102 protein-coding genes and 1 pseudogene are annotated in these 115343 nt (G+C 66.4%); 42 read left to right on the top strand and 61 right to left on the bottom strand.

Annotated elements, in window-relative coordinates:
• Nucleotides 1–364: 364 nt before the first annotated feature.
• The 4 genes from MHN80_RS11155 (at nucleotide 365) to MHN80_RS11140 (ending at nucleotide 5428) form a co-directional block, all read left to right on the top strand.
• The gene (locus MHN80_RS11155; RefSeq protein ID WP_239401614.1) at nucleotides 365–2329 is read left to right on the top strand and encodes a hypothetical protein; all 1965 of its coding nucleotides are present in this window, start codon (nucleotides 365–367) and stop codon (nucleotides 2327–2329) included.
• A gap of 93 nt (nucleotides 2330–2422) precedes the next feature.
• Nucleotides 2423–2977: a DUF6328 family protein gene (locus MHN80_RS11150; RefSeq protein ID WP_239401612.1), complete on the top strand. Its 555-nt coding sequence runs from the start codon at nucleotides 2423–2425 to the stop codon at nucleotides 2975–2977.
• Between the two features lie 32 nt (nucleotides 2978–3009).
• Nucleotides 3010–3906 carry an MBL fold metallo-hydrolase gene (locus tag MHN80_RS11145; RefSeq protein WP_239401610.1) on the top strand — a complete coding sequence of 299 codons (897 nt, stop codon included), beginning with the start codon at nucleotides 3010–3012 and terminating at the stop codon, nucleotides 3904–3906.
• A gap of 85 nt (nucleotides 3907–3991) precedes the next feature.
• The gene (locus MHN80_RS11140) at nucleotides 3992–5428 is read left to right on the top strand and encodes a CHAD domain-containing protein (RefSeq protein ID WP_239401608.1); all 1437 of its coding nucleotides are present in this window, start codon (nucleotides 3992–3994) and stop codon (nucleotides 5426–5428) included.
• An 18-nt stretch (nucleotides 5429–5446) separates the two neighbouring features.
• On the opposite strand, the gene MHN80_RS11135 is transcribed toward MHN80_RS11140, so the two are convergent.
• Nucleotides 5447–6931 (bottom strand): Mur ligase family protein, encoded by a 1485-nt coding sequence (locus MHN80_RS11135; RefSeq protein WP_239401606.1) that lies wholly within the window; start codon nucleotides 6929–6931, stop codon nucleotides 5447–5449.
• A gap of 305 nt (nucleotides 6932–7236) precedes the next feature.
• Here MHN80_RS11135 and MHN80_RS11130 point away from each other — a divergent pair, with 305 nt between their 5' ends.
• From MHN80_RS11130 to katG, 3 genes are all read left to right on the top strand, one after another.
• Nucleotides 7237–8253, top strand: coding sequence for a ferritin-like domain-containing protein (locus MHN80_RS11130; RefSeq protein WP_239401604.1), 1017 nt, complete (start codon nucleotides 7237–7239; stop codon nucleotides 8251–8253).
• Nucleotides 8254–8383: 130 nt separating this feature from the next.
• On the top strand, nucleotides 8384–8815 hold the full coding sequence (locus MHN80_RS11125; protein WP_174316841.1) for a Fur family transcriptional regulator: 432 nt from the start codon (nucleotides 8384–8386) through the stop codon (nucleotides 8813–8815).
• Between the two features lie 53 nt (nucleotides 8816–8868).
• On the top strand, nucleotides 8869–11094 hold the full coding sequence (gene katG / locus MHN80_RS11120; protein ID WP_239401602.1) for a catalase/peroxidase HPI: 2226 nt from the start codon (nucleotides 8869–8871) through the stop codon (nucleotides 11092–11094).
• 153 nt (nucleotides 11095–11247) lie between these two features.
• On the opposite strand, the gene MHN80_RS11115 is transcribed toward katG, so the two are convergent.
• Complete coding sequence (locus MHN80_RS11115) at nucleotides 11248–15531, bottom strand: AMP-binding protein (protein ID WP_239401600.1); 4284 nt, start codon at nucleotides 15529–15531, stop codon at nucleotides 11248–11250.
• A gap of 144 nt (nucleotides 15532–15675) precedes the next feature.
• Nucleotides 15676–16767 carry an alpha/beta hydrolase family protein gene (locus MHN80_RS11110; RefSeq protein ID WP_239401598.1) on the bottom strand — a complete coding sequence of 364 codons (1092 nt, stop codon included), beginning with the start codon at nucleotides 16765–16767 and terminating at the stop codon, nucleotides 15676–15678.
• 161 nt (nucleotides 16768–16928) lie between these two features.
• Here MHN80_RS11110 and MHN80_RS11105 point away from each other — a divergent pair, with 161 nt between their 5' ends.
• Nucleotides 16929–17411 carry a cupin domain-containing protein gene (locus tag MHN80_RS11105; RefSeq protein WP_004019151.1) on the top strand — a complete coding sequence of 161 codons (483 nt, stop codon included), beginning with the start codon at nucleotides 16929–16931 and terminating at the stop codon, nucleotides 17409–17411.
• Between the two features lie 77 nt (nucleotides 17412–17488).
• Here the strand turns inward: MHN80_RS11105 and MHN80_RS11100 are convergent, their stop codons facing one another.
• The 3 genes from MHN80_RS11100 to MHN80_RS11090 form a co-directional block, all read right to left on the bottom strand.
• A complete protein-coding gene (locus MHN80_RS11100; protein WP_239401596.1) occupies nucleotides 17489–18790 on the bottom strand; it encodes an amidohydrolase family protein in 1302 nt (433 codons plus the stop codon).
• Nucleotides 18787–19752, bottom strand: a complete 966-nt coding sequence (locus tag MHN80_RS11095) for a PDR/VanB family oxidoreductase (protein ID WP_239401594.1) — start codon at nucleotides 19750–19752, stop codon at nucleotides 18787–18789. The genes MHN80_RS11100 and MHN80_RS11095 overlap by 4 nt, the downstream gene beginning before the upstream one ends.
• A 70-nt stretch (nucleotides 19753–19822) precedes the next feature.
• Nucleotides 19823–20428: a helix-turn-helix domain-containing protein gene (locus tag MHN80_RS11090; protein ID WP_004019154.1), complete on the bottom strand. Its 606-nt coding sequence runs from the start codon at nucleotides 20426–20428 to the stop codon at nucleotides 19823–19825.
• Between the two features lie 222 nt (nucleotides 20429–20650).
• Between MHN80_RS11090 and MHN80_RS11085 the strand changes: the two genes are divergently transcribed.
• The 8 genes from MHN80_RS11085 to MHN80_RS11050 all read left to right on the top strand — a co-directional run bounded on the left by MHN80_RS11085 (nucleotide 20651) and on the right by MHN80_RS11050 (nucleotide 29368).
• Nucleotides 20651–21985, top strand: a complete 1335-nt coding sequence (locus tag MHN80_RS11085; protein ID WP_239401592.1) for an amidohydrolase family protein — start codon at nucleotides 20651–20653, stop codon at nucleotides 21983–21985.
• Nucleotides 21985–22755, top strand: coding sequence for an ABC transporter ATP-binding protein (locus tag MHN80_RS11080; RefSeq protein WP_004019156.1), 771 nt, complete (start codon nucleotides 21985–21987; stop codon nucleotides 22753–22755). The genes MHN80_RS11085 and MHN80_RS11080 overlap by 1 nt, the downstream gene beginning before the upstream one ends.
• The gene (locus tag MHN80_RS11075) at nucleotides 22752–23657 is read left to right on the top strand and encodes an ABC transporter permease (protein ID WP_004019157.1); all 906 of its coding nucleotides are present in this window, start codon (nucleotides 22752–22754) and stop codon (nucleotides 23655–23657) included. Before MHN80_RS11080 ends, MHN80_RS11075 begins: the two co-directional genes overlap by 4 nt.
• A 387-nt stretch (nucleotides 23658–24044) precedes the next feature.
• Complete coding sequence (locus tag MHN80_RS11070) at nucleotides 24045–25223, top strand: ABC transporter substrate-binding protein (protein ID WP_239401591.1); 1179 nt, start codon at nucleotides 24045–24047, stop codon at nucleotides 25221–25223.
• Complete coding sequence (locus MHN80_RS11065) at nucleotides 25220–26551, top strand: FAD-binding oxidoreductase (RefSeq protein WP_239401589.1); 1332 nt, start codon at nucleotides 25220–25222, stop codon at nucleotides 26549–26551. Before MHN80_RS11070 ends, MHN80_RS11065 begins: the two co-directional genes overlap by 4 nt.
• The gene (locus MHN80_RS11060) at nucleotides 26548–27348 is read left to right on the top strand and encodes a creatininase family protein (protein ID WP_354561163.1); all 801 of its coding nucleotides are present in this window, start codon (nucleotides 26548–26550) and stop codon (nucleotides 27346–27348) included. The genes MHN80_RS11065 and MHN80_RS11060 overlap by 4 nt, the downstream gene beginning before the upstream one ends.
• A complete protein-coding gene (locus MHN80_RS11055) occupies nucleotides 27345–27956 on the top strand; it encodes a pyridoxal 5'-phosphate synthase (RefSeq protein WP_064569999.1) in 612 nt (203 codons plus the stop codon). Before MHN80_RS11060 ends, MHN80_RS11055 begins: the two co-directional genes overlap by 4 nt.
• Nucleotides 27953–29368, top strand: coding sequence for an amidohydrolase family protein (locus MHN80_RS11050; protein WP_239401585.1), 1416 nt, complete (start codon nucleotides 27953–27955; stop codon nucleotides 29366–29368). Before MHN80_RS11055 ends, MHN80_RS11050 begins: the two co-directional genes overlap by 4 nt.
• On the opposite strand, the gene MHN80_RS11045 is transcribed toward MHN80_RS11050, so the two are convergent.
• From MHN80_RS11045 to MHN80_RS11030, 4 genes are all read right to left on the bottom strand, one after another.
• The gene (locus tag MHN80_RS11045; protein WP_239401583.1) at nucleotides 29302–29814 is read right to left on the bottom strand and encodes an NADPH-dependent FMN reductase; all 513 of its coding nucleotides are present in this window, start codon (nucleotides 29812–29814) and stop codon (nucleotides 29302–29304) included. The two genes, MHN80_RS11050 and MHN80_RS11045, sit on opposite strands and share 67 nt — an antisense overlap.
• 28 nt (nucleotides 29815–29842) lie before the next feature.
• The gene (locus tag MHN80_RS11040; RefSeq protein ID WP_239401581.1) at nucleotides 29843–30625 is read right to left on the bottom strand and encodes an MFS transporter; all 783 of its coding nucleotides are present in this window, start codon (nucleotides 30623–30625) and stop codon (nucleotides 29843–29845) included.
• A gap of 124 nt (nucleotides 30626–30749) precedes the next feature.
• A complete protein-coding gene (locus MHN80_RS11035; protein WP_239401579.1) occupies nucleotides 30750–32051 on the bottom strand; it encodes an MFS transporter in 1302 nt (433 codons plus the stop codon).
• Nucleotides 32052–32193: 142 nt separating this feature from the next.
• A complete protein-coding gene (locus MHN80_RS11030) occupies nucleotides 32194–33309 on the bottom strand; it encodes an ADP-ribosylglycohydrolase family protein (protein WP_239401577.1) in 1116 nt (371 codons plus the stop codon).
• 130 nt (nucleotides 33310–33439) lie between these two features.
• Between MHN80_RS11030 and MHN80_RS11025 the strand changes: the two are divergent.
• Both MHN80_RS11025 and MHN80_RS11020 read left to right on the top strand, forming a co-directional pair.
• Nucleotides 33440–34063 (top strand): annotated as a pseudogene (locus tag MHN80_RS11025) (DUF389 domain-containing protein); the annotation flags it as partial.
• Between the two features lie 38 nt (nucleotides 34064–34101).
• The gene (locus tag MHN80_RS11020) at nucleotides 34102–34419 is read left to right on the top strand and encodes a hypothetical protein (protein ID WP_239401575.1); all 318 of its coding nucleotides are present in this window, start codon (nucleotides 34102–34104) and stop codon (nucleotides 34417–34419) included.
• A gap of 77 nt (nucleotides 34420–34496) precedes the next feature.
• On the opposite strand, the gene MHN80_RS11015 is transcribed toward MHN80_RS11020, so the two are convergent.
• Nucleotides 34497–36650, bottom strand: a complete 2154-nt coding sequence (locus MHN80_RS11015; RefSeq protein WP_239401573.1) for an acyl-CoA dehydrogenase — start codon at nucleotides 36648–36650, stop codon at nucleotides 34497–34499.
• Between the two features lie 115 nt (nucleotides 36651–36765).
• A complete protein-coding gene (locus tag MHN80_RS11010; protein WP_239401571.1) occupies nucleotides 36766–37608 on the bottom strand; it encodes a sulfurtransferase in 843 nt (280 codons plus the stop codon).
• A 107-nt stretch (nucleotides 37609–37715) separates the two neighbouring features.
• On the opposite strand from MHN80_RS11010, the gene MHN80_RS11005 reads away from it, so the two are divergent.
• Nucleotides 37716–38885, top strand: coding sequence for a metallophosphoesterase (locus MHN80_RS11005; RefSeq protein ID WP_239401569.1), 1170 nt, complete (start codon nucleotides 37716–37718; stop codon nucleotides 38883–38885).
• 174 nt (nucleotides 38886–39059) lie between these two features.
• Here the strand turns inward: MHN80_RS11005 and catC are convergent, their stop codons facing one another.
• The 13 genes from catC to MHN80_RS10940 all read right to left on the bottom strand — a co-directional run bounded on the left by catC (nucleotide 39060) and on the right by MHN80_RS10940 (nucleotide 53506).
• Nucleotides 39060–39353, bottom strand: a complete 294-nt coding sequence (gene catC, locus MHN80_RS11000; RefSeq protein ID WP_086534071.1) for a muconolactone Delta-isomerase — start codon at nucleotides 39351–39353, stop codon at nucleotides 39060–39062.
• Nucleotides 39353–40219, bottom strand: a complete 867-nt coding sequence (catA, locus tag MHN80_RS10995; protein WP_239401567.1) for a catechol 1,2-dioxygenase — start codon at nucleotides 40217–40219, stop codon at nucleotides 39353–39355. The genes catC and catA overlap by 1 nt, the downstream gene beginning before the upstream one ends.
• A gap of 63 nt (nucleotides 40220–40282) precedes the next feature.
• Nucleotides 40283–41386: a mandelate racemase/muconate lactonizing enzyme family protein gene (locus MHN80_RS10990; RefSeq protein ID WP_239401565.1), complete on the bottom strand. Its 1104-nt coding sequence runs from the start codon at nucleotides 41384–41386 to the stop codon at nucleotides 40283–40285.
• A complete protein-coding gene (locus tag MHN80_RS10985) occupies nucleotides 41383–42366 on the bottom strand; it encodes a LysR family transcriptional regulator (RefSeq protein WP_239401563.1) in 984 nt (327 codons plus the stop codon). The genes MHN80_RS10990 and MHN80_RS10985 overlap by 4 nt, the downstream gene beginning before the upstream one ends.
• A 535-nt stretch (nucleotides 42367–42901) precedes the next feature.
• Nucleotides 42902–43735 (bottom strand): SDR family NAD(P)-dependent oxidoreductase, encoded by an 834-nt coding sequence (locus MHN80_RS10980; RefSeq protein ID WP_239401561.1) that lies wholly within the window; start codon nucleotides 43733–43735, stop codon nucleotides 42902–42904.
• Between the two features lie 636 nt (nucleotides 43736–44371).
• Complete coding sequence (locus tag MHN80_RS10975) at nucleotides 44372–44782, bottom strand: ester cyclase (protein ID WP_239401559.1); 411 nt, start codon at nucleotides 44780–44782, stop codon at nucleotides 44372–44374.
• 138 nt (nucleotides 44783–44920) lie between these two features.
• Entirely contained in the window at nucleotides 44921–45949 is a 1029-nt protein-coding gene (locus MHN80_RS10970; RefSeq protein ID WP_239401557.1) for an ABC transporter substrate-binding protein, read from the bottom strand.
• 95 nt (nucleotides 45950–46044) lie between these two features.
• Complete coding sequence (locus tag MHN80_RS10965) at nucleotides 46045–46785, bottom strand: ABC transporter permease (protein WP_239401555.1); 741 nt, start codon at nucleotides 46783–46785, stop codon at nucleotides 46045–46047.
• A gap of 80 nt (nucleotides 46786–46865) precedes the next feature.
• Entirely contained in the window at nucleotides 46866–47771 is a 906-nt protein-coding gene (locus tag MHN80_RS10960; protein ID WP_239401553.1) for an ABC transporter ATP-binding protein, read from the bottom strand.
• 591 nt (nucleotides 47772–48362) lie between these two features.
• Nucleotides 48363–49214, bottom strand: coding sequence for a mycofactocin-coupled SDR family oxidoreductase (locus MHN80_RS10955; protein WP_239401551.1), 852 nt, complete (start codon nucleotides 49212–49214; stop codon nucleotides 48363–48365).
• An 81-nt stretch (nucleotides 49215–49295) separates the two neighbouring features.
• Nucleotides 49296–50957, bottom strand: a complete 1662-nt coding sequence (locus MHN80_RS10950; RefSeq protein ID WP_239401549.1) for an AMP-binding protein — start codon at nucleotides 50955–50957, stop codon at nucleotides 49296–49298.
• A gap of 156 nt (nucleotides 50958–51113) precedes the next feature.
• A complete protein-coding gene (locus MHN80_RS10945) occupies nucleotides 51114–51530 on the bottom strand; it encodes a nuclear transport factor 2 family protein (RefSeq protein WP_239401547.1) in 417 nt (138 codons plus the stop codon).
• A gap of 128 nt (nucleotides 51531–51658) precedes the next feature.
• Nucleotides 51659–53506: a long-chain fatty acid--CoA ligase gene (locus tag MHN80_RS10940; RefSeq protein WP_239401544.1), complete on the bottom strand. Its 1848-nt coding sequence runs from the start codon at nucleotides 53504–53506 to the stop codon at nucleotides 51659–51661.
• A gap of 348 nt (nucleotides 53507–53854) precedes the next feature.
• Between MHN80_RS10940 and MHN80_RS10935 the strand changes: the two genes are divergently transcribed.
• Together MHN80_RS10935 and MHN80_RS10930 are read left to right on the top strand one after the other, a co-directional pair.
• Complete coding sequence (locus MHN80_RS10935; protein ID WP_308219773.1) at nucleotides 53855–55963, top strand: hydantoinase/oxoprolinase family protein; 2109 nt, start codon at nucleotides 53855–53857, stop codon at nucleotides 55961–55963.
• The gene (locus MHN80_RS10930; RefSeq protein ID WP_239401540.1) at nucleotides 55960–58227 is read left to right on the top strand and encodes a hydantoinase B/oxoprolinase family protein; all 2268 of its coding nucleotides are present in this window, start codon (nucleotides 55960–55962) and stop codon (nucleotides 58225–58227) included. Before MHN80_RS10935 ends, MHN80_RS10930 begins: the two co-directional genes overlap by 4 nt.
• A 581-nt stretch (nucleotides 58228–58808) precedes the next feature.
• Here MHN80_RS10930 and MHN80_RS10925 read toward each other — a convergent pair.
• The 7 genes from MHN80_RS10925 to MHN80_RS10895 form a co-directional block, all read right to left on the bottom strand.
• Nucleotides 58809–59957 carry a CaiB/BaiF CoA-transferase family protein gene (locus MHN80_RS10925; RefSeq protein ID WP_239401538.1) on the bottom strand — a complete coding sequence of 383 codons (1149 nt, stop codon included), beginning with the start codon at nucleotides 59955–59957 and terminating at the stop codon, nucleotides 58809–58811.
• The gene (locus MHN80_RS10920; RefSeq protein ID WP_374206341.1) at nucleotides 59957–60901 is read right to left on the bottom strand and encodes an enoyl-CoA hydratase; all 945 of its coding nucleotides are present in this window, start codon (nucleotides 60899–60901) and stop codon (nucleotides 59957–59959) included. The genes MHN80_RS10925 and MHN80_RS10920 overlap by 1 nt, the downstream gene beginning before the upstream one ends.
• Before the next feature lie 21 nt (nucleotides 60902–60922).
• A complete protein-coding gene (locus MHN80_RS10915; RefSeq protein ID WP_275447635.1) occupies nucleotides 60923–61660 on the bottom strand; it encodes an alpha/beta fold hydrolase in 738 nt (245 codons plus the stop codon).
• 53 nt (nucleotides 61661–61713) lie between these two features.
• Nucleotides 61714–62721 (bottom strand): acyl-CoA dehydrogenase family protein, encoded by a 1008-nt coding sequence (locus tag MHN80_RS10910; RefSeq protein ID WP_239401532.1) that lies wholly within the window; start codon nucleotides 62719–62721, stop codon nucleotides 61714–61716.
• A 26-nt stretch (nucleotides 62722–62747) separates the two neighbouring features.
• On the bottom strand, nucleotides 62748–63872 hold the full coding sequence (locus tag MHN80_RS10905; protein ID WP_239401530.1) for an acyl-CoA dehydrogenase family protein: 1125 nt from the start codon (nucleotides 63870–63872) through the stop codon (nucleotides 62748–62750).
• 75 nt (nucleotides 63873–63947) lie between these two features.
• Nucleotides 63948–65093, bottom strand: a complete 1146-nt coding sequence (locus MHN80_RS10900; RefSeq protein WP_239401528.1) for an acyl-CoA dehydrogenase family protein — start codon at nucleotides 65091–65093, stop codon at nucleotides 63948–63950.
• A 1-nt stretch (nucleotide 65094) separates the two neighbouring features.
• Entirely contained in the window at nucleotides 65095–66006 is a 912-nt protein-coding gene (locus MHN80_RS10895; protein WP_239401526.1) for an enoyl-CoA hydratase/isomerase family protein, read from the bottom strand.
• A 104-nt stretch (nucleotides 66007–66110) separates the two neighbouring features.
• Here MHN80_RS10895 and MHN80_RS10890 point away from each other — a divergent pair, with 104 nt between their 5' ends.
• Complete coding sequence (locus tag MHN80_RS10890; protein ID WP_239401524.1) at nucleotides 66111–66764, top strand: TetR/AcrR family transcriptional regulator; 654 nt, start codon at nucleotides 66111–66113, stop codon at nucleotides 66762–66764.
• A gap of 74 nt (nucleotides 66765–66838) precedes the next feature.
• Here the strand turns inward: MHN80_RS10890 and MHN80_RS10885 are convergent, their stop codons facing one another.
• The gene (locus MHN80_RS10885; RefSeq protein WP_239401522.1) at nucleotides 66839–67201 is read right to left on the bottom strand and encodes a nuclear transport factor 2 family protein; all 363 of its coding nucleotides are present in this window, start codon (nucleotides 67199–67201) and stop codon (nucleotides 66839–66841) included.
• Between the two features lie 166 nt (nucleotides 67202–67367).
• On the opposite strand from MHN80_RS10885, the gene MHN80_RS10880 reads away from it, so the two are divergent.
• Nucleotides 67368–68531: a thiolase family protein gene (locus MHN80_RS10880; RefSeq protein WP_239401520.1), complete on the top strand. Its 1164-nt coding sequence runs from the start codon at nucleotides 67368–67370 to the stop codon at nucleotides 68529–68531.
• A 41-nt stretch (nucleotides 68532–68572) separates the two neighbouring features.
• Here the strand turns inward: MHN80_RS10880 and MHN80_RS10875 are convergent, their stop codons facing one another.
• Nucleotides 68573–69145, bottom strand: coding sequence for a TetR/AcrR family transcriptional regulator (locus MHN80_RS10875; RefSeq protein ID WP_239401518.1), 573 nt, complete (start codon nucleotides 69143–69145; stop codon nucleotides 68573–68575).
• A gap of 310 nt (nucleotides 69146–69455) precedes the next feature.
• On the opposite strand from MHN80_RS10875, the gene MHN80_RS10870 reads away from it, so the two are divergent.
• A complete protein-coding gene (locus MHN80_RS10870) occupies nucleotides 69456–71375 on the top strand; it encodes an NAD(P)/FAD-dependent oxidoreductase (RefSeq protein ID WP_239401516.1) in 1920 nt (639 codons plus the stop codon).
• A 326-nt stretch (nucleotides 71376–71701) separates the two neighbouring features.
• Here MHN80_RS10870 and MHN80_RS10865 read toward each other — a convergent pair whose 3' ends face one another.
• The 3 genes from MHN80_RS10865 to MHN80_RS10855 form a co-directional block, all read right to left on the bottom strand.
• Nucleotides 71702–72160: a PaaI family thioesterase gene (locus tag MHN80_RS10865; protein ID WP_239401514.1), complete on the bottom strand. Its 459-nt coding sequence runs from the start codon at nucleotides 72158–72160 to the stop codon at nucleotides 71702–71704.
• 115 nt (nucleotides 72161–72275) lie between these two features.
• Nucleotides 72276–73058 carry an enoyl-CoA hydratase/isomerase family protein gene (locus MHN80_RS10860; protein ID WP_239401512.1) on the bottom strand — a complete coding sequence of 261 codons (783 nt, stop codon included), beginning with the start codon at nucleotides 73056–73058 and terminating at the stop codon, nucleotides 72276–72278.
• 180 nt (nucleotides 73059–73238) lie between these two features.
• Complete coding sequence (locus MHN80_RS10855) at nucleotides 73239–74681, bottom strand: carotenoid oxygenase family protein (protein ID WP_239401510.1); 1443 nt, start codon at nucleotides 74679–74681, stop codon at nucleotides 73239–73241.
• 693 nt (nucleotides 74682–75374) lie between these two features.
• Between MHN80_RS10855 and MHN80_RS10850 the strand changes: the two genes are divergently transcribed.
• The 3 genes from MHN80_RS10850 to MHN80_RS10840 all read left to right on the top strand — a co-directional run bounded on the left by MHN80_RS10850 (nucleotide 75375) and on the right by MHN80_RS10840 (nucleotide 78658).
• On the top strand, nucleotides 75375–76523 hold the full coding sequence (locus tag MHN80_RS10850; protein WP_239401508.1) for a CaiB/BaiF CoA-transferase family protein: 1149 nt from the start codon (nucleotides 75375–75377) through the stop codon (nucleotides 76521–76523).
• A 284-nt stretch (nucleotides 76524–76807) separates the two neighbouring features.
• Complete coding sequence (locus MHN80_RS10845) at nucleotides 76808–77635, top strand: mycofactocin-coupled SDR family oxidoreductase (protein WP_239401507.1); 828 nt, start codon at nucleotides 76808–76810, stop codon at nucleotides 77633–77635.
• A 117-nt stretch (nucleotides 77636–77752) separates the two neighbouring features.
• Complete coding sequence (locus tag MHN80_RS10840) at nucleotides 77753–78658, top strand: TIGR03619 family F420-dependent LLM class oxidoreductase (RefSeq protein ID WP_239401505.1); 906 nt, start codon at nucleotides 77753–77755, stop codon at nucleotides 78656–78658.
• Nucleotides 78659–78912: 254 nt separating this feature from the next.
• On the opposite strand, the gene MHN80_RS10835 is transcribed toward MHN80_RS10840, so the two are convergent.
• The 8 genes from MHN80_RS10835 to MHN80_RS10810 all read right to left on the bottom strand — a co-directional run bounded on the left by MHN80_RS10835 (nucleotide 78913) and on the right by MHN80_RS10810 (nucleotide 84769).
• Nucleotides 78913–79053, bottom strand: coding sequence for a hypothetical protein (locus MHN80_RS10835; protein WP_239401503.1), 141 nt, complete (start codon nucleotides 79051–79053; stop codon nucleotides 78913–78915).
• Between the two features lie 41 nt (nucleotides 79054–79094).
• Nucleotides 79095–79238 carry an EthD domain-containing protein gene (locus tag MHN80_RS25905; RefSeq protein WP_374206336.1) on the bottom strand — a complete coding sequence of 48 codons (144 nt, stop codon included), beginning with the start codon at nucleotides 79236–79238 and terminating at the stop codon, nucleotides 79095–79097.
• A 395-nt stretch (nucleotides 79239–79633) separates the two neighbouring features.
• On the bottom strand, nucleotides 79634–79822 hold the full coding sequence (locus MHN80_RS25900; protein WP_374206340.1) for an NmrA family NAD(P)-binding protein: 189 nt from the start codon (nucleotides 79820–79822) through the stop codon (nucleotides 79634–79636).
• 150 nt (nucleotides 79823–79972) lie between these two features.
• On the bottom strand, nucleotides 79973–80458 hold the full coding sequence (locus tag MHN80_RS10830; RefSeq protein WP_239401501.1) for a nuclear transport factor 2 family protein: 486 nt from the start codon (nucleotides 80456–80458) through the stop codon (nucleotides 79973–79975).
• An 808-nt stretch (nucleotides 80459–81266) separates the two neighbouring features.
• Entirely contained in the window at nucleotides 81267–81926 is a 660-nt protein-coding gene (locus MHN80_RS10825) for a 3-oxoacid CoA-transferase subunit B (protein WP_239401499.1), read from the bottom strand.
• A gap of 10 nt (nucleotides 81927–81936) precedes the next feature.
• Nucleotides 81937–82770, bottom strand: coding sequence for a CoA transferase subunit A (locus tag MHN80_RS10820; protein WP_239401497.1), 834 nt, complete (start codon nucleotides 82768–82770; stop codon nucleotides 81937–81939).
• Nucleotides 82767–83534 carry a 3-oxoadipate enol-lactonase gene (gene pcaD / locus MHN80_RS10815; protein ID WP_239401495.1) on the bottom strand — a complete coding sequence of 256 codons (768 nt, stop codon included), beginning with the start codon at nucleotides 83532–83534 and terminating at the stop codon, nucleotides 82767–82769. The genes MHN80_RS10820 and pcaD overlap by 4 nt, the downstream gene beginning before the upstream one ends.
• Entirely contained in the window at nucleotides 83531–84769 is a 1239-nt protein-coding gene (locus MHN80_RS10810; protein WP_239401493.1) for an acetyl-CoA C-acetyltransferase, read from the bottom strand. The genes pcaD and MHN80_RS10810 overlap by 4 nt, the downstream gene beginning before the upstream one ends.
• A gap of 91 nt (nucleotides 84770–84860) precedes the next feature.
• Between MHN80_RS10810 and MHN80_RS10805 the strand changes: the two genes are divergently transcribed.
• Nucleotides 84861–85766: a LysR substrate-binding domain-containing protein gene (locus MHN80_RS10805; RefSeq protein WP_239401491.1), complete on the top strand. Its 906-nt coding sequence runs from the start codon at nucleotides 84861–84863 to the stop codon at nucleotides 85764–85766.
• On the opposite strand, the gene MHN80_RS10800 is transcribed toward MHN80_RS10805, so the two are convergent.
• Together MHN80_RS10800 and MHN80_RS10795 are read right to left on the bottom strand one after the other, a co-directional pair.
• Nucleotides 85753–86529, bottom strand: coding sequence for an enoyl-CoA hydratase (locus tag MHN80_RS10800; protein WP_058249749.1), 777 nt, complete (start codon nucleotides 86527–86529; stop codon nucleotides 85753–85755). The genes MHN80_RS10805 and MHN80_RS10800 overlap by 14 nt on opposite strands.
• A gap of 136 nt (nucleotides 86530–86665) precedes the next feature.
• On the bottom strand, nucleotides 86666–87727 hold the full coding sequence (locus tag MHN80_RS10795) for an enoyl-CoA hydratase/isomerase family protein (RefSeq protein ID WP_239401489.1): 1062 nt from the start codon (nucleotides 87725–87727) through the stop codon (nucleotides 86666–86668).
• 103 nt (nucleotides 87728–87830) lie between these two features.
• On the opposite strand from MHN80_RS10795, the gene MHN80_RS10790 reads away from it, so the two are divergent.
• Nucleotides 87831–88703 carry a siderophore-interacting protein gene (locus MHN80_RS10790; protein WP_239401487.1) on the top strand — a complete coding sequence of 291 codons (873 nt, stop codon included), beginning with the start codon at nucleotides 87831–87833 and terminating at the stop codon, nucleotides 88701–88703.
• Nucleotides 88704–88716: 13 nt separating this feature from the next.
• Here MHN80_RS10790 and MHN80_RS10785 read toward each other — a convergent pair whose 3' ends face one another.
• Nucleotides 88717–89586 (bottom strand): SDR family oxidoreductase, encoded by an 870-nt coding sequence (locus tag MHN80_RS10785; protein ID WP_239401485.1) that lies wholly within the window; start codon nucleotides 89584–89586, stop codon nucleotides 88717–88719.
• Nucleotides 89583–90074 carry a MarR family winged helix-turn-helix transcriptional regulator gene (locus MHN80_RS10780; RefSeq protein ID WP_064571402.1) on the bottom strand — a complete coding sequence of 164 codons (492 nt, stop codon included), beginning with the start codon at nucleotides 90072–90074 and terminating at the stop codon, nucleotides 89583–89585. Before MHN80_RS10780 ends, MHN80_RS10785 begins: the two co-directional genes overlap by 4 nt.
• Nucleotides 90075–90167: 93 nt before the next feature.
• Here MHN80_RS10780 and MHN80_RS10775 point away from each other — a divergent pair, with 93 nt between their 5' ends.
• On the top strand, nucleotides 90168–91649 hold the full coding sequence (locus MHN80_RS10775; protein WP_239401483.1) for an MFS transporter: 1482 nt from the start codon (nucleotides 90168–90170) through the stop codon (nucleotides 91647–91649).
• 218 nt (nucleotides 91650–91867) lie between these two features.
• Here MHN80_RS10775 and MHN80_RS10770 read toward each other — a convergent pair whose 3' ends face one another.
• A complete protein-coding gene (locus MHN80_RS10770; protein ID WP_239401481.1) occupies nucleotides 91868–92623 on the bottom strand; it encodes a GntR family transcriptional regulator in 756 nt (251 codons plus the stop codon).
• Nucleotides 92624–92659: 36 nt separating this feature from the next.
• Nucleotides 92660–93811, bottom strand: a complete 1152-nt coding sequence (locus MHN80_RS10765) for an acyl-CoA dehydrogenase family protein (RefSeq protein ID WP_239401479.1) — start codon at nucleotides 93809–93811, stop codon at nucleotides 92660–92662.
• Nucleotides 93812–93964: 153 nt separating this feature from the next.
• Here MHN80_RS10765 and MHN80_RS10760 point away from each other — a divergent pair, with 153 nt between their 5' ends.
• From MHN80_RS10760 to MHN80_RS10750, 3 genes are read left to right on the top strand one after another with little or no spacing between them, the layout of a single operon-like run.
• Complete coding sequence (locus tag MHN80_RS10760) at nucleotides 93965–94798, top strand: CoA ester lyase (RefSeq protein ID WP_239401477.1); 834 nt, start codon at nucleotides 93965–93967, stop codon at nucleotides 94796–94798.
• Nucleotides 94795–95820 (top strand): MaoC family dehydratase, encoded by a 1026-nt coding sequence (locus MHN80_RS10755; RefSeq protein WP_239401475.1) that lies wholly within the window; start codon nucleotides 94795–94797, stop codon nucleotides 95818–95820. The genes MHN80_RS10760 and MHN80_RS10755 overlap by 4 nt, the downstream gene beginning before the upstream one ends.
• Before the next feature lie 43 nt (nucleotides 95821–95863).
• Nucleotides 95864–97003 carry a CoA transferase gene (locus tag MHN80_RS10750; protein ID WP_239401473.1) on the top strand — a complete coding sequence of 380 codons (1140 nt, stop codon included), beginning with the start codon at nucleotides 95864–95866 and terminating at the stop codon, nucleotides 97001–97003.
• A 269-nt stretch (nucleotides 97004–97272) separates the two neighbouring features.
• Here MHN80_RS10750 and MHN80_RS10745 read toward each other — a convergent pair whose 3' ends face one another.
• The 6 genes from MHN80_RS10745 to MHN80_RS10720 all read right to left on the bottom strand — a co-directional run bounded on the left by MHN80_RS10745 (nucleotide 97273) and on the right by MHN80_RS10720 (nucleotide 103260).
• On the bottom strand, nucleotides 97273–98202 hold the full coding sequence (locus tag MHN80_RS10745) for a phytanoyl-CoA dioxygenase family protein (protein ID WP_275447629.1): 930 nt from the start codon (nucleotides 98200–98202) through the stop codon (nucleotides 97273–97275).
• A 252-nt stretch (nucleotides 98203–98454) separates the two neighbouring features.
• The gene (locus tag MHN80_RS10740; protein WP_101819622.1) at nucleotides 98455–99243 is read right to left on the bottom strand and encodes a PaaI family thioesterase; all 789 of its coding nucleotides are present in this window, start codon (nucleotides 99241–99243) and stop codon (nucleotides 98455–98457) included.
• Nucleotides 99240–100610: an FAD-dependent oxidoreductase gene (locus MHN80_RS10735; protein WP_239401469.1), complete on the bottom strand. Its 1371-nt coding sequence runs from the start codon at nucleotides 100608–100610 to the stop codon at nucleotides 99240–99242. The genes MHN80_RS10740 and MHN80_RS10735 overlap by 4 nt, the downstream gene beginning before the upstream one ends.
• A 77-nt stretch (nucleotides 100611–100687) precedes the next feature.
• A complete protein-coding gene (locus MHN80_RS10730; RefSeq protein WP_101819621.1) occupies nucleotides 100688–101875 on the bottom strand; it encodes an MFS transporter in 1188 nt (395 codons plus the stop codon).
• On the bottom strand, nucleotides 101872–102546 hold the full coding sequence (locus MHN80_RS10725; RefSeq protein ID WP_101819620.1) for a FadR/GntR family transcriptional regulator: 675 nt from the start codon (nucleotides 102544–102546) through the stop codon (nucleotides 101872–101874). Before MHN80_RS10725 ends, MHN80_RS10730 begins: the two co-directional genes overlap by 4 nt.
• Before the next feature lie 63 nt (nucleotides 102547–102609).
• Nucleotides 102610–103260: a DsbA family protein gene (locus tag MHN80_RS10720; RefSeq protein WP_239401467.1), complete on the bottom strand. Its 651-nt coding sequence runs from the start codon at nucleotides 103258–103260 to the stop codon at nucleotides 102610–102612.
• A gap of 123 nt (nucleotides 103261–103383) precedes the next feature.
• On the opposite strand from MHN80_RS10720, the gene MHN80_RS10715 reads away from it, so the two are divergent.
• Together MHN80_RS10715 and MHN80_RS10710 are read left to right on the top strand one after the other, a co-directional pair.
• Entirely contained in the window at nucleotides 103384–104364 is a 981-nt protein-coding gene (locus MHN80_RS10715; RefSeq protein ID WP_239401465.1) for an ABC transporter substrate-binding protein, read from the top strand.
• A 70-nt stretch (nucleotides 104365–104434) separates the two neighbouring features.
• A complete protein-coding gene (locus MHN80_RS10710; protein WP_239401463.1) occupies nucleotides 104435–105721 on the top strand; it encodes a lipase family protein in 1287 nt (428 codons plus the stop codon).
• Between the two features lie 9 nt (nucleotides 105722–105730).
• On the opposite strand, the gene MHN80_RS10705 is transcribed toward MHN80_RS10710, so the two are convergent.
• Nucleotides 105731–106591: an SDR family oxidoreductase gene (locus tag MHN80_RS10705; RefSeq protein WP_239401461.1), complete on the bottom strand. Its 861-nt coding sequence runs from the start codon at nucleotides 106589–106591 to the stop codon at nucleotides 105731–105733.
• Between the two features lie 60 nt (nucleotides 106592–106651).
• Complete coding sequence (locus tag MHN80_RS10700; RefSeq protein WP_004022279.1) at nucleotides 106652–106900, bottom strand: hypothetical protein; 249 nt, start codon at nucleotides 106898–106900, stop codon at nucleotides 106652–106654.
• A 231-nt stretch (nucleotides 106901–107131) separates the two neighbouring features.
• Here MHN80_RS10700 and MHN80_RS10695 point away from each other — a divergent pair, with 231 nt between their 5' ends.
• From MHN80_RS10695 to MHN80_RS10675, 5 genes are all read left to right on the top strand, one after another.
• Complete coding sequence (locus tag MHN80_RS10695; RefSeq protein ID WP_239401459.1) at nucleotides 107132–107806, top strand: PAS and ANTAR domain-containing protein; 675 nt, start codon at nucleotides 107132–107134, stop codon at nucleotides 107804–107806.
• 247 nt (nucleotides 107807–108053) lie between these two features.
• Nucleotides 108054–109175 (top strand): glycosyltransferase, encoded by a 1122-nt coding sequence (locus tag MHN80_RS10690; protein WP_239401769.1) that lies wholly within the window; start codon nucleotides 108054–108056, stop codon nucleotides 109173–109175.
• Nucleotides 109168–110277: a glycosyltransferase family 4 protein gene (locus tag MHN80_RS10685; protein ID WP_239401457.1), complete on the top strand. Its 1110-nt coding sequence runs from the start codon at nucleotides 109168–109170 to the stop codon at nucleotides 110275–110277. Before MHN80_RS10690 ends, MHN80_RS10685 begins: the two co-directional genes overlap by 8 nt.
• Entirely contained in the window at nucleotides 110274–111254 is a 981-nt protein-coding gene (locus MHN80_RS10680) for a hypothetical protein (RefSeq protein ID WP_239401455.1), read from the top strand. The genes MHN80_RS10685 and MHN80_RS10680 overlap by 4 nt, the downstream gene beginning before the upstream one ends.
• Entirely contained in the window at nucleotides 111251–112111 is an 861-nt protein-coding gene (locus MHN80_RS10675) for a glycosyltransferase family 2 protein (protein ID WP_239401453.1), read from the top strand. Before MHN80_RS10680 ends, MHN80_RS10675 begins: the two co-directional genes overlap by 4 nt.
• Here MHN80_RS10675 and MHN80_RS10670 read toward each other — a convergent pair.
• Complete coding sequence (locus MHN80_RS10670) at nucleotides 112083–112508, bottom strand: ATP-binding protein (protein WP_239401451.1); 426 nt, start codon at nucleotides 112506–112508, stop codon at nucleotides 112083–112085. The two genes, MHN80_RS10675 and MHN80_RS10670, sit on opposite strands and share 29 nt — an antisense overlap.
• Nucleotides 112509–112831: 323 nt before the next feature.
• Between MHN80_RS10670 and MHN80_RS10665 the strand changes: the two genes are divergently transcribed.
• Together MHN80_RS10665 and MHN80_RS10660 are read left to right on the top strand one after the other, a co-directional pair.
• Nucleotides 112832–113296: a hypothetical protein gene (locus tag MHN80_RS10665; RefSeq protein ID WP_239401449.1), complete on the top strand. Its 465-nt coding sequence runs from the start codon at nucleotides 112832–112834 to the stop codon at nucleotides 113294–113296.
• 2 nt (nucleotides 113297–113298) lie between these two features.
• Nucleotides 113299–114477 carry a zinc-dependent alcohol dehydrogenase gene (locus MHN80_RS10660; protein WP_239401447.1) on the top strand — a complete coding sequence of 393 codons (1179 nt, stop codon included), beginning with the start codon at nucleotides 113299–113301 and terminating at the stop codon, nucleotides 114475–114477.
• On the opposite strand, the gene MHN80_RS10655 is transcribed toward MHN80_RS10660, so the two are convergent.
• A complete protein-coding gene (locus MHN80_RS10655; RefSeq protein WP_239401445.1) occupies nucleotides 114467–115333 on the bottom strand; it encodes a SigB/SigF/SigG family RNA polymerase sigma factor in 867 nt (288 codons plus the stop codon). The two genes, MHN80_RS10660 and MHN80_RS10655, sit on opposite strands and share 11 nt — an antisense overlap.
• Between the last annotated feature and the right edge of the window lie 10 nt (nucleotides 115334–115343).

Here is a 115343-nt window from a genome sequence, read left to right as displayed (position 1 = left end):
CAAATGGGTGGTTTTCGTCGGCCCCGGAGGGCCGTGGACCGCCGACAACGTCGAGCTGACCGACTTGTCGAGAGTCTTCTCGGATCTGGCGCGATTCGGTGCTGTCGCCGAATCCCACGCCCGTCTCGTCGATGCGGCCCACCAGCGGGCCGACCCGAAGCAAGCCGGTCTGATCGAACGGGCACTCCGGCGGTCCGAGGCAACCGACGCGCGATTGGTCATGGCCGAGGCCGACTCGTTGCCCTGGCACCCGCTCACACCGGCCGTCACACCGCACTTGAGCAGTGTCCTCGAACGCGATGCGCGGAACAGGCGTCGCCTGCGGAACTCCGGGATCGCAACGGTCGCGGTCCTCGTCGTCCTCATGCTGCTCGGCGTGGGCTTGTGGATGGTTGCCCTGAACGCGCAGCACGCGGCGGAGCGAGACGCGAACCGCGCTCAGGCGATCGCCCTGGCCGCGCGATCGGAGACAGAACCGGACACTCGGCGAGCGGTCGAACTCGCCAGCGAGGCCGTCCGTTTGAACGACGACGCGGTCAGCGCGAACGCACTGGCGCTGGCCCGCGACCGCGACAACCGCCTCCGCCGGAGTTCCGTTCGTCCCGATGACTATTGGTCACTGGTGATGGCGCCGGCGGGCACCCATGCGGCTGCTACCTCGATGGAGGCGATCCACGTCTTCGACCGTGTCAGCGGCGCAGCGGTCAGGACCATCCCGATGGAGATCAAGCGAGATGCTGGTGCAATCGGCTTCACCTCGGCGGAAACGCTCGTCTATCTCGACCCGGACGGCAACCTCACCAAGACCTCACTCGCCGACACTCAGACGGTCGTGGTTTCCGACGATGTTCGCGCGTTCGCCATTGGCCCACAACGACTGTGGTGGAGCTCGATCTCATCGAACACCCTCACCTCGGCGCGGCACGACGGGAGTGACCGGCGAGTGACCGAGGTCCCCGTGTCGCTCGATTCGCTGTCCTTCGATGCACCTAGCGATCGCCTGGACGGGGTGGACACCAACGGAAACCTGGTGAGCGCGACCGTCGACGGTGGCACTGCGACGCTTCGCACCTCGCGCCCGGTCGGTGGTGGAGACATCTCGGTCTCGGAGAAGCGCCGTGGTTTCAGCACCGTGAAGCGGTGCGGTGACCGTGTCTTCGGAGCTATCGACAACTACCGGATGTCCCTGATGAGCACCACATTCATCGCCTCCGAGAAATCTATTCGAACCGATCGCGGTGCGAGCCACGTGCAGGTTCCGGTGTGCTTGGACGACTCCGACGCGTGGGGCGCAGACATCTATGGGTCCAGTTTCACATTCGGCGACAGCCCGTCCCCGCTAATTCCTCCGGCCGCTCGATTGGTGATCGCCGGGGATTCCAGCGGCCGGCTGTACAGCCTCACCCAGGAAGGGACCCTCCACTCGATGGCCGCCGACGCGGCGGCCACCGCAGTCCCGGCCCCGGGCGTTCTCGTCGCGGTGCCAGTCGGCCAGGACAAGACACTGGAGTTCACCGCCGATGGCCGTGTGGTCGACCACGCGACCAAGACCGCGATGGGCAGCGGATACGGGTTGTTCTACCCCAACGCGACTGCAATGAACAAGGAGTCAGTGGCGATACTCGCCGAAGCCAGGGTCGTCGTCGCGGATGGCGACGGCCGCGTTGCAGTTGCGGAAATTCGGGACCTCACCGGCTTGGCAAGCATCAATGCTGCCACTACCTCCGTGGACGGCGAACATTTTTTGGTGGTCACCGGCAACCGGGTCGACGAGGTGGATACGACCGGCAGAGTGATCCGGACGCATGAGTTCAGTTGGCTGGACGAGAACGAAAACCTCGTCTCGGCGAGTAAGCGAGACGCCGGCAACTTGCTGGCGGTCGCAACGGATAAAGGACGGGTGGCCACCATCGATTCGAATGTGGACGCCGGTCACCCGGAATTCGTGACCGAGGGTCTGACCCCGGGGTACGGCACCACCGTTGCATTCACCCGCGACAACGATCTGATCGTGGTGACTCCGGAAGGCCAGGTCCGATTGCTGGATCCGTCGATGAAGGTGAGGCGGTCGGTCATGGTCGGCTCCAATGTGGACGCCGTCCGAATTCACGGCGACCGAATCGCGGTCTCGTCGGAAGTCGTTGGCACCATTGTTTACCAGGCCAGTGACCTGACCACCATCGCCCAGATCGATCCCAGTACCGCGGCGTCCCACAGCCTTTTTCTGACTCCGTCCGGTGATGCTGTGGTCGGAATGCGCTCCTTCGGCGGCGTCGCCGAGGAATCGGCACTCCTTGTGACCATTCCATTGACCACGCGAAGCAGATGAACACCGGCCTGACCGCAGGTCGGCACCGAGTGGTGACCGCTTCGAGACCCCACGGCACGGCTCGACGAGACCCGACGGTGCGACGATGAGCAGGTGACCAGCCCGTCGGACACCGACCGCACCCGCTCCGGCGCAGGCGACGCCGAGTGGAATCGCGCCCAACGCGACGAGACCGAAACACAACGGCTGGACCGCAACTGGAATTCGCTCCTGCAGGAGCTCCGCGTCGTGCAGACGGGAGTGCAGATCCTGACCGGGTTCCTGCTCACCCTGCCGTTCCACGACGGGTTCGAGGAACTCGGCGGCACACTCCGCGTGATCTACCTGATCACCGTGTCGTGCGCGGTCGGTGCGGCCATCCTGCTCGCCGCACCGGTGGCCCTGCACCGCGCGCTGTTCCGGCAGCATCAGCTCGCGCTGATCGTCACCTACGCGCACTATCTCTCGTTCGCCGGACTCACCCTGTTGGGACTGGCGCTGTCCGGCGCGGTCACGGTCGTCTTCGGTGCGACCGCCGGCCCGGTCCCGTCGGCGATCGCCGGGGTCGTCACGCTTGTCGTGTTCTCACTTTCATGGCTGGTAGTCCCACTGTGGCTGCGCGCGATGACCGACTCGCCGGCGGGTTCCACCGACGACCCGCGGCGTTGACAGCGTTCACCTGCCCGGGGTACGCAGACGACGTGACCCTCGCACCGAGTTTCATCGAGAACCGCTATGACGAGGTGACCGTGCTCGCGTCGTCGCATGGCGGTGCGTTTCCATACGGCAACTCCGTCGTCGTCCGCGGCTCCGCCGGCACTCTCGTGATCGATCCCTCGCTCGAGGTCGACCACGACCCCGTGCAACCCGACGCGGTGATGATCAGCCATGCGCACGAGGACCACATCGCCGGTCTCCGGCACTTCGCCGCGGACATCTTCGCCCATCACGCCGACGTCGACGGCGTTCGCTCCCTCCAGGTCCTCCTCGACAACTACGGTCTGACCGACGAGCAGCGAGCAGGTGTCGACGCCCAGATCGGTGACACCTTCGACCTGACGCCCGGCTTTCCCGACGCCGCCGGAGTCGACGATGGGCACGTCTTCGACCTGGGCGGCGTCACGGCAACGGTCGTACACCTGCCCGGCCACACCGCGGGACATTCCGGCGTACTCGTCGAGCCCACCGGCTTCCTCTATCTCGCTGACATCGACCTCACCTCGTTCGGCCCGATGTACGGCGACCTGGGGAGCAGCGTCGACGACTACCTGGCGTCGATCGCGCGGGTCCGGGACATCGACGCCCGCTGGTATGGGACCTTCCATCAGAAGGGTGTCGTCACCGGCGCCGACGACTTCCGCGCGCGGCTCGCGGACTACGAGGGCGTCATCCGTCGACGCGAGGACCGGCTGCTGGAGTTGCTGCGCCACCCGCGCACCGTCGACGAGATCATCGTGGAGCGACTCGTCTACCGGCCGCATGTCCGGCTGCCCTTCGTCGACGCGGTGGAGAAGCGAACCGCCGAACTCCATCTCGAACGGCTGATGCGCCACGGGCAGGTCATGCGCTCCCCGGAAGGCGTCTACCACCGCACATAGACGATCGCCTGCTCTCCGCACGTTTACCGAATGTCCGGTTCGGTCACCCTGTGTCGACGACACGAGCGAGAGTGAGGAGCTATAAGTGCCCACCGACACCACGCGCCCGAACAGCTGGGACTTCGGCCTGGACAGCGCGATCCCCGACCTCGGCAGCTCCGGCGACGTCGAGGTCTCGTCAACCGATTTCAGCGACACCTACTACGACACCGAGGACCGGGACCTGCTCGCGCACGGTACTTCCGTCGTCTTCCTCGACGGCGGGAGCGAGGAGGGCCGGCAACCGGGGTGGCGGGTCACGACACCGTCCCCCGGCGAGATCATCACGGAGCGGGTGGACGCGCCCTCCACAGCCGTGCCGTCGGCGATCGCCGATGCCCTGTGGGGTCTGAGCGGCGGCAAACCGTTACGCGTGGCGGCGATCGTGCACACGCACCGGACCCGCCACCGGCATCTCGACGCGACGGGGGAACACGCCTACGACGTCGTCGACGACACCGTCTCGGCCACGGTCACCGGCCCGGTGGCCACCGCCACGTCGTGGCGCGAGGTCGGGGTGCAAGCGGAGTCGAACGCGATCCCGAAGAGTGTGCGCAAGCGGATGGCCGGGGCCGGCGCGCGACCCGCGTCGGCATCGTCGACCTTCGAGCGCGCGATCGGCCACGAGGTCCCGCGCCCCGCTGCCCCTGCGTCGCCCGCCGCGGGCGCGGTTCTCGACTACGTCCGGGAACAGATCGCGACGATCTTCGCCGGTGACGTCGCCCTCCGACGCGGCGCGAACCCGGTGCACGGCGTCCGTGTGGCCATCCGGCGGCTGCGCAGCACGCTGCGGACTGCCGCTCCCCTCTTCGTGCCGGACGGTCTGTCGGACCTCGACACCGAACTCCAGTGGTTCGCGGGTGTGCTCGGCGAGGTGCGCGACCGTGAGGTCTTGCGCGCGCGATTCGCCTCGGCGGTCGCCGATCTCCCTGACGAGTTGGTGCTCGGGCCGGTCGCGGCACGGATCGAGGAGGAGCTCTCCGCGCAGCAGCACCATCACCGGCAGACCGTCACCGACGAGATGCGGTCGGACCGGTACCGCGGACTGTTGTCGACCCTCGGGACCTGGAACGAGTCGGTCCCGCTCGCCGACGACCAGATCTCGACGAAGCAGGTACGTCAGATCGCCACTCGCGCGGCGCGCAAGGCGGACAAGCGTCTTGCGCACGCGCTGGAGACCGGGAACGAGGAGGACCTCCACCGGGCGCGTAAGGCGGCGAAACGGGCTCGGTACGCGGGTGAGCTGGCCGCGCCGGTCGTCGACAAGTCGATGGGTCGGTCGCAGGCCAAGCGATACAAGAGGATTCAGACCGTCCTGGGCGAACACCAGGATTCCGCGGTGGCCGCCCGCGCGCTCCGTGAACTCGGCGCGGGCGCCGGAGTCCGCAAGGGAGAGAACGGCTTCACCTACGGGATCCTGTATCAACGTGAACTCGCCGCCGCTGCCGCGGCGCGCGAAGCCGTGCTGTCCGGGAAGAACTGACGTCGGCCGCGTCGCCCGCTACGACGTCTCGAGGATCGCGCGCCGCAGCTCGGTGTGATCGTCGAAGAACGTCGTCGCCGGTCCGTACCGCCGGAAGGTGTCACTACCCCGGCCGGTGACCACGACGACATCGTCGTCACCGGCCATGGTCGTGGCGATCGCGAAGGCGGCCTGCCGGTCGGGTTCCTCGATGACGAGCGCCGACGCCGCGCGGCGTGCACCCCGGAGCACCCGGGCCCGGATGGCATCCGGGTCCTCGTCTTCCGGGCTCTCATCGGTCACGATCACCACGTCGGCGTACTGTGCCGCGACCTCGCCCAGGGGTTCTCGCTTGCCCGGGTCACGCCCGCCGGTCGCGCCGACGACCACGATCAGTCGACCGCCCTCGGTCAGTGACCGCAGATACGGGAACAGCGCATGCTGACCAGCGATGTTGTGCATGTAGTCCACGATCGCCCGGTAGGGCTGCCCCGCGTGCACGGGTTCGCAGCGGCCCGAGATGCCGGTCACCGCCGAGATCCCCTCGGCCGCGGCAGCGAGGTCGACGCCGTCGGCCACCGCGGCGGTGAGCGCGAGCAGGGCGTTGCCGACCTGGCGCGGACCCAGCACCTGCAGGCCCATCCGGGCCCGCCCGTGCGGCGTGTGGACGGTGAACTCGGTCCCGAGCCGGCCGGTCCGGATCTCGGTGGCGACGACATCGGCATCCGGGCGGGAGGTCGAGCACGTCCAGGTCTCCGTCGTGGTGCCCGTGGCCAGTCGCGCGCCCCAGGCGTCGTCGATGTCGATCACGGCGATCTGCGTCCGTTCGGCGGTGAACATCGCGGCCTTGGTCGCGAAATAGTTCTCCATCGAGTCGTGATAATCCAGGTGATCATCGGACAGATTGGTGAACGCCATCACCCGGAACACCGTGCCGTCGACCCGCCCCTGGTCGATTGCGTGAGACGAGACCTCCATGGCGCAGCAGGTGACGCCGTGGCGCCGGAACATCGCCAGTGTCCGTTGCAGCATCGGCGCCTCCGGCGTCGTGCGCAGCGGGACGACGTCGCATCCGGGTCCTCGGATGCGCGCGCCGGAGATGAGTCCGGCGGCCTCACCCCCTGCAGCCAGCGCGGCGTCGACGAAGTGAGTGGTGCTGGTCTTCCCGTTCGTTCCCGTGACACCGAAGACCCGCAGGTCTCGCGACGGCTCGCCGTGGAACCAGGAGCTCAGCGGCCCCATCACGCGACGCGGTTCATCGACGAGAAGTGAGGGCAGCCGAAACGCCGGCCGGTCGCTGATCACCAGCACGGCACCGGCGGCGGCCACCTCTCGCTCGAAGTCGAGTCCGTGCCAGCGGCTGCCGGGTATCGCCAGGTAGGCGTCCCCGGGACGGATCGTCCGGGAATCGTCGTCGATGTCGCGGACGATGATCGAACCGACGTCGGGTCCGCCGACGATCGGCGTTCGGAGATGGTCGGCGATCTGCGCAACGGTGAGCTGCGCACCCGGATGGGGGTCCATCCTGCGACTCCGCTCCGGGTTCATCGCGCCGAGGTACCCGGGCCGCGGGCGAGCCCAAACCTCGACGTCGGGGTGCCGTTCGGTCGGTATCCGCCCCGGTACCGAGCAAAGCTCGGCAATCGGACATGGACCGCCCGGTCGGGCGCAACTGTGACACGCTTCACATACGTTCGGAAACGTTGTGACACTTGCTCTTTGCCGACTCGACCAGGGCCGATTCCCGCCGAGGTGTTACATCTGCCCTCGTCGTGGCAACACTCGGGTTGTAGCCCATCCCGACCCGCACCAGAGGGGAGCAAGAACCGATGACCGTTTCCACCACCACCGTTCACCAGCAACTTCGCGCGATCCTCGCGCTGACCCACACCGAGATCCAGATCGCCGAGACCCGGCAGGCCCAGGCACGCACCGACGCCATCCGCAAGGAACTCGCACAGAATGCCGAGAACGCACGCGAGCGTGCCCTGACCATCGAGAACGCGCTGCGCGACCGCGGCGGCCTCGTCGATGTGGTCCGACCGGTCCTCGGCCGCTTCGGAGCCGTCGCCAAGACCCTGGCCGAGCAGGCCCAACCGCTGGACGAGGCCCTGCTCGACGACCTCGCGCTCGAACAACGACTCGTCGCACGCGCCACCTACCTGAAGGCATTGGCCACCGGCCAGGAGGACCAGGCACTCGTCGCGCTGGCCGATCAGCTCATCGACGCGCACACCGCCACTGTCCACTGGCTCACCACCGTGCTCGCCGAGGAGGCGCTGGGTGGCCCGGCTGCCCTGCGTCGCGGGCCCTCGCAGTGGGCCAGCGGCCTCGCCGCGCGCGCTCTCACCGCTCCCGCACTCGGCGCATCGTGGGCGATCGACCGGACCGCCGAATTCGCCCGCCAGCTGCCCGACCCGGTGGACTCGATCCGCAGCCGATTCGGGCGCGCCGTCGACGACGCATCGGAGACCGCGGCGCGGGCGACCGACGCCGTGAGCAACGCCGGCGCAGCCGTCTCCAAGACGGTCGCGGCGGGACGCGACGCGGCCCTCGAAGCCGTCGAGGACAGCGCCCGCGACAATGGCGCCGACGGTGCCGCCGACGCGCTCCACCAACTGCGCGAGATCACCGGAACCGTTGAGGCCGAGGACCTCCCGATCGAGGGATACGTCGACCTCAACGTCACCGACGCGGTCACCGCGGTCAAGGAACTGACCAAGCCGGCCGACCTGCGGGTCACCCTCGCCTACGAGGAAGCACACAAGAACCGCCAACGCGTGGTCTCGGCGATCGAGATCCGATTCGCCGAACTCGCGAAGGACCTGGTCGGCATCGACAGCTGATCGCTCCGCACCGACCCGACGGCCGCCATCCATCTGATGGCGGCCGTCGTCGTGTGCGGACCGGAAAGGAATTTGGATCAGATCCAGAAAAACCGTGCGCGGTCGCGACGACGCCCCTATGGTGGGTCACGTGGCATCGACATCGGACTATGCCCAGCAACTCCGGGCCGCAGATCTTCGTGTCACCCAGCCGCGGGTGACGGTGATGCACGCCGTCGACGATCACCCACACGCCGACACGGACACGATCTACCACGCGGTGCGCGAAACCCTCCCCAAGGTCTCACGTCAGGCCGTCTACGATGTGCTGCACGCCCTGACCGAGCGCGGTCTCATCCGCCGAATCCAACCGTCGGGTTCGGTGTCGCGCTACGAGTTTCGTACCGGAGACAATCACCATCACGTCGTCTGCCGCGCCTGTGGCGCGATCGCCGACGTGGATTGCGCAGTCGGGGAAGCCCCATGCCTGACCCCATCCGAGGACCACGGTTTCGCGCTCGACGAGGCCGAGGTCATCTTCTGGGGACTCTGCCCCGAGTGCGTCAGCACGGCCCCGACCTGATCGCACCCTGTGATCATTCAGCCCATCAGCAGTTCCCCCTCGAAAGGAATGTCGTGACCTCCGACAGCCGCCCGCCCAATTCCGACGAGCAGACCCGTAGCAACAGCGAGAGCGAGAACCCGGTCATCTCGTCGCCCGAGCCGAAAGCTCATGCGCCGCTGACCAACAAGGACTGGTGGCCCGAGCAGATCGACCTCTCGATCCTGCACGCACACTCCTCGCTCTCCAACCCGCTCGGTGAGGATTTCGACTACTCGGCGGAGTTCGCGAAGCTCGATGTCGAGGCCCTCAAGGCCGATCTCGTCTCGCTCATGACCACCTCGCAGGACTGGTGGCCCGCCGATTACGGCCACTACGGCGGCCTGTTCATCCGCATGAGCTGGCACGCCGCCGGCACCTACCGCATCTTCGACGGCCGCGGTGGCGGTGGCCAGGGTGCGCAACGCTTCGCCCCGTTGAACAGCTGGCCGGACAACGCGAACCTCGACAAGGCACGCCGCCTGCTGTGGCCCATCAAGCAGAAGTACGGCACCAAGCTCTCGTGGGCCGACCTCCTCGTCTTCGCCGGCAACGTGGCGCTGGAATCCATGGGCTTCAAGACCTTTGGATTCGGTTTCGGCCGCGAGGACATCTGGGAGCCCGAGGAGGTCTTCTGGGGACCGGAGGATGCCTGGCTCGGTACCGACAAGCGGTACTCGGGTGAGCGGGAGCTCGCGAAGCCGCTCGGCGCCACCACGATGGGTCTCATCTACGTCAATCCCGAGGGCCCCGAGGGCAAGCCGGACCCGATCGCCGCAGCCGAGGACATCCGCGAGACGTTCAGTCGCATGGCGATGAACGACGAGGAGACCGCCGCCCTCATCATCGGCGGTCACAGCTTCGGCAAGACCCACGGAGCCGGCAACGCCGACCTCATCGGACCCGAGCCCGAAGGCGCACCCATCGAGCAGCAGGGACTGGGCTGGAAGTCGGGTTACGGCAAGGGGAAGGCCGAGGACACCGTCACCAGTGGCCTCGAGGTCGTCTGGACCTCCACCCCCACCCAGTGGGGCAACGGCTTTCTCCAGAACCTCTACGGCTACGAGTGGGAGCTGACCAAGAGCCCCGCCGGCGCCTGGCAGTACGTGGCGAAAGACGGTGCGGGAGCAGGAACCATCCCCGATCCGTTCGGCGGACCCGGGCGCGCCCCGACGATGCTGGTCACCGACGTGGCACTGCGTGAGTCGCCGATCTACGCCGACATCACCCGCCGCTGGCTCGACCATCCCGAGGAGCTCGCCGAGGCCTTCGCGAAGGCCTGGTACAAGCTGCTCCACCGCGACATGGGACCGGTCAGCCGCTACCTCGGTCCGTGGGTTCCCGAGCCGCAGATCTGGCAGGACCCGGTGCCCGCCGTCGATCACGAACTGATCGACGACGCCGACATCGCCTCGCTCAAGAGCACTCTGCTCGACGCCCTCTCGCCGACGCAGCTGGTGAAGACCGCGTGGGCATCGGCTGCCAGCTTCCGCAGCACCGACAAGCGCGGTGGCGCCAACGGCGCACGCATCCGCCTGGAACCGCAGAAGAACTGGGAGATCAACGAGCCCGGCGAACTGGCCAAGGTGCTACCGGTCCTCGAGCAGGTCCAGAAGGACTTCAACGACTCGGCGTCGGGCGGCAAGAAGGTGTCGCTCGCCGACATCATCATCCTCGGCGGCGCGGCCGCGGTCGAAAAGGCCGCGGAGGCGGCCGGATTCCCGGTCACGGTGCCCTTCACCCCGGGTCGCACCGACGCGTCGCAGGAGAGCACCGACGTCGACTCGTTCGAGGTTCTCGAGCCACGCGCGGACGGGTTCCGCAACTACAGCAAGGGCGGCGAGAAGACACCGCTGGAGTCGCTGCTCCTCGATCGCGCGTACATGCTCGATCTGACCGCGCCCGAGCTGACCGCGCTCGTCGGCGGTCTGCGCGTGCTCGACGTCAATCACGGTGGCAGCAAGCACGGCGTGTTCACCGACCGCCCCGGCGTCCTGACGACGGACTTCTTCCGGAACATCGTCGACATGAACACGGAGTGGAAGAGCGGCTCCGACGAGAACGTCTACGAGGGAACCGATCGGGCCACCGGTGAGAAGAAGTGGACGGCAACGGCTTCCGACCTCGTCTTCGGTTCGCACTCTCAGTTGCGTGCCCTGTCTGAGGTCTACGCCCAGGACGACTCGGCGGAGCGATTCGTGAACGACTTCGTCAAGGCGTGGGTGAAGGTCTCGAACAACGATCGGTTCGATCTGGCCTGATCTCTTACCATCGCAACGTAGAACACCCCGCGGGCGCGTTTCCGCGGGGTGTTCTACGTTCAGCACTCCCACTCGGTCAGGGGTGCAAATTGCGGAATATGTAACGGTTTCCAGTACGAATCCCGCACTCTGTCAGATCGGGCGCCGCGGAACTCACGCCCTCCGCAGGCACGCGACGACCTCGGCGAGGACCTGCTCGACCCGGGATTCCGCGAGGGCGGAGGCCGCGCCGGTCACCAGGACCTGCAACTCCCCCTGCGCGGTCGGCGAGCCCTCGATCTGCAGCATCCATCGCGTGATCCGCGGTGGGAACACGTACAGATGACCACCCGCGCTCGGCCGGGTGATCGTCGGGACCCAGCCCAGGAGAACCGGAACCGGGAAGAGGCGACCGTCGACGACCGGGCGTCCCAGTGCGTCCAGCACGTCTTCCATCGGCCCCGTCGCCGCGCCGATGCACCGACGGGTCCGCTCCACCGAGTCGCGCGCATCCTCTCGGGCGTCCAGCGGCGTCATCGCGGAGATCACGAAGTCCCCCACGGTGTCCCCGGCACCCACCGGCCGCGTCGACGCCGCGGTGGCCGCCATCACCCGATCTTGTCCGGTCAGCCTCGCCAACGCCTCGGACACCGATCGACCGAACGCCTCGAACGACGTCATGCCCCGCTCGGACGCGTCGGTGTGGAATCGTGTGTGGACATCGGCGTCGACGAGGGCTCGACGGCGGATCGCCGCTGACTGTGTGCGCGAGACCGGGTTCACCCCGTCCAGCGTGAACGATTGCTCGGGCGGCAGTCCGAGCAACTTCTGCCACGACGCGCCGTCGACTCCGCGGTCGGCGCGGGGCGCGCGCGGCGAGATGGAGTGCACGGCCGGGACATCGGCCCCGCGAGCGATCAGGTCCGCCTCCCGAGCCAGTGTTCCGAGCGACTGACCGTCGACCGCGATGTGATGGAACACCGCGACCGCGGCCTCCACATCGCCGTCGGCGTCCGACAGGATGCGGACGCAGAACGGCGGAGCCACCCGGACGTCGAGCGTCGCCGACATCTGCTCGGCCAGTGCACTCAGCCGCTCGCGTGTCGGGTTCGGATTCGACTCCGAAACCACCTGCACGGCGGCATCGATCGCGGTGCCGGCGCCCCCCGCCAGCGCCCGCTGGACCGGCCCGGCGGGGGTGTCGGGGTAGATCGACCGCAGGGCAGGGTGCCGAACGGCCAACGCGCGGAGCAGTTCCCGCAGTTCGGTCGAGGTGGGTCGCCCGGTTGCAGGGGGAACCCATGCGACGCGGACGAGCTGCCCGTGCGGGCGCCCCGGCGCGCGTTCGACCGTCCGTTCCGCGGACGTGAGCGGCCGGTCGTCGTCGGACCCGGCCTCCCGCGGCGAGGCGATGTCCGAGCACACCGGCGCGACCATCCGCCCGGCCAGTGTCTCCAGGTCGGGGGCGGTGAGCATGTCGTCGGGCCCGATCTCGGAATGCCCCGCCGCCGTGAGCGATCCGACGACCCGCATGACCGCCAGGGAGTCACCGCCCTGCTCGAGGAAGCCGGCGAACAGGTCCACCGCGTCGGTGCCCAGCGCCTCACCCACGACCCGCACCAGGAGGGTCTCGTGCGAGCCGATGGGTTTACGCGCCGACCGACGACCGGGGATCGGGTGGTCCGCCAGCTTTCCGACGTCGAGCTTGTTGTTGCCGGTACGGGGCAGCGCGTCGATGCCGACGACGAGCGCCGGGACCATGTACGACGGCAGCACACCGGCGACCGCGCGACGCAGCCCGGGTGCGTCGACGCCCGTTCCGGTGTCCTGCGGCACGACGAACGACACCAGCGCGGTACGGCCCGACGGCAACTCACGCAGGATCGTCGCGGAACTGCGCACACCGGTGCATCGCCCCAGCGCGGCATCGATCTCGGCGAGTTCGATGCGCAATCCTCGCAGGGTCACCTGGCTGTCGCGCCGTCCGAGCACACGGACTTCACCGGCCTCGGTCCACTGGGCAAGGTCCCCGGTCCGGTACATGATCTCGTCGTCGGAGAACACGCTCTTCGCGAAGACCTCGGCCGTCGCCGCCGGGTCGTCGAGATAGCCGTCGGCCAGTTGCGGACCCACACAGTGCAGGGTGCCGAGCGCACCAGGAGGCTGTGGCCGCCCCAGGCGATCCAGGACCGCCTCGCCAACCCCGACCATCGGCGGGCCCACCGTGATCGCCCCGCCCGGAGACAGCGGCGCGGAGATGTTGATGCTACATCGAGACTCGGTGGGTCCGTAGGCGTTTCGTAGTCGGACGCGCCCCGCCCACCGGTCGACCAACCGCGGCGAGGGCGGTTCGCCGCCGATGATCACCTGCACCAGGTCGTCGGCGAGATCCACGGGCAGGGTGTCGAGGACCGACGGGGTGACGATGAGATGGGTGACGCGATGGCGTCGGATCAGATGTGCGAGACCATCCCCGCCGGGAGTCGAGTTCGGCGCGACGACGACGGTCGCCCCACAGACGACCCCGCACAGCATCTCGACGATCCCGGTGTCGAAGGTCGGGGACGAGGCGTGCAGGATGCGTGACCCGGACGTGAGCGCATACGTCTGTCGGATCTCCGCGATCAGGGCGGGCAGGCCGCGGTGGGTCATGACCACGCCTTTGGGGGTTCCCGTCGACCCCGATGTGAACAACAGGTAGGCCGCGTCGTCGGGCCCGCAGTCCAGTCCCGGCCTCCGGTCGGCCTCCGGGGAATCGGTCTCCGGGGAATCGGCCACCGGCGAATCGGGGTCGCTGTGCTCGAGATCCAGCCACCGGATCGAGCCCGGGCGTGGGGCGCCCGGCACGCACAACCCGACCTTGGCGCCCGAGCGATCGAGCAGATCACGCGTTCGCGCCTCCGGTGCGAACGGGTCGCCGATCGGCACCCATACGCCGCCCGCACACAGCACCGACCAGAACGCTACGACGGAGGCCGCCGACCTCTCGATGGACACCGCCACCCGGTCGCCCGCACCGACCCCGGCCTCCACGAGCAACCGGGTCCCGCGATCCACCCGGCGGGCGAACTCGCGCCGGGACACCGAGACCTCTCCGTCGATGATCGCGATGGCCTCGGGGTCCGACGTCCAGTGGTTCTCGAGGTGGCTCACGATCGGCGTGAAGGGCGGCGTCGGCGGCCCGCTCACGCACCGGAACCGCTCCCATTCGCCGTCGACGAACACCGAGTCGTCGGGAATCGTCGGGCCGCCATCCAGTTCAAGGAGGGTGGCGGTGAGATGTCGGTCGAAGCGTCGGGCAAGGGTGGCCAGCGCGTCGCTGTCGAAAACGGCATCCGGGGCTTCCCAGGTCACCGCCTGATGCCCGTCCTGGTCCGCGGGGTGCAGGGTCACCGCGACGTCGGAGATCGGACCGGTCCGCATCACCTCCAGTCCCCAGTGCAGACCGTCGACGGCGGGCGGATCGAAACCCGGCAACAGGTTGACCACCGCGCCGAAGTCGTTGAGCTCCTTCCGGTTCCGCAGCATGTCCTCACGATGAAAACGCTGATGGCGCAGCGCGTCGACCAGGGCCGACGACACGTCGGCGAGGGCCTGACCTGCGCCCCGGTCGCCGATTCCGGCGAGGCGCAACGGCACGACGTTCGAGACGGGTTGCACCGCCCGTAGACGCGCCGCCGAGGTACGTGCCGCCACCGGGAGACTCAGACCCACGTCCGGGGTGTCGAGGAGCCGGGCGCACAGACCGGCGAACCCGGTGACGAACTCCGCCGATGACGCGGTGCGCGGACCGGTCAGGGTGTGGGTGACGCGCACGATCGACGACGTGAGGCGCGGGACGGTACCGGCGAGCCGCGAGGGTTCGAGGGCGTCGAGTCGTCGCGCCCAGTGTTCCTCGTCGACTCCTCGGCGTCGCGAGTCTCGATACCTCTCCTCTTCGGCCTCGAGTTCGAGGTCGTCGGCGAGGGGCATTTCATCCGGCCGCGCGGCACCCGCGTAGACGGCGGCGATGTGCGCCATCACCCGCAAGGCGCCGGCGCCGTCGGTGAGCACGTGATGAACACGCACGATCCACCGGTGGAAGTCGGGAGCGAGAACGTGCAGTTCACTGCGGAACAGCGGGAGTCCGAGGTCGGCGCCCGCGGGATCATCCAGGAAACGCTGCGCTCGCGACTCGCTCTCCGCCGCCGGGTCGGCACACGCGGACAGGTCCACGCACGCCACCGGGTCCAGTCCGGAGCCGGCGGGTTGCACGGGATGCGGATGACCGTCGGCCGGCGAACGGTCCGGACTCAGACGTACGTCGCACCAGCCGACGTGGTCGAGCACCGCGCCGGCCGTGCGGTGGAGTTGTTCGGCATCGAGCGGGCCGGACAGGGTCAGGCCGAAGGCGACGACGTGCGAGACCTCGGGATGCAGCAGTTGCGACAGCCACAGGCCGCGGCGGGTGACGGTCATCGCGGATCGCCCCCTGGACATCGTCTGGTGGAGCCGTGCCCCGAGATCACGTCCCGACCGTAGGTCCGCCGAGTTGAACGGACGCTGAAACGCGAGGTCCGGCGGTCGACGGCGACCGCCGCCCGCGGTGCATCTCCCGCGGCGTCACGCCCCGAGCGCGCGGGCGAACATCGGCCAGGACTCATGCATCTGGTCCTCCCAGTACCCCCAGGAATGCGTACCGGTCGCCGGGAGCCGGACGACGGCCGGGATGCGGAGCGCGGCGAGACGATTAGCCATCGTCACCGTGCACGATCGTGCGGTCGCCTCCGCGAAACCGCCGGCGGCGACCTGCTCGGCGAGTTCCCCCACGTTGCCGGCAACTCGCCGGTCGGACAGGTTGTCATGCGCGCCGGGCAGGCCGGTCGCCGCGCTGATCCACAGGGCGGGGGTGCGGCGAGCGAGCTTGTAGGCGTTGATCACCGGGTCCTGCGCCGCCCACTGCGGATCGCCGGGCGGCCCGTACATGTTGCTGGCGTCGGCGAGTCCGGGCACGAACGCCACATTGCGCAGGAGCAGCTGTCCGGTGGGCGACGCGGTGTCGGCGCATCCCGAGTAGGAGCCCACCGCCCGGTAGAAGCCCGGGTAATTCTCGGCGATCCGGAGCACCGCCGTACCAGCCATCGAGATCCCCGCGACGCCGCGCGAGCGCCCCGGACCAGATCGTCCCCCGTGCGCGTTCTCGAACGCCGCGGGCAATTCCGAGGTCAGGAAGGTCTCCCACCGCAGGGGCCGGGACGACTTCACGCCGAAGCGGAAGTTCGCGGCCGGATCGACGCGGCGCCAGTCGGCGTAGTAGCTCGCGGCACCGCCGATCGGGGTCACGGTCCACACGTTCTTGTTGGCGTAGAAGGAGTTGGCGTCGGTGGCGTGCGTCCAGTCGTCGTTGTCCTCGCCGCCCGTCGATCCGCTGAGCAGGTACATCACCGGTGCGGCCTGGTTCCGGTTGGCCGGCGTCTGCACCAGCGACGGGACCTGGGTCTGCATGGACCGCGACCACACCGACACCACCAGGTTCCGCGGCGACACCCAGGTCTCCCGGTACGGCGCGCCCGCGGTCGCCTTGGCGTAACGGACCCCGGCGAGGGTGTCCGCGGCCGCGGTACCGGCTGACGGCACCAGCAGCCCCGTCACGCCGAGCACCGCGCAGAGGAGGGCAGCGCCGACGACGATCGCGACATGGGACAAGCGAGACATCCACGGCTCCCTGGGTTCGGGCCGGGTCATCGACCCGGCTCCGCCATCGTAGGCACATCGACCTGTACCCAGAACCGTTCGGGTCAATCGTCCAGAGCTGTCCCCCAGCGGAATCGGACGAATCGGTTATCCCCTCCGCCCGGTCGACGTACGGTCGGACGATGACACCTCTCCTGCGCACCGCCGTCGCGACGCTCGCCGCCGCGGCCGCTCTCCTGACACCCCTCGCGATGTCGTCGACGGCGGCGAATGCCACGCCCTCGTCCGGGATCTCGGCGGTCAGCCTGGCCAAGGCGGACATCCCGGCGGATCTGCTGCCCTTCGTGCCCGACGGCGTGCACGTCGAGGTCCGCGAGATCACCATCGCTCCCGGCGGCACCACGGGCTGGCACTATCACGACGGCACGCTCATCGGCCTGGTCCGCCAGGGCACGCTCACCCATCCCGGCTCCGACTGCAAACCGGTCGTCTACCGGACCGGCGAGATCATCCAGGAGCCCGGGGGCAAGGCGAACACCCATGAGGGGACCAACCTCGGGACCACCCCGGTCGTCCTCGACGTCCTGTACCTGATGCCGCTGAACAAGCCGCTCTCCGAGGACGCCCCGGCACCCCCTTGCGCGACAGGCCCATCCGCTCCCTGAGGTGCGAGGAGCGCAAGCAACCCCCATCCGCTCCCTGAGCCTGGAGCCTCGTCGCTCGCACCTCAGGGAGCAGGAGGTTACGTCAGCAGCCCTCCGAGTTCGGTTGCGAGCGTGCGGGATTCCGCGGTGAGGAGCCTGCCGTCGCGCACCACCCACCGTCCGCCGACCATGACGTCGCGGGGTCGACGGCCCGGGCCCGCCCAGAGCAGTCCGTCCACCGGGTCCGGGACCCCGGCGTCGAAGACGTCCGAACAGTCCCATACGCACAGGTCGGCTGCGGCCCCGGGCCGCAGGTGCCCCAGCTCGGCGCGGCCGAGTCCGGCCGCCGAACCCTCGGAGGCCATCGCGAGAACCGTTCGCGCCGTCACGGGTTCGCCGATCAGTCCCGAGACCTGCACGGCCAGACGACCGTCGGCGAGCAGATGTCCGGCGTCGTTGCTCCCGCCCCCACTTGTGCCGAGACCCACCCGGACGCCCGCGGACACGAGTGCGGCGACGCGCGCAACTCCCCAGCCCATCGGCACGTCGCATCCGGGGGCATGAGTCGCCGAGGCTCCCGACCGAGCGAGAAGAGTCAGTTCGTCGTCGGTGATGTCGCACAGGTGCGCTACCGTGACGTCGTCATCGAGCCAACCCCACTCCTCGAGGAGGGCGAGGGGGCGTCGCCCGTATCGTTCCGCGGCGACCTGCACATCGATCTGCTCGTTGGCCTGGGTACGGCGACGCAGACCGAATCGGGACGCGACCTCGGCGAGCGTCGCGAAGGTCTCGGGTCCGTCGGCGTGCACTCCGGACGGCCCGACGGCCAGTTGGAGCATTCCGTCGGGACTGGTTCCGGTCGAAGCCGCATGCAGGTACGTCCGATGGATGTCCTCGACCGATGCGGCAGCCAGATCCGGGTCGTCACGAGCGGTGCCCCGCACGAACACCAGCCGCGCCTCCACCCGTGCGGCGGCACCGATCGTCGCACCCGCCAGTGCGACCGGGTCCTGATCCCGGGGCCAGGTGAGGTGATGATCGGCCACCGTGGTCACGCCGCACAGCAGCGACTCCGCGAGGCCGACCGCGGCCGCAGCCCCGGCGAGCTCCGGATCGACGCCGACCGACGAATAGCGTTCAGCCATCAGGCCGAGCCACCGCGGCATCGGTACGGATCGACTCTCCGGGCGCGATCGGAACGCGGTCTGCAACAGATGATGGTGGGCGTTCACCAGGCCGGGGGTGACCACGCACCCCGAGACGTCGACGACCTGATCTGCCCCGTCCTGTCCGTCGGCGCCGTTGCCGATCCACCCGTTCACCACGACGACCGGGTCCCGCGCGACCGTCGAGGCGTCGCGCAGCACCGCCGCGGCCCCGGTGAGCACGGTCGTGGTCACAGTTCGAGAACCAATCGACCACTCGTGCACCGAGACACGCAGATCATCATGGACTCGTTCTCGGACCTCTCCTCCGGAGACAGGATCGAGTCCCGATGGTCCACCTCGCCGCTGACAACCCCGGTCTCGCACGTTCCGCACACCCCCTCGCGACACGACGAGGGTGCCACCACCCCGCGTCGGTCGAGGACGTCGAGGATCGTGCGGTCCGCCGGCACCGTCACCGTCACACCCGAGAAGGCAAGCGAGAGTTCGAACTCCGCGTTGGCCTCGGACTCCGTCGACGTCGCGGTGAACTTCTCCGCGAACGAATCGACCGCCGGTTGCGGTTCACACACGCGTGCAACCGCTTCCAGCATCGACGGTGGGCCGCAGGCGTAGACCGCGGTACCGCGTGCCAGCCCGGACAGCACCTCATCGAGATCCAGACGACCCGCGATCCCCGATTCGTGAACGGTCACCAGCCCGGGGTGCCTGGATTCGATCTCGTCGACGAACGCCATCTCCGCACGCGATCGCCCGACGTAGACGAGTCGCCACGGCCGACCCGAACGGTGCGCCTGTTCCGCGAGGGCGAGCACGGGAGTGATGCCGATACCACCGGCCACGAACACGTATCCCAACGCGCGGGTCAGCGCGAAGTGGTTGCGCGGCAGACTGATCGTCACCTCGGCGCCGACCTCGACGTCGTCGTGCGCGGAGACCGAACCCCCGCGGCTGTCGAGCCGGCGTTCGACGGCGATCCGATACCTGTCCGTGTCATCGGGCGCGGACAGCAGCGAGTACTGCCTCACCGGTCCGGCAGGCGTGTGGAGATCGATGTGCGAACCGGCGGTCCACGGCGGCAGCGCCTCGTCTCCGGACGGCGTGAGGACGAATTCGTCCACCCGCCGGGCGATCCGGCGCCGAGACACCACACGAACACGTACGGTGTCCTGGACGTCGTTCACTGACAATGACATCGGAGATCTCCTCGATACTTCGATCTCCGCCGGAATTCCCAGCCACGGGAACCAGCCCCACCACCGCGGGTCAGGGCACCTGCGCCGACGCCTGGACAACGATCAGGCGAGCAGCCACGGCACCGATGAGCCGCCATCGGTGGGGAATGCCGCCAGCGTAGTAAAGGCTGTCGCCTCTTCGCAATTCGAGAACACTGTCATCCCCGAGGTCCACCTCGATCTCGCCGTCGACGACGTGCAGCCATTCGTCCTGCTCGTGCTGGAAGTACTCGCCGTGGTCCCTTCTGTTCAACAACTGCTCCTGCGGGAAGAAGACGGCGTCGCCGCGGACGAGCAGGCGCGCATATCCGGCGTTGTCCCCGGCCTGCGGGAGGGTCGCACCCTCGCCCGCGCGTACCAGTTGTGCCCCCATCGGCGCCGCGGGCGGGACTCCTGCCACGTGCGTGGGATCGGCGGCCAGCATGAGACTCACCTGCGTGGTGTCCAGGGCTCGGGCGATCCGTTCCAGCGTCGTCATGCTCGGACGCGCGTAACCGCGCTCGAGCTGGGACAGGAACGGGTGCGAGATACCGGCCTGTGCAGCCAGATTCGCCAGTGTGAGGCCGTGCTGCTTACGGCGTCGGCGGATTTCGGTGCCGAGTGACACCTGCGCGAGATCCGGCTCGTCGAGCGCCATGCGGCCACCCCCTTCCTCCGGCGAGAAATCGCCACCGATGGTTACACGCCCGCAGCGCTGGTTAACGTCGCGGCAACAGCGCATTCCTATATTCGGTCGTGTTGACGTGATCAACAAGTATCACGAACCGCCCCACCCCCGCCGACCCCCAGCCACAGCGGGACCACCAACCCTCTCGTGCACCGTCGCACGTCGATCCCGAAGTCTCCGAGGAAGTTCCGTATGCAGGCTCCGCAGACAGCGCCCGTCCCGGGCATCACCGGGTCACTACCCGACGGGTCGGTGGTCGATGTCGAACTCTCGGCCGACGCCGACGGCACACGTCGGGTCCGCGCCGTCACGCCGTTCTCCCCCGGGTCGCCGCGCACTGCCGGTTGGCTCGACCTCCGCGGCCACCTCCTGCTGCCGACCGCGGCCGAGCCTCACGCCCACCTGGACAAGGCCCTGTCGTGGCCGGAGCTCTCACCTCCGAGCGGCGATCTCGCGGATGCCATCGCGTCGTGGCGGGCCGGCAGCATCGTCCTCGACGAGGCGTCGTTTCGGACACGCGCGCTGCGGACGACCTCGTCCATGCTGGCCAACGGCATCACCGCGGTGCGCACGCACGCCGACATACTCCCGCACGAGGACCCGCTGCGCGCCGTCCGTGTCCTCATCGAGGTCCGCGACCATCTGCGTGGACTCATGGACGTCCAGATCGCGGTGCTCGCGAGTCCCCTGACGCCCACCGCGCACATCGAGGCCGCACTCGACGCCGGGGTCGATCTGGTCGGCGGCGCCCCCCACATCGCCGACGATCCGCTCCTCGAGCTCACCAGGCTGCTCGACCTGGCCGAGGCGCGCGGCATCGGAGCCGACCTGCATGTCGACGAGTTCCTCGACGGCGACCACCTGACCATCGAGGCCTTCGCCGACCGGGTCGCCGACTGGCCCGAGGACCGGATCCGCACGGCCGGCCACTGCTGCCGCCTCGACACCCTGGCCGCCGACGACCTCGACAGGGTCGCACGGGCACTCGCGCGTGCGCGTGTCTCGGTCGTCTCACTGCCGGTGACGAACCTGTATCTCCAGGGCCGCCACGGCCCGTCGGCGGGGCGCCGGGGAATCACCCCGATCGATGTCCTGCGCGATCACGGGGTCCGCGTCGCCGGGGGCGCGGACAACATCCGCGACCCGTTCAACCCCGTCGGTCGGGCCGACCCCTTGGAGACGGCCGCTCTGCTGATCACCGCCGCCCATCAGAGTCCGGACACAGCAACAGAATTGGTCACCTCTGAGGCGCGGTCCGTGCTCGGACTCGAGCCGGCCGGGCCGATCGTCGGCGCACGTGGTGATCTGGTCGCGATCCGCGGGACCGACCTCACCGAGGTGATCGCGACCGCCCCGGCCGACCGGGTGGTCATCGTGAACGGGATCCCGGTCGCGCGCACCGAGACCACCACCTGGACGGCCTTTCCGTCGCCCCCGGTCCCGTCGCCCCCGGTCCCGTCCCCGCCAGGAGCGTTTGCAGCAGGAGTGTCACCAGCAGGCATGTCCCCCGTCGGTATGGAGAGATGATGAGTTCACCCGCAACGACCCCCAGACCGGCACTCGGTCACCCGCTCGTCGGCTTCGAACACGTGGAACTCACCTATCCGGACGGCACCCATGCCCTCCGGGATGTGAACCTCACCGTGCGCGAGGGCGAATTCGTCAGCGTCGTGGGCCCATCCGGCTGCGGCAAGTCGACCCTGCTGCGCTTGTCGTCGGGATTGGAGACGATCACCGACGGCTACCTGCAGAGCGGAGCCGAGCGGATCGGTTACGTCTTCCAGGACGCCACCCTGCTCCCGTGGCGGACGGTGGCCGACAACGTCGCACTGCTCGGCGAGCTCGACGGCGCACCGAAAGCCGAACGGCGCGAGCGAGTTCGCGCCGCGCTCGAGACAGTCGGCCTGACCGGCTTCGACAAACACCTTCCGCACATGTTGTCCGGCGGGATGCGGATGCGGGTGTCGCTGGCCCGGTCACTGACCCTCGACCCCGACCTGTTCCTCTTCGACGAGCCGTTCGCCGCCCTCGACGAACTCACCCGCGAGCGACTCGGCACCGACCTGACCGAACTGTTCGCCGTCAAACGCTTTGCCGGCCTGTTCATCACGCACTCGGTCGCCGAGGCCGCGTTCTTGTCCACTCGCGTCCTGGTGATGTCGGGGCGCCCGGGCACCATCGTCGACGAGATCGAGGTCCCGTTCGACTACCCCCGGTCGCCCGACCTGCGCTTCGAACCGGAGTTCGGCGCGATTGCCGGCAGGATCTCCCGCGCACTCCGAGAGGCACATTCATGACCGCCCCCGAGACCGACACCGACACCACCGCGAGCGTGCGAACCCCGAAGCCCGGCAAGGCCGGGACCCCGGACCCCGGATCCACCACCGAGCTCGCCGTGGCGGCGCGCACGAGCCGACGCGGACGATCTCGCTCGAAAGCAGTGGGGGTCGCCGCACCGCTCGTCGTCCTGGCACTGGTCATCGGTGTCTGGTACCTCGTGAGCTACGCGGTCCTCGATCCCGGGCGACGATTCCTGATGCCACCTCCGCATCAGGTCGTCACCGACGGCCTGCTCGGCGATGCCGCGCCGGCGATGTGGGAAGCGTTGAGCCGTACGGCGACCGTTGCACTGACGGGTCTGGTGATCGCCGCCGCTATCGGCATCACCTGGGCCGTGATCATGTCGCAGTCGCGCCTGATGGAGAACGCCCTGTTCCCGTATGCGGTGGTCCTGCAGTGTGTCCCGATCCTCGCACTCGTTCCGCTGGTCGGATTCTGGTTCGGATTCGGTTTCAGCGCCCGCGTTTTCGTCTGCGTGCTGATCTCGCTGTTCCCGATCGTGTCCAACACGCTGTTCGGCCTTCGGTCCGTCGATCGGCAGATGCGCGACCTGTTCGCCCTGCATCATCCGAGCCGCCTCACCATCTTGCGCAAACTCGAGTTCCCTGCCGCGATGCCGGCGATCTTCGCCGGCCTGCGGATCTCGGCGGGCTTGTCGGTGGTCGGCGCGATCGTGGGCGACTTCTTCTTCAAACAGGGCAATCCCGGGATCGGCATCCTGATCGACAACTACCGGTCGCGGCTACAGGCCGAGGAGTTGTTCGCCTCGATCGTGCTCGCCTCACTCCTCGGCGTGGCCGTCTTCTGGTTCTTCGGCTGGCTCGGCAACCGCATCGTCGGCCGCTGGTATCAGCACTGACCTGATCTTCTCTCACCGGGTGGTTTCGACTCGGCTCCTCGCTTCGCTCGGTGCCGGCTCAACCAGCGGGGGTATCGGCTCAACCAGCAGGCGGTGCCGGCTCAACCAGCGGGGGTGCCGGCTCAACCAGCGCTCGGTGCCGGCTCAACCAGCAGGCGGTGCCGGCTCAACCAGCAGGCGGTGCCGGCTCAACCAGCAGGCGGTGTCGGCTCAACCAGCAGGCGGTGCCGGCTCAACCAGCGCTCGGTGCCGGCTCAACCAGCAGGCGGTGCCGGCTCAACCAGCGCGGGTGCCGGCTCAACCAGCAGGCGGGTCCCCTGTCGTCGACACCCAATGATCTCTCCAACCAACTTCCGGAATCTCTCAGCCCGAAAAGGAACTCATCTCATGAACACACACATCTGGCGTCGCCTGTCCAAGACCACCGGTGTCGCGGCCGTCGCCGCCGCCCTCGCTTTCACCGCCGCGTGTGGTTCCGGTGAGACCACCGAGTCCTCGGGCTATACCGGTGCCGTCGGCCCGGTCGACCTGAGCGCCAACTGCCCGGACAAGATCGTGGTCCAGACCGACTGGAACCCGGAGGCCGAGCACGGCCACCTCTACCAGCTCCTCGGACCCGACCCGACGATCAATGCCGGCAACAAGCGCGTCGTCGGACCGCTGTTCGACCGCGGCCAGTACACCGGCGTCGACATCGAGATCCGCTCCGGCGGACCGGCCATCGGCTTCCAGTCGGTGACCTCGCAGATGTACTCCGATCCAGAGATCCTCCTCGGTTACGTGGACACCGACCAGGCCATCCAGAACTCGAAAGACAACCCGACGACCGCGGTCATGGCGCCCCTGGACATCAGCCCGCAGATGATCATGTGGGACCCCGCCACATATCCGCAGGCCCAGGGCATCGCCGACCTCAAGGCGGCGAATGCGCGCGTCCTCTACTTCGAGGGAGCCACCTACATGGACTACCTGACGGGGTCGGGCGTCCTCTCCCCCGGACAGGTCGACGGCAGTTACGACGGGTCACCGGCCAACTTCGTCTCCGACGGCGGCAAGACGGCCCAGCAGGGATTCGCCAGCTCCGAGCCGCAGGTCTACCAGGAGGAGGTCGAGGGCTGGCAGAAGCCGGTGAAGTACCAGCTGATCCACGAGGTCGGATATCCGATCTACAAGTCGTCGGTGGCGGTTCGCACGGACGCACTGGAGGAGAACGCCGCCTGCCTCGAGCAGCTCGTCCCGGTGCTGCAGCGCGGGTCGGTCGACTACCTGGCGTCGCCGCAGGCGGCGGACGCGGTCATCCTCGACGCCGTCGAGCAGTACGACACGGGGTGGGTGTACTCCCAGCGCAACGCGGACTACGCCCGCCAGACGATGGCCGACCTCGACCTGGTGAGCAACGGCACCGACACGACGATCGGCAACTTCGACACCGCCCGCGTCGCCCGCGTGATGGAGGTGACCGGACCGATCTTCACCGAACAGGGCACCCCCGCAGCCGACGGTCTGACCCCCGAGTCGATCGCGACCAACCGGTTCATCGAGACCTCGGTGGGCCTCCCGTCATGACCGCACCGGTGGTCGCCGTCGGCACCGATGAGGGACGCCCCGACTTCGGACCCGACGACGTCGACGCGCTGGCCGACGACCTGCTCGCCATTGTCGGCCCGCGCGGCATCAGCTCGCTTCCCCGCGCCCTCGAACGGGCGGGGCGGGACGGCTCGGGGATGAGCCCGATCCTGTCGGCGCAGGACCTCGGGCAACCGGACCTCGTGTGCTACCCGCGGTCGGCCGAGGCGGTGCCCGCGATCGTGCGTGCCGCGGTCGCCCGCGGGGTCCCGATCACCACGCGCGGCAAGGGCACCGGCAATTACGGTCAGGTCATCCCCCGCTTCGGCGGACTCGTCCTCGACATGACGTCGCTGACCGAGATCCGCGATGTCACAGAGCGTTCGGTCACCGCGCAGGCCGGCGCGCGGATGATCAACCTGGAACAGACCGCCTGGGCGCACGAGCGCCAGCTGTGGATGTACCCGTCCACCGTCCAGTCGACCCTCGGCGGGTTCCTCGCGGGCGGTTCGGCCGGTACCGGCACGATCGTGCACGGACGTAACCATCAAGGTTTCGTCGAAGCCCTCGATGTCGTCCACGCCACCGACGACGCCGAGGTGGTGCATCTCGAGGGCGACGACGCGACGCCTTTCGTGCACACCTACGGGGTTGCCGGCGTCATCGTCGGCGCCACCGTCCGGGTGGAACCACTCCAGGAATGGCGGTGCGTCTATGCGAGTTTCGCCTCCGGTCCGGAGGCCTTCGACGCGGCGTACCGGCTGGCGGCGGTCGAGCCCAAGCCGCGTCTGCTGTCGGCCGACGGTCCCCTGATCACGGCGGCACTTCCCGACGACCCCGCCCTCGTCCGCGGGCGCGCCAGCGTGCGCGGGATCATCGACGCCCGTGCGCTGGCAGAGACCACCGATCTGGTCGTCGCAGCCGGCGGCCGCGTCGAAGCGGTCCGAGAAGGGATCGCCGAGACGGTCAAACTGTCGACCCTGTCCTACAACCACCCCACGTGGTGGCTGCAGAAGTCCCAGCCGGACAAGTGGTTCCACATGGAGGTACGCGGCGACGCGCTCGTCACCCGGCTCGACGAGGTCGAGCAGGTCTACGAGGGCGGCGAGCTTCATCTCGAGGTCGGTCACGAGATGATGTTCGGGATGCTCAACGGGGTCTACCGCAGCCCGCAGCAGGTCATCGACGGGGTCGCCGCGCTCGAGGAACTCGGGGTCGGGGTCCACTCCCCGCATCAGTGGTACGTCGATCTCGACGCCGAGCGCGTGCGCGCGCTCGCTCAGCAGACCGATCCGAAGGGGCTGCTCAATCCGGGAAGGTGGATGTGAACGTGGTGGACACGACGGCCGCGAGCCCGAACGGTCATCGACGTTACGCTGAGCTGACCACCGAACAGATCGGCACGGCCCTGTCCCGAGATTCGATTCTCGTACTGCCCACGGGCGCAATCGAACCGCACGGACCACACCTACCGCTCGCCACCGACCTCATCGTCGCCGAGTCGGTCGCCGAGGCCGTCGTCGAGCGCGGCGCGGCGGCTGGGCACGACGTCTGGCTGCTACCCGCTCTCGGATACACCAAGTCCGACGAGCACTCGCGGCTCCCGGGCACGATCTGGCTGCGCGCGACGACCCTGTTCGAGACGATCGTCGACATCGGCGCCTCGCTCGCCGAGACCCCGGCGAGACGGATACTGTTCCTCAACGCACACGGCGGCAACTCCGCCCTGATCGAGGTCGCCGCGCGCGAGCTGCGCCGCCGGTTCGATCTGCAGACGTTCTTCTCCTCCGGCCCAGGGCATCCCGGTCCCACCGAACGCGGCCTGGGTATCCATGCCGGGTGGGCGGAGACCTCGATGATGCTCCACCTGCGGCCGGATCTGGTGCACATGGACAAGGCCGTGGCGGCCGTGGCGGACGCGGTTGCCGACGCCGAGCACGTCGGATTCGCCGGCACCGTTCGATTCGGTTGGTTGTCCACCGATTTCGCCGAGTCGGGCGTCATCGGCGATCCCACCGGCGCCGACGCATCCATCGGCGCGACGCTCTTCGACGAGCGCGTCGGAAACCTGGTCGCGGCACTACCGGAGATCGCCACGTTCGACCCGGGCCGGGTCGGACGTTGATCACCAGCGGAGCAGGCTTCGGAACCGATTGTGCGGCCACCGATCAGCTCACGATCGACCCGATGGAGCTGTTGCGCGACTGGCTGCCCCCTGCCGACCAACCGCGCCCACTGATGGCACTGGCGACGTCCGGTCGCGATGGATATCCCCGGGTCCGGCACGTCCTGATCACCGAAACCGACGACACCGCGGTCTATTTCCACACCGACAGCAGGTCGGCGAAGGTGGCCGAACTCGTGGAGACCCCCCGAGCGTCGGTTGCGATCGCCTGGCCGGCCGCGGGCCGTCAGGTCGTCGCGCATGGGGACGTGCGGCGGGCGCCGGATACCGAACTGCACGAGGCATATTCACGCCGGTCTCGCTATCTGCAGCTCCTGGCATGGATGAACGACGACGACCTCGCCGCACTGGCACCCGACGAGCGGCGGCGCCGCTGGGCCGACTTCGACGCCGCCCACCCACGACTCGCCGCACCGCCGACCTGGACCGGGTACGCCGTCGACCTGCGGGAGATCACCTTCTGGCGGGGCGACCCGGACGGTCCGTCGCAACGAGTACGGTTCACCCACAACGCAGATCATTGGACATCGGAGGTTCTACCGGGATGACCGGCACTTACCACAACGCGCTGATCCTGCCGGTCAGCGGCGAGAAGCCGTGGTTCTGGGGATGGCTGTCGATCGGGGACGACGGCCGGATCTCCGGGATGGGCGAGGGGTCCCCGCCCGCCGACGCCCCGCTTCCTCGGCACGATCTCGACGGCGCCTTCCTCGCACCCGGTTTCGTCTCGGCACACAGCCACATCTACACCGCCGGAATGCGTGGTGTTGCGCCGAACAGTCCGCTGTACGAATGGGTCACGCTCAACAGCACGATGCTGCTCGGGGCCGAGGCGGAGGATCTGTACTGGATGACGCTGGCGGGCGGGCTCGACCACCTGTCCTCCGGCATCACGTCTGTGTACAACTTCACCCAGTCGCGCGTCCTGGCCCTCTTCGACTACGAGGAATCCGTCTTGAAGGCGGCGCGGGTGCACCCACCGGAATTCGTCACCTCCCAGGTGGACGGCCTGGCGGCCAGCGGAATCCGGTTCGTCACCAGCGTGCGACTCGACGACGAGCAACTCGGCGAGGATGCGGCCTTCGCCGGTTTCGACGAGGTGATGACCCACCTGGCAACCGTCGACCGCGACCTCGATCTGGGCGGTTCGGTCTACGGCTCGGTGCAGTGGTCGTCGTCGCAGGCGACCGCGGAACGCGAACGCGCCCTGATGGATCGATACGGGATCACCAATCAGGCGCACTTCGTCGAGACCGCCGAACAGATCGAGATCCAGCAGTCGAAGTTCGACTGGTACGACGCCGCGGGCGTGTTGGGTCCCGACTTCGCGTTCGGCCATTTCGTCCATCCGACCGAGGACATGTTCACGCGCGTTCGCGAGACCGGGTCGGCGGTGGTGTGGCAACCGATGTCCAACGGACGCCTCGGCTCCGGGATCGCCGATGTACCCCGCCTGCTGCGGGATTCGGTCACCGTCGGCATGGGCGTCGACGACCAGTCGTGCACGGACGTGTCCGACCCGTTCGAGAACATGCGCACCGGGTTGTTCCTGCAACGCGGCAAGCACAGCGACGCCGCTGTCCTGACCCCGCTCGATGTGCTCGGGTTGCACACCCTCGGTTCGGCGTCGGCGATGGGGGTGGCCGACCGGGTCGGTTCGCTCGAGGTCGGGAAGTTCGCGGATCTGCTCGTCGTCGATCCACGGTCGCCCCACCTCGGACCGATCTGGGATCCGATCGCCACCTATGTCCTCGGCTGCGGACTGCGAAACCTCCGCGAGGTCGTCGTGGGCGGTCGATCGGTCTGGCACCGCGACGTGGCCGACCCCCGACGTGCACAGGCGGATTCCGAACTCACCGAACGGATGATCGCGTCAGCGGCGCAGTCCGGGATTCATCCGGTCGTGCCTGCGCTCCGCGGTCCGGACCGCACGAGCGCCGACGACCAGCGGTCGGTGTAGTCGGCGATCCGGGAATCGGTGGTGTAGGTGGAATCCATCAGGTACAGGCCCGGAGCCGGGCACACCGCGCCGAGTTCGACCAGGACCGGTTTGAGCAGCAGGTCGGGTGCCATCGCATGCGCCGGCCCCGCCCCCAGCATCAGTGGGACGGCCGTGACATCGCGCAGGCCCTCGCCGGTGGCGAACTGGTCGAGGAAGAGTTTGAGGACGCCGGTATAGGTCGCCTTGAAGGTCGGGCTCGCCACCACGACCAGATCCGACGAGGCGACGGTCTCGACCGCACCCTGGACCGCGGTGTCACCCCACGCGAGCAGGCCCGGCCCGAGTTCGATCACGTCCACGACATGGTCGGGTTCGGTTCCGGTCAGCGCTCTCGCCAACCGGCGGGCGGCGTCGAGCGTGCGCGAACCGGGCTTGGGGTTCCCGGCGACAACGGTGGTGGTCATGGTCCGCCTCTCGCAGTATCGGTCTCGCCTATCGTGCCGCAGCCGGAGCGGGCGCACCCGCCCGGCGCCGCAGTATCGTCACTGCCGCCGTGGTGACGACCAGCGCGACGATCGTCCCGACCGCGACTCCCACGACGGCCGTCGACTCACCCTGCGCGGACACGATGATCCCGGCGAGCGCCCAAATCAGCGTGAGCGGGTAGGCGACGAGCACCGACCCGACGACGGCGGTGACCGCCAGCCCGACCAGGGCACACGCGAGCAGGACGGCCAGCTGCCATCCCAGGGACTGCGGATCCGCGAGGTCGGCGCCGATCGCCGCGGCCCAGTTCTGGAACACAGCCGCGGTCGCCCACGCCGCGTAGACACCCACGAGGACCCGGGTCAGGACCGTGAGCCATCGAGGCGCCGAATCGTCGGCCGGCCTCGCGGCGATCCGGGCCGCGTCGAGCAGGACCACCGTCATGACCGTCAGCACGATCGGTGTCACCCATGTCCACTCCGCCGCCGACACGAGAATCCATACCGCCGCGCCGGCGAACGCGACTTCGAGGTCGACGAGCAACCGCCGCGGGTCACCGGTCCCGGTGGACCCCTTCCACTCCACGGCGACGGCGAACACGATCGACAGCAGGTAGATGAGGCTCCAGATAGAGAACGTGTAACCGGCCGGGGTAATCAGCAGATCGGTCGTCGACTCGTTGGGCGAGGCGCCGAAACCGGAGAACGGGACGATGGGCGCGAGCACCTGTGCCACGGCGAGGACGACGGCGAGCCAGGTGATCGGACCGGAGATGCGCGTGGGTGTCATGTGTCCCAACGTAGGCCCCACCGCAAACCCACCCCTTTTCCGTAAACCCAGCAGGCTCGGACCGGGTGGATTTACGGAAGAGGGGTGGGTTTGTCGGAAGGTCCGGTTTCGCTGTTCTGCCGGCTCAGGGGGCCGTACCGACGACACGCCGGCCCGGGAGGTGTACCGCACTTGTCGATGCGGGATGTCTCCCCCTCGTTCCTCGATCCCGTCGCACGACCAGACCGATGGCGACGGCCGCGACGAGCGCATACACGACGCCGGTGACAACAGCTCCGCCCATGGTTCCGACCGCCTGCCCGGCGACGCCGTCGAGCACGACCATCACCCCCGCACCGCTGTAGGCGAAGGCGGAGAACCGCGACGCCACCCGCCCCTGCTCGACCGCGGTGAGACCGCCGGTGATGGCAGCAAGCGCCACTCGGTAGCCGCCGGCCTGCCCGACTCCACCGACGACCGTGCCCAGAACGATCACGTCCAGTCGGCCGAGGATCAGACCCACCACCGCCGTCGACCATCCGAGGACCAGGAGCACGCCGACCGTCGGCAGAGTCGTCACGATCCGCATCCCGACGCCCGCGAGACTCGCACACATCGAGACGAGTAGGCATGCGCCACCGACACACTGGGCCACGAGGAGTGAGCCACTCGCGCCGGTGGCCAGTATCGCAGCCGGCATCGCACCGACCGCGAGTGCGCCGATCGCCCACGCGAGCGCGCCGATCAGGTACGCGCCGGAGTCACGTCGGCGAGGGCCCGCGACATCGAGGTCGCCGGTGCGTGCTCGCACCGACGCCGATCCCGGCGCCACATCGTCGTCGACCTGCGAATCTCCGCTGTACGCAAGGAGGTCGGGGGCCAGACGCAACCCGACCAACAGAACGATCAGGCACAGTGTCGTCGCAGCGGCGTGGATCGCGTACACCGTGAACAGTTGCCAGGGCAGGAAGACGGCTATCGCGATGGCCGCGACCAGACCTGTGCCCGCGCCGATGAGCGAACCGGAGGCGATGAACGCACGACCCCGCTCGCCACGGGCGGCCACCATGATCGCCGCTGCGGCACCCGTGCTCAGCCCGACCGACGCCCCGGTGAGGAACCGCCCTGGGAACAACAGCAACTCGGCCGAGGCGCCCGCGATCTGCAGGAGGTCACCGACGATCGCCGCGAGGAAGGCGATCGGCAGCACCGTGCGGCTGTACCGGATGAGCGGCCCCCGCGCCGAGATCAACAGGACGATGATCAATGCGATGAAGTAGGTGGCGAACAGCACCGACGCCGCGGCGGGGCCGAAGTCATGGGTGTCCATGTAACCCGGGAGTAGCGGCGTCATCGCATTCGAGCCGCAGATCGCGAGGATGAACCCGACCCCGGAAGCACCTGCCAGCACACGGATTCCACGGTCGGTTCTCGGAGCGGTTGTCATGGGGGAACTCAAACCGATGTCTGTGACCACCGGGCAACCCCGTCGTGGCCGTCGTATTGCGCACCTCGTCGGCGCGATGACGGGCCGCTGACCTGGCGCGTCGTCGCCGACAATGGGGATGGCGCCGATCGCGCCGGGCCGATCAGCCCACCGGACGTAGATCCGAGGGCGTCCCCGGACGCGTTCCCCAGTACTTCCCGACCCAACCGGCCGCCCCGGCCTGCGCATCGGCCTCGGTGATGTCCCAGTCCACGAAGTCGTGGAGGTCGCGCGCCATCTCGACGATGACGTCGCGAAGTTCGAGGGACTCGAGCCAGCGCTGCGGGATCGCTCCCACGCCGTCGCGGGCACCCAGCAGATTGCCGGCCATCGCGCCCGTCGAGTCCGAGTCGCCATCGTGGTTGACCGCGATGATCACCGCGTCTTCGAGGTCATCTGCCACGAGGGCGGAGTAGACGGCGATCGCGAGTGCTTCCTCTCCGACCCAACCTCCCCCGAGCCGCGTGATCGCCGCCTCGTGCGGCAGGGCCGAATCGGCCAGTGCCTCAGCGGCGTCGAGCGCAGCCAGGGTCTCCTCATGACCGGCACGAATCCGCAGAATCCCTTTCGCGACCGTCAGCGCCTCGGGCAGGCTCGCACCGCCGACCAGATCGCGAACCGCGACGGCGAGGACCCCGGCGGGGAGCGACCCGGAAGGGTGCCCGTGTGTGAGCGAAGCGAGGGTGGTCGCGAGATCGAAAGTGCCGGCGGCCGACCACTCGGCGCGGGCCGCGAACAACCCAACAGGCGCAACCCGCATCACGCCGCCACAACCCTTGCTGTCGTTGTCGGCGGCCGCGCCGGGACGAGTGGTCACCCGCAGCGCCTCGAGGCAAGTGGTGCCAGGTGCCCGCCGGCTGTGGAGCTGCCGGTGTCCCGCCAACCAGCTCGACCGTTCGGCCGTCGCCAGCACTCCGTGCCGAGGATGGCCGCCCTGGGTGATGAACCAGCGCAAGTAGGCACGTGCCGTCGTGGCCGAGTAGCAGGAGATACCGCCCGCGCAGTCGCGCACCCAGGCGCGCAGCAGCCCTTCGGCGGTGAACAGCGTCATCTGGGTGTCGTCGGTGATGGTGCCGACGCCGCCGTACGCTTCCGCGTACGAGGTGATCCCGTCGGCACCGAACCGGTCCAGAATCGCGTCGCGCGTCGAGAACTCGACCGCCCCGCCCAGGGCGTCGCCGACTGCCCCGGCGAGTAGACATCCGGTGTACCGATCCATGTTCGCCCCCTGTGGTTCTCCCCGGCGTTTCCCCATGGTCACACGCGGGGCCCGAACCTGCTGGACAGCGAACTGCGACGGGGTATTTTCGGAGGACCTCGAGACGAAGGGGCTCCGATGACGCTCTCCCTCCAACTCGCAGGTGTTGGGCCGAACGTCACCCACGCTCGTCGACCTCCTGGCCGCCCTGGCCACCGGCCTCGTCGGCGCGATCGCCATCACACGCCGCGACGTCGGCGACGTGCTGCCCGGAGTGGCCGTCGCCATCTCACTGGTGCCGCCACTCGGGGTGGTCGCGATGATCATCACGAGGCTCGTCGTCCTGACGATCGGCGGCTACGGTCGCGAAGCCGCCGATCTCGCCGGTGAGCAGCACTCCCGACCCCCACGACGTCGGACCTACACGATGCTCGCCATCGCGCTCGTCGCCGTCACCGTCCCGATGGTCGCCAACTCCCTGTCGTCGCTGTGGTCTCGTCAGATCGCGACCGCAGCGGGGTCGTGGCTGGGGTCAACCGGGAACCAGACGTCCGAGGTCACCGGGGTGTCCTGGACCGGCAGCACGGTGACCGTCAGTGTGCTCGCCCCGCAGCACCTGCCGCCGATCGGCGAGCTCCACACGACGGTCGACGAGCTGGTCCCCTGGGACCCCGAGGCCGTCGTCGTCCACACCGTCGGCGAGCGATCACGCCCCGACGGACCCACGGTCCGACCCGCCGGAAGCAGGCCGCTCCGACTCGCCAACCGAAGGTGACACCGCTCGAACACACGTGCGAAACTGTGCGAGTGGGCATGCAGTGGATTGGCGGGGACAACGGCCAGCCACACCGGCCCGCCTTTGTGCGGGTCGGCCATAAGGCGGTGCTCATCGACCTCGGCGCGCTGTACCCCAACGCACCTCATTTCAGCGGTGAGTATCACCCCGACGGGTTGCAGATCCGATCGGTGCACCTCGGAGTCCTCACTGAATGGGGGCGAGACGAGTGGGGTGCCTGGTACGGCAAGGTGACGTACACCATCACCTCGAAGGACCGTCAGGAGAAGGTCACGCACTGGGTGCCGTCGTGGGCGCTGCGTCCGGCCGGTGATCCCCCGCCCGGGCGACGGTGACCCTTCGAGGCTCGCTTCGCTCGCACCTCAGGGATCGGGGGTAGCGTCGCTCGCACCTCAAGGATCAGCGCGGCGTCTCAGCGGATGAGCGGATCGCGCGGCAACCCGAGGATGCGCTCGGCGATCTGGTTGCGGGTGATCTCCGACGTCCCGCCCGCGATCGACATCCCGCGGGCCCCGAGTATCAGCAGGCCGGCCAGCTTGCCGGGGCCGTCCGAGAACGCTACATCGGGTCCGAGCAACTCCGCCGCCAGGTGAGCGCGATCGCTGAGGTGTTCGGCGAGAAGCAGTTTCGTGACGTTGCCCTCGGGTCCGGGGGCGGCGCCGACGACGGACCTGGCGGCACGACGCAGATTCAGCAGTCGCAGTGCATCCTCGACGGCGAGGAACTCCCCGACCTTCGTCGCCGCCCCCTCGACCCGGTCCCCGTAGCCCTGGACGAGCGCCACCATCTGCTGCACCGCGCCATCGCTGCCCGGTGCTCCGCCGCCGATGCTGACCCGCTCGTTGCCGAGGGTCGCGCGGGCCACGGCCCAGCCGTCGTTCGGGGTGCCCACCACGTCGGCGTCGGGGACGAAGACGTCGGTGAAGAACACTTCGTTGAACTCCGATCCGCCGGTGATCTGACGCAGGGGGCGCACCTCGACCCCGGGCGCCTCCATGTCGATCAGCACCGCGGTGATGCCCTTGTGTTTGGGAGCTTCCGGGTCGGTCCGGACCGTCGCCAGGCCGCGGCGACACAGGTGCGCGCCGCTGGTCCAGACCTTTTGTCCGTTGATCCGCCAGCCACCGTCGACGCGGGTCGCCCTGGTCGTGACCGCCGCGGCGTCCGACCCCGCGCCCGGCTCGGAGAACAGCTGACACCACACCTCGTCACCGAGCAGCGCCGGCCGTACGAGACGGTCGATCTGTTCCTGCGTGCCCTGTTGGATGAGGGTGAGGATGACCCACCCGGTGATGCTGTAGTCGGGTCGCTTCACCCCCGCCGCAGCCATCTCTTCGTCGATGACGAGTTGTTCGACCGAGTCCGCGGCGCGTCCCCACGGCGTGGGCCAGTGCGGCATCACGTACCCGGTGTCGATCAGCTTCTCGCGCTGCTCGGACTCGTCGGCCGCTGCGATCTCGGCGATGTCGGCGCGCACGCGCGTCCGCAGTTCCTCGGCCTCCGGCGGGAGGTCGAGGCTGTTGGCACGGGTGATGCCGGCCGCGGAGAAGGCATACACATCGTGCGCCGGCCGCTGCCCTCCGAAGAAGGCCTGCAGCACGGTGGCCCGACGCAGGTGCAGGTGCGCGTCGTGCTCCCAGGTGAAGCCGATGCCGCCGTGCACCTGGATGTTCAGTTCCGCATTCCGCGTGTACGTGGGCAACGCAAGCGCCGCGGCCGACGCCGCCACCAGTCCGAGGGCGTCGGCGTCCTCGTCGGCTGCCCGCGCGGCGTCCCACACGACCGCCGTGGCGGCCTCCGCGCCGACGAGCATGTTCGCGCAGTGGTGTTTGACGGCCTGGAACGACCCGATGGTCCGACCGAATTGTTCGCGGACCTTCGCGTAGGCGACCGCGGTGTCCAGTGCATCGCGTGCCCCGCCCACCGCTTCGGCGGCGACCAGCGTCCGCGTGAGGGCCAGGGCGGTGGCGGCGAGTCTCGGCAGACGGACGACGGCGGCATCGGTCAACGACACCCTGGCCGAGCGCCGGGTCGGATCGAGGTCGGCCTGCGCACCCACGTCGACACCGGAGTCCGACGACTCCACCACCAGCACATCGTCGTCGGCGATGAGTATCAGCAGGTCCGCGAGCGGTGCGCCGAGCACCGCGTCGACGACACCGGACGACTTGCCGTCGGACTCGGTCAGCCCCGGGGCGAGTCCGAGACCCGCGGTGATCGTGCCGTCGACGAGTGACCGCAACCAGCGGGCACGCGCCTCGTCGTCGGCACGGGCCAGGATCGCAGAGGCGAGCACGGTGGGCAGGAACGGCCCGGGTGCCACGGCGCGACCCAATTCCTCTGTCACCACGACCAACTCGGCCACACCGAAGCCGGACCCGCCGTACTCCTCGGCGACGTGCAGGCCCAACCACCCGAGGTCGGCGATCTCCTGCCAGAAGGTGGGCCTGGCCTCCTCCGACGCGTCGAGACGATCTCGCGCCTGCGCTCGCACCTTGCGGTCGACGGCGAATTCGCGTACCACCGAGGCAAGTTCGACGTGGTCTTCGGTCAGGGCAATACTCATGGCGACTCCCGGGATCGTCGGTCACCCGATCACACCATCTACCCGGCCCGCGGCGGGCCGCCTTGGGACAAAACGTCCGGGTTCGTCCCATCAGAGCCGGTTGCGATGAACGTCCTCAGGGCCGGTCGCCCTCGGCGACCGGCCGCTCCGGGTCCGACGACCACTGCGAGAACGACCCCGGGAACAAGGACGCGTCGATGCCGGCGACGGCGAGGGCCGCGATCTGGTGCGCCGCGTTGATCCCGGAACCGCAGTACACCACCACCCCGGTTCCGGCCTCCGCGTCGATGCCGACACCCGCGAACCGCCGCCGTAGCTCGTCGGCCGGATGAAATCGGCCGGACGTGTCGACGTTGTCCGCGGTCGGGACGTTGATCGCCCCGGGAATGTGACCCGCACGCGGATCGACCGGTTCGACGTCGCCGCGGTAGCGCTCGGCGGCCCGGGCGTCGAGCAGGTGGTCCGGTCCGGCCGCCACATCGTCGATGGTCGCGACCGGCAGGTGTCCGGCGGTGAGCGTCACCCGACCGGCCCGCGGGCGACCGCCGTCTCCCGTCGTCGTCCGCAGACCTTCGGCGCGCCACGCCACGAGACCACCGTCGAGGAGTCGCACGTCGGCGACTCCCGCCCAGCGCAGCAGCCACCAGGCCCGAGCGGCGGCAAGATTGCCGGAGTCGTCGTAGACCACCACCGGGACGCCGTCGTCGATCCCCCATCGCCGGGCCGCCTCCTGGAGATCGGCAACGGCAGGCAGCGGGTGCCTACCCCCTACCGGCCCGGAGGGCGGGGCGGCCAGTTCGGAGTCGAGGTCGACGTAGACCGCGCCGGGGATGTGCCCCTCGCGGTAGGCACCCCGGCCGTCGAAGTCGCCCAACCGCCAGCGCACGTCCAACAGGACCGGTGGAGTGGACAGGAGCATCTCGGCCAGTTCGAGCGGGGCGATGAGGACCTCAGCCATGGCGGCGAGGGTACCAACGCACACCGATGGCAGAATTGGGGCAATCCGCCCATGCCCGGGCGCTGGCCATCCGCCGCCCTGTCGTCAACACACTCAGGAGTCCATCCGTGGCGTTGTTTCCTGCCGTCGTCTTCGGACTCATCACCTTCTGGCTGCACCGGCGCATCGTCCGCGCGACAGCCATGCCGCGGCCCTGGTCGATCGTCGCCGACGTCGCGCTGGTCGTCCTGTGGGCGCTCGCCCTCATCGGCTTCGCCACCGGCCGGGTGCTCGACCCGTCGTGGGCACGGCCCTTCGGCACCGTCGGGCTGATCTGGCTGGCCGCTGTCTTCTACCTGTTCCTGGGACTCGCGGTGGTGAGTCTCGTCTCGTTCGCCGCGCACGTCATCCGCTCGATCCGGCGTCGCCGTTCCGGCGTGCAGGACACCCCGGCCCTCGCCGCGCGTCGGGTCAGCAAGCTCCGGTTCGCGACCGCCGCGGTCGTGGTCATCGCGCTCGGGGTCACCGGTTACGGCGTGTTCGAGGCGTCTCGACCACAGATCGTCGACGTCGACGCCACGTTCGCGAGCCTGCCGCCGCAGTTCGACGGGACGCGTATCGCGGTGATCTCCGACCTCCACGTCGGTCCGGCCCGCGACGCGTCGTTCACCAGGCGCGTCGTCGACGACGTCAACGCCCAGCGACCCGACCTCGTCGTGCTGGTCGGCGACCTCACCGACGGCACCATTCCGAACGTGCGCGACACCCTCGAACCCCTCGCCGATCTCCGGGCGCCGCTCGGGGTCTTCGGTGTCAGCGGGAACCACGAGTACTACGCCGACGACGGTGGTCGCTGGCTCGACGTCTGGGAGGAACTCGGCGTCCGCACGTTGCGCAACGCGCGGGTGCCGATCGAGGTCGACGGTGCGACCATCACGCTCGCCGGCATCTATGACGCCACCGCGCCGGAACCGTACGAGCCGGACCTGCCGGCGGCGCTGGCGGGATCGTCCCCCGACGACTTCACCCTCCTTCTCGCCCACCAGCCCAAGCAGGCGGTGGAGGCCTCCGATCTCGGCGTCGACCTGCAGCTGTCGGGGCACACGCACGGTGGCCAGCTCTGGCCCATCCGCTATCTGGTGCGCGCCCAGCAGCCGACGATCACCGGGCTCGACCAGATCGGCGACACCGTCATCTACACGACCCGTGGCGCCGGCGCGTGGGGCCCGCCGGTCCGCGTCCTGACACCGCCGGAGATCACGATCCTGACGCTGCGATCAGCACCCACTGCTCCCTGATCCGAAGAAACCGCAAAACCACTAATCCGAAGGGACCACACACCCACTGGTCCCTGAGGAGCGCCCGGAGCTTGCGGAGGGCGCGTCACGAAGGGTCTGCCACGCATCTCACCAGGACCCTTCGTGACGCTCGCAAGCTCGCTCCTCAGGGAGCAAGGGGGGCTCGCTCGCTCCTCAGGGAGCAGGGGGGCCGTTGATGTCCGACGGATGGGTCGCCAGCGGGGTGACCTTGATCCGCATGTAGGGGAACAGGGGCAGGCCCGACAGCAGGGTGTGCAGTTCGTCGTTCGACTCGACGTCGAAGATCGAGTAGTTGGAGTACTCCCCGACGATCCGCCAGATGTGCGGCCACTTGCCGGCGCGTTGCAGGTCCTGCGAGTACGCCTTCTCCCGGGCGACGGTGTCGGCCCGCACGTCGGGGTCGAGGTCGTCGGGGATGGACACGTCCATCCGCACGTGGAACAGCATTACTTCGCCGGATCCAGCACGAAGTCGTAGGAGATGGTGAAGCCGCCCTGGCCGTCGTCCTGCGGGTCCAGCACCAGTTCGGGCTTGACGGCGCTGGCGACGTCGTCGTCGTTGTGCGGGTCGCCCGGGAAGTACAGCTGTGCGGTGAGCTGCTCGTGGCCCGGTGCCGAGACCTTGAGGTGCAGGTGCGCGGGACGCCACGGATGCCAGCCGGCCGCGGAGATCATCTTCCCGCACGAGCCATCGGTCGGGATCATGTACGGCGCGGGCCGGATGGTGGTGATCTCGAAGCGGCCCTCGTCATCGGCGGTGAAGGTGCCGCGCAGATTCCACTCCGGGATTCCCGGCGCGAACTGCGAGTAGAAGCCGTCGTCGTCGGCGTGCCAGAGTTCGACCGTGGCGCCGGCGAGGGCGGTGCCGTCGCACGACCGGACCTGGCCGGTCCACACCAACGGATCGCCGGGCTCGTTGTCCCGCATGGGCAGAGTGCCCTTGGCGCCGAGTTCCGGAGCGTCCGGGACGTAGTACGGGCCTTCGATGCTGCCCTTGTTGCCCTGACGATGCGAGGTCGCGACGTCCTCGACGACGTGCTCCACCCATACGTCCAGGAACAGCGGCCACTCGCCGTCCTCGCCGACGTTGATGAGCCACGCCTTCAGTGCGTTGTACTCGTCGTAGGTGACCTTGTGCTTCCGGATGGTCTCGTGCACGCCCGCGAGGACCTCGTTGATGAGGGTGGCCACGCGCTCGGGCGGGGTGTCCTTGACGGCTTCGAACGGCGACTTGTCCGCGTGGAACCGTTCGGTGGCGGAGGCGCCGGACGCGGCGGCGGTGGCGGCTTCCTGTGGATGCTCGGTGGTGGTCATGTCCTTCTCCTTGCTACTGACGGTTCGCGGGGCTGCCACGAGACGTGTTGTGGGGTCGTGATTTCAGTTGTCGGTGCGGTACTTCTCGAGCTTGTCCGGGTCGAGCTCGAAGCCGATGCCGGGCGCGGTCGAGCGGTGCAGGTGGCCGTCGCGGATCTGCAACGGTTCGGCCAGCAGGTCGTCACTCATGTCGAGGAAGTTCGACAACTCACCCGCGTATCGCGAGGTCAGCTCGAAGGCACTGCCGAACGCGAGGGTGCAGGCGGTTCCGATCTGGCCGTCGATCTGGTTGCCCATGACGACCGGCACGCCCAGCCCCTCGGCGAGGTGATGGGTGCGGCGTGAGGTGGTGAAACCCGAACGCGCGGTCTTGATGCTGATGGCGGTCGCGGACCGGCCGAGGATCTCGCGGGTGACGTCGGCCGGCGTGGGGACCGATTCGTCGGCGATGAACGGCACCGCGAGCTGTTCGACGAGCCATCGGCGGCCGAGCACATCCCCTGCGTCACAGAGCTCTTCGGCGAACAACAGATCGAGATCGGCCATCTCCCGCATGGCTCGCGCGGACTCGGCCGGCGTCCACCCGCGGTTGCCGTCGACGTACAGTTCGACGTCGTCGCCGAACCGCTCGCGGAGCGCACGGACGACCGCGGTGTCGAGGGAGGCGGGGTGGCGTCCGACCTTCACCTTGAAGGTGCGGATCCCATACGTGTCGACCATCTTCTCGGCTTCGGCGACCATCGCGGCCGGCTCGGCGAAACCGAGCATGTGGCCGACCCGCATCCGATCGGTGTACCCGCCGAGCATGTCGCCCACCGGAAGCCCAAGGACCTTGCCCAGCGCATCCCAGATCGCCATGTCCACAGCGGATTTCGCGGCCGGGTTACCGACCGTGCGAGCCATCCGGGCGGCGACCACCTCACGTTCCAGCAAGGTCAGGCCGACGACCGCGGGTGCGAAGATGCCCTCGACCACGGCGATGATGCCGTCCTGGGTCTCGCCGTAGGTGAAGGGACGGGGCGGTGCCTCGGCGACGCCGACCACGCCGGCGTCGGTGTGCACCCGGACCAGCACGTGGGTCGCGGCGTGCACCTCACCCGAAGCGAACTTCAGCGGCTTCACGTACGGGATGGTGAACGGAATCGCCTCTACGGCGGTGATTTTCACGGTTTCTCTCCAGATCGAGCACCCAGTCGGGTCCTCACGGAACGGTGGTCGGCAAGCTGGGTGTCGCGCGACTCTGCGGCGGCGGAATCGGCGAAGGCGGAATCGGCGAAGGCTGCGGCGATGACGTCGGCGACCGCGGTGACGACCGGGTCGTCGGAACCCGATCGCCAGGCGAGTGCGACCTCGACAGTGTCGGCATCGACGAGGTCGCGCACCACCAAACCGTCGAGCGGAAGTGACCGTACCGAGGCCGGGAGCACGGCGACCCCCAGCCCGGCGGCGACCAGGGCCAGCAACACCGCGGTACCCGGCGCCTGGTGCGCCCGGTGCGGAACGAAACCCGCTGCGCGACATGTCCGTATTGCGGCGTCGTTGACGGCGGAGTCCCGGCTGTCGTACAGCACGAACGGCTCATGGCGGAGGTCGGCGACGGCGACCACGGGCTCGGCGGCCAGTCGGTGATCGACCGACACCGCGAGAACCATCGGCTCGACATCGATGACCGTCGTGTCGATGTGCTCCCCGATCGCCGGCGGACGCAGGATCCCGAGATCGAGGGCGCCGGCGCGCAGGGCGTCGCACTGGCCCGGCGTGAGCATGTCGGACTGGATACGAAGATCCACATCGGGCAACTCCCGCTTGACGACCCGCGCGATGCGCGGCAGATGGGAGAACGCGGCGATACCGGTGATACCGACCCGGACGAGGCCGCTCCGGCCGGCGGCGATCCGACGCACGCCGTCCACGGCTTCGTCCACGCCGGCAAGAATTCGCTCGGCCTGGGCCCTGAGGTACTGCCCGGCCGGGGTGAGCGACACCTGCCGGGTGGTCCGCGTGAACAGTGTGACGTCGAGTTCGGCCTCGAGCTGGCGGATGGCGTACGACAGCGCGGGCTGCGCCACGTGCAACGACTCGGCCGCCTGCCCGAAATGACAGGTGTCGGCCACGGCGGCGAAGTACCGCAAGTGCCGTAGCTCCATGACCCGCCTCGTCTCGTACCGATCGACACCGCGGCTGTGACCGCGGACACGTCTCACCGTAGAACGTCGATCCATACATGACAAAGACATAATTTGCAGCGATTGATCAATCGCATTGATCAATCGGCTACTGGGCCAGGACTGGCAATTACCCCGGTGTGATCGCCACCACGTGCTGCCACAGTGCAGAGAGCAGCCCACTTTCTGGAGGTATACGACCATGACCGCGTCAGTATCGGAACACCTGAACCATGTGAACTCGGTCCTCTACGACGCGGTCGTCGACGACCGTGATGCCGGTGTCTACCGCCCCGAACGCTGCGCCACGAGTACGTATCCTCTGAAAATGATGCCGGCAGGAAGCGCGGCTTGTGTACTGACCGCATTCTCCAAGGAACCCAGTCGTTCTGACCGACCGTGAGCAGCAGGTCTGAGGCCCGATTGGCAGTGTTTCGTCTCGTCTGGAGGCTGGACGGTCAAGAGGGCCGCAGGCGCGATGCGCATGACATCTAAAACGACCTTTCGCTTGTGGTCATCAGCCTGCCGAAATGCCCCCATTGATGCTGATCACCTGTCCGGTGATCTTGGCGGCCGCGGAGCTGGCCAACCACAGTACGCCCGCAGCGATATCCGTGGCGTCAGGCACCCCCAGCTGCGCCTTTTCGGTGATCTTCGCGAAAATTCTTGCTCCGAAGTCGTCAGCCACCAACCGTTCGGCCGTTTCTGTCCCGGCGATGAGACTGGGAGTCACGGCATGGACTCGGATCCCGTGGCGTTTGACCTCCAGGGCCAGGGTGCGAGTGAACATCGTGATGGCGGCCATCGCACCACCCGCCACAGATTCGCCCGGGGTAGGAACTTTGGCCGCGTCAGATGCAATATTGATCATTGTCCCGCCATGCTCTTTCATGTAGGGCAGGACGGCCCGGTTCATCTGCATGACTGGAAGAACCAGACCGACGAGAACACGCCCCAGTTCCACAGGATCCTGCCGGTCAAGAGGGCCCAGGTGCCCACCGGGAGCAACCGCGGAAACGAAACAGTCGACCCTGCCGTCCAGGTATTCGGACGCCTGGCGCGCCATTTCACCTGACCCTTGGGGATCACCCGCATCACCACCGACAAAGTGGACAGCCGCGCCCTCGGCACCGACTATCCGGGTTGCGCTGACGCCGCGGCCTGCGTTTCGCCCTAGCAATACGATTCGCTCGGCTCCTGCGGCAGCAAACTCTTTCGCGATGACCAAACCGACGCCGGAAGTGCCACCGCTGACAAGCACTCGAGCGCCCTCGAACTCATTCCGGGAAGAGATTCTATCGTTGTCCACGGTTGACCCGGCCTCCGCTGCTAACGCCGCTTCAATCATCATCTCGTCCTTGTCCGTGCTGACCCTCAAAGCGTCCGGGAATAAAATTCATACATATTGTCTCATAATGTAGCTGGAGGTAGCCCCCGTAACAAGCCCCTGGGGCGATTCGAACGACGGTGTCGGTGATAGTTGGCGACCGGCGTGGGCCCGATGGCGACAGAGGCGCCCCGTCTCCCGCGCAAATGGTCGCGACCCAACTCAGCCCCCGGCGCCGGACTCATTCACCTCTGTTGCCGCCGTGTGCGACCGTCCCCGACGCGGCCGGCGGGTACCCCGGCTGCAGCAGCATCCACATCACGTTGACGCGACGGTGCCGGCCCTACAGCGCGGCACATCCCCATGGGCACGGCGAGAGATCCCGGTGACCGCAAGGAGATTCGCCTCCGAAATCCGACCGTTCCAGCGATCACGACACCATCCTGATCGCGCCTGCGTCCATACGCGAGGGCCGACGCCCCACAGTCCAATCCGAGGACCTTGGCGAGCTGATGCGTGCGATCCTGCCGCCGAACGAGATCTTTGTTCCCTGGGGAAAACACGGCCATCTGATTCGCGACCGCTTACGCTGTGTTGGTTGAGGCTGCGAGACGTTCGCGCGACTCATGTCGAGTCGGACAGGTCCGCCCCGCACAGCGGTCAGCGGAGACCGAGCTGCTTGAGCAGATCGAAGTTGTTCCAGTAGTCCCGGTTCCCGATGATCTTGCCATCCTTCACCTCGCCAACCGATGCACACGGAACTTTGAAGGTCTTTCCGGTCGCCGGCATGCCGGGCAGGTCCTTCACGTGCGTGCCCGCCATATAGCTCTCGAGTCCGAAACCGGTCTCGGTCGCGTGAACGCGTGTGACGACCCAGTCGACATCTAGATTGTTCATCGTCGACAGATAGAACTTCTTCGTCGCCTCGATGCCCACGTGCACCTGCCCGAGAGCACAGTCTTCGTACACGATGTCGTCGTGGTAGAACGTCCAGATCTTCTCGAAGTCGCGTTCCAGACATGCCTGGGCATAGCCAAGGATCAAAGCCTCGGTCTTGGGATCGTTTGCCACGCTGACTCTCCTCATTTCGTGTGCCGTGGTGGCCATGGGCCGCTCGAACCTTGCCCACCGCAAGCTGACGGCTATCTTAAAAAGATGCTACGTCTCTAAACTACCGGACTGTGGTGGCTGACACAACCGCCTCACCAGTCACCCGTTCACGTCCACGACCAGGTCCTCGACGGTCGGCAGGGGGGACGGCTCTATCACGCCGTTCTCGGCGTAGTAGTCGATGGTCCGCTGAAGACGATCCGCAGGCAGCGCAACGTCGAATATGGGGTAGACCTCAGCGAGCACAGCTTCGGCGGCCGCGGGCGGAATCCCTTGCATCTCGCTCAGCGTGCCCGCCGCGGCGGGCAGATTCGCCGGATCGCGAACGAAGTTCAGCGCCTCGGTGATCGCGTCACAGAAAGCCTTGAAGTCCTCAGGTCGTTCCTCCAGTTCCGTACTCGGCGCTGCGTACCCGGCGCCGAAGAGCTGCGTGTACACGGGGGGACCCTCCTGCAATGGCATGAGCGTCTTTGCCTTACCTGACTCCTTCAGGATCTGCGTACCCGACGATGACACCATCGCGGCATCGATCTGGCCACTCTCGAGCAGCTGCTGGATGGAGCTGGTATTCGTGCCGACATTGATGGTGACGAAGTCTTGCTCCGCCACGCCGGCCTCATTCATCGCCGCGGCGAACACCTTCCACCATCCGGTGCCCTCCGGTTGGGGGAAACCGACCTTCTTGCCTTCGAGTGACTGCAGCACGTCTTGCCACGTGGCGCCGCTCTCCGTCGAGGGGAGTTCGCTGTTGGGCGCCGCCATGATCTCGTTGGGAATGCTGGGCATGAGGCCGCAGAAGAACCGCATGTCACCGCCATTCTGCCAGCTGGACATCAAGCTGCCGGCTGTCATCTGTAGCACGTCAGACTTGGTCGCCTTGACGGCCTGGCCAGGCTCCAGACTCGTCGGATAGTCCGCCGTATCGACTGTGACCCCGGCTTTGTCGAAGAATCCTTCATCCTGACCAATCGTGAGCAGCAGATCTTGGACCTGGTTGGGGTAACCCAGCACCGTGATCGTGCCGGGTGCCGATGAGTCGCCGGTGCCGGCGGAACAGCCGCTGAGGGCCACCGCCGACAAGGACAGAACGGCCAGGATGACCTTCGATCGAAGACGTGCAGTTTCCATGACTTTGACACCTTCCAGTGTGACCGATAAACGAGCTGAGCCCTTGCGTGCAGCCGGCGTCAGGGGGACCGACAGCGGTGCCGAGGAACCGAGGGTTACTGCCAACGGAGCAGACGCCGTTCGATTCGCACGAACAGCAGGTTCACCACGACCGATGCGACGGCGATGATCACGAGGATCGCGTAGACGGTGTCGATCTCGTAGGACGTCGAAAAGCGAACGATGTCCGTGCCGAGACCGGAGGTGGCAGCGATCATCTCGGATGCGACAACGCCGAGCAACGAGAAGGTGAAAGCGAGCCGCAAATTGGCGAACAGGGAAGGTACGGCCGACGGCAGGACAACCTTCCAGAGCAGCGACGGTCCACGCAGGCCGACCACACGAGCCATCGTCATCACGTCCGGGTCCACGGACCTCACGGCGGACCGCGCGTTCTCAGCCAGAATGAAGAAGACGACCGTGACCGCGAGGACGACCTTCGCTGACATCGTCAACCCGAACCACGCGACGAAGACTGGTGCCAGAGCTATTCGCGGGATCGAATTCAGCGGGCCCATGAAGGGCCCGAAGATCGCATCCGCTTTCCGGCTGAGTCCCAGAACGAGGCCCGCGACGGTCCCGAGTACGGATCCGATCACGAAGGACAGCAGTACTGCCACTCCGGTGGAGATCATCGACTCGCGAGCCGGAGCCGAAGGAACATACGCCCAGAAGGCATCCCACACACCGGACGGACTACCGAAGATGACGGTGTCGATGCGTCCCGAATCGGCCAACCACTGCCAAAGGCCGAGGAACGCCGCGACGATCACCAGCTGTAGGACAAGAACCGCCACGAACGGCAGATCCGCTGGACGTCGAGCGACCGCTCGCCGGGGCTTTACCCTCACGACCCGACGCTCCGGTGCGGCGACGCTCACCGGTCGGCCTCCGGCTCGGTAGCGGGCCCGGCATCCGCGAAGGCGCCTTCCAGCCTCTCGAACATCTCTCGCGTGATCGCCTGGAAGTCCGGCGAGAACATCACGTCGCCCAAGACGTCGGCTCGCGGCCGCGGCAGATCGATGATTCGGTCCTCTGCAATCCGACCCGGATGCGGCAACATCACGATCACCCTGTCGGCGAGCAACGCGGCTTCCGTGAGGTCGTGTGTCACGAAGACCACTGTCTTGCGTTCGGTGCCCTCGCCCGCGCACTCCCACAGCCGCAGGAACTCCGACTGAAGGGCCAGCTTCGTACGGGCGTCCAGCGCTGCGAACGGCTCGTCCATGAGCAGGATGGAAGGGTCGGCAGCCAGCGTCCGGGCGATGGCTACACGTTGCCGCATACCCTGCGAGAGCTGTAGCCGGAACTGCTTCTCGCGCCCTTCCAGGCCGACTGTCTTGAGAAGTTGATGGCTGCGCTCCCGCCTTTGGGCCTTCGGCCAGCCACGAACCTCGAGCGGCAACTCCACGTTTCGGTCCGCACGACGCCATGAGAGGAGAGCGTCGCGGGCGAACATGTACCCGACGTCGAGGTTGGGGACCACCGGCAGTTGGCCCGCGATCCGCACCTCGCCCTCCGTCGGCTGAATCAGCCCGGCGATCATGTTCAGCAGCGTGGTCTTGCCGCAACCGCTCGCGCCGACCAGAGCTACGAACTGACCTGACGGAATTGTGAGGTCGACTCGTTTGAGCGCCTCGACGCCATTTCCGAATACCTGACGCACACCGTGGGCCGTAATCGATGAGCTGCCCGAGTGCCGCCCGGGGAGGTCCGGTACGGACGCGGTCTCGCTTGTATCGGGCGCCTCCTCCCGGACCGACGGGAATGGCGTGCCTGTCATGACATCTCCTCTACCGGAATGAACGATGCGACGCGTCACCAATCGTCTTGCCGACCCGCCAAAGATCTGAACAAAGTCTTGTGAACTCACTGTCTACGAGTAGCCCCAGGGCTGGGACGCACTGCGGCCCTGCTCTGCGCGCCTCATTGCGCTCTGTGATTCACCGAACTCGCGGTGTGGCGTCCCGCCTGAGCCGACTGGCCGGCGCCGTGACCGCTTCGCTTGTTACCCGTCAACAGGCAGGCTTTTAAATACGACTCGTCTCTTATCGTAGGGCAGCATCGCATAGATCACAACAGTCGACGACTATGATCCAGCCCATCTGCACCGGGCCGAGTACGAGCGAGTGCGGCCACCCGCGCGTGACGATGTCGCATACGGCTCCGCTCGTCCGGATGAATACGGGCACCATGAACGTGCCTGCCGCCCAGGCCTTTAACTCGCCCGACGACGATCGGTCCGGAGTTCCGAGCCATTGCCCCACGCAGACGGGATGTTGCCGGTCCAGCCGCAGCGGAGGGCTGCCTCAGGACCGCGTCGGACGCGGGGTACTCGAACGAACGAGAGACGGGTGCGCAATCGGCGCCATATCTACGCAGGCGTCTGGTTCACTCCGGGAATCAACAAGTGGCCGGCCTCGACGGGCAACGCCGCTCCAGTTATGGAGGATGCCAGGTCAGAGTTGAGGAACAGCGTGGCGTCCGCGATCGTCTCTGGGGGCATGAAGGTCGTCGCTTTGAGCGCTCCGTAGTGCTTCCCGGCCTCGATGAGGTCGTCGACTGTACCGCCGGGGCCGCCCTTGTACATGTCGAATGCCATCTGATTCTCGGTCATGCCGGAGCGTACGGCCCCGGGATGTACTGAATTGCAACGAATGCCGTACGGAGCCAGCTCGAGTGCGACCGTTTTCATGAGGCCGACGACGCCGTGCTTGGCCGCCGTGTAATGCGCGAAGTTGGGGCCGGCTTCCAAACCGTTCACCGAAGAGATCATGACGATGGAGCCAGATTGTCGTTCGATCATGTGAGGCGCAACTGCCTTCGCGGAGCGCCACACACCGGACAGGTTCACGCCGATCATCTCTTCCCACTGCTGGTCCGTCAGCTTCCAGAATGGCGCCTGAGTCCATATGCCGGCATTCGCGATCAAAGCGTCGATCTTCCCGAACTCCCTGATACCTTGTGCAACGGCGGCATCCAATTGAGCCTGCTCGCGCACGTCCGCCTCGACGGCAACAATTCGTCGATCAAGAGCCTCAACAGCCTTTACGGTCGTCGCCATGTCTTCTTCGCGCGCCATCGGATACGTTACCGAAGACAAATTCGATGTCACATCGACAATGATCACATCCGCACCCTCGCGCGCCGAGGTCACAGCGTGCGCGCGTCCCTGCCCGCGGCTTCCGCCGGTCACCAATACTACTTTTCCGTCGAGCAATCCCATTGTGTTCTCCTTTGATTTCTGGTGCTTCGCCATCGATGCGGCGGGTGCTCGGAATTCCCGCCCGCCGCCGCCATTTCTGCGCTAGCCAGAGCTTGTCCGGGTGATGCCGGAACGACGAACAGAGATCCCTGCTGCTTCCCTGTCCCAGGTCTTGTCGGTGAAACCCTCCTCGCGGAGTTGCACCTTCCGCACTTTGCTGGTGGGGGTCCTCGGGAGGTCTTCCCGAAACTCGATGTAGCGCGGCACTGCAAAGTAGGGAACATGATCGAGCGCCCACAGGCACAAACGCTCTTCGGTCAGCTGGGAGCCCTCGATGAGGACCGCAGTGATCTTCATCCGGTCCTCGGCGACGCCGACCCCGATCTCGTGAACCGCAACCTCCACAATGTCGGGGTGCCGGCGGAATGCGCGTTCGATCTCAAAGCTCGAGATGTTCTCCCCTCGATTACGCAGATAGTCCTTCTTTCTGTCCACAAAGAACAAGACGTCATTCTCGATCCGCCCCAGATCGCCTGTGTGCATCCACATATTGCGCGTGATCTTCAAGGTGTCAGCAGGGTTCTTCCAATACCCATCGAACATCACATGAGGGAGCTTCGGTCGGAATGCGATCTCTCCAACCGCGCCCTCGGGCAGCACTCGATCCGCCTCATCCAACACCACGACCTCGAATCGGTCAGACGCTATTTCGCCGCAAGAATCCAACGGTGGAAGGTGGTCGCGGCCGCGATACCGATGCAGCGCAAGTCGCGCTCCCTCTGTCAGACCGTAGCCGAAGCTGTTGATGTGCTCGACGCCGAATCGCGACTCCCAGATCTTTCGAATATCGGGCGCAACGGGCACCCCGGTGACGACTCGGAGTTGCCCACGGCACCGGATCATCTCCGGAGTTTCTTCTGCATGAGCCAGCAGCGGAAAGATCGAGCCCATCAAGAGCGCGTTACGTGCGCCTGATCGCTCGATCTCTTGCCAGAATCGCGACACCGAAAAACGCGGTGAGATTGCGATCCGGGTCTTCACTGCGAGAGCTGCAATGATCTGACTCAGAGCCGACACATGAAAGAGAGGCAGGCACGTGTACATCACTTCGCCTGGCTCCGGTGGAACCGCATCATTGCACTGCAACCCTTGACTGCACATATAGTTCTGACTCACCTTGCAGCCTTTCGAAGGCCCCGTGGTTCCGGATGTGTAGATCAAGAGCGACAGATCACTGGGATGTGTCTCGCGCGGTGGCAGCGCGCGCTCCCCGCGATGGTCCGCGAGGGACAAGACGGGAACCGGTGTCCCGACCGTATCGATCGTGGGCTCGCCGGCACAGAGAATGACACGTAGCTTCGGCAACTCGGCCGCGATCTGGAGAACGTACTCGAGGTACTCCGTCTCACACACGACAAACTCGGCGTCCGAATCCGCCAACTGATGTCGGAGAAACTCACCGCGATACGCGGTGTTCAGCGGTATCCACACAGCTCCAGCGCGATTGGCGGCCAGCCACGTGACAATGGCGTCGATCGAGGTCTCTAGAAGACTGGCAACGGTCGACTTCGGCGTCAGCCCTAGTTCGACCAGCGCGTGGGCAAAGTGCGAGGATCGACGGTCGACCTCGCGAAACGAGAACACCTGTCCCTCGAAGTCCAGGAAGTCGTCGTCGGGCACGGTCGCCACGGCGCGACTCAGCAAGCCAGGGACCGTGAGTCCATCCCCGATGGAGAGCACCGGGCCTTGCAGAGTTTGGTTCATCTTGACGTCCCTTCGATTGGACACGCCCCACCGGACGTCGAATGCGCACATGATCGACACACAATGCGTAGTCGGCCACGCTTGCCCGACGGGAATTCCTGATTCAACGTTGCTTGTTGAGTGCCTACGGACCAACACCCGAAGATCGGTGCTCCATCATGGTTCCTCGAATTCCGCATTCACAGTGAATCCGAGCTTGCTGACCCAGTCGTCGCAATAATCTCGCCATTCGGCAATTTTGCCGTCGCGGAACTTGATGACACCTACCACGGGTACAGCGGCCAGTAGCGACCCATCCCTGAGATAGGTGTCATCGGAGCGTTCGACCACCACGAGATCATTCCCATCCGATACCACCGCGCGGATCGGTACCTTGACGTGACTGACGTTCATCGCCTGGTAGAACATCCGGATGCTGTCGAGGCAGGTCTCGAGTCCGTCGACCGCCCCGCGCGCGCTGTTCCACCACACCAGGTCGTCCGTTGCGTGGTCTCGCCAGGATGTGAGGGTGGCCTCGAGTCCACCCGACCACATCTCGAGCACCATACGTGTGGTGCGCTCTTGCTCAGTCATTTTCGATCCCAACTCTGATTGATCATGGATGCCTTTCCGACGACCTCTCGTTCGCGTACCGAGCGGGGCCGAGGATGCATCACAGACAGGGCTACACCTTGCTGAAAAGGTTTGCTCTCATTGATGGATCAGTCCGAATAGAGGCCGTCGATGACATCGCGGTAGCGCTCATTGACAACTCGTCGCTTGACCTTGGCCGTTGGTGTCAGGATGTCATCGCCCTGTTCCCACGCAAGCCCCACGATTGCGAACTTCTTGACTTGCTCGTTGCTGTTGAGTTGCGTGTTGCCCCGCCGGATCGCCGCGGAGATCTCGGCGTCGACCAGTTCGTGCTCGACCAACTCATGGGGCGAGAGCCCGGCGAGCTCGGGGTGACCACTCGTGAACGTCTGGAGGGCCACGGGATCCAGGGTCGTCACAGCTGTGACATATCGTCGGGATTCTCCGATGGCCACGAACTGCGCGATGAGCGAGCTCTCGTCCTGGATGGCAGTCTCGATCACGGCCGGCGACATGTTCTTGCCGTGCGAGTTGATGATGATTTCTTTCTTCCGGTCGACGATTCGAAGGAATCCGTCGTCATCGATGGTTCCGATGTCGCCGGTGGCGACCCAGCCATCACTGTCCACCACCTCGGCTGTCTTCACCGGGTCCTTGAAGTATCCACTGAAGTTGAGCGGACCCCGGCACAGGACCTCCCCGTCTTCGGCGAGACGCAGTTCCACACCCGGGAGTGGCTTACCCGCGGTGCCGGTCTTGAAGTCATCGACCCTGTTGAAGACGTTCAGCATGACTTCAGTTGACCCATATGCCTCGAGCATCGGTGTTCCGATTGCACGAAAGAAGTGCACTATCTCGGGTGCTACGGTTGCTCCTCCGATGATGACCACACGCAACTGATCCAGTCCGACCTCCCGCAGGATCGGTCCGAAGAGCCCTACCGTCTGCTCATGCCGGCGTTGTAGCGCGGCCAGGTCGAAAGTTGGTCCCGGAACGCCAGCTTCCTCCGCATGAGATACGCGCAGACCTGTCTCGAGCGCGTCTTTCAGCGCAACCCGGGATTCCTCGGGCTGGGACTCGATCAGCGCCTCTATGGCGACCTTGAGCTTCTCGTAAACCCGAGGAGAGGAGGAGAAGAGGTCGGGATGGGCGTCGACCAGAGCCTTGGGCACGTCGTTCATGTCAGGGCATACCGTGATCGTCGCACCGTAGGCCAGAGCGTAGTGATGTCCGTTGTTCCGGCCGCCCGCGTGGGCCATGGGCAAGAACGAGATGAGTCCACGTCGTGGCAGCGGGATCGCCGCATCGATTGCGCGTACGCCCTCCACGATCATCCGATGGGACCACATCGCCGCCTTCGGAGGCCCCGTGGTGCCGGAGGTGAAGATGATGCAGGCCATGTCCTCAGACTCGATCGCGCGCCATGATGCATCGAAATCAAATCCATCGCTTGGCATTTCGGCGACCGTCTCCAGTGATACCTGGTTGCCCACGAGTTGCGGGGAGTCGCCATCGGGATCGGCGACGATGACGTGGCGAACCTGGTCGCCGAGCTGCGACACAGCTTCCGTGACCTTCTGCAGGTAGCGAGCTTCAGTCACCACCACCTCGGCCTCGGCGTGGCCGATTTGGTAGACGATCTGGTCAACCGACGAACTGTTGAAGATTCCGAAAGGCACCGCACCGAGGTGGGCGAACGCGTAGTCGATCAGATGGTTTTCGATGAGATTCCGCATGAGTACGGCGACGCGTTCGCCTCTGCGGCAGCCGAGCTCGGCAAGGCTTCCGGTGAGCCCTCGCACGCGTGCTCCGAAGGCATCCCACGTCAACTCCACGCCGCCGCCGATGGTGCGAATCGCGATCTGGTCAGGGTACGTTGCCACCGTCCTCTGAAACGCCTCCGGCAAGGTGCCGGCCTGAAGCGGGGTGTTCGGTGAGCTTTCAGATGTACTCGCGAGCGCGATAACCGGGGCCAAGGCTTCGTTCCGTTCAGTGGATCACCAGGATTGGTGAGTTTAATACGACTCGTCTCAAAATATAGACGACTGTAACCAGCGCCACAACCCCTCCTGCTCAGGGGCGTTTTCTGCGCAGGCGCCGCCAACCCCCCCCCGCCCGCCTCCTCCACGACTCCAGTGCGGAGGGGGGGTCAAGAGCCCGGGCGAGCTGCATCCCCGCCCCGGAGCCCCTTGACAGGTGTGACCACAGTCATACAGAATATTGCGACGCACCGTCTCATCGCTGTATCGCAGTGGTGAACACCTTCGTCCGAACACAAGGAGTCCGACATGGAACTCATCCCTGATCCGAATTGGAGAGTCTGAGTGAAATACGTAGTGGGAGTTGATATCGGCGGCACTTTCACGGACTGTGTGGCCATCGACGAGAATGGCCGCGTGCTGCACGGCAAGGCACTCTCCACTCATGCGACCTCGCCTACGGAAGGGGTTCTGGCGGGTGTCGAACAGCTGGCGGAAGGTGCCGGTCTGTCACTGGGCAGCTTCATCCCCGCGATCAGCCGGTTCAGCCACGGTACGACCATTGGCACGAACCTGGTGGTGGAGCGCAACGGGGCGAAAGTCGGTGTGATCGCCACCAAAGGACACGGCGACGCGCTGACGATGATGCGTGGTCGAGGACGCACCGCCGGAGTAGCGGCCGACCTGCGCGCCAATGTGCGGGATACGGACAAGCCCGTGCCCATCGTCCCGCGCCGACTCATCGCGGAGGTCTCCGAACGCATCACCCGGGACGGAACGGTGCTGGCCCCGTTGGATGAAGATGACGCGCGTGCGGTGATAGCCGACCTGCTCGATCAGGGTGTCGACGCCATCTCGATCGCACTTCTGTGGGCTTTTCGCAATCCAGCGCACGAGGAACGTCTACGTCAACTGGTTCATGAGGTGGACCCATCGATCTTCGTGAGTGTGTCGTCGGAGATCGCACCGCGGCAGGGAGAGTTCGAACGAACTGTGGCAACAGTCATCAATGCCTATGTGGGTCCGGCTTCGAGCCGTTACCTCACCGAGCTCGCCGACGAGTTGCGTGGTCGTGGTATCGGCCGTGAGCCGTTCATCATGCAGTCAAACGGTGGTGTACTGCCGGTTGCCGTTGCATCCCGTCTCCCGATCCAGACGATCGGTTCCGGCCCTGCCGGCGGGCTGGCGGGAACGGCTCTCATCGCAGCGCGAAGCAACCACCGGAACGTGATCGCAACCGACATGGGCGGAACGTCTTTCGAAGTCGGTCTGCTGATCGACGGGCGGCCCATCTTGTCCAGCGAGAACGTGATCGACCAGTACACCTTCAAGATCTCGCAGCTCGACGTCCGGTCCATCGCTTGTGGTGGCGGTTCGATCGCTCGATACGAGCCCCACAGCGGAGGCCTGCGGGTCGGTCCTGAGTCGGCCGGTTCATCGCCCGGACCGGCTTGTTACGGAACCGGGACGCTCCCGACCGTCACGGATGCGGACGTCGTACTCCGGCTGCTGGAACCGGACCAGTTCCTCGGTGGCCGAATGGGCTTGGATGCCCAGCGTGCGGCGGACGCGGTCAAGACCCTGGCTGACCAGTTGAGTCTGTCGGTGGAGGAGGCAGCGTCGGGGATTCTCAGAATCAACAACCACAACGCCGCGACCCTCATCCGTCAACGCACCATCGAGCAGGGCGTCGACCCGCGCGACTTCGTCGTGTATGCCTTCGGCGGCGCCGGCCCCGTGCACGCCTTCCACTTCGCCGAGGAGCTGGGTGCCGCGCAGGTGGTCATTCCCATGGGCAATGGCGCTTCTACGCTCTCGGCATACGGCATTGCGGCGAGCGATGTCATGCAGGTGTTCGAGCGAGAATGTTCAATTGTCGCTCCGTTCGACATCGACACCCTCGAGTCTGTGGTGAGTTCGGTCGAGGACCAGGCCAGAAGCGCGATGAAGGAAGCCGGCTTCTCGGAAGACCAGGTGACCGTCGAGCACACTGCGCTGGCGCGGTACGCCGAGCAGTATCTGCAAGAACTCGAGTTGAGTCTGCCGCCGTTGTCCGGGGATCAGTCGACGATCGCACAGACCATGACAGACGCCTTCCGGGCACAGTACAAGCGACTCTTCGGGGAGGCGGCACTTGCCGTGTTCCAGGCGATCGAGATCTTCGCAGTCCGTGTCACCGCACGGGTCAACCTGGACACCGGCGCAGCTGCATCCGACCGAGAGGTGTCCACCGAGCAGGCCACCCCGACTCGGCATCGCGACGTGTACTGGCCGGGCACGGAAGCTTGGCTGAACACCGCTGTGTACGAAGGCACTCCGACTCGCGGCCAACGCATCGACGGGCCGGCGATTGTTCAGCTGCCGCACACCAGCATCTCGGTGGCACCCGGTCAGAATCTCGAGACCGATGCCTCGGGCAACGCGGTACTCACGCTGAAGGAGAACATCGCATGACCATCACGAACGTTGCCGCCACTGACGAAGCGGCGCTGTGGGACGGCACGACCCGGGGATACATCCCCAGTGAGCCGCTCTCCATCAACCCGTCTCTTCGGCTTCACCAGGGCCTCGATGTCGACGTCGACCCGGTGTCGTATGAAGTCGTGCGAAGCGCACTGGCGAACATCAATCAAGAGCACGCCGACATGTTGCAGCGGTTGAGCCTGTCCCCTGTTGTGATGCTCGCCCGCGACTTTCAGGCGTCGCTGCTCACCGAGAACGCCGATCTGGTCAGCATCGGTGCCGGGGTCGTCTACTTTTCGAACCAGAATGCGTTGACGATCAAGTACATCCTCGAGCACTTCGAGGTAGACGAGATCGGACCAGGCGACATGTTCCTGGCCAGCGATCCCTACATCGGGTCCGCGCATCAATCGGACGTCACCGTGATCGCCCCCGTCTTCATCGAGGGGGAGATCTTCGGTTGGGTGGCCAACTCGATGCACTTCTCGGACGTCGGTGGTTCTGTCCCGGGCAGCCAGTGTGTTTCCGCGACCGATGTGTGGCAGGAACCGATGCTCGTTCCCCCGGTCGCGCTGGTCCGAAACGGCAAGCTCGCCCGCGATGTAGAGGGCCTGTTCGTCCGCCAAAGCCGTTATCCCATCATGACCAAGATGGATCTCCGAGCAGCGGTCGGCGGCGCGACCGCAACCCGCGAAAAGATCGAACGACTCATCACCAAGTACGGTCCAGATGTCGTCAAGAACGTGATGCGCAGGATCGTCGATTCGGGTGAACGGCTGTTCGTCGAGAGACTCCGGACCATTCCCGACGGCCGTTGGTCGCATCGCACCTACATCGAGGGCGCCTTCCCCGGCGATCGCGAGATTCACGCGCAACAGATCAACATCACCAAGCGCGGCGATTGGCTGATGGTCGACAATGAGGGCACGGCGCCCCAATTGGGCGGCGGCAACATCACATTCGCCGGCTTGAGCGGTATCGTCCTCGCCGCGATCACGCAGCAGATGGTGCCGGATCTGGCCGGCGCATACGGCGGCGCATACCGGCGGGTGGCGTTCAACCCGACATCCGGTCTCATGAACTGTGCCGAGCACCCGGCGGGGGTCAGCGCGTCCGGTATCCGGCTTGCTGCTGTTCAGTGCAGCGTCGCGGGTGCCGTGGTGAGCAAGATGCTGGCCTGCGGTGACGAGACCGCTCGATCCCTGCCCCTGGGACCGTGCGCCCCGAATCTGAACAGCTTGATCGGTGCAGGGTTGGATCCGAGCGGATCGCCATTTCTCCTGGTCGACGCCAACGGTCTCATGGGCAGCCTGGCCGGCCGACCCCACCGAGACGGAGTCGACGCGGGCGGCCAGTGGTGGATCCCCGATGCAATGGCGTACAACTCGGAAGATCTCGAGGCGCAGAGTCCGGTTGTCGTCCTGGCCCGTAAGATGATCGAGTCCGGATTCGGCGGCAGTGGTCGCTATCGAGCGGGTGGTGGCTACCACGAGACGTTGATGATCCATGGCGTCCTCGGTGGTCAGATCATCAACTATCAAAACGAGAGTTTCACCACCGGCGAGGGATTGTTCGGCGGAAATCCGGGCGGCATGGCCAAGTGTCGAGTCAAGCGGAGTACGGATGCGCGCGCCCAGCTGGCCGAGAGTCGAGTACCTGTCACTATCGACGAGGTCGTGGGCGAGGAAGAGACGCTCAGTCACGTGGGTCCACCATTCGCGTTCGGCGACGGCGACATCATCCACTGGGTCTCACCTGCGGCTCCCGGCTATGGTGATCCGCTGCTCCGCGAGCCCACTCTTGTCGCGAGCGACTTGGAGAACCTGCTCGTCGACGAACCTTCCGCTGAACGTGTGTACGGGGTCGTCTTCGATGCGGGAGTCGTCGACACCGCAGCGACGACGGCCAGGCGTATGGAGCTGCGTAAGAAGCGGCTGGGTGGGCGTGAACCGGGCGAGCCTGTTCCCGCTCCCGCCTCCGCCGAAAAAGTGGGCGATCTACTGCACATCGTTGATGGTCGCTGGTGGTGTAACGGTGCCGACTTGGGGCCGTCCACCGCAAACTTCAAAGACAGGGCGATCACCCGGGACACACTGGTTCGACAGGTCACACCCGAGCACGAGGTGTTTGACACCAAGATGGCAGATCGCATCCGATTCCGCGAATACCTCTGTCCCGTGACCGGTTTACGAATCGATGCCGACCTCATCGCCGACGACGATGCCCCGCTGCACGACATCATGATCGACATCTGAGGTACGAGACCAACTAGCGGACTTCACCGGGAGGCGCCGTCAATCCACGGATTGGCGGCGCTTTCCCGGTCTGACAAGGCATCGCGAATCGTGCGTGCCACCAGCCGCGCGCACCAGAGCGTTACGCGATTCGTCGCCCCACTGTGAGCCATTCCCCGATATCACGCCGGCGGCGCGAAATCGCCGGGCACAAATGCCGACACCGTCTCCACCATTCGCCGTCCATCACCGTTCCCGGGCTGAAGTGCAGCTGTGGTAGATGATTCAGCTGAGACGCGCAGACCATCCTCAGTGGGGGAGCCGGGACGTCGCGGCCGAACGATCGAGCGGATCGACACTTCACCCCAGCGGCACCCACGCGCTGGGGCCCGGATCTGGCCTCCATCCGCACGAATTCGGACTGGGTGTATGCCGCGCTCATCCTCGATTTCTGCCGAGGAAGCCGGTGGGTCGGCAGGTTTCGACCACACGATTAACAACCCCGCACCACGATGCCCCCACCCACGGCGATTCATCGCACTAGTCAGGGTGTGGTGGTTCCACCACACCCTGACATCCGACCGTGAATTGGACCCATGGCCTCATGGTTTGGGCAGGACGCCCACTTCAGGGTTGAGGCCGGGCGGCTCGGTTCGGTATCGCGCGGGGGTGCGCGACAGTGATATCGGGTTACGAACCTGGGCAACTCCGTCGGGTTTGCCCTCTGGATAGACCACCGGGTCCAATCCCAGCGACGTCGCCAACTCGACTGCCTGCTTCATGTCGTTGATCGGCGCGCAAGGAACCCCGACCGCGCTGAGCACTCCGAACCAGTGGTCTGCGGTCTGCTTTCGCAACACGTGTTCCAATTCGGCGGCCAACGCTTCACGGTGTGCGACCCGATCGGCATTGGACCTGTACGACGGGTGGTCGACCAGCTGCGGCAGGTCCAAGGCATTCGCCAGCTTCACGAACTGGGCGTTGGTGGTCGCAGCGATGGCAACGGGGCGGTCAGCCGCTTCGAACGGCTGATAGGGCGCAACGCTCGGGTGCGCGTTTCCCATCAGTCCTGGAACGGCACCTGTGAGTATGTGGGCGGACGTTTGATTGGACAACGCAGACAGCACCGACGACATCAGGTTCACCTCGACGAGTTGTCCTTGGCCGGTCCGGTGGCGTTCGAGGAGCGCAGTCTGAATCCCGATGGTCGCGTGGAGGCCGGTGATGATGTCCACCAAGGCGACTCCGGCCTTTGCCGGACCTGTCTCGGCGTGGCCGGTGACACTCATGAGACCGCCGGCGGCCTGCGCGATCAGATCGTAACCGGCAAGGTGACTACCGCTGGACGACCCGAACCCACTGATCGAGCAGTACACCAAACGCGGGTTGATCTCGCTCAGTTGCTCGTACCCGAGGCCGAGTTTCGCCATCGCCCCCGGCCGGAAGTTCTCGACGACCACATCACTCGATTGCGCCAGGGCGAGCAACTCCTTGCGCGCGGTGTCGTCCTTGAGGTCGAGCGTGTAGGACCGTTTGTTCCTGTTCACGGCCAGAAAGTACGTGGCGTCCTCGCCGAGCCATGGCGGACCCCAGGACCGGGTGTCGTCCCCCTCGCCGGGACGTTCGATCTTGATCACCTCTGCGCCGAAATCACCGAAAAGCATCGTCGCGTAGGGTCCGGCAAGCACACGGCTGAAGTCGAGGATCCTGAGTCCGTTCAGCGCGCCGGCGTTGCTGTTGACGTTTGCCATCAAGCTTCCGTGACGTTCGACGGTCGGATCGGGGCAGTCACCAAACGTTCGCTCAAGCCGAGTTCAGGGGTGCCGACCACCGAGCTGCCACCCGATTCCACCGTCCAGTGAGCATGGTTGAGCTGGTGGATCGAGAAGCTCGCATCGAGGGCGGTGGCGAACCCCATCGCGTCCACGCTTTGGTTCACGGAATCCTTGATGGTCAGTGCGGTCATGGTCGGCAGCTCTGCTATCCGGCGCGCGAAGAGTTCGGTCTTGTCGGCCAACTCGTCAGGGGTGAAGATCTTGCTGACCATTCCCAGCTGGTGTGCCTCTTCGGCGCCGATCGAATCACCGGTCAAGAGAAGCTCTTTGGCCTTACGAGGGCCGAACTCCCAGGGGTGTCCAAAGTATTCGACACCACACATTCCCAATCGTGTGCCGACGACGTCTGCGAACTCCGTGTTGTCGGCCGCGACGATGAGGTCGCAGCACCAGGTGAGCATCAGGGCCGCTGACAGTACCTTCCCGTGGACCTGGGCAATCGTGATCTTTCGGAGGTTCCGCCACCTCCGAGTGTTGTCATAGAAGTAGTGATACTCCTGCCGGTATCGGCTCTCGACGAGCCCGCCGGTGGCACCGTTGCAGGTGAACGTGGGGTGTTGGTCAGGCCCGGGTTCACGTTCTGCACGCATGTCTGCGGTGCCCAGATCGTGTCCAGCCGAGAATGCGGGGCCGTTGCCGGCCAGGATGATCACCCGGACGGTGTCGTCTCGTTCAGCGCGGAGGAAGGCTTCGTCCAACTCAACGAGCAGTCCGCGATTCTGCGCGTTTCGATACTGCGGTCTGTTCAGCGTAATCCGGGCTATCGTGCCGTCCGCGATGGTGCCGTACGTCACGTACTTGCTTTCCGCCATGGCCACTCCTTCATCTCGGTCATCGGTCGCGCCGTAACCGGCGTACAGCGGTTCGGGTGTCAGTCCAGATCAGCTGGGCGCGAGACCGAGTGAATTCCCGAGAAACGCGTTCAAGGTCAAGGGACTCTCCAACATCGGATAGTGGCCGACATCAGGAATCACCTCGAGGACTCCGTCGGGCAGGCGCTCTTGCAGCCACCGCGCCCCTGCGACGGGGTGGACTCGGTCCAGGTCACCGACAATCTGGGCCACCGGCATCGTGAGGCGTTCGATGAGCGGAACAAAGTCCGTCGCAAACATCTCTTCGTAGGAGGCTATCGCCGACCACGACGGCATGGCCATGAAGATGCCCGCGAGAAAGTCGAGAACGTGCGCTTTTGGAGGTGTGGCGAAACCCGCCGCCAGTGTGCGGCGTCGACTTGCCGCGCGCGCAGACCGTTCGGCGTCGACAAGTGCAGAGAGCATTCGATCACCGGGGGGACCGAACGGAAATTGCTCGCATCGGGCGGCCCGAACTCCGTTGCTGCTCACGAGAATCAACCGTTCAACACTTTCCGGCGACGTCGCAGCGATGGAGAACGCCACCATTCCCCCGAAGGAATGACCGATCAGGGCGAACTCGTCGATGCCGCGGGCGCGCAGTGTGTCGTCAACCAGTTGTGCCTGGCTCTGGGTCGAGTACCCGGTCAACGGCTTGTCCGACCGGCCGGTGCCCAGGAGGTCGACACACACAACCCGTCGGTGAGATGCCAGGAACTCCACCTGGGCATCCCACAGTCGATGGTCGAGTCCGAATCCGGCAAGCATGACCACCGCCGGCCCAGCGCCGACTTCATGCACGTCGAGACCGTAGTCGGAGGTCATCCCTCGGCTGCCCCGGCTGTGATTGCTTGCGGGCCCAGCGAATCCCAGGTGGCCCGCTCCCCGGCGCGTGTCACCATCTCACCGAGCAGCGTGGCCCAATCGGCTTCGGGTAAGTCGGCGTCGCGCCATGCCCAGAGGGACGCGGTGAGTCGGTGCAGGCGATACTCTTCAGTGGTTCCGATAGCGCCGTGCAGCTGGTGGGCCAATCGAGCAGTGTCCGAAGCGCATCGCGCGGCGACGACGCGACCGGCCACGATCGGCAGCACATCCGACGGCGCAGTGGTCGAAGGCCAGGCCCGCACGGCGGTCGACAGTGCGGCGTCGGCCTCGAGCACCTTCGTTCGCACGGTTGCGATACCCGACGCCACCGCCGGTAGCTTGACGAGTGGCGCACCGAATTGCTCTCGGGTACGAACATATTCGCGGGTGAGGTTGTATGCCCCGCGGATCGCACCGGCCAGACAAGCAGTCCTCAGTAGAGCGAAGCGGGCCCTGATGGCTTCCGGCTCTGGAGCGCGTTCGAGCACAACCCGTGTGGCAGACGACGTGACCAGCACGGTGTCGCTGGCGTTTCCGGCCAGGTCCGAGCCCTTGACGGTGTCAACGCCGTCGTCTCCGGCAGACACGACAACCGGTCTGCCGTCTGACGGACACAGAATCACATGGTGCGCATGCCGTCCCCACGCCACAGCGGTGATCTCGAGGTCCTGGGTGAGCAACTCGTCCTCGGTCAGTTCCGTCAACGCGGCGGTCACGACACCTGTCAACACACCGGCATTGCCCGACTCAGCCGCAATCCAACGCGCGATGGATACCGTGACGATCGGAACGCTGGCGCCATGGAAACCGACGCCCTCAGCGATGGCGACCACATCGGCGAGCGTGCCACCGGACCCGTCGAGTTCTTCATCGATACCGACCGAGAGCAGACCAGACTCGTCGAACCGCTCATATAGTGCGGCATGATCGTCGACGTCCGTCTGGCTGTCGATCAGATCTGACACCAGCTCACGAAGTGAGTCTTGTTCGGTCACGCTCGAGCCTCCTGCTTGGCGATGATCGAGAGCAGTACGTCGGCGGCCCCGCCCCGAATGCTGAACCCCGGCGAGGCCAGCAACGCTTGCCCGAACACAGTGTCGGGCCCGTTACCCAATCGTCGGAGACCGGTCCTGGCAGCCGAGACGACGTCTCGCTCGAACTCGTTGCCGAGCAGCTTCAACGTCGCCGCCTCCTGGACCGGCGCCTGGCCGTCATCGAGTTTGCGCGCGACGTCCCAGCACAGCCTGCGTAGAGCCGTCAGCCGGGCGAACAGTGTGCCCAGCTCGGCGAGCTCGGCCCGCTCGCCGCGATCACGGCACTCGGCGATCATTGCGGTGAGCAACGGGTACGTCGAGAGCACCCGTTCCGCTCCCCCTCGCTCGAAGGACAATTGTTCGAGAACTTGCTTCCAGCCCTGGCCTTCTGTGCCGATCAACCAGTGCGCGGGAACGGGGACGTCGTCGAAGACGACCTCGTTGAAGTGATGTTCGCCTGCCATGTCGATGATCGGGGTGACCTGCACACCTGGCTCGGACATGTCGACGACGAACTCACTGAGCCCGTCATGCTTGCGTTCGGTCTTCTCGCTTCGCGCCAGCACGTAGGCGTGGGTGGCTCGATGCGCGCCGCTGGTCCATACCTTGCGCCCGGTGATCCGCCAGCCGGCGCCGTCACGACGGGCCACGGTGCGGACCGCGGCCAGATCTGAGCCCGCCTCGGGCTCACTCATCCCCAGGCAGAAGAGGTGGTCCGCCCTGGTGATTCCGGGCAGAATCTCTTCCTTGAGCTGTTCGCTGCCGTGACGAAGAATCGACGGCCCGATCTGGCGGTCGGCGATCCAGTGGGCAGCAACCGGGGCGCCCGCCCTCAACAGCTCCTCAGTCGCTGTCAGGCGTGCCACGTTGCTCAATCCGCCGCCGCCGTACCTGGTCGGCCAGGTCATCCCGATCAACCCGTGTTCGGCCAGCTGCTTGCTGAAGTCGAGGTCGAAGGACCGCACCCATGAATCGCTGCGGGGGTCGTAGAGTCCTGTGGTGCGCCACTGGTCGGTCAGCGTGCGAACCCTGATCCGTATCTCTTCCAGACCGTTGTCCACGACGTCACTGTCGATCGTCATACAATGTCTCCTCGCAGCGAGTAAAGGCCTCGCGACCCCAGAACGGGTTGCCGGACATGATTCCTGGGGTCCGCGTCACTTCATGCCCAGGGTGCCCGAGATGACCTCGCGCTGGATCTCATTGGTTCCGGCGTAGATGGTCGGCGCGATTGCGTCTCTCAGATTCTTTTCCATGCCGTATTCGACGGCGTATCCGTAGCCGCCCATCAGCTGCACGCCCTCCAGGGCAACGGCCTTGGCGGTCTCGGTCAGCTTCACCTTCGTGATCGAGGTCTTCCTGACCAACTCGTCCGCGGGGGCTGTCCCGGCTTCGACTGCGGCAACGGTCGCGTAGGCCAACGCTCGCGAGGCCTCGATCTCGATGGCCAGATCGGCAACACGGTGGCGCACGGCCTGAAATGAACCGATCGTTTTCCCGAATTGTTTACGCTCACGCAGATATCCGAGCAGGTCGTCGAAGGTGCGCTGCGCCATACCGAGGGCCTCCACGCCGGCGACCAGACGCTCACCGTTCAGACCGGCCATCAATTGATGCCAACCATTCCCGACCGTGCCGACAACGTCGGAATCGGGGACGAACACATCGGTGAAGTAGAGGTCGTTCACCAAGGCGCCGCCCATGGTGTCGATACCTACGATCGACAGACCCGGCGCATCGGCCGGCACTTCGAACATGGACAATCCCTCATGGCGGCGCTCTCCCCTGGAGGTGCGAGCCACCAGGAGAATCGCTTTTGCGTGCTGGGCCGCCGAGCACCAGGTTTTCTGGCCATTGATGCGATAGCCGCCGTCGACCTTTTCCGCTCTACACCCGATATTGGCTGCGTCGGAGCCCGCCTCGGGCTCGGAGATGCTGATCGACATCGGGGCACCGTTCGAGATCGCCGACAACGTCGCCTTCTTCTGAGTCTCGGTGGCGAACCGCTTGTAGATACCGGCCACCGTGTGGGTGGATCCGATGGCGTGAACAGGCGCCAGCCCCCGGTAGAGCTCTTCGTGGAGCAGGCACTGATCCATCAACCCGCCACCACTGCCGCCGTACTCCTCAGGAATCGAGATCCCGAGGTAACCCGCTTGCGCCAGTTTGGCGTAGATGACGTCGCTGTGGGCATGTTCCCCGTTGTGCGTGAGGGCATCTCGCTGCTCGCGTGTGCCGAGCTCACGCTGACAGAAGTCGCGAAGCGCCGCGACCAGATCGGCCTGTTCAACAGTCAGGGACATGTCAGCGGCCCTCGTACTTTCCTGCGCGCTTTTCCTTGAACGATGTCACCGCTTCTGCCAGATCAGCGGAGCCGAGGGTCATACCCGACCAGAGCAGCGCAGTTTCGACCACCTCTCCCGCACGCTGCTGGGTCAACTGATTGAGCGCCGCCTTGGTACCGCGGACTCCGAGCGGAGGAAGGGCTGCGATGGTCGCTGCGATTGCCATCGCGGCCTGCTCGACGTCCGCGGGATCATCCACGAGGTCGGTCACCAGGCCGAAGTCATATGCCTTGCCTGCCGGCAAGGGTTCACCGGTGAGCAAGTAGCGCCGAGCCCGCATCGAGCCCACGGCCTGCGGCCAGAACAACGCTCCACCGTCGCCGGCAGCGAGTCCCACGGCCACATGGGTGTCGGCGATCTTTGCATTCGCCGACGCCACGACCACATCGCTACCCGCGGCCACAGTCGCGCCGAGTCCGATGGCCGCGCCATGAACGCCGGTGATCAACGGGATCGGCAGGGAGGTGATCGCGGCCAGCAACTCACGTGCTCGCTGTAGCGCCGCCAACCGTTCCTCGATGTTCACATTGCACTCGAGCATCATCTCGAAGTCGCCGCCCGCCGAGAACACCTTCCCTTGTGCCAGCAGAACCGCCACACGCACGTCGGACGGGCTGTGCAAGGACGTCAGAACCTCGGTCAGCTCGGTTTCCAACTGAGCGTCGAACCGATTGAGCAGCTCCGGTCGATTGAGTGTGATGACGCAGATGTCGTCCGCGTGGCGAACGCTGAGTGCCTCGAAATCGGTCACGTCGCTGCCCTTTCGATTAATTGATCTTGCCCGTCGCGCACTCATCGGCGGATGGGAGCTCAAACAGGCGTTTTTGAACGCTTTCGTCTCAATATAGGCGCCGCGCCCCCGAGGGGTCAACAGTCTTTGTTTTGCGACCCGGCATCTTAAGATGGACCGGACGTGCGACCATCGAACACCAACAGATGAAGGACCCCATGACGAAGGCAGGAAAGCCCGTTGACATGGCCGCCGAGGCGGTCGAGCCGGAGAACGGCGTACCTCCACGGCGTGGTCCCGGCAGGCCGAGACGGCAGATCGCGATGTCCGACGTAGCCGATGTAGCGGTCCAACTGTTCTCCGAAGGTGGCTACGATGCAGTCTCGATTGAAGCCGCCGCCGAGAGACTGTCCGTCTCACGCGCAACCCTGTACCGCACAGTCGCCACCAAGGACGACCTGCTCGGAATTGTCCTCGAGCGCCTCACGCAGGAGTTGAGCTCCGGTGCGGTCGAACTCATGCAGGAGAATCCGGACCCAGAGGAAGCCCTCCTGGGGTTGCTCCGCCTTCAGATCGAGGCCGCCATCAAGACCAGGCGCTACCTGGCAGTCCTGTTCGGCGGCGTGGGGCTCGCGCCTGAAGCGTATTCACGCTGGCAGGATTGGAGCCGCGACTACGAATCCATCTGGACCACGGCCGTGACGCGAGCAATGAAGGCCGGCGTCCTGCAGTGGTCAGATCCACGGATAACCACTCGACTACTCCTGGGGATGGCGATCTGGGTGTCGAGGTGGTACCGCGAATCGGAAGGCTTCACCTCCGACGAGATCGCCGAGGCCGCCGTCCAGCTCATCTCATCGCACCGCAACGATCCTCGCCGCACAGAAGTGGCTCGGTAACGCAGGTACAGCGCACCCCGCTTCATGCGCGTCCGGCTGTTCGTACCGCGGGCTAGACACCCCCCACCGAATCCTCAGTCGCGAGAAGGTCCGAGCATGGCAGCGGTATCCCAGTAGTACGCCCTGATCGAAGTGACCTTGCCGTCATCCATGGTCCACTGCTCGAGAGCCGTCGACTTCGTGCCGCCGAGTGTGATCGTGACCGTCGCGAACACACGACTGCCATCGTCTGCAACGGAGATGTCATCAACAACCAGCGGCGCTTTTCCGGCCGCTCGACGCAGGAACCCAACTATGGCCTCAGGCCCGTTGAGAACACCGCCCCCCGGTAGCGACTCCGGCCGCGCCAGGGTGGCCGCGGCAGCGAAATCCTCCGCAATCACCCGCTCCAACAACGGCACATCTCCGTTCGCCATCGCGCTGTAGAAGGTCTTCACGACATTCTGTGGACTGTCTGACATAGGGCCTCCAGTACTGGCCACGACAGCGGGCTCGCACCCGGACGGGCGCATTGACGTCGCGCAGGTCATTGCCTACCCTTATTGAAACATGATATCTCACATTGGGTCGCCGTCTCGGACGCCCCGGAACGGGAGCGTTGCCATGACAGACGCCGTGATCTTGACCGCCTGCCGTACCGCCATCGGTACCTCGTTCAAGGGAAGCCTCCGCGAGGTTCCGGCGAGTCACCTGGCCGGCGCAGTCTTGACCGACACCCTCGACAAGTCGAGACTCCCTTCGGACTTGATCGACGATGTCATCCTGGCGGAGTCGCTCTATGGCGGTGGCGACTTGGCGCGCTACGCGGCCATAGAGGCAGGCTTGTCCGGTGTCCCCGGCCAAGCACTCAACCGGCATTGCGCGGGTGGACTGACCGCCGTCAGCAACGCTGCAGCACAGATCATGGCCGGCGCCGCGAACATCATCCTCGCCGGAGGCGTCCAGTCCTCGTCGACAGCGCCTGTTCTTCGGCAGAATTCAGACCCGTCTGTCGAGTGGTTGGCAGAATCTCACCGTCCGACACCCGACGCACCCGCGCATGACATGTCGATCACAGTTGGCTGGAACGCGGCCAAGAACAACGGAATAAGCCGAGTCGACATGGATTCTTGGGCACTGCGTTCGCATCAGCGTGCCGTAGCTGCGACCGCCAACGGACAGTTCGCAACAGAAATCGTCCCTGTCAAGATCACCGACCCCGATGGCGCGGTATCAATTTTCGACACAGACGAACACCCGCGATCGAACACCAGCATGGAACGGTTGTCGGCGTTGCGGGTGATCCACCCGGAGATCGAAGGGTTCTCGATCACGGCGGGAAACGCGAGCGGGATCAACGATGCAGCATCGATCCTGACCATCGCAGATGCGGAGACAGCTCACCAGATCGGCGCCTCACCGCTTGCCGTCATCCGTGGCTGGACCGCTGTGGGGGTGGACCCGGCGCAGACTGGCACTGCGGCGACCGCCGCCATCCGCAAACTCCTTGCACGCACCGGGGTCTCGGTCGGAGAAGTTGTTCTCTGGGAGATCAATGAAGCTTTCGCGTCGGTCCCGATCGCGGCCGTTCGCTCGCTCGACCTCGATGACGAGTTGGTGAACCCCTGGGGCAGTGGATGTTCACTCGGACATCCCGTCGCGGCATCAGGGGCTCGGATGCTGACCACTTTGTCTCACGAGCTGGCCCGGCGCGGAAGCGGACTGGCGGTTGCCGCGATGTGCGCAGGGGGAGGTATGGCCGCAGCGGTACTGCTTTCCGCAAACTGACGCAGACACTTTCGCCGGGCGGCACATCGTCGGCTCGATCCTCACACGGGGCGCACCCCGTCCGGCCTCGCCAACACGGACAAGGCGCCGGTGGCCGCGCCCGTGATCAGCTCCCTCACCACCGCTGACCGGGGAGCGGCCGCCGGACGGGTCAGATCCGACGTCAAGATGGCGTGCACGGCCCTGACCATGGCTATGAGGTCGGGTCGGCGCCAGCCAGGGTAGCAACCGTCGAGGCATGCGACCCACCGATCGACATACTGCTTCTGTCGACGCTGAACTCGCCGTCGATAAGGGTCTACGAGAGCATGATCCTCTCTGGACCAGATCGCTGCGAGGCGCACGTGCCCCAAGGTGAACTCGACGGTCCCCGAGATCAGATAAGCCAATTCGGCCTCGACGTCGGAGTGCTGCTCGGCTGTCGACCGCTGCAGTGCATCGATCGCTTGGTCGAACAGCACCGCAAGGATCTCGTCCTTGCCCTCGAAGTGCCGGTAGATCGCCGAGGGCGCCACGCCCGCCAGCCCCGCGATCGCAGCCACTCCCACACCATCGAAACTTCGCTCGTAGAACAAATGCTCCGCTGCCTCAAGGATCGCCTGTTCGGTACTCACGCGGGTCAGTATGACGTCGAGAACGATCGTTCACAACGCAGGCGCGCATCTGCGTCGTCGATGGCCTGCCCCTGGGTGGCGAACGTTGGCCTCCGCGTGCCGGTCCGTCGACGCGCTCGTCGACAAGTGCCCACGCGCGCTTTAAATCTCCGTCCAGGGGCGCCCTGCACGGGGGACGGTTGACAGTGCCGGCAGGTGCAGGATATATTGAGACGCCAAGACTTAAAATTATTCGACGGTCCATCACCAGCCACCGGTCGCGCGACCCATTCGGCGCTCGTAAATCGACGACCGGCCCGAAGGAGTACTCATGACAGCCACCTCACAGAGCATGCGGGTCGGAACCGGTTCGGTCGAAGATCAGCTGGACGCAGCCCTTCAGAGCGCGAACATCCCGACCTTGATCGCCGTTCTCGCCCACTTGACAGGTGATGACAAATGGTTGCATCAGCCGTACGCGCCCGAACGCGCCCGCGGGCTCGACGACAACGACACGGGGGGACTTCCTGAAGACATTCAGGATGAGATCCGCGAGGCGATCAAAGTCGTGACGAAGCAACATGCTTCCGGTGCCCTGTCTCCGAAGGAGACAACCCCGGAGCGAGTCGCCGAGATCCTGAGCGCCGTCCTTCACGAGCACGTGCCTTCCGAGTACGGGCCGCTGTTGAGCGAGGAGCTCGGAATCATCAGCCGGTCCGTTCCACTGACGACTCCGGCGCCTGGGTTCATCGTCGGAATCATCGGCGCGGGAATGTCGGGCATTGCTGCTGCGAGAGAGCTTGATGCCTCCGGTGTCGAGTACGAGATCCTGGAGAAGAACGACGGTGTCGGCGGCACCTGGTTGGAGAATGTCTATCCCGGGTGCGGTGTCGACACACCAAGCAGTCTCTATTCGTACTCATTCGCTCCGAAGAGGGATTGGTCACGCTACTTTGCCAAGCGCGACGAAGTCGGTGAGTACTTCCAGAACATCGCCGAGTCATCAGACATCGTCAAGAACGTCACATTCGGCACCGAGGTGAGTTCCGCAACGTGGGACGACCATGCACGCGTATGGGAGGTCACCGCAACCACCGCGGATGGACGCCGGATCACAAGGTCGTACAACGCGTTGATCTCCGCTGTCGGACAGGTCAATCGCCCGAGCATTCCTGAGATCGAGGGATCAGACACCTTCACCGGGCTCGCTCTGCACACCGCGGCATGGGACCCGAGTATTGACGTGACAGGAAAAAGGGTCGTTGTCATCGGTACTGGTGCCAGTTCGATGCAACTCGTACCGGCAGTGGCGGACACCGCGCGAGAGCTCACCATTTTCCAGCGTTCACGTCATTGGGCGCTCCCCCACCCGAACTATCAGCGCGAACTGGGCGAGGGGGTGAAGCTGGCGAACGACCTGATTCCCTTCTACACCCGATGGTATCGGTTGCGCGCATTCTGGAACTTCGGGGACCGTCTGCACGACTCCCTCAGAATCGATCCGGACTGGGAACATCCAGAGCGATCGATCAACCAGACCAATGACAATCACCGTAGATTCCTGACGGAGTACATCAAGGAGCAACTGGGCGACCGGCAGGATCTGCTCGATCTGACCCTGCCTACGTATCCCCCGTACACCAAACGTCCATTGCTCGACAACGGGTGGTACCGAACGCTGACTCGCGACAACGTACATCTGGTCGAAAGTCGGGTGGTCAGGATCACCCCGACCGGCGTGGTCGACGCGGAGGGTATCGAGTACGCCGCAGATATCGTCGTGTACGCAACGGGGTTCAAGATTCAACAGTTCCTCTACCCGATGGACGTGCACGGCAGGTCCGGTCGCTCTCTGGTCGAAACCTGGGGTCCGGACGATGCACGAGCTTACTTGGGCGTCACCGTCCCGGACTTTCCCAATCTCTTTCTCCTCAACGGCCCCAACACTTTCGCTGGTCATGGCGGAAGTGCGATTTTGGCAACGGAGTTTCAACTGCGTTACGCGCTCCAAGGAATCGAGCGACTAACATCCGGAGAGGCAACGTCGGTAGAGGTTCGCGCAGAGGTGTGCGACGACTACAACAAGCGCGTCGACGCCCTGATGGACCAGATGATCTGGTCCCACAAAGGAACGACGTCCTACTTCCGCAACAAGGCCGGGAGAGTTATTGTCAACAGCCCGTGGAAGTACATCGACTATTGGCGCGCGTCACTGGAGTACAACCCCAGCGAGTATGTAGAGACACGCTGACTCGACGGAGAAGGCAGATGCGGCGGGCTCGGGGCATCCGAGCCCGCCGCCGGCTTCAGTGAACGCAGACCATCGGGACGCGGTCACGGGAGGCCTCGCGTTTCGCAGCTGCCGATGTCGCCGCCGTCCGCGGGAGTGAAATCGTGTGGTCGTGCATGCCCGATCGGCCACAGTCGGCGCACACACCCCCGCCCGGGACGGTTCAATTCGAGGTCACCGAGCCGGCGGGGTGTCTTCGCGCGGCAAGGTCAGACCGCTGCTGGCAGTCGCCGCCATGCGTCGTCGAAGATTGCGAGAATGCTGGTCGGCGTACTACTTTCGGCCGCTTACTTTGGCGTCCCGCCATTCACACTCCACGTGCCGCTGAACTTGGTGCACAGGGCGCCGTGTCGGTCCGTGACATCGATATCGATGAAGAGTATTCGCTTGCCTCTGCGAATGAGCTTGCCTTCGAAGGTCAAACCCGGGAGAGCCGGGCGCAGGTAGTGGGCAGTCAACGTAGCTGTGGCGGGAAAAGCGCCTTCACCACAAGCGGCAACTGCAGCGACCCCCCCGACCTGGTCTGCAGCCGCCGCAACCAGCCCGCCGTGAACAGATCCGTTCGGGTTGAGCGGCCAGGCCGATTCAGCCATGGTCATCACTGTTCGCGAAAGGCCGGTCGAGACACACACCAGACCCATCGCAAGCGACGCAGGCACGTTGGTTGCCCAGCTGAGCCATGTGTTCCAGTCTTCGGTTGACGGAGCGACAAAAGCCGGATCGACTTGTTCGGGAAAATTGCTCACAGTACTCAGAACGTCCAATCGTCATTAATTCGACGCCGGTCGAGCGCTCCCCAGTGGGAAGGACACTGCAACCGGCGTGGCTGAACACAGCTGTGGTGATCGATGACCTCCAGAGTCACCGACGCCGGAAGACGGGATCACGCCGTTCCCGAAACGCAGCGAATGCCTCCGCTGAGTCGTCGGTTGACAACACCACCGCCTGGTGGGAGGAAATCGCGTCGAGGGCACTGTCCAGCGACTGGTCGAGGCCTTGATAGACAGAGCGCTTGATCGTCTCCACTGCGATCGGGGCACGGTTCGCAATCGTTTGGGCCAGTGTATAAGTCGCTTCCATCAACTGGTCATCTTCGGTCACCTGGCTCACCAACCCGAGGGCCAGTGCGCGGTCTGCGTCGACGAATTCCCCAGTCCACAAGAGCTGCAGCGCGTTGGCCACTCCAACGATTCGGGGCAGGTAGTAGCAACCACCGTCTCCCGGCACGAGACCGACCCTTATATATCCCTCGGAGAAGCGCGCTGACCGGCCGGCGATGCGAATGTCACACATCAGTGACATGTCCATGCCCGCTCCTACCGCCACACCGTTCACTGCCGCGACGACGGGCTTCGACAGCCGATCCATGGCACGTGCGACCCGATGCACGCGATCTGTGAGTAGTTGCTTCTCCTGCAGCGGGCCGCGCTCTTCACCCTTGAAGGCGTCGAGGTCCACGCCTGAGCAGAATGCGTTGCCAGCCCCGGTGAGCACCACTACCCGAATCGACTCGTCTGCGCCGGCTCGTTCGAGTGCGTCCGCCCAATCGTCGACCATCTCCAGCGTGAAGGCGTTCTTCTTGGCAGGTCGGTTCAGCATTATCGTGGCCACTGCCCCGTCGACCGAATACTCGAGGTCACTCACAAGTTGCTCCACCCAGGTCAATGCACGTGTCTCACACGGCAGATGAAATTGAGACTATCGTTCTCATAGCAATCGTAACGGACTGATATTCCGCGTCTGAGCCGTCGACCCCAGCGAGTTGCGAGAAAGGGCGCGGACCTCCGTAGAGACCCGCGCCCTTGACTCCTACGGCTGTCTGAACTACCGGAAGTCCATCCAGTGTCCGTGCGCGGTCCAGCCCAGCCGGAACGGCAGCTCGATGCGCGCCACGGGCCCGACGGTGATGTCGTCAGTGTCGAAGATCAGGTACTCACCCCGGTTCTCCGCCCACCACGACACCGGCACGATGATGAAACCATCGCCCTCAGGCGAGTCCTTGTGCCGCGGCGCGAAGGTTGCTTCGAGAACGGCCGCGGGCTGATCGGTGCGAATCACGTATTCCTGATCCGACAGGGTGTCCATGTTGGTGACGACCAGACTGTTCATCGACATCCCGGCCCGCTTGTTGACGCCACCTACCTGGTATCCCCAGCGGTACCCCTTACCATAGAACCGTTCGTCGACCTTGGGTAGCTCGGAGGGGCGATCGGACAGCATCTCCGATTTGGACGCTCCCGAACTCAGATCGACCGTCCATCGTCCCAGCTGGCTCTTGGCGATACTGAAGAACAACGCAACATCGTCCCCGTCAGCAAAATCCTGCTCGAACGGGAACGGCGGGCGGTTGAAGATCGGCGCGTCCAGGGTCAGTTGATCTCCGACGATGTTCGCTGACATCGTGTGCATGACGTATTGCGGATCGATATCCATGGTCACCCAACGGATGTCGGCATTGATATCTGTCCGCGACACGAGCCCGAGGATGATCGGGCGGTCGGGCTCCCAGGCGTAGACGCCGGTCTCGGCCGCGATACGCGCCTTATCGATCAGGAAAGGCTGGAACGGTACGACCACGTGCTCAGGCGTCAACCAGACGTCGTGCGCGACAGTGTTGTAGGGGGCGTCCCAGATGTCGCGCGACTCGACGGTCCCGTCGACGTGAACATAGTGCATCGTGACGTAGGGCTTGGTGTCCCGATACGCGAGACCGTACAAAGTACCCGTCTCGTGATCCCACTTCGGGTGCGCGGTGAAACCAGAATCGCCGAAGGCGGCCTTCTCATGGATACCCGCCGACAACTGCGGAGACCACGTCACGATGCCCTCTGTTTCCAGAGTCATCGGATCGATGGCGATCGGGGAGCCCAACGAGTCCGCCGTTGCGATCATCTTGCCCGCGAATGGAAAGATGTTGACGTTGTTGGTACCCTGCGGGATTCCGGTGGTGAACCGGTCCCGCTCCACATCCCCGAGACCGAAGGTCCGCCAGTCGTCCCACTTCCCATCGGTCCAACTGAACATCCCCCGTCCGTGCTTCGCTTCGAGCACGTATTTCGGTGTCCGGATCCATCGGTTCCGGAAGTCCGCGCGGCCGTTCTCGAAAGTGATGCCCTGAACCATGCCGTCGATGGACAGCAGCCCGTTCGTTCCCTGCTTGGTGGGCCGCTTCCACGTCGGACCGGTGCGGTAGAAGCCTCCCGTCAGTTCTCTCGGAATCTCGCCCTCGGAGACAATGCACTCTTCGACGGTCGCTTCGAACCGCATCGGTTGAAACGGGCCTTTTAGCCGCGTGTCATTCGGAATGGGATATCCCATGCTATTCACTCTCCCTGATTCTGAACGTGATCACCGCGTGCGTTCCGCGGCCAGACCGACCCCTGAGCTTCTTGCTGGTTGACGAGGCCGTAGCGTCCGAAGTGACCGGAACTCACGAACGGGCAGATGCCCGAGGCCCTCACGGCGTCGGTTCCGTGTCGCGACGTCGAACTTGGCGTCCGGAAGACAACACTCTTCGTGAGCCACTGTGCCCGGATACGAAGGCCTTGACCTCGTACTCAATACGCCGATCGGCTTGCGGGTGGTTCGCATCGGACCGCCTCTCGTGAGTCCCGCACGCCCTCAAGCGTCAGCGGCCCGTTAGCGATTAAGAGTTCTTTCGTCTCATATTAAAGGTCGGCCGCCTGCACGTCAAGAATCTCGTTCACATCGATTATCGGCGGCCCTGGGTCCTGAAGTGCCGGTTTCGTGTTCCTGCAGAACGATCGTTCGCGTCCCCCTGTGGCGCGGTACATGGACGACGAGCGGTAGACACTGCCGATGGAGACTGTTAGCTTCAGGTCGACCAGCGCCATTTTGGCGGTTCCGCCCATGGTTGATCAGTCCTCTGACGCAAGCCCGGCACTGAGGCATGTTCGTCAACATGAGGGCTCGGCGGCGAGTCGGACCACAGGAGTTCAGATGAGCGACACGAGAAGGGGCCCGCTGAAAGGGCTGAGGGTGATCGAGTTGGCCGGCATCGGGCCAGGTCCATTTGCGGCCATGATTCTGGCTGACCTCGGCGCCGAGGTGATCCGCGTAGATCGTCCCGGTGACGCTTCCGGGGTGGTGCCACCTCATCTCGACGCCCTTCGCCGTAGCCGCGAGTCAGTCGTGCTGAACCTGCGAACCGATGAGGGTGTCGACGTGGTCCTTTCGATGGTCGAAAAGGCCGATGTTCTCATCGAAGGATTCCGTCCCGGAGTGACCGAGCGCCTTGGGTTGGGCCCGGATCGTTGCCTCGAACGGAACCCCAAACTGGTTTACGGTCGGATGACGGGCTGGGGCCAAACCGGCCCGCTTGCCCAGAGCGCCGGCCACGATATCTCCTATCTCGCCCTCACAGGGGCGCTCCACGCGATGGGCCGGGCAGACGAGGACCCCGCGATCCCATTGAACCTGGTTGGCGACTTCGGCGGCGGCTCACTGTATTTGGTCGTCGGGGTATTGGCAGCTATCTTTGAGGCCGCTAGGTCAGGGCAGGGTCAGGTCGTCGACGCGGCCATTATCGACGGCGCCGCAAACATGTCAGCTGTCTTCCACGGAATGATGGCTGCAGGGATGTGGCAGGACGAACGCGGCTCGAACGAATTGGACTCAGGGCGACCCTGGTACGACGTATACAAGACGTCGGACGACAAGCACGTCGCGGTCGGTCCCATCGAACCGAAGTTCTACGCTGACTTCGTCCGTGGACTCGGTCTCGATCCCGCCGAGATGGACCGCACATCGCCCGAATCCTGGCCCGCTCTTCGCGCCAAGATCGCCGACGTATTCGGGACGCGAACCCGAGACGACTGGGCCGAACACTTCGAGGGAACCGACGCATGCGTCTCCCCGGTCCTGAGTCTGAAGGAAGCACCAACCCACCCGCATATGGTCGAGCGACGAACTTTCGTCGACGTCAATGGGATTCAGCAGCCGGCGCCGGCACCACGCTTCAGTCGGACGCCGGGCGCCGTCCAGTCGACCCCTTCAACACCCGGTGCTGACACCCGTGAAGTCCTCGAAAGATGGGGGCTCGGCAACGTGGATGGACTACTCGTTTCGGGAGCCGCTATTCAGCACTGACACTTTCCCGACAGTGAGTCTCACTTGTCCCGTGCCTATAGTCCGCCCTTGGTGTGAACCCTTCAATCCCGAAACGCGCACCACCGTGGCGTCCCCACGTTGGTGACGCCCTCTCGCCATAGGATTCGGCGAATCGGGCTCGGCAACAGCTTGAATGCCCCGGCGCTGCGCTTCATTCGTGATGTTTTGGAGTACGGATCGAAGATTGGAGCGTTGGCCGGCTGACAACCACGCTGTGCGGACGACGTCCACAACATAAAAGCGAAATCGAGAAAGGCTACACAATGGGACAACTTGACGGAATGGTCGCTTACATCACGGGTGCTGCCCGCGGGCAGGGACGGAATCATGCCATCCATCTCGCCAGGCAGGGGGCGGACATCATCGCCGTCGACATCGCCGAGCAGGTGACCAACGCTCCGTACCCGACCGCCACCGCGGATGACATGGCTCAGACCGTGCGGGAGGTCGAGGCGTTGGACCGGAGAATCATCGCAGCCGAGGCCGACGTTCGCGACTTAGACGCCTTGCACCAGGCTGCAGAGCGAGGCGTCGATGCTTTCGGCCGCATCGACATCGTGCTTGCCAATGCCGGGATCTCTGCTCCTGCTCCTACCCTCGACATGACCGAACAGGCATGGTCGGAGATGATCGACATCAACTTGACCGGAGTCTGGAAGACGATCAAGGCTGCCGTTCCGCACGTTCGGGCCGGGGGCCGCGGCGGCTCGGTTGTCATCACGAGCTCGCTGGCGGCGATGCACAGTAACCCGAACATCGCCCACTACGCGGCCGCGAAAGCCGGGCTCGTTGGTTTGATGCACGTACTGGCCAAAGAACTCGCCCCGGAGAACATCAGGGTGAATACGATCCACCCGACCACGGTGGCAACCGACATGGTCCTCAATGATCCGACTTATCGACTCTTCCGGCCCGAGCTCCCCAACCCCACAAAAGATGACTTCATCGCCGCTGCAAGTCAATTGAATGCTCTACCGATTCCGTTGACGGATGTCGACGACATCTCGGCCGCAGTCCTGTACCTCGTCTGCCCATCCGGTCGTGCGGTTACCGGGATCACTCACATGGTCGACGCGGGTGGGGCTCTGTGACCGCACCGACTACCGCAACATCGTGCGCACCGTGTGCTTGAGGATCTTTCCGGACGCGTTGCGAGTGACGTCATCGATCACGATCCGGCGCGGCAGCTTGTACATGAGGAGGTCGTCATGCGGTTCTCGGTATCCCTGCCCTACCCGGGCGCGCGCGCCGGTACGGATATAGCCTCCCAGGCCCGTTATGCGGCATTTGTCGAGGAATGCGGCTTCCACGCGATCTCAGCAACCGATCACCCGTTCCCCGTCGTGGGCGGCGGGTCTGTCAGCCACCACGCATACGACCCATTCACACTGCTCGCCTACCTCGCAGCCCGCACCGAACGCATTCGGCTGCACTTCAGCCTCCTTGTCGCGGGCTACCGCAACCCGTATCTCGCCGCGCATATGCTCGCAACCCTCGACGAGATCAGTGCCGGCCGAGTGATCATCGCGGTCGGGGTCGGCTACAACCGGGCAGAGTTCGAAGCGCTCGGAGCCCGCTTCGGGGGGCGTGGTCGGCACTCCGACGACGTGATCGCCGCAATGCGTTCAGCGTGGAGTGGCGAGCCGGTCCACGCTGACCATCAGGACTGGCGCGCCGAGGGCAACACCATGTTCCCCGCCTTCGCGGGGCGTTCGCAACCCCTCATGTGGCGCGGCGGAAACTCGACTGGCGCGCGCGCAACTGCGGCGCGGTCGTTCGACGGATGGGCGCCTTTGGAGGTCGCCGACAAGTGGGCGGACAAAGCGGGTACCACCGGACTCACCATGAGCACGCTGCAGGAAGCCATCGCCAGTTACCACGAGGAGTGGCGTAAGGCACGACGTTCTGGCACGCCGGACGTCTGCCTGGTGCGAGGGCGCACCGATTGGCTGCGCGATCCGGGTCGGCTGGTCGCAGAGACCGAGCAGCTGGAGAAAATGGGGGTCACATGGGTTGAGATCACTCCGTATGGCGATACCCCGGAAGTCGTCGAGACCAGTTTGCGTGACGCGGCTCGATGGCTGGGCGAGGCGGACTTGCTCGGGCCGATCTGACGAACGCACCGGGTCGAACATCAACGGGATGGCCGCTCTTTACCGCCTGCCACCCACACTCTTCCAGGTGTTGCAGGATGTTCGCGCCCCCTTGAGGCGGGTTGATTTGCGGCGCGGTAGGTGGCGGACACCGGCGCCGAGGACCAAGGCGGCGAAAGGCCCGGAGCGGATCGGCAGAATCGCAGCCGCCCGTCCTGGTATGGCGTCGACTCTGACCCGCCATGACCGTGCGCAGCCTGTCGGATCACTCACCGTCAGAGATCTAAATCCTGCTTCACCGTGCAGTCGCTTTCGGTCTCCTCGACCACAATCACCTGAGAGTGGACATCCAGGAACAACTTCGCCTCATCTTCGCGTAGCCGATCGGCTGCGCCAGATGTAACCAGATCCGACATGGTCTGATCGTAATCAGCACGACTCTTGAACCATACTTCGGTCAACACATCGTATGGGGGCTCCCCGTTTCCTCACTGGCCGCCTCGAGGTAGCGACGAAAGTATCGGTGCGCCAGGGGCATGACACTGACGGCGAGAGGGGCATGGTGCGACTCACAGTAGGCCTTGAACTCGTCGAGCGACATTCCGGGTCTACTGCATCAGCAGTAGAACCAACTTCAACAACGTCTTCTCCTTACGATTAGTACACAGTCCTTCCTGGGCCACAAATCTATTGATTCGAATACCGCGGATTGACCCAGCGGAGCAGAACTGCCTTCCGTTGCTTGGATCAGCCGGTGGCGGTGCCGCCTCGGGTCGGACATGTTGACTCGTAGTACTGCTCAAGCCAGCTGCCCTAGTCGTCGCGACTCACACCGCCATCCCCGATGGTCAGATATTCATGAAGATCGTCGGACAGAGGACAGTCATCGGGACCGATCGCGCAGCCAGGACCTCGTACACTCGCAACATCATGTCGTAGCGCGGGACGCCGGTCGGGGCGTCCATCGGCGCCTGATAGAACGCTGCGGAGACCCCGTCAGCACCTCCTCGAGAGAGGCCTGGTGGCATAGTCAGCCGGACGGACCTCGACACCTTCTAGATCAGTGAACAGACCTGGGGTGCGGGTCACAGCCCGGACCCGGTGGCCTTCGGCTACGAGCCGTCGAACCTGCGCCTGACCTTGCCGGCCACTGACGCCGAACACCGCGACCGTGCCTCGAGTCATTGTCCTTCGCTTGCGCTCCATTTCGGATTTCCATGACGCCGAATCGGACGCCTCTCACTTGCTCTGTTATCGGCGGCAGAGACCCTCGCGCAGAACGTCGTCCGCATTCGGTGAACCTGTTGACGCACAGGCCGGGACGATTGGAACGGGTCAATACGCCATGCCCAGGGCGGCTCGGTCGCCGACAATCGTGATGGGCGTGAAGAGACGGTGGCTGATCCGCCAGCCCGCCCCCGTGCGGACGTATTGATCGCGATAGGTCCCGGTGATCGTGTACACCTGCTCCGGCCGTGCGGGCAGCGACCCGACGGCGTGGTGAGCCGTGACATGGATGAACCCGGACGCTTCGTCCCCATCTTCCTCGACCAAAGTGGTGTGCATCATGTGCTGGGCCGCGGTCCAGCCGTCCGAACCCTTGTCGAGAAACAGGGCCTTGTCGAGAAACGCCCGGAACTCGCGCAACCCGTTGAGCGCGCCAACCGGGTACTCGAACACCACGTCGTCGGTGAACACCTCAGCCAGACGGTAGAACTCGCGGCGGTCCTGAAAAACACCGTAGCCGGCAATCAGGTCCGAGATCTCGGCCCTATCGTCCGCGGTGAGCCCGGGACTCGGCTTTGACGCACTGCTCGGCATGAATTCGACCTCTCCACTATGGACTCGACACGACAGTCATTCGACCGACGCACCACAGTTATCAAGACGGGTTGTCTACATTTATCCGGAGTCACGAATTCTGCGATCGCAGGCAGTCAGATCCGGCCCGGAGCGCCAATCCACGGGCCGAGACCACGAGCACTCAGCACCGTGAGGGCCTTTCGCCCGTGTCAACAGACGACCTGAATGGCGTTTCGGCAGTCGAAGACCCGTGCGCCCGGGTTTTGAATCGTATCATCTCACTATAACTTGGGTCACACCAGTGGTCAAGCATGTGGCGCCTCACGTTCTAGTCGGTCCCGGCTCGCGAGGCCGCAACCGACTACGGCGAGGGCCGTCGGTTCCGCACCCGCTGAATTGCGATACCGCGAGACCGTCCGGCACTGTCCGAGCTGCGGTTCCAGCCGTGGGGGGCTACCCACGGGGTCGCCGTCTCGGCGCGACTGGCGACACACACGAAGCACGACGCGGCTTCGTGCAAGGGCAAGGGCCGGCCGCTGACGCGGTCATCGCGCCCGTCCGCGCACCGAAGACGGGTGCAGTACCACCTTGACCCGGATCTACGCGAAGCTCGGCGTCCGGTCCCGCGCCGAGTTGGCCGCCACGCGCCGGTGACTTCGACCGTGCGTCCGAAACCGTCGACCGTGCATCAGATTCCGTCGACCGTGCGTCAAATTCCGTCGACCGTGCATCAGATTCCGTCGACCGTGCACCAAGTTCCGTGGCGGATTCAACCGTCGACTGTGCGTCGAATTCCGTTGACCGTGCGTCTGTACCTGCAGGCGATCTACGTCCCGGCCGTCACGTACGCCACGGTGCGGTCGGTGACCGGCGCGCCGGTCCTGTCCTCGACGAACCCCACGTCGACACCCGGGGCGAACTCGACGACGTCGAATCCCGTTCCGGCGATGTCGAACACACCGAGGTCGGTGATCACGCGACTCACCACGCCGCGACCGGTCAGCGGGAGCGCGCAGCCCTCGAGCAGCTTGGGCTCACCCTTCTTGGTGACGTGGTCCATGAGCACGATGACCCGGCCTGCGCCGTTGACGAGGTCCATGGCGCCACCGATGCCCTTGACGAGCGCACCCGGCACCATCCAGTTGGCCAGATCGCCGTTCATCGCGACCTGCATGCCGCCGAGGACCGCGACGTCGACGTGGCCGCCGCGGATCATCGCGAAACTCGTGGCCGAATCGAAGTACGACGCCCCGGGCAGCACCGACACGGTCTGCTTGCCGGCGTTGATGAGGTCGGGGTCGACCTCGTCGTCGTAGGGAAACGGTCCGACCCCGAGGATGCCGTTCTCGGCGTGCAGGTGGACACCGGAGTTGCCGGGCATGAGGTCGGGAATCATGGTGGGCAGCCCGATTCCCAGGTTGACGTAGTCACCGGGGGTGAGTTCGCGGGCAGCGCGGGCGGCCATCTCGGTACGGGTCCAGGTCATGTCGACACTCCTAGGCTGACGGCGATGCGGTGGGACGTTCACGGACCGTGCGCTTCTCGATCCCCTTGCGCGCGACCTGCTCCGGGGCGAGCTCGACGATCCGCTGCACGAAGATGCCGGGCAGATGGATCTCGTCGGGTCCGAGGTCGCCGACCTCGACCACCTTCTCCGCCTCGACGATCGTGACGCGCCCGGCCATCGCCGCCGGCGGGTTGAAATTGCGTGCGGCGGCGTGGAACCGGCAATTGCCATCGGTGTCGACGACCGCTGCCCGGATGAGTGCGTAGTCGGTGACGATCGACTCCTCGAGGACCATCTCCCGACCGTGGAAGGTCCGAACCTCCTTGGGCGGCGACGCCTCCGCGATGGTGCCGTCGGAGTGGTAGCGCCAGGGCAGCCCGCCCTCGGCGACGAGCGTGCCGACGCCGGTGGGGGTGAAGAACGCCCCGATCCCGCTTCCGCCGGCCCGCATGCGTTCAGCCAATGTCCCCTGCGGGGTGAGTTCGACGGTGACCTCGCCGGACAGGAACTGGCGACCGAATTCCTTGTTCTCGCCGATGTAGGACGCGACCACCCGGTCGATGCGACGGGCCTCCAGCAGCAGCCCCAGGCCCGCGCCGTCGGCTCCGCAGTTGTTGGAGACGATGGTCAGGTTCGCGGCGCCCTGCTCGAGGAGTGCGTCGATGAGAAATCCTGGGATGCCGGCCAGCCCGAAGCCGCCGACCGCGATACTCGCGCCGTCGGGGATGTCGGCGACCGCCTCGGCCGCCGACGCCGCGAGTTTGATCGGGCCGCCGGGACGGTCGACGACCGTCGTCGTGGCGGCACTGTCGCGAGTGCTCATTGTTGCTCCAGGTGCTCGAGAAGTGCGGGTGTGATGGTGCCGGGTTGTTCGGCGTTGGCGAGGTGGGCCGAGTCCGGGACCACCAGCAGACGGCCGTGCGGCACGGCATCGACGATGTCGCGCAACAGATCCGGTGGGGTGGCCGGGTCGTCGGCGCCGGCGATCGCCAGTGTGGGCGCGATGATCGACGACAGCTCGGCCCGCTGATCCATCGCGGCGATCGCCTCGCAGCAGGCCGCGTATCCCTCGGTGGGGGTGGCGGCGACCATGGCCTCGTACCCCTGTTGCGCTTCGGTGTTCGCGGCGAGGTATCCGGGGGTGAACCACCGCTGGACCACGGCCGCGGCGACCGCCGAGGTGCCGTCGGCGCGCACCAGCGCGGCACGGTCGGTCCAGCCCTGTGCCGGCGGCAGGTACGCGGCGGTGCACAGCAGGGCCAACCGGTTCACACGTTCGGGATTCCGTGCGGCGACGCGCATCATGGTCATCCCGCCGAGCGAGAGCCCGACGAGGCGCGCGCGTTCGATGTCGAGGCGATCGAGAAGCCCGATCACGTCGTCGGCCAGTTCGTCGATCGAGTACGGACCCGGTGGCACAGGCGAATCTCCGTGCCCGCGGGTGTCGTAGCGCACGACGCGGAATCGCTCCTCGAGCGCGGCGATCTGGGCGTCCCACATCCGATGTGTCGACCCCAGCGAGTTGGACAGTACGACGGCCGGCCCGTCGGGACGACCCGTGACGACGGCGTGGACCTGCGCGCTCATCGGGTCGCCTCGAAGATCGCGGCGAGTCCCTGTCCGCCGCCGATGCACATCGTCTCCAGGACGTACCGACAGTCGCGGCGGCGCGCTTCGTACGCCGCCGTAGCGAGGATGCGGGCGCCGGTGGCTCCGATGGGATGACCCAGCGAGATACCGGACCCGTTGGGGTTGAGCCGTTCGTCGGTCGGGTCGATCTTCCACTCCGCCAGGCAGGCGAGCACCTGGGCGGCAAAGGCTTCGTTGAGTTCGATGAGGTCGATCTCGTCCAGCGTGAGGCCGGCGCGGTCGAGGGCGGCGGCGGTGGCCCCGACCGGGCCGATGCCCATGACCTCGGGCTCGCAGCCGGTGACCGCCCAGGAACGCAGCGCCAGAAGGGGTTCGAGCCCGCGGCGCTCGGCCTCGGCGCGCGTGGTGACCACGGCCATGGCCGCGCCGTCGTTCTGCCCGGATGCGTTTCCGGCCGTGACCGTCGAGTCAGCGTCGACCTTAAGTCGCAAGGGACGCAGAGCCGCAAGCGATTCGACGGTGGCGTCGGCGCGCGGGTGCTCGTCACGATCGACGATGGTGTCGGGGCGGCCGCGGCGGCCGGGGATGGTGACGGGCACCAGTTCGTCGGCGAAGCGGCCGCTGTCGTGCGCCGCGATCGCCCGTTCGTGGGAGCGGGCCGCGAACTCGTCCTGCTCGATCCGCGAGATGCCGTATCGCGCCCGGAGATTCTCGGCGGTCTCGATCATCCCGCCCGGAACCGGGTGTGACTCGCCGCCCGCGGTCAGACGCCCGCGGTCGAGGCGATCGCGGAGTTCGACGCCGCCCTGCCTGATTCCCGACCGGAGGCCGAGCGCGTAATGCTCGACGGTCGACATCGACTCGGCACCACCGGCGACGACCAGGCGGGCGCCACCGGCCGCGACGGCGGCGGCACCGGTCAGGATCGCCTGCAGGCCGGAACCGCAGCGCCGGTCGACCTGCATTCCCGGTACGCCGACACCGAGTCCGGCATCCAGCGCCGCGATCCGGCCGAGCGCAGGCGACTCCCCGTTGGGGTAGCCCTGCCCGAGGATCACGTCGTCGACATCGCCCTCCCCGAGCCCGGTGCGTGCCGTGAGTTCGCGAAGGAGGTCGGTGGCCAGCCGGGTGACCGGGATCGTCGACAGTGCGCCACCCATGCGTCCGACCGGGGTACGCAGCGGAGAACAGACGACGATGTCGGTACCCGCGCCCGTGCTGGAAGTAGCCATGCCACCACAGTAGGAACCGCCGCCGATATGGAGAAGTATCCATATCAGGGCTTTTGATATGCAGTGGATATCAAATGCTTAGACTGGCCGCATGGAGCTGCGACACCTGCGCTACTTCCGCGCCGTCGCCGAGGAGTTGCACTTCGGCCGGGCCGCCCGGCGACTTCACATGGCCCAGCCACCGCTGTCCCAGCAGATCCGTCAACTCGAGGACGAGCTCGGCGTCGCACTGCTGGTCCGGTCGACGCGGCGCGTCGAGCTGACCCCGGCAGGTGCGGACTACCTGGAGCGAGCCGTCGCAATCCTGGACTCGGTCGACGCCGCATCGCGGCAGGCGCAGCGGATCGCCGACGGACGTGCAGGCACCCTGTCGATCGGGTGCGTGGGTTCGGCCACCTACTCGCTCTTACCCGCGCTGGTGCGCGCACTCAGCGACGAGCTACCAGATGTGGACGTGAGCGTTCGCGGCGAGATGCTGGCACCCGCCCAGATCACCGCGCTCACGGCCGGGGACATCGACCTCGCGTTGTTGCGGATGCCGATCGACACGACCGGACTGCATGTCGAGCCGATCCGCAGCGACCGCCTCATCGTGGCTCTGCCCCACGACCATCAACTCGCCCGCGGCGCATCAGATGCGGCCGTCGACCTCGCGCTTCTGGGCGGCGACGACTTCATCGTCCACGCGGGCGGCGGAAAGTCGATCATGCACGGCGTCCTGTCGGCCGCCGCCGGACGCGCGGGATTCGTGCCGCGCATCCGGCACGAGGTCGAGGAGACGTCGACGCTCGTGACGCTGGTCGCCGCCGGGGTGGGGGTCGCCCTGGTCCCCGAACCCACCTCGGCGCTCGGCGTACCGGGCGTCGTCTACCGGCCGCTCGACACCGACGACGAGGTCGAACTCGCCGTCGCGTTCCCGGACGGGCGCCGGACCCCGCTCGTCGACCGGGCCCTCACCGTGCTTCGGCGGGTTTCGGGACCGATCAGCGGTGGGTGAAGTTCGGGTCCCGCTTCTCGACGAAGGCGGCCATGCCCTCGGTCTGGTCGTCGGTCGCGAACGTCGAGTAGAACAGCGCGCGCTCGGCGCGGACGCCCTCGACCAGGCTCGACTCGAAGGCGCGGTTGACCGCGTCCTTGGCGGCCGCGGACGCGATGAGCGACTTCGAGGCGATGACCTCGGCGACCTCGATGGCGGCGGCGCGGCAGTCCTCCTTGGGAACGACCCGCGACACGAGGCCGAGGCGTTCGGCCTCGTCGACCTTCATCTGCCGGCCGGTCAGCACCATGTCCATCGCCTTGGCCTTGCCGACAGCGCGAGTGAGACGCTGCGAGCCGCCGATGCCGGGGATGACACCCAGGTTGATCTCGGGCTGGCCGAAGACGGCGTTGTCGCCGGCGATGATGGTGTCGCACAGCATCGCGAGCTCGCAGCCGCCGCCGAGTGCGTAACCGGTGACCGCGGCGATGATCGGGGTGCGCGCCCGCGACAGCTCATCCCAGGCGCCGAAGAACTGCTCGTTCACCACGTCCGCGTACGACTTCGACGACATCTCCTTGATGTCGGCGCCCGCGGCGAACGCCTTCTCCGAACCGGTGATCACGATCGCGCCGATCCCCTGGTCGACGTCGAATTCGCGGACAGCGCCGACCACTTCGTTCATCAGCTCGGTGTTGAGAGCGTTCAGCGCCTTCGGGCGGTTGAGGGTGATGATGCCCACCCGGCCGCTGGTCTCGACGATGATGGTCTGGTGTTCGGTCATGGTGAGTCCTCTTTCGGTCGGTGACGGCCCGGGATCGTACGGGGCTGGTCGTACGGGGCGGGATGCTACGGGCTGAACCCGCACGCGGGAAGGTCCGGCATAGGCGCCGACGGTTCGCGGTGAGGGTGTTCGGGGGTCAGGCGTTCGGGAACGTGAGGTCGTCGGGAAGCGGCGCGAAGAAGGCATCCACGGCATCCTCGGAGAACGCCGCCCACTTCGGGTCACGGTCCTTGTCGATGACCTGGGCGCGGATGCCCTCGGCCATGTCGGGATGCAGCAGGCAGCGCACCGAGACGCGGAATTCACGGACCAGCGTGTCCTCGAGGGTCGCGTCGCCGGCCGCCTCGCGCAACGATCGCAGCGTGACAGCCAGTGCGGTCGGGCTCTTCGCGGCGATGGCGTCGGCGGTCTTGTCGGCGAAAGGTGTACCGACCGCGCGGCAGCGTTCGATGATCTCCGAGACATCGTCGGCCGCAAACGCTTCCGCGATCCACTCGCGCTGCTCGGCGAGTTCCGAGGCCGGCGCGTCGACGGCGTGGGCGGACAACGCCGCCTCGACTCCCGACTCGCCGATCGCGGCGAGAAACGCCGGGAGGGCCTCGGACGGGACGAAGTGGTCGGCCAGCCCCATCGCGATGGCGTCGGCGCCGCGCAGGTGACCGGCGGTGAGACCGGCGTAGGTTCCGAGTCCGTCCGGAACGCGCGAAAGAAGATGAGTGCCACCGACATCGGGAACGAATCCGATACCCACCTCGGGCATCGCGAGCTTCGTGCGGTCGGTGACGACACGGATGTCGCCGTGCGCGGAGACTCCGACACCGCCGCCCATCACGATGCCGTCCATGATCGCGACGTACGGCTTGGGGTAGCCCGAGATCAGCGCGTTCAGCCGGTATTCGTCGAACCAGAACTTCGCCGACGGCGACTGCTCGGCATCACGGTCGGTCGACTCGGGATTCCCGCTGAGCGCGGACGCGTCGCGATGGATGGCGACGATGTCGCCACCGGCGCAGAGCCCCCGTTCACCGGCACCGGAGAGAACGACGGCCTCGACCGCGTCATCGTCGGCCCAGGCCGCGAGGTGTTCGGCCATCGAGCCGACCATCTCGTGATCGATTGCGTTGATGGACTTCGGACGGTTCAGGACCAGCGACCGCGCCGACCCGTTCTTCTCCGTCACGACCGATGGTTCCGACACGGACGAACTCCTCTCCACACCGACAGACGTCGCAGATGGTTCTTCTCAGATAGTTGCATATCCTAGTAACCCGGGTCCAGACAAGTCAGGTTAGGGTTACCTCATGGGCTACTCCAGAGCACGCGTTGCCGACGTCGCCGACCTGACGCCCAATCTGCGTCGTATCGTCTTCGACGTGGCCGATCTGCCAGGACTCGGCTTGCCCGGCGGCGCCGACGAAGCCGTGGGCATCTACTTCCCACACGACCCCGAGCGTGTCACACCGGATATGGAATGTCGCGACGGCACGTGGGCCTACTACGACATCGACCCGGCACCCGACGGCCGGAACTACTCGATCCGGTCGGTCGACCACTCCGCCTGCACCATGGTCGTCGACTTCGTCATCCATGCGGCCGGCCCCGCGACGCTGTGGGCGCAACGCGCCGAGGCGGGGCATGACGTGGTGATGACGCATGCGCGGAGCTGGTACGCGCCACCCGCCGGCGTCGAACGCCTGATCCTCGCCGCCGATCTTGCCGGGCTCCCCGCTCTGGCACGCATCCTCGACGAACTGCCGTCGACCGACGGGGTGACCGCCGTGGTCGAGGTGCCCGCGCCGACCGAACTGTCCTACCTACCCGAGCGGGATGTCGAGCTGATCACGCTCGTCGGCGGAAACTCCCGTACGCCGAGCCGGCTTGCCGACACGGTCTGCGGGCTCACCCTGCCGGACTCCGGCGCGTACTGCTGGTTCGCCGGCGAGGCAGCGGAGTCGCGCGCGATTCGCAAGCACCTGCGCGGCAGTCTTCGCTGGGACCGCGGGTCCTACGACGTCATCGGCTACTGGCGTGTCGACGCCGAGCGCTGGACGCAGGCCTATGTACAACGAGGCGCCGAACTGTTCGCCGTCTATCGCCAGGCGCTCGAAGACGGCAAGAGCGAGAAGCAGGCCTCGGAGGAGTTCGACGAGGCGCTCGAACGGGCGGGGCTCTAGGCGCGACCCACCACTAGTACTCCGCGACCATTCCCCTCCTGGGGGCGCGGTACATCGTCCACAGGAACCGTGGCACCGCCCGCAGTGGCAGCCGAGACGGCCAGTCGCGTGCGCGCATGAGGGCATCGGTGCCGCCGTCGACGGTGACGACCGCGCCGGCCATGAAATCCGCCGCCGGCGACAGCATGAGTACGACCCAGGACGCGAGTTGCCCTGGAGTCCCGTACTCGCGCACCGGCACCGGGAACGACTTCACGTGTCCGCCCTGCGGACTGTCGAGTTGGGACTGCAGCAGTGGCGTCATCACCGGGCCCGGCGCGATGACGTTGACGCGGATACCGGCGCCCGCCCACTCGGCCGCTGTGCCATGGATACGGCACCACTGCGTGATCGCGATCTTCGAGGACGCATACGCGACGGGGCCGGTGACGCCCCGTCGGCGTCGGATCACCCGGGTGGCCCCCTCGGGGTCGTCGTTGAGCAGTCGGCGTATCGCGGACGTCGGCACCAGCGGCGTCACCGTCGTCGAATTGGAGCCGAACACAACCACTTTCGCGTTCCCCGCGGCGGCCAGCGCCGGACGCCAGGCGGTCAGCAGGTCGGTCACGCCGAACACGTTGACCTCGACGATCATCCGCTCACGCCCGGCAGCGGGGCCCATGCCCGCGGCCAGCACGGCACCGTCGAGCCGCCCGCCGGATCGGGCGAGGACTTCATCGGCCGCGCCGCGTCGACCCTCGGGTGTCGACAGATCGGCGACGACCTCGGCGTCGCGCTGATCGACCCCGATCACGGTGTGCCCCTCCGCGCGCAGGGCCGCGGCCACCGACGCACCCATCCCCGACGCCGAACCGGTCACCACGTATGTGCCGGCCGAGGTCACGCCGATCCTCTTTTCCCGGTGTCGGATTCATCGGTTGCGCCGTGCCGGTGCTGGGTCCGTTCGTACGCGTCGTTGAAGGCGCGCAGTTCGTCGAGCAGCGCCTGCGGGGAGCCGGGGGCCAGGTCGGCGAAGACCTGCTCGAGGCGCTCGGCACGCAGCAGGCCGTCGCGCCGGAACGCCGCCCGCCCGGATTCGGTGGGACGGATCATCTTCGACAGCGAATCCTCGACCTCGAACCGCTCCACATACCCGTGTTTGATGGCGGCGTTGACCTGGCGGTTGACCGTCGACTGCTCGAGTTGGAGGTCGGCGGTCAGCTCCCGCAACGTGCGCGGCCGTCCGTCGGAGAGAACCCAGAGGATCGCGAAAGCCGAGCGTTCCAGCCCGACGCCGGGGTGCACCAGGCTGCGACGCCGTGACATCCGCAGCAGTTCCTGCGCCAGGTCACGATGCACCGGCGACTGCCAGGGCGCGTGGTCCTCCGACATCTCTCCTCCATCTCTCGACGTGGACAATCTACTGTCCGATTTGCGTGTGTACATTACATATGTATGCTGCATACCTCGAAGGAGGTATCTCCCATGGGCCAAGTACGAGGTTCGGCACCCGAACTGACCGACGACACGTCGGACGCCATCGAGAAGGCACCCGCGGGTGCCATCGGCAGCGTCGTGGTGCTCTGTTTCGGCGGTCTGGTCGCCTCGCTGATGCAGACGCTGATCATCCCGATCCAGCCCGACCTCCCCCGTCTCCTCGGGACGTCGATCGGCAACGCCTCCTGGATCATCACCGCGACCCTGCTCGCCGCCGCCGTGGCCATGCCGATCGCCGGACGCCTCGGCGACATGTTCGGCAAGCAGCGCGTCCTGCTGGTGAGCGCGGTGCTGCTCACTCTCGGTTCGCTGATCTGCGCGCTGGGCGATTCGCTCATCCCGCTGATCATCGGGCGCGGCGTGCAGGGCCTGGCCATGGGTTTCATCCCCGTCGGGATGAGCCTCATCCGCGAGATCACCCCACCCCGGATCACCTCGATGGCCGTCGCCGCGATGAGCGCGACCCTCGGTGTCGGTGGCGCGATCGGCCTGCCGCTGGCGGCGTGGATCGTGCAGACCTGGAACTGGCATGCGCTGTTCTATGTGGCTGCCGGCCTCGGCGTCCTCGTCACGCTGGCGGTGCTGATCCTGGTCCCGCGCGTCAACGACGCCGCCGGCGGTCGCATCGACATCCCCGGCGCCATCGGCCTGGCCGTGGGCCTGTCCGCCTTCCTCATCGCGGTGTCGAAGGCCAACGACTGGGGCTGGACGTCCGGCGCCACACTGGGACTGGGCATCGGCGGGATCGTCGTCCTGGTCGGTTGGGGATTCATCGAACTACGCCGGCGTGAGCCGCTCGTCGACCTGCGCACCACCGCACGGCCCGCCGTCCTGCTGACCAACATCGCGGCCGCGGCAATCGGATTCGGCATGATGGCCCAGTCCATCGTGCTGCCGATGCTGCTGCGCCTACCGGAGGCCACCGGTTACGGCCTGGGGCAGTCGCTGCTGGCCGCAGGTCTGTGGATGGCGCCCGGTGGACTGATGATGATGATCTTCGCGCCCGTCTCGGGCATCCTCATCAACCGGATCGGCGCCAAGATCACGCTCGCCATCGGCGCCGCCATTCTGGGATGCGGCTACCTGCTCGCGTTCTTCCTCATGGATGCCGCGTGGAAGTTGATGCTGGCCTCGATCGTGTGCGCCATCGGAGTGGGCGTCGGCTACGCGGCGATGCCGACCCTGATCATGGGGTCGGTCCCGGCCACGGAAGCCGGTGCCGCGGTGGGTCTCAACGGGCTCATGCGTTCGCTGGGCACCACCATCGCCTCCGCCGTGATGGCGCTGATCCTGGCCAGTGCCACGATCTCGCTGGGCGGCACCGAGGTTCCCGACGAGTCGACGTTCACCTGGTGCTTCCTCGTCGCCGCGGCCGCCGCCTTCGTCGGCATGGCGATCACACTCACCATCCCGTCGCACCGCAGATCGTCGAATGTGCCCGAGGAGCAGCCCCTTCCGGCTCGGGGTTGACAGGGATACCGCCACCTGAGTCCCGGCGAGCCACCAACCGCTCCCCGAGGTGCAAGCGAAGCGGCCAACCAACTGCTCCCTGAGGTGCAAGCGAAGCGAGCCACGAAGGGCATGGTGACGTACGTTGCGGCACCCTTCGTGGCTCGTCGCTAACGCTCCTCGCACCTCAGGGAGCGGAGGGGTCGTTCCCTTCGGATCGGCGACCAGAGGGCGCCGGCTCACTCCGACCGCGGATCGGTGGTGCGGCGCAGAGTCACCCGGTACGTGTAGTGCTCGGGCAAGAAGTGACTGACCGCGAGTTCGACTGCCCTACCCCGTGAGTCGGTGTACAACCGGTCGACGCGCAGCACCGCGTGTCCGACGGGGCATCCGAGTCGGGCGGCGGTCCCGGCGTCGGCGACGGTGGCGGTGATCGACTGCGCGCACTCCTCGATCGGATGCACCAGATGGGGTTCGAGCAGTCCGATCATCGTGTGTTCGCTGCGCGCACCGGCTTCGACCTCGGGGGCGTCGATCACCAGGCGCGCGACCGACTCCGGCCACCACACGGTGGTCACGACGAACGGGACCCCGTCGTGAAAGCGCTGGAAGACGATGCGGTACGCCACGTCGGTGTCCAGTCGCAACCGTCCCGCGGCTTCGAGATCGACTCGGCGCGCGGGTGATTCGATGACCTGCATCTCGGTGTCCGCGGACAGGTTCATCAGGTCTTCGATCGAACCCAGTTGGCGCAGATATTGCCCCGCGTTCTCGGTCGCGAAGGTCCCGCGGCCGGGGACGCGGTAGACCGAGCCCTCGGTCACCAGCTCCAGGAATGCGCGGCGGACGGTCTGCCGACTGAGCCCGTGTTCCTGCGACAGTTCGGATTCGGTGGGCAAGCGGACGCCGCCGGCATATATCCCCGCGACGATCTGTGAGCGCAGCTCGGCGGCCAGCGTCTTGTACGCAGGCGCGGACTGATCTGGCTCGTCCATGGAACCCACTCTCCGGCCGGGTCGACGCTCGTCGCCTCAGATACCGCCGCGCGAGACGAGCTGGGCCGCGATCACGTTGCGCTGGATCTCGTTGGTGCCCTCCCCCACGATCATCAGCGGTGCGTCGCGGAAGTACCGCTCCACATCGAACTCGGTGGAGTAGCCGTAGCCGCCGTGGATGCGCACCGCGTTCAGGGCGATCTCCATGGCCACCTCCGAGGCGTAGAGCTTGGCCATGCCCGCCTCCATGTCGCAGCGTTCGCCCTTGTCGTACTGCTCGGCGGCGTGCCAGGTCAGCTGACGCGCCGCGGTGAGCTTGGTGGCCATGTCCGCCAGATAGTTGCCGATCGACTGATGCTTCCAGATGGGCTGCCCGAACGACTCCCGTTGCTGCGCATACGCGAGCGAGTCCTCCAACGCTGCGGTCGCCACCCCGAGCGCGCGGCACGCCACCTGGATCCGACCGGTCTCCAGACCCTTCATCATCTGGCCGAACCCCTTGCCGGGAACCTCGCCCAGGATCGCCGACCGCGGTGCGCGATAACCGTCGAAAGACAGCTCGCAGCTCTCGACGCCCTTGTAACCGAGCTTGGGCAGGTCGCGTGAGACGGTCAGTCCCGGACCGTGTTCGACGAGCACGATCGAGATGCCCCGGTGCCGTGGCTGCGCTCCCGGATCGGTCTTGCACATCAAGGCGATCAACCCGGAGCGTCGCGCGTTGCTGATCCAGGTCTTCGACCCACTGATGACCAGATCGTCTCCGTCGACCTTCGCGACGGTCGTCATCGCCTGCAGGTCCGATCCCCCGCCCGGCTCGGTCAGCGCCATCGTGGCCCGAATCTCGCCCGTCGCCATCCGCGGCAGGTACCGCTGCTTCTGCTCCGCGGTGCCGAACAGCGTGAGGAGCTTCGCGACCACGGTGTGCCCGCCCATCGCCCCGGCCAGACTCATCCATCCGCGCGCGAGCTCTTGGGTGACCCGCGCGTAGCACGGCATCGACACCGGCGAACCGCCGAACTCCTCGGGCACGGCAAGTCCGTAGATCCCGATCTGCTTCATCTGCTCGATCCACTTCTCGGGATAGGAGTTGGCGTGCTCGACCTCCTGCACGGAGGGCTTGACCTCCCGGTCGACGAACGACCGCACGGTGTCGACCAGGAATGCCTCTTCGGCGGACAGCGAGCTCATGACGGGTTCCCTACGATGTACGACCAGATTTGTACGGCCATTTTGTCCACCAGCACGGTCGGTGTCAACACTTCCCATGCACGCGTCGGTCTGATAGAACCGGAACGGCATCGAATTTGGCCGCACATTTGACCTCACACCTTTGGAGCAGCAGTGCAGAGAAGACGAGCCGTCCTGGTCGCGCCGGCCTCCGACGACCGCAAGGCCCGCAAGGCCCTGGGCTCGATCGCCGACGAAGTGGTCCTCGACCTCGAAGACGCGGTGACTCCGCAGAACAAGGACTCCGCGCGTGCGGCGGCCTCCGACCTCGTCGCCGAATTCGGTGCCGACCGCGCGATCTCGTTGCGCATCAACGCGATCGACACACCCTGGGCTGCCGCCGACCTCGCCGCATGTGCACAGATGCCGAACCTGTCGTCGGTCGTGCTGCCGAAGGCCGACTCGCCTGCCGACCTCCGGTCCGCCGACGAACAGCTCGGCCGAGCCCCGGTCCGTCTGCAGGCGTTGCTCGAATCGCCCCGCGGCATCCGTGACGCCGGTGCGATCTGCGCGGCCACCACCAGGCTGGACGCCGTCCTCATCGGGTACGCCGATCTCGCCGCGTCGCTGGGACGCAGTCCCGGCCTGCCGATGCAGACCTGGCACGTCGTCCAGGACTCGGTGCTGCTCGCCGCCCGGGCAGCCGGCGTCGACGTCATCGATGGACCGCATCTGACCATCGCCGACGACGACACCTTCCGCGACGCCAAGCGCTGGGTTCGCGACCTCGGCTTCGACGGCACCTGGGTCATCCACCCGGCTCAGCTGCAGTCCGCCATCGACATCTTCACCCCGGACGCCGCCGCCGTGGAGGACGCACGCCGGGTGCTCGACGCGCTCGACAAGGCTGCCGCCGTAGGTGCCGGCGCCGCCGAACTCGACGGCCGGATGCTCGACGAGGCGCTGGCCGTGTCTGCGCGGCGCGTCCTCGCGAAGGCAGCCGAATGACCCCGCCCGATCGAACCGGCGGCGAGACCATCGCCGTCGGCGGACCCTACTTCGACGAGCTGTTCCACGGGCAGGTCTTCGACGACGCCCCGTCGCTCACGGTGACCGACGGCCTCGCCGCGGCGCACCAGATGATCCTCGGCGATCGTCTACGCCTCGCACTCGACGCGCATCTGTCCGATCGGGTGATCCACGGTGGCACGCTCGTTCATCCCGGACTGGTCACCGACATCGCGATCGGGCAGTCCACCCTGGCCACCCATCACGTGAAGGCGAACCTCTTCTACCGCGGCCTGCGGTTCCTGAGCCACCCCCGGATCGGCGACACGCTGACAACCGTGACCGAGGTGGTCGGGCTGCGCGAGAACAAATCCAAGCCGGGCCGCGCGCCGACCGGGCTCGCCGCGCTGCACATGGTCACGACCGACCAGCACGGCGCCACCGTCCTCGACTTCTACCGCTGCGCGATGCTGCCGCTGTCTCCGGATGCCGATCCCGGGCGGACCGTCCACGCGGACGACCTGAGCACCATCGGACCAGGAACGGACGTGCCACCGTTCCTCCCCGAGTGGGACCTGGCGGTCTACCGTACATCCGCACGCGGACAGCACTTCTCGCCCGACCTGGCCGGCCGCTCCTTCACCTCCAGCGCCGACGTGGTGTCCAGCGCGCCGGAACTCGCCCGGCTCTCGCTGAACATCGCGGCCACCCACCACGATGAGCGGGTGGCCGGCGCGGCCGCCGGCGGACGCCTCGTCTACGGCGGCCACACCATCGGACTGGCTCTCGCGCAAGCGAACCGGGCGCTGCCGAACCTGGTGACGGTCATCGGTTGGGACTCGTGCGATCACACCGGCCCGGTACACGAGGGCGACACCCTCAGTTCGACGATCCTGGTCGAGGAGGCCACGCCGCTGGCCACCGGCGGCGGTGTCCTGCGCCTGCACTCCACCGTCGTCGCACATGGCGTCGACGCGGACCGGGATGTCCTGGACTGGCGTTTCCGCGTCCTGATGGCCTGACCTCACTCACCGCACCGCCCCCCACGTCCCAGGAGTCTGTCGCATGAGCTCGAATCCCCGTCCGCTCGAGGGTCTCCGCGTCGTGGAGGTGTCGAGCTTCGTCGCATCACCGCTGTGCGGCCTGACGCTCTCGCAACTCGGCGCCGAGGTCATCCGCGTCGACCCGATCGGCGGTGGCGCCGATGTCAACCGATGGCCGCTCACGGCAGACGGCCACTCGATCTACTGGACCGGGTTGAATCGCGGCAAGAAGTCGGTCACCGTCGACTTCCGCGATCCCGGTGGCCAGAAGTCGGTGCAGGACCTGGTCATCGACAGCGGCCCGGGCGGCGGAATCCTCGTCACCAACGCGGGTGGGCGGTCGTGGATGAGTCACGAGACACTGTCCGCACGGCGGTCCGACGTCATCACGCTGGAACTACTCGGCCGCACCGACGGCACCCCGGGCGTCGACTACACGGTCAACGCGGCGTTGGGATTCCCGGCGATCACCGGTCCCACCGATTACGCCGGCGTCGTCAATCACGCACTGCCGGCGTGGGACATCGCCTGCGGTCTGTATGCCGCGCTGGCGATCACGGCGGCCGTCCGCCGCCGGGAACAGACCGGTTCCGGGGCACAGATCACCCTGCCCCTCGAGGACACCGCCCTCGCCATCGCCGGGGCGCTCGGATACCTGACCGAACCGCAGCTCGGCGGTGGCACACGCCCGGCGACCGGAAACGATGTATACGGCACCTACGGAACCGATTTCGTGGCAGCCGATGGCGGCCGGTTCATGCTCGTCGCGCTCACCCCGCGCCACTTCCGCGCCCTCGTCGAGATGACCGGGACCGGTGACGCGGTCGCGGCCGTCGAACGGGCGCTGGGCGCGGACTTCAGCACCGAGGACGACCGGTACATCCACCGTGGTGTTCTCACCCCGTTGTTCGCAGCATGGTTCGCGCGGCACACCACCGCGGAGGTCGAGGCCGGCCTGGCAACGGCATCCGTGCTCTGGGAGCGGTACCGAACCTTCGACGAGGTCGTCGAATCGGGTGTCCTGGAGCGCAATCCGCTCTTCGGCGAGTTGGACCAGCCCGGAATCGGCACCTACCTCGCGGCCGGCCTGCCCGCCCGGTTCGACGGTGAGCATCTCTTCGCCGGACCGGCTCCCGACCTCGGCTCGTCGTCCGGGTTCTGACCCTTCGAGGCTCGCTTCGCTCGCACCTCAGGGAGCAGGGGGCGGGCCTTCGCTCGCACCTCAGGGAGCAGGGGACGGGCCTTCGCTCGCACTCAAGGAGCAGGGGGCGGGCCTTCGCTCGCACCTCAGGGAGCAGGGGACGGGCCTTCGCTCGCATCTCAGGGGGGGCGGGCCTTCGCTCGCACCTCAGGGAGCAGGGGGTGGACCTTCGCTCGCACCTCAGGGAGCAGGGGGTGCGCCGCCGGTCGCGAGTCCAGGCGCAGCCGCGCTCACCTGTGCGCCAGATGATCCGGACGTGGCGCGGTCCCGCCGTACGGCTCCTGCAAAGCGTTCGACTTCGCGTTGAAGACGACGAACAGGTTGCTGCGCGGGTAGGGCGTGATGTTCCCGCCGGACGCGTGCAGGCAGTTGGAGTCGAAGTACAACGCAGACCCGGCCGGTCCGGTGATCGTGTCGATACCGAGTTCATCGGCGAGGCTCGCGACGTCCTGCTCCTCCGGCGTCCCGAACGGCGGCCGGTAGGACGTCAGCGATTCCCGGTGATAGTCGCCGGGTGTCGAGCCCACACAGCTGACGAACCGCCGGTGCGAACCGGGAATGATCATCAGCGGGCCGTTGGTCGTGACGTTGGGTGTCAGGGCGAGGGACACACTCAGCGCGCGCGGCGCGGGCATCCCGTCCTCGGCGTGCCAGGTCTCGAAGTCCGAATGCCAGTAGAACGGACCGCCCGCGAACCCCGGCTTGAGGTTGATCCGGCTCTGGTGGATCGTCACGTCATCGTCGAGGATCTGACGGGCGACGCCGACAATCGATTCCCGCGAACAGATCTCGGCGATGACGTCACTGAGCTGATGCGCCGCGAACAGCGACCGCACGTCCCCGCTGGACGACTCGCGGATCACCCGGTCGTCGTCACCGAGCCGCTCGGTGATCGCTTCCACCTCACGGAGACACTCCGCGATGTCGCCATCGGCGAGAACATTTGTCTCCGTGTGGTATCCGCGATCGGCGTATCGGCGGAGCTCAGGGGCGGACAGCGGTCCGGGGTTTCCCATGCTCCCCCACACCGTGTTGTGCGGTCGCGGTTCGATCTGGCTGCGGTGCGCGAGCCGCGTGCGGTAGACGTCGACACCGACGCTCGTCGACCGAGCGCCCGCCGAGACGGTCGGCGCTGCGCTCGTTCCGGCGGTGTCGGGCATCGTGGTTGCTGTGTGAGTTGTCACGATCTCTGCGATCCTTTCCCTCATCCGGCAGGCCGCTCTCGGAGCAGGTGCGCCTCGGCGGCGGGCAAGGTGATTGTGTTGTGCGCGAACGTCGGACGGCGACGCATCGCGATGTGACGGCATCGGTGGCGCGAACGATCTTCACGCGCGCCGGAATCGGCCGTATGTCTGCACCCTGCCAGGGACCGACAACCCCCGCAACCATGCAGGTATGCCGCACGCGAGAGCTCAGATGTGCTGGAGCACGACCGTCGCGATCGCCGCGGGCTTGGCTCCGCGGTTTGCCGCCACCACGCGCACCACCGACAGCGATCGGCCATGGTGCATGACCTCGGATGTGAACGTCGCCGTCTCAGCCGCGTCGCACGGGCGGACGTAGGTGATGTCGACGCTTGTCGTCCGCATGTCGCCTGCGGCGCGGACACACGACGCGGCCGCGAGTTCGGACGCACAGACCAGGATTCCGCCGTGCACGCTGCCCATCCCGTTGGCCGACAGGACCGTGGGCGCCATGCTCAGGACGTTCGGCGCGACCTCGACGAGTCCGAGCTGCTGACGGACCGGCCCGTCCGGGATCTCGAGGATCCGCGCTGACGCCCGCGGGCCGGGTGTCCTCGGCGCGTCGATGAGATGCGACCGCTGGATGATCGTGGCGATCGTCCGGCCCGACGGATCAAGGACGGCCCCGGTGGTCATGGCACCCCGGTCATCTCGCGCCACGAGTTCACCGGTGACATGCAGCGAGGAACCATCGAGGGGCGGGTCGGCGAGGAAGTCCATCCGGATACCGAGCGAGACCGGCCACCGGTGCCGTGGACCAGCGGCGGCGACGAGGTATCCGGTGACGTCGTCGCACGACACGGCCAGAGCCCCACGGCTCACTCCCGTCGCAGGGTCGGCCAGCCACGGTCCGGCCTCGGTGTGGGCCTCACTGCGCTCACCGGAAACGGAGACCTCGCCGATGCGAAGCATCACTTCGGGACCGCCGAGGTGGAAGGCGGATGCGGACGTCGTCATGGCTGCCGGGTGCCCTGCCGACGGAGCTGCGCGTGCTCCAGGATGATGTCGACGGCCCGGGCCGCACTCTGGCACGCGCCCTCCATCGTCGTGGTCCAGTCGGTGCGGGTCCAGTCGCCGGCGAGGGCGAGACCGTCGACCTCGGTGCGCTGGTCGGGACGGATGCCTGCGGTTCCGGGTCGTTGCGCGAAGGTCGATTTCGGCATCCGGACCACGTGGCTGTGGACCACCTCGGCATCGGCCGCCTGCGGGAAGTACCGGCGCAGCATGTCCATCTGGATCTCGGTGATCTCGGCGTTCGTCTTGCCGATGAGGTCATAGGATGCGGAGACCGTCGTCGAGTAGAAGTGGTTGTCGCGCGGTTCGCGCCCGTGCATGCGCTGACGGTCCCAGACCTGCTCGAGCACACCCTCACCGCCGTAGAGGATCTCGCCCCAGTCGGTCATCCCGATCGAGCGGTCGAGATACAGGTTCACGCTCACGATGGGGACGGGGGTCAGGTTCTCGACGGCCCGATAGATGCGATCGTGTCCCGGGACCTGGTCGAGGAGCCCCTTCACACTCCACACCGGTACCGCGCAGATGACGGCATCGGCGGCGATCTTCTCGCCGTCGGCGAGGGTCACACCGCTCACGACCCCGTCGGTCACGTCGATCGACGACACCACCGCGCGGTGGCGGACCTCCACACCGGCGTCGGCGAAACGCTTCTCGGCGCCCTCGATGAACAGCGTGTCGAGATCGACGGTGGGGTATCCGATGGAGATCGGCGTGCGCGTCTCCCGTGCCCGCCGGGCGCCGGTCACCAGCAGATCGGCGGGGACCTTGGCCGAGGAGATGTCCGGCTTGTCCCCGGTGAGGCCGATGACGATGCCGTCCCACAGCGCGTCCCGCGCGGACTGCGGCATGCCGATACGCCGGAACCACTCGTCGGCGGTGATGTCGTCGAGCCAGTCGGGTTGCCGAAATGCCTGGCGTACCAGAGTGATCTGCGCCCGAGCCGTCCGCAGCCGGTCGAGGCCGGTCACGCCGGGCAGGTCGCCGAGCGCCGCGCGGAGTCCGGACACGCCCGCGAATCCGGATCTGCGGGTCGCCCCGCCGGGCATGCGCACCGTCATGTGCCCCGGGAACGCCACGTGTCGGCGGGTGCCCACGCTGTCCAGGTAACGCATGAGGTGTTCGTATCCGCTGGCGAACACGTGCTGGCCGTTGTCGGGGACATCGTCGACGACATGCAGGGGCATCGAGATGGTGCGGCCGCCGAGTGAACCGCGCCGTTCGAGCAGGGTGACACGCTGACCTGCCTCCGAGAGCCACACCGCCGACGCCAGACCGGCGAGTCCCCCACCCACGACCACACAATGCATGCGCCACAGATTAGCGGTCAGGGCTGACCGGTACCGGCGTTGTGCGGATCCACCTGCGGCATCGGGTGGGCTCGGGCTCAGCCGGTCATCTTAACGTTCTTGGCCGCGCCGAGCACAGAGACGGCCTGCGGCACCAGCACGAGACCGAGAACCGCCATCGCAAGCGTCCACGAACCCGTGACGTCGTGAATCCCGCCGATGGCGATCGGTCCGGCTGCCGCAGCCAGATAGCCGACGGATTGTGCCATCCCGGACACCTGCCCCGTCTGCTCCGAACCCGAGCTCCGCAGCACCATGAAGAGGAGAGCCAGACTGATCGACGAGCCGGGCCCGACCATCACGCAGGCGGCCCAGAACCCGGGCCACACGTCGGTGCTCAGCAGACCCACGAAACCGATGGCACACACGGTGATCACCGACAGGGTCACGACGCGCTGATCGGCGAAGCGGCCGGCGACGATCGGCGCGAGCAGTGACATGATCAGCGCGACCACCTGCGCCGACGCCAGAACCGCACCCGCCCGCAGTGGCGACATCCCGGTCTCAACGAGATATTGCGGCAGCCACGCCACGAACGTGTAGAAGATCAACGACTGCGTGCCCATGAACACCGTGATGGCCCACGCGATCGGGTTCGTCAGCAACGACGTCGTCGGCGAGGCAGAGGTCACCCGGTGAACCGAGGGGAGCTGCGGAATCCAGACGACGACGGCCACCACCGCGAGGAGCCCCCACGTGGCGAGCGCGAGACGCCAGTCTCCGCCCAGTGCATCGTTGATGGGCACGCTCACCCCGGAGGCGACCGCGGCTCCACCTGAGAGCGTCATCGAGTAGAGACCGGTCATGAGCCCGGAGCGGTGCGCGAAGTCGCGTTTGATCAGCGCAGGCAACACGACGTTGCAGGTACCGATGGCGGCTCCGATGATGGCCGAGCCGGCGAAGAGTGCTGCTGCGGAGGGAATAAGACGCACGAGGATTCCGGCGATCAGCACGAGCAGCGCGCCGAAGATGACCCGCTCGATGCCGAAGCGGTTGGCCAGGCGGGGCGCAACCGGCGCCGAGATCCCGAAGAACAGGACGGGCAGGGCGGTGAGTAGCCCGGCGACCGCGCTGCTGAACCCGGCGTCGTCGGAGATCACGCCGATGAGTGGCCCGACGGCCACGACGGCCGGTCGCAGATTCGCGGCGACCAGCATCACCCCGACCGCGGTGACGATCACCCCGATTCCGGTCCGCTCATGCGTGGACAGACCCCGCCCGCTCATTCCGGCACCTCGGTGAAGTCGACGTAGGCGTACACCGCCGCACGCGCCGCGCCGGCATCGCCGCGTTCGATCGCATCCACGACGTCGCGATGGCCACGCGGGTGTGACTGCTCAGCCAACGGACGACGCAGCACCGACGGATGGGTTCGAGCGATCGCCTCGGCGATCCCGTCGTACATCTCGATGAGCAGCACGTTGCGGGACGCGAGGACGAGTTCGGCGTGAAAAGCGATGTCGGCCTGGGTGTATCGATCCAGATCGCCGTCGGTCAGCGCATCCTCGGTGCGCGCGAGCAGCGTCCGTAGGCGTTCGACGTCGCGGGCACCCCCACGACCGGCCGCACCGGCCGCCGCCTCGCTCTCGAGCGCACGGCGCACTTCCAGTAGATCGCGTAACTCAGATGGCGCCGAGCGTCGCGCGATCGCTCCGGCGAGCGGACTCCGTCCACGTACATAGGTGCCGTCGCCGCGCCGCGGCTCGAGCATGCCGGCGTGTTCGAGCGCCCGGGCGGCCTCCCGGATCGTGTTCCGTCCCACCCCGAATTGCGCCACGAGCTCGGGCTCGGCGGGTATCCGCTCGCCGATCGGCCAGGTGCCGTCGGCGATCAACTCCTGCATCCGTTGCACGACGAGCTCGCTGGTCCTGCGGGGCGGGATGATCTGGCCGGTCACGCTAAACAACCTAACATCCCATGTTTGAATTCAGGAGCCGCCCGGTCTCGCCGCCCGGATACCTCAGGCGGTGGCCGCCCGGTGCACCGCACCGGTGAGGTCGTCGATGGTGTTCGGCATGAGGCGCTGATCGTCGAGAAAGAACGTGGGGGTGCCCTGCACGCCCAGGGCGAGCCCGTCCGCGACGTCGGCGCGAATCCGCTCCAGCGTGGCCGGACTGTTGTACGCGGTGTCGAACGCTGGCATGTCCAGTCCGAGGTCGATTGCGAAACCGCGGAACACATCGTCGGCAGGAACCCGCTGCTCACCCCAGTGCGCCTGGGTGGCGAACATGCGCTGGTACATCTGCTCGAATCTGCCCTGTGCCGCAGCGGCTTCGACGGCACGGGCCGCTCGCTCGGCGTTCACGTGGCCGGGCATCGGGAAGTAGCGGACCACGAAGGCGATCCGGTCGCCATACGTGCGCCGCAGGTCCTCGATGATCGGGTAGACCGCGCCGCAGGCCTCGCATTCGAAATCGAGGAATTCGACGAATCGCGCGCGCTCGTCGGCCGGGGCCGTCAGGCGATGACTGTCCGGGCGCACCAGGCGATCGTTGGCGACCGTGGTGTCCGCGGGCGCGGGGGCGGGTTCGCGGTCGATGAGCACGGCGACACCGAGGACGACGACGATGGCCACGAGGGCCGCCCATGCGATTTTGGTCGGTCTGCTCATCCGTCCAACGTAGAACCAGCGGGGTCGGCGGCCGGACCGACCCCGCAACGGAACAACCCTCACCTGCCGCCGGGACGACAGCCGCGGTTGATTCGGATGATTGGTTACCCTAACCTAACCTGCATGCATCCGAAGCGGTATCTCGCCGTCCCGTTCCTGCTCGTCGCCGTGCTCGTGTTCGCCCTGGGATGTTCGTCCGGGAATGACGGGAACTCCGGCGAGAACTCGACCGAGTCGACCACCGTCGACCATCAGTACGGGTCGACGGTGGTCGAGGGCACGCCTGAGCGGGTGGTCACCCTCACCGGCGCGACCGCCTGGTCCGATTCGCTCATCAGACTGGATGTCCCCATCACCGCCGAGTTCGTCTCCGCCGGATACTCGGGTCCGGGCAACCGATTCGCGTGGACCCCACCGCACGAGTCCACCGTCATCCCGGTCGATGTCGGCGCCTCGCCGGGCGTCGCCGAGATCGCGAAACTCGATCCGGACCTGATCCTGGCGGGGTACCTGCCCGATCGTGCGGCGTACGACATCCTCGCCAAGATCGCGCCGACCATCCCGGTGATGAGCACCGAGACCGTCAACGACACCTGGCAGCAGGTGTTGAGCACCGCAGGAAAGATCTTCGACAAGGAAGAGCAGGCGTCGGAAGCGCAGACCGAGGTCGAGGCGAAGATCGACGCGGTCAAGAAGAAATACCCTGCAGCACAGGGCAAGACAGCGACCTTCGGCCAGCTGACCCCAGAGCGGCAGTTCGGTGTCGTCACCTCCGACAACGACCCGTCGGCCAAGCTCCTCGCGGAGGTCGGCCTGCGCTTGGACCCCGCGGTCACCGGGCTGTCCGACAACGGCCAGCGTGTCGTCGTCTCGAGTGAACGGGTGGATCTGCTCGGCTCCGATCTGCTGATCTTCTGGCCGTTGGTCGGCGGACCCGAGGTCTTCGGGACGATCCCGGGATGGGATTCGCTGACCGCGGTCCGCTCAGGCGCGACGGTCTTCCTGACGAACGACACCGCCTCCGCGTTCGGCTCGCCGACGGTGTACTCGGTTCCGTGGGCGGTCGACGCCCTCGAGCCCGCACTGGCGAAGCTGACCACATGAGCGGTGCGGTGGACGACGTCGCTGTTGGGTGACCTCTCCCATCCCGGCCCATTCGATGTTTAGATGAGCCATGTCGTTCGGGGTGCGCACGAGTTGGCTGCGCGTGGGAGTCATCGGTCTTGTCGTCGGCGTGATCGCCGGAGTGCTCGCGAGCGCACCTCCCGCGCAGGCGGCACCCGGCCCGGGTTCGCCGCTTCCGTCGGCCGATCCGTTCTACTCGTACAACGGCTCGTTGGCCGGGGTGGCACCCGGCGCGGTGCTCCGCAGCCGCCCCATGCAATTCCGGACACCGACGCTGTCCACACCGATCACCGGCTCGCAGGTGCTCTATCGCACCACCGACCAGTTCGGCGAGAGCGTGGTGACGGTCGCGACGGTGCTCCGACCGCTGACCCCGGGCCCCACCCGACTGGTCTCGTACCACATGGCCTACGACGCGCTGGGTTCGCAGTGCGACCCGTCCTACACACTCAGCGGTGGCTACACCAACGGCACCGCGACCGCCGAACAAGGCGTCATCGCAGGCTATCTCGCGGCCGGCTACACCGTCGTGGTGCCCGACTACGAGGGCGAGAAGCTGCAGTGGACCATCGGCCGCCAGTCGGGGTACGCCGCGCTCGACGGCGTGCGCGCCGCGCAGTCGTTCCTGCGGTTGCCGCGGTCGACCCCCGTCGGCCTGGTCGGTTATTCCGGCGGGTCGATCCCGACGCAGTTCGGCGCCGAGGTCGCGCCGCGATACGCGCCCGAACTCAACATCGTCGGCGCCGCCGCCGGCGGCCTGCCCGTGGACCTCGCACACAACCTGCCGTACATCAACGGCAGTGCGAAGTGGGCGGGCGTGATCCCGGCACTGGTGGTCGCCTACCAGCGGACCTACCGCCTCGACACCTCGACCTTCCTGTCGGCACGCGGCAAGCAGGTCGCCCAGGACGTGAGCGACGAGTGCATCTCGGAGTTCGCGTCGAAGTACGCGGGTCTCACGAGCGCGGACATGGTCAAGCCGGCCTATACCGGGTTGCTCGACGTGCCGCAGGTGGTGCGCGCGATCAACGACAACATCATGGGCCGGTCGGGCACCCCGTCGACGAAGATGCTTCTCGCGGTGGGTCACTACAACGCGATCGGCGACACCTTGATGATCACCGGCGACGTCATCGGCCTGGCGAACGAGTACTGCTCACGCGGCGTCGACATCACATACCGCCAGATCAACGGCCTCACGCATCAGGAGGCGTTCCTGCCGTTCGAACCCCTTGCCCTGCAATACCTGACGGAGCGGTTCGCAGGTGCTCCGACGCAGAGCAACTGCGGTTCGCTGCCGCGCGGGAACAGTTTGGCACCGCTCCCGGTGCCCTGAAACCCGCGCCTAGCCCGGGAGCGTCTCGCCGCCGATCGGCGCGAGGACCTCGCCGGTGTAGTACGACGACAGCTGTTCGGCCGCGAAGAACACGTATGACGGCGCGATCTCGTCGGGCTGGGCGGCGCGCCCCATGGGCGCCTGCGTACCGAAGTCCTTGACCGCGTCGGCAGGCATCGTGGCCGGGATGAGCGGCGTCCAGACCGGGCCGGGAGCGACACAGTTCACGCGGATCTTCCGCTCCATCAGCGACTGTGCGAGCGAATAGGTCAGCGCGAGAACCGCTCCCTTGGTCGCCGAGTAGTCGATGAGACTGTCGTTGCCGCGCAGGCCGTTGATGGACGACGTGTTGATAATGGCGCCGCCGCCGGTCAGGTGCGGGACGGCGGCGCGGGTGGTGTGGAAGAAGCTGTCGATGTTGACGGCGAACGTGCGGCGCCACTGCTCCGGCGTGAGTTCCAGGAAGTCGTCGACGATCTCCTGGTAGGCGATGTTGTTGACCAGGATGTCCAACGCTCCGAGTTCATCGACGGTTCGCCTCACGACGTCCGCGCAATGCGCCGGGTCGGCGAGGTCGCCGCGATAGGCGCGAGCCTGCCGCCCCTCCGCTTCGATCAGTCCGACGGTGTGCCGCGCATCGTTGTCCTCCTCCAGATAGGCGATGGCGACGTCGGCGCCCTCCTTGGCGAAGGCGACCGCGACCGCTCGGCCGATCCCCGAGTCACCGCCGGTGATGAGGGCGGTCTTGCCCGCGAGCAGATCGCGTCCGCGGTAATCCCGCATCTCGTCGCGCGGGCGATCACCCATCTCGTCGGTCTCCCCGGGGTACGGGATCGTCTTCGCCACGTGCTCGGGATTCTCGTCACTCATGGGCGGCGGATGCCCGAGCGGGCGGAGCCGGAAACATCACCTGAGGCCCCCGCACGCGGCTCAGGGATGCTCGTCGGGAATCTCCTGGTCGAGCTTGTCGTCGAGGGACTCCCCTTCGCGCTGTTCCCGGGCGGTCGTTCCGGTGCGGTCGCTGGCCGACCAGTCCTCCGGCGGATCCATGCCCTCCTCGAGCGGATCCCGTCCGAGACGGTCCTCGTCGAGGTCCTCGAAACCCGCCGTCGACGTCAGATCGGGGTTGATGCCCTCGGTCGCTGCTGTCGCACTGTCACCCACGTTGTCGGTGCTCATTCTCGTCCTCCTCGTCGTGACCGGATTCGGTGTTCGGGTCGGAGCGCGTCGCGCGCCGCCGGCCCACGCGCACGCTGGTACCCGGGCGACACGGTGCCGAAACGATCTCCGCGAGTCCGGCACGACGACACGGACCAGGCCGATTCCCGCTCGGCACGACAGCCAGGTAAGCTCATTTTTCGCCCGAGACCGCTGGCATCCTTGTTGAGTTTGTGGTTTGTAGGGGTGAGGGTGACAGACGCCAACGATCACACCGCCGGCGAGTCCCGTATCAGTCATGTCGGCAGTTTTCGATTCCTCTTCGACACCCAGGAATGGGAGTGGTCCGACGAGGTCGCCGAGATGCACGGGTACCGGCCCGGCGAGGTCACTCCCACGACCGAGTTGATCGCCGGGCACAAGCACCCAGACGATCGGCAGTCGTTCGAGCAACTGCTCGCGACCATGCTCGAGCGCCGCATCCCGTTCTCGAGCCGACACCGCATCGTGGACACCCAGGGTCAGATCCGATACGTCGCGGTCGTCTCGCAGCAACTGACCGACGAGGCCGGAGCCGTCGTCGGCGCCGAGGGCTTCTATCTCGACCTGACGGCGATCGAGGAGAAAGCGGTCAAGGATCGCGTCGACGAGCACGTCGCGCGTTTCCGCGAGCACCAGGGCGTCATCGAACAGGCCAAGGGCATGATCTCGCTGGCCTACGGGGTCAGCGCCGATCGCGCGTTCGAGGTCATGCGGTGGCGATCGCAGACGGCGAACGTCAAGGTGAACGAACTCGCTCGGTCGATCGTCACCGGGGTCCACAAATACGTGGTGCTGCCGGACCCGGTCCGGCAGTCCTTCGACCACCTGCTGCTCAACGCGCACCGTACCGACGGCCAGGGGACCCCACACTCGAACTCACACTGATCACCACACCGCTCGCCGCTTTCGTCGACGGTTTCGACCGACGCCGTTCTGGGTAACTCGGCCCGCACGAGAACTTGCCGGAATTCGGCAGTCGTCGGCGGCTTGCGAAGCCGCGATCGCGCAGGCCCGGTTGAGAACACAGCCGTTGCGACCCGAGTGAACGGATGTGGCAGTGAGTAGTGGGCAGCCCAACGGAACAGCAACCCTCGACACCACGGGGGTGAGCACGACACGAGACCGGTCGGTCATGTCGGCGGGTTGCCGCCCGCGAACGGACGTCGGCACCACCCGCGTGCGCGTTGCGTCGGTACCGCAATCCCATGTGTATGTCCGACACCTGTCTCCGCTCAACGGGGCGGTCAGCGATCTCGACACCGGACCGGTGTCGGTGGTGCGCCTGCCCGACCCGGCGCCGGCCGACGGCGAAATGGTCCCGGGTCGGTGGTGGCCACCGCTGATGCTCGATCCCGCCTGGATCGCGCGACATCACAACGAGTTCGATGTGTTCCACCTCCATTTCGGGTTCGACGCCATCGAGCCGGCGACGATGTCGGCGGTCATCGACGAACTGCGCACCCACGGCAAGCCGCTCGTCTACACGCTGCACGATCTGCGCAATCCGCATCACGCCGAGCCGGGTCATCACGAGGAGGTACTGGACATCCTCGTGCCCGCCGCGGACGAGGTGGTGACGCTGACCCCCGGCGCGGCCGCCGAGATCACACGCCGCTGGCACCGGGAGGCGACCGTTCTCCCCCACCCGCATGTCGTGCCACCGGGAAAATTCGGCGCGCGAGAACCGCACACCGACGAGTTCGTCGTCGGGGTCCACGCCAAGAGCATCCGCGCGAACATGGATCCGTTGCCGGTCATCATGAGCCTGCTCGAGGCCGCCGCCGATTACCCGGACATGACCGTCCAGATCAACCTGCACGACGAGGTGTTCGTCCCGGGGACCCACGCGTACAACCCCGACTTCGGCACGACGGCTCTGGCGCTGTCGCGGCATCCCTACGCGCGCGTGCGGGTTCACGACTACTTCACCGACGACCAGCTGTGGGACTATCTGCGAAGCCTGTCCGTATCGGTACTTCCGTACCGGTTCGGCACGCACTCGGGCTGGCTCGAGGCCTGCCACGATCTCGGTACCGCCGTCATCGCACCGAGCTGCGGCTTCTATCGCGAGCAGCAGGACTGCCTGTCCTACGAGTTCACCGCGGACCACTTCGATCCGGACTCGCTGGTTGCCGCTCTGGCGCAGGCCTATACGGCTCGACCGTCGGCAGCACTGTGGCCGGAACGACGCGCCCAGCGCCAGTCGCTCGCCGAACACCACGCCGCCCTCTACACCCGGATTCTGGATGCGTGACCCCCTGAAGATCGCCATCGTCGCGTCGAGCCGCTACCCGATCGCCCAGCCCTTCGCCGGCGGACTCGAGGCCCATGTCTGGCATCTCACCCGCGCGCTGACGCTCGCCGGACACGAGGTCACGCTGTTCGCAGGTGACGGCAGCGATCTCCCGGTCGACTCGGATCGCCTGCGCGCCGAGCTGTTCGAGCCATCCGCGGCCGCACGCTCGGATGTGTCGATGCCCCAGCTCGAAGTGTTGCAGGATCATCACTCGTATCTGTCGCTGATGCTCTCGTTCACGCGCAACCCCGGCGACTACGACGTGATCCACAATCACAGCCTGCACTACCTCCCGGTCGCCATGGGGCCTGCGGTGCAGACCCCGATGGTCACCACGTTGCACACTCCGCCGACGCCGTGGCTCGAGTCGGCCCTGACCCTCGCGCCCGATACGCGTTGCGTTGCGGTCAGCCGGCACACGGCGCAGTCCTGGTCACATGTTCTCGGCGACATCCCGGTGGTGCACAACGGCGTTCAGCTGGACCGCTGGCCCGCCGGTCCCGGCGGGGACGATCTGGTCTGGTTCGGCCGTTTCGTCCCGGAGAAGGGTGCGCATCTCGCGATCGAGGCCGCGCAGCGCGCCGGACGGCGGCTCCGACTGGCCGGACCCATCAGCGACGCAACGTATTTCGAGCAACAGATCGCCCCCTCCCTGGGCAGCCTCGTCCACTACGAGGGGCACCTCCACCAACACGACCTAGCCCGGCTGGTGGGTTCCTGCGGCGCGACCCTGGTGAGCCCCGTGTGGGACGAGCCGTACGGCCTCGTGGTGGCGGAGTCCCTCGCGTGCGGCACCCCGGTGGCGTGCTTCGCGCGCGGAGGCATCCCGGAGATCGTCGGCGCCGACGCCGGTGTCCTCGTCCCGCCGGGCGATGTCGATGCGCTGGCAGTCGCCGCGGAGGAAGCGCTCACCATCGACCGGCAACTCGTCCGCCGTCGCGCAGAGGAGCATTGCTCCGACACCGCGATGATCGGCCGGTACTCCGACATCTACGCCGATCTGGTCGCCGGTCGTTCCACCCTCGGCACCGACTCGCTCACCCGCCAGGTACCGGCGTGATCGGTTACTACGTGCACCATCAGGGACGCGGACACTGTTCCCGCGCCACCGCAGTCGCCGGGCAGATCGGCACCGACGTCGTCGCGTTGACCAGCGCGTCGCTGTGCGATCCGGCGTTCAGTGAGGTGATCTCCCTCGACCGCGACGACGCCGACCCGGAGCCGAGTGATGTCGCCGTGAGCGGCCTGTTGCACTGGGCTCCACGGCACGACGCCGGGCTGCGGACGCGCATGGCGCAGGTGGCGGAGTTCGTCGCCGAGCGCACACCGGCTGCCGTCGTCGTCGACGTCTCGGTCGAGGTCACCCTGTTCCTCCGGCTGCTCGGAGTGCCGGTGATCGTGACGGCGCAGCCCGGGGTCCGGGACGACCTGCCGCATCAGCTCGCCTACCGGGCGGCCGATGCGATCATCGCGCCCTGGCCTGCCGAGTTGTATCAGCCGGAGTGGCTCCGGGAACATCTGTCGAAGACGGTCTTCACCGGGGGCATCTCCCGCTTCGACGGCCGACTTCCCGTCTCACACCCCACGTTCGCCTCGGATGTGCTGGTCCTCACCGGTGCCGGCGGGGAACACGGGCTGCCGCACCCGGCGACCACTCTCGCCGACGAGCTGCCGGGGCGCACCGTCGTCGGACTCGGACCGGCATTCGATACATGGGTCGACGACCCATGGCCCTTCCTCTGCAGCGCCCGGGTGACCGTCATCGGCGCAGGTCAGGGCAGCGTGGCCGACGCCGCTGCGGCGGGCCGTCCGGCGGTCGTGATCCCCGAGGACCGACCGTTCGCCGAACAGCGGGCGACCGGCGACACGCTCTCGCGCTCCGAACTGGCGCTCGTCACGTCGACGTGGCCGGACGCCGAGAGATGGCGATCGATCCTCGACACCGTCGGGGACTCGTCGCCGGCGTGGTCGCGCTGGCACACCGCGGGTGCCGCCGGGCGGGCCGCCCGCGCGATCGAAGCGGTCGCGAGCCGATGACAGGCTCCCCCGAGGTGGTCGCGGTGATCACCATCGTGGCGGGGCGACATCTCCACCTGCGGCGCCAACTCGAGGCCTTCGCTCACTCGTCCAGCCGGCCCGACGTCCACATCATTGTGGCGATGGACGATCCCGACGTCACCACGGTGGTCGAGGGCCATCCGGTGCACGTCATCCATGTCGGTGTCGACGAACCGGGCACACTCCAACTCGCCGACGCGCGCAACGCCGGAGCGGCGGCCGCGATCGCGGCGGGAGCGTCGATCCTGGCGTTCCTCGACGTCGACTGCATTCCCGGTCCCGACATGCTCGGACGCTACCTGCAGGCCTGCGCGGCGACGCCGGACCGCAGGCTCCTCTACTGCGGCCCGGTCACCTATCTGCCCGCCGATCAGCCGACCTTCGAGGCTCGTGAGCTCCCTCGATTCACCGACCCACACCCGGCACGCCCGGCACCGGCGTGCGGACAGACGCAACTCTCGTCGGAACTGATGCTCTTCTGGTCGCTGTCGTTCGCCGTGCGGACCTCCGACTGGCTCGCACTCGGCGGCTTCCACCCGGGTTACCGCGGATACGGCGGTGAGGACACCGACTTCGCGATGTGCGCGCGGGAGAACGGTTTTCGCATAGCCTGGGTGGGTGGAGCCCATGCGTATCACCAACACCACCCGGTATCGAATCCCCCCGTCGAGCATCTCGACGACATTCTCCGCAATGCCCGGGTCTTCTACCGGCGTTGGGGCACGTGGCCGATGGAGGGATGGTTGCGCGCCTTCGCCGAACGCGGTCTGGCGACCTACGATGCTGCCGACGATGATTGGAGGTTGATCAGCGGCGGAACTTCGAGAACCGGATGACGACGCCGCGGGACTCCGAGTCCGGCAACGGTTCGTCGTAGGAGATCGTGTGGGTGTCGGTCACGGTCTGCACGATTCGCCAGCCGAACGTCGACTGCTTGAGGGTCACTCCCCCGACGAGTTCGCCGCGGATCTCGCCGACGACGCCCTGCGATGACAGACGCAGCGTGAGCTCGATCGACGAGTCCTCGGCTGCGGCGGAGATGATCTGAGAGCAGATCTCGTCCACGGCCACCTTGGCGTCGATGACGTCGTCGAGTGCCCAGTCGTCGATGTAGAGAGCGGTCTCGACCAGTCCTCGTATCAGTGCGAGGCGATCGGTGGCGGCCGGAACCCGCAGGATCGTCGGCGTACCGCCGTCGATCGATAGCTGGGACGTCGCGTCGGAATCGGTCATCAAATGAGTCTTCTTCGCCCGTTGCTTGGTGGTGCCGATCTCGGCTGGTCTGGTCATGAGTGCCCCGTGAATCCGTGTTCCAAACCGCGGCTCGAGTCGTTCGCCGCGCTGAGCGTGCCCCCAACACGTCTGGCCACGGTAGCAGAGCAATTCGCAGCACTCGGACCCGATGAGATTGACATCTCTTTCCGTCCCAATTCCGGCGGACGGTTCGCACCACGACGTTTCGTTGTCGCCCCGTCGCGGTACACCGTCCGCACCGAGGCCGGTCGTCCAGCCACGTCGGCCACCGAGCCACAACCAGACAGCGCAGGGAGTGCACCATGCCAGATCTGACACCCGACCGAGAGGTCGCCTCGCGCGAGGCCATCGCCCGGCGTCCGGCACGAAAGTCACGAGGGCTGAAGGCCATCGGCCTCCTCGGCTTCGTCTGCCTCGGACTCATGCTGGTGCTCGCGGGCCTCGCGATCGCCGCCGGCGCGGGCGACCGCGACGCGACCGTATGGCTGGCGGTGGGCGCCGTCCTCGTCGGCCTGGTGGCGCTCGGCCTGCTGATCGGCAGCCGCGTCCTGCTCCGACGACGCGCCGCCCGAGACGGTGATCGTGCCCATCAGGACCCGATCCAGCCGGAGACCACTGCCGAGGAAGCCGAGCGATACGAGGAGCGCTTTCACGACTTCCCGGTGGAACACGCCGGCAAGAGCGAGCGAGGACGGGACGACCGTCTGGAAGAGATGCACGACGAGGGTCATCGTCACAACCGGGGACACAACGAGGGAAAGGCCTGAGAATGCGCGCAGTGACCTGGCAGGGCAAACGACACGTGTCGGTCGACACCGTGCCCGACCCGAAGATCATCGAGCCCACCGACGCCATCATCAAGGTCACCTCGACCAACATCTGCGGATCCGATCTGCATCTGTACGAGGTCCTCGGTCCGTTCATGCAGGCCGGCGACATCCTCGGGCACGAGCCCATGGGGATCGTCGAAGAGGTCGGCAGTGAGACCGGCGACCTCCGCGTTGGCGACCGGGTCGTCATACCGTTCCAGATCTCGTGTGGCTCATGCCTTTTCTGCCACGACGGGCTCATGACGCAGTGTGAGACGACGCGCGTCACCGAACAGGGGACGGGCGCCGCGCTGTTCGGCTACTCGCAGCTCTACGGCTCGGTCCCCGGCGGGCAGGCCGAGTACCTACGCGTACCTCAGGCCCAGTTCACCCACATCAAGGTGCCGCTGGAGGAGCCCGATTCCCGCTACGTCTATCTCTCGGATGTGCTGCCCACGGCCTGGCAGGCCGTGGCCTATGCCGAGATCCCCCAGGGCGGAACCGTCACCGTGCTCGGCCTCGGCCCCATCGGCGACATGGCCGCCCGGATCGCCGCGCACCAGGGCGCTCGGGTCATCGGTGTCGACCGGGTACCCGAACGGCTGGCCCGGGCGGAGGCCCGCGGTATCGAGACCGTGAACTTCGACGCCGTCGACAATGTCGGCGACGCCATTCGCGACCTCACCGGCGGGCTGGGTACCGACGCCGTCATCGACGCCGTCGGCATGGAGGCCCACGGATCGCCGATCAACAAAGCGCTGCAGAGCGTCGTCGGATTGCTGCCGGATGCCGTGGCCCGCAAGGCGATGTCCGAGGTGGGCACCGACCGGCTGGGTGCGCTCTACTCCGCGATCGACATCGTCAAGCGCGGTGGAACGATCTCGCTGTCCGGGGTCTACGGCGGCGCGGCCGACCCGCTTCCCATGCTGACCATGTTCGACAAGCAGATCCGGCTGCACATGGGGCAGGCCAATGTGAAGCGGTGGGTCGACGACATCATGCCGTTGCTCACCGACGACGATCCGCTGGGCGTCGACACCTTCGCCACCCACGAACTGCCGCTCGACGAGGCCCCGCAGGCTTACGAGACCTTCCAGCGGAAGGACGACGGCATGGTGAAGGTGATCCTCAAGCCGTGAACCCGCGAGGCGTGCCGCGGCCCTTCGCCGCGGCGCGCTCACCGTCGGCCTGCGGGGTGTCGTCGTCCTCGGCCTCGTCCTCCTCGACGACGACCTCGGACCGCAAGGTCTCGAGAATGCGCGTCAGCAGGCGCGACACGTGCATCTGAGAGATCCCCACCTCGCGTGCGATCTCGCTCTGCGACATCGACTTGAAGAACCGCAGGGTGAGAATCGTGCGCTCGCGCTCGGTGAGCCGCTCGAGTGCGGGCTGCAGCGTGACGAATTCTTCGACGAGTTCCAACCGCGCGTCCTCGTCGCCGAGGGTGTCGGCAAGGGTCCAGCCGTCGGTATTCGAGCCGGCCTCGGCGTCGATCGAACTCGCGGTGTACGCCGACCGGGCGACCATGCCCTCGATGACCTCGCCGACGGGCAGGTCCAGATGCTTGGCGATCTCACTCGGGCGTGGCGACCGACCGAGGGTCTGCAAGAGTTCTTCACTTGCCTTGGCGATGTTCAGCGAGGCCTCTTGCGCACGCCGGGGTACGCGGATGGACCAGGTGCTGTCCCGAAAATAGCGCTTGACCTCGCCCATCACGGTCGGCACCGCGAAGGCGAGGAAGTTGTTGCCGCGCTCGACGTCGAACCGGTCGACAGCATGCATCAGACCGATCCGCGCCACCTGACGCAGATCGTCGATGGGTTCGCCACGCTCGGAGAACCGCCGCGCGACATGATCCGCCAGGGGCAGGCACCGCGCGATGACCTCGTCCCGAAGTCGAGCACGACGATCGTCGTCCTTCTCCTCGTGCATCGCACGCAGGGAAGGGAGGACGTCACCGTAATCGTCGTGATCGCCCCGGTCTCCCGACGCCATTCTCACCACC

The sequence above is a fragment of the Gordonia sp. McavH-238-E genome, from assembly GCF_022348225.1.
GTDB lineage: Bacteria > Actinomycetota > Actinomycetes > Mycobacteriales > Mycobacteriaceae > Gordonia > Gordonia terrae.
This window is presented reverse-complemented; position numbering and strand designations above follow the sequence as displayed.

Bases quoted from the DNA above. Each gene is read 5' to 3' on its own strand.
- MHN80_RS10730 (WP_101819621.1), bottom strand. From the start codon at position 101,875: ATGAGCGGGCGGGGTCTGTCCACGCATGAGCGGACCGGAATCGGGGTG.
- MHN80_RS10775 (WP_239401483.1), top strand. From the start codon at position 90,168: ATGGGCCAAGTACGAGGTTCGGCACCCGAACTGACCGACGACACGTCG.
- MHN80_RS10755 (WP_239401475.1), top strand. From the start codon at position 94,795: ATGACCCCGCCCGATCGAACCGGCGGCGAGACCATCGCCGTCGGCGGA.
- MHN80_RS10870 (WP_239401516.1), top strand. From the start codon at position 69,456: ATGACAGCCACCTCACAGAGCATGCGGGTCGGAACCGGTTCGGTCGAA.
- MHN80_RS10720 (WP_239401467.1), bottom strand. From the start codon at position 103,260: ATGAGCAGACCGACCAAAATCGCATGGGCGGCCCTCGTGGCCATCGTC.
- MHN80_RS11095 (WP_239401594.1), bottom strand. From the start codon at position 19,752: ATGTCATTGTCAGTGAACGACGTCCAGGACACCGTACGTGTTCGTGTG.
- MHN80_RS10765 (WP_239401479.1), bottom strand. From the start codon at position 93,811: ATGAGCTCGCTGTCCGCCGAAGAGGCATTCCTGGTCGACACCGTGCGG.
- MHN80_RS10675 (WP_239401453.1), top strand. From the start codon at position 111,251: ATGACAGGCTCCCCCGAGGTGGTCGCGGTGATCACCATCGTGGCGGGG.
- MHN80_RS10715 (WP_239401465.1), top strand. From the start codon at position 103,384: ATGCATCCGAAGCGGTATCTCGCCGTCCCGTTCCTGCTCGTCGCCGTG.
- MHN80_RS10880 (WP_239401520.1), top strand. From the start codon at position 67,368: ATGACAGACGCCGTGATCTTGACCGCCTGCCGTACCGCCATCGGTACC.
- MHN80_RS10830 (WP_239401501.1), bottom strand. From the start codon at position 80,458: ATGCCGAGCAGTGCGTCAAAGCCGAGTCCCGGGCTCACCGCGGACGAT.
- MHN80_RS11040 (WP_239401581.1), bottom strand. From the start codon at position 30,625: ATGACACCCACGCGCATCTCCGGTCCGATCACCTGGCTCGCCGTCGTC.
- pcaD (WP_239401495.1), bottom strand. From the start codon at position 83,534: ATGAGCGCGCAGGTCCACGCCGTCGTCACGGGTCGTCCCGACGGGCCG.
- MHN80_RS11035 (WP_239401579.1), bottom strand. From the start codon at position 32,051: ATGACAACCGCTCCGAGAACCGACCGTGGAATCCGTGTGCTGGCAGGT.
- MHN80_RS10825 (WP_239401499.1), bottom strand. From the start codon at position 81,926: ATGACCTGGACCCGTACCGAGATGGCCGCCCGCGCTGCCCGCGAACTC.
- MHN80_RS11065 (WP_239401589.1), top strand. From the start codon at position 25,220: ATGACCGCACCGGTGGTCGCCGTCGGCACCGATGAGGGACGCCCCGAC.
- MHN80_RS10930 (WP_239401540.1), top strand. From the start codon at position 55,960: ATGACCATCACGAACGTTGCCGCCACTGACGAAGCGGCGCTGTGGGAC.
- MHN80_RS10850 (WP_239401508.1), top strand. From the start codon at position 75,375: ATGAGCGACACGAGAAGGGGCCCGCTGAAAGGGCTGAGGGTGATCGAG.
- MHN80_RS10855 (WP_239401510.1), bottom strand. From the start codon at position 74,681: ATGCGGTTCGAAGCGACCGTCGAAGAGTGCATTGTCTCCGAGGGCGAG.
- MHN80_RS10840 (WP_239401505.1), top strand. From the start codon at position 77,753: ATGCGGTTCTCGGTATCCCTGCCCTACCCGGGCGCGCGCGCCGGTACG.
- MHN80_RS25905 (WP_374206336.1), bottom strand. From the start codon at position 79,238: ATGTCGCTCGACGAGTTCAAGGCCTACTGTGAGTCGCACCATGCCCCT.
- MHN80_RS10700 (WP_004022279.1), bottom strand. From the start codon at position 106,900: ATGAGCACCGACAACGTGGGTGACAGTGCGACAGCAGCGACCGAGGGC.
- MHN80_RS10835 (WP_239401503.1), bottom strand. From the start codon at position 79,053: ATGTCGGATCTGGTTACATCTGGCGCAGCCGATCGGCTACGCGAAGAT.
- MHN80_RS10820 (WP_239401497.1), bottom strand. From the start codon at position 82,770: ATGAGCACTCGCGACAGTGCCGCCACGACGACGGTCGTCGACCGTCCC.
- MHN80_RS11110 (WP_239401598.1), bottom strand. From the start codon at position 16,767: ATGTCTCGCTTGTCCCATGTCGCGATCGTCGTCGGCGCTGCCCTCCTC.
- MHN80_RS11130 (WP_239401604.1), top strand. From the start codon at position 7,237: ATGACCGTTTCCACCACCACCGTTCACCAGCAACTTCGCGCGATCCTC.
- MHN80_RS10690 (WP_239401769.1), top strand. From the start codon at position 108,054: ATGTCGGCGGGTTGCCGCCCGCGAACGGACGTCGGCACCACCCGCGTG.
- MHN80_RS11015 (WP_239401573.1), bottom strand. From the start codon at position 36,650: ATGAGTATTGCCCTGACCGAAGACCACGTCGAACTTGCCTCGGTGGTA.
- MHN80_RS10985 (WP_239401563.1), bottom strand. From the start codon at position 42,366: ATGGAGCTACGGCACTTGCGGTACTTCGCCGCCGTGGCCGACACCTGT.
- MHN80_RS10770 (WP_239401481.1), bottom strand. From the start codon at position 92,623: ATGGACGAGCCAGATCAGTCCGCGCCTGCGTACAAGACGCTGGCCGCC.
- MHN80_RS10655 (WP_239401445.1), bottom strand. From the start codon at position 115,333: ATGGCGTCGGGAGACCGGGGCGATCACGACGATTACGGTGACGTCCTC.
- MHN80_RS10945 (WP_239401547.1), bottom strand. From the start codon at position 51,530: ATGACTGAGCAAGAGCGCACCACACGTATGGTGCTCGAGATGTGGTCG.
- MHN80_RS10735 (WP_239401469.1), bottom strand. From the start codon at position 100,610: ATGCATTGTGTGGTCGTGGGTGGGGGACTCGCCGGTCTGGCGTCGGCG.
- MHN80_RS10665 (WP_239401449.1), top strand. From the start codon at position 112,832: ATGCCAGATCTGACACCCGACCGAGAGGTCGCCTCGCGCGAGGCCATC.
- MHN80_RS10740 (WP_101819622.1), bottom strand. From the start codon at position 99,243: ATGACGACGTCCGCATCCGCCTTCCACCTCGGCGGTCCCGAAGTGATG.
- MHN80_RS11135 (WP_239401606.1), bottom strand. From the start codon at position 6,931: ATGGACCCCCATCCGGGTGCGCAGCTCACCGTTGCGCAGATCGCCGAC.
- MHN80_RS11010 (WP_239401571.1), bottom strand. From the start codon at position 37,608: ATGGCTGAGGTCCTCATCGCCCCGCTCGAACTGGCCGAGATGCTCCTG.
- MHN80_RS11045 (WP_239401583.1), bottom strand. From the start codon at position 29,814: ATGACCACCACCGTTGTCGCCGGGAACCCCAAGCCCGGTTCGCGCACG.
- MHN80_RS10905 (WP_239401530.1), bottom strand. From the start codon at position 63,872: ATGACGATCGACAGTGACGTCGTGGACAACGGTCTGGAAGAGATACGG.
- MHN80_RS11085 (WP_239401592.1), top strand. From the start codon at position 20,651: ATGCAGGCTCCGCAGACAGCGCCCGTCCCGGGCATCACCGGGTCACTA.
- MHN80_RS10950 (WP_239401549.1), bottom strand. From the start codon at position 50,957: ATGAACCAAACTCTGCAAGGCCCGGTGCTCTCCATCGGGGATGGACTC.
- MHN80_RS10955 (WP_239401551.1), bottom strand. From the start codon at position 49,214: ATGGGATTGCTCGACGGAAAAGTAGTATTGGTGACCGGCGGAAGCCGC.
- MHN80_RS11030 (WP_239401577.1), bottom strand. From the start codon at position 33,309: ATGGATCGGTACACCGGATGTCTACTCGCCGGGGCAGTCGGCGACGCC.
- MHN80_RS10750 (WP_239401473.1), top strand. From the start codon at position 95,864: ATGAGCTCGAATCCCCGTCCGCTCGAGGGTCTCCGCGTCGTGGAGGTG.
- MHN80_RS10660 (WP_239401447.1), top strand. From the start codon at position 113,299: ATGCGCGCAGTGACCTGGCAGGGCAAACGACACGTGTCGGTCGACACC.
- MHN80_RS11105 (WP_004019151.1), top strand. From the start codon at position 16,929: ATGACACCTCTCCTGCGCACCGCCGTCGCGACGCTCGCCGCCGCGGCC.
- MHN80_RS10800 (WP_058249749.1), bottom strand. From the start codon at position 86,529: ATGACCGAACACCAGACCATCATCGTCGAGACCAGCGGCCGGGTGGGC.
- MHN80_RS10845 (WP_239401507.1), top strand. From the start codon at position 76,808: ATGGGACAACTTGACGGAATGGTCGCTTACATCACGGGTGCTGCCCGC.
- MHN80_RS10915 (WP_275447635.1), bottom strand. From the start codon at position 61,660: ATGCTTGCCGGATTCGGACTCGACCATCGACTGTGGGATGCCCAGGTG.
- MHN80_RS11090 (WP_004019154.1), bottom strand. From the start codon at position 20,428: ATGGCGCTCGACGAGCCGGATCTCGCGCAGGTGTCACTCGGCACCGAA.
- MHN80_RS11080 (WP_004019156.1), top strand. From the start codon at position 21,985: ATGAGTTCACCCGCAACGACCCCCAGACCGGCACTCGGTCACCCGCTC.
- MHN80_RS11155 (WP_239401614.1), top strand. From the start codon at position 365: ATGCTGCTCGGCGTGGGCTTGTGGATGGTTGCCCTGAACGCGCAGCAC.
- MHN80_RS10890 (WP_239401524.1), top strand. From the start codon at position 66,111: ATGGCCGCCGAGGCGGTCGAGCCGGAGAACGGCGTACCTCCACGGCGT.
- MHN80_RS10745 (WP_275447629.1), bottom strand. From the start codon at position 98,202: ATGCCCGACACCGCCGGAACGAGCGCAGCGCCGACCGTCTCGGCGGGC.
- MHN80_RS10685 (WP_239401457.1), top strand. From the start codon at position 109,168: ATGCGTGACCCCCTGAAGATCGCCATCGTCGCGTCGAGCCGCTACCCG.
- MHN80_RS10900 (WP_239401528.1), bottom strand. From the start codon at position 65,093: ATGTCCCTGACTGTTGAACAGGCCGATCTGGTCGCGGCGCTTCGCGAC.
- MHN80_RS10925 (WP_239401538.1), bottom strand. From the start codon at position 59,957: ATGGCAAACGTCAACAGCAACGCCGGCGCGCTGAACGGACTCAGGATC.
- MHN80_RS10810 (WP_239401493.1), bottom strand. From the start codon at position 84,769: ATGGCTACTTCCAGCACGGGCGCGGGTACCGACATCGTCGTCTGTTCT.
- MHN80_RS10705 (WP_239401461.1), bottom strand. From the start codon at position 106,591: ATGAGTGACGAGAATCCCGAGCACGTGGCGAAGACGATCCCGTACCCC.
- MHN80_RS25900 (WP_374206340.1), bottom strand. From the start codon at position 79,822: ATGACTCGAGGCACGGTCGCGGTGTTCGGCGTCAGTGGCCGGCAAGGT.
- catC (WP_086534071.1), bottom strand. From the start codon at position 39,353: ATGCTGTTCCACGTGCGGATGGACGTGTCCATCCCCGACGACCTCGAC.
- MHN80_RS10980 (WP_239401561.1), bottom strand. From the start codon at position 43,735: ATGATGATTGAAGCGGCGTTAGCAGCGGAGGCCGGGTCAACCGTGGAC.
- MHN80_RS10670 (WP_239401451.1), bottom strand. From the start codon at position 112,508: ATGACCGATTCCGACGCGACGTCCCAGCTATCGATCGACGGCGGTACG.
- MHN80_RS11115 (WP_239401600.1), bottom strand. From the start codon at position 15,531: ATGACCGTCACCCGCCGCGGCCTGTGGCTGTCGCAACTGCTGCATCCC.
- MHN80_RS10970 (WP_239401557.1), bottom strand. From the start codon at position 45,949: ATGGAAACTGCACGTCTTCGATCGAAGGTCATCCTGGCCGTTCTGTCC.
- MHN80_RS10790 (WP_239401487.1), top strand. From the start codon at position 87,831: ATGGGCTACTCCAGAGCACGCGTTGCCGACGTCGCCGACCTGACGCCC.
- MHN80_RS10960 (WP_239401553.1), bottom strand. From the start codon at position 47,771: ATGACAGGCACGCCATTCCCGTCGGTCCGGGAGGAGGCGCCCGATACA.
- MHN80_RS11070 (WP_239401591.1), top strand. From the start codon at position 24,045: ATGAACACACACATCTGGCGTCGCCTGTCCAAGACCACCGGTGTCGCG.
- MHN80_RS10710 (WP_239401463.1), top strand. From the start codon at position 104,435: ATGTCGTTCGGGGTGCGCACGAGTTGGCTGCGCGTGGGAGTCATCGGT.
- catA (WP_239401567.1), bottom strand. From the start codon at position 40,219: ATGACCACCACCGAGCATCCACAGGAAGCCGCCACCGCCGCCGCGTCC.
- MHN80_RS11050 (WP_239401585.1), top strand. From the start codon at position 27,953: ATGACCGGCACTTACCACAACGCGCTGATCCTGCCGGTCAGCGGCGAG.
- MHN80_RS11075 (WP_004019157.1), top strand. From the start codon at position 22,752: ATGACCGCCCCCGAGACCGACACCGACACCACCGCGAGCGTGCGAACC.
- MHN80_RS10805 (WP_239401491.1), top strand. From the start codon at position 84,861: ATGGAGCTGCGACACCTGCGCTACTTCCGCGCCGTCGCCGAGGAGTTG.
- MHN80_RS10780 (WP_064571402.1), bottom strand. From the start codon at position 90,074: ATGTCGGAGGACCACGCGCCCTGGCAGTCGCCGGTGCATCGTGACCTG.
- MHN80_RS11020 (WP_239401575.1), top strand. From the start codon at position 34,102: ATGCAGTGGATTGGCGGGGACAACGGCCAGCCACACCGGCCCGCCTTT.